98 protein-coding genes and 1 pseudogene are annotated in these 109230 nt (G+C 60.6%); 47 read left to right on the top strand and 52 right to left on the bottom strand.

From position 1 onward, the window contains the following. Positions 1 to 338: 338 nt before the first annotated feature. Both mprF and BHC62_RS09305 read left to right on the top strand, forming a co-directional pair. Positions 339 to 2981: a bifunctional lysylphosphatidylglycerol flippase/synthetase MprF gene (gene mprF / locus BHC62_RS09310; RefSeq protein ID WP_070994812.1), complete on the top strand. Its 2643-nt coding sequence runs from the start codon at positions 339 to 341 to the stop codon at positions 2979 to 2981. Continuing rightward, complete coding sequence (locus tag BHC62_RS09305; protein ID WP_070994811.1) at positions 2981 to 4261, top strand: virulence factor family protein; 1281 nt, start codon at positions 2981 to 2983, stop codon at positions 4259 to 4261. Before mprF ends, BHC62_RS09305 begins: the two co-directional genes overlap by 1 nt. Before the next feature lie 80 nt (positions 4262 to 4341). Here the strand turns inward: BHC62_RS09305 and BHC62_RS09300 are convergent, their stop codons facing one another. Then, entirely contained in the window at positions 4342 to 6243 is a 1902-nt protein-coding gene (locus tag BHC62_RS09300; protein ID WP_029295342.1) for a potassium transporter Kup, read from the bottom strand. A gap of 303 nt (positions 6244 to 6546) precedes the next feature. Between BHC62_RS09300 and rimO the strand changes: the two genes are divergently transcribed. From rimO to tsaA, 5 genes are all read left to right on the top strand, one after another. Then, a complete protein-coding gene (rimO, locus tag BHC62_RS09295; protein WP_070994810.1) occupies positions 6547 to 7887 on the top strand; it encodes a 30S ribosomal protein S12 methylthiotransferase RimO in 1341 nt (446 codons plus the stop codon). A 103-nt stretch (positions 7888 to 7990) separates the two neighbouring features. Next, positions 7991 to 8461 (top strand): GNAT family N-acetyltransferase, encoded by a 471-nt coding sequence (locus BHC62_RS09290; RefSeq protein ID WP_029295335.1) that lies wholly within the window; start codon positions 7991 to 7993, stop codon positions 8459 to 8461. A 187-nt stretch (positions 8462 to 8648) separates the two neighbouring features. After that, the gene (locus tag BHC62_RS09285) at positions 8649 to 9359 is read left to right on the top strand and encodes an rRNA pseudouridine synthase (protein ID WP_029295333.1); all 711 of its coding nucleotides are present in this window, start codon (positions 8649 to 8651) and stop codon (positions 9357 to 9359) included. Positions 9360 to 9425: 66 nt separating this feature from the next. Continuing rightward, positions 9426 to 9887 carry a DUF1456 family protein gene (locus BHC62_RS09280; RefSeq protein WP_029295331.1) on the top strand — a complete coding sequence of 154 codons (462 nt, stop codon included), beginning with the start codon at positions 9426 to 9428 and terminating at the stop codon, positions 9885 to 9887. A 3-nt stretch (positions 9888 to 9890) separates the two neighbouring features. After that, a complete protein-coding gene (gene tsaA, locus BHC62_RS09275; RefSeq protein ID WP_070994809.1) occupies positions 9891 to 10586 on the top strand; it encodes a tRNA (N6-threonylcarbamoyladenosine(37)-N6)-methyltransferase TrmO in 696 nt (231 codons plus the stop codon). Between the two features lie 177 nt (positions 10587 to 10763). Here tsaA and fpr read toward each other — a convergent pair whose 3' ends face one another. Further along, complete coding sequence (gene fpr, locus BHC62_RS09270) at positions 10764 to 11543, bottom strand: ferredoxin-NADP reductase (RefSeq protein ID WP_003172178.1); 780 nt, start codon at positions 11541 to 11543, stop codon at positions 10764 to 10766. Positions 11544 to 11668: 125 nt separating this feature from the next. Here fpr and BHC62_RS09265 point away from each other — a divergent pair, with 125 nt between their 5' ends. Then, on the top strand, positions 11669 to 12595 hold the full coding sequence (locus BHC62_RS09265; protein WP_029295328.1) for a LysR family transcriptional regulator: 927 nt from the start codon (positions 11669 to 11671) through the stop codon (positions 12593 to 12595). On the opposite strand, the gene BHC62_RS09260 is transcribed toward BHC62_RS09265, so the two are convergent. From BHC62_RS09260 to BHC62_RS09250, 3 genes are all read right to left on the bottom strand, one after another. After that, positions 12592 to 12954, bottom strand: coding sequence for a diacylglycerol kinase (locus tag BHC62_RS09260; RefSeq protein WP_029295326.1), 363 nt, complete (start codon positions 12952 to 12954; stop codon positions 12592 to 12594). The genes BHC62_RS09265 and BHC62_RS09260 overlap by 4 nt on opposite strands. Positions 12955 to 13028: 74 nt before the next feature. Then, positions 13029 to 13679: a response regulator transcription factor ErdR gene (gene erdR, locus BHC62_RS09255; RefSeq protein ID WP_029295324.1), complete on the bottom strand. Its 651-nt coding sequence runs from the start codon at positions 13677 to 13679 to the stop codon at positions 13029 to 13031. 161 nt (positions 13680 to 13840) lie between these two features. After that, the gene (locus BHC62_RS09250; protein ID WP_070994808.1) at positions 13841 to 14551 is read right to left on the bottom strand and encodes a tRNA-uridine aminocarboxypropyltransferase; all 711 of its coding nucleotides are present in this window, start codon (positions 14549 to 14551) and stop codon (positions 13841 to 13843) included. A gap of 193 nt (positions 14552 to 14744) precedes the next feature. Between BHC62_RS09250 and BHC62_RS09245 the strand changes: the two genes are divergently transcribed. Next, the gene (locus BHC62_RS09245) at positions 14745 to 15179 is read left to right on the top strand and encodes a PA3611 family quorum-sensing-regulated virulence factor (RefSeq protein WP_070994807.1); all 435 of its coding nucleotides are present in this window, start codon (positions 14745 to 14747) and stop codon (positions 15177 to 15179) included. Positions 15180 to 15452: 273 nt separating this feature from the next. Then, complete coding sequence (locus tag BHC62_RS09240) at positions 15453 to 16565, top strand: TIGR00730 family Rossman fold protein (protein ID WP_070994806.1); 1113 nt, start codon at positions 15453 to 15455, stop codon at positions 16563 to 16565. Positions 16566 to 16733: 168 nt separating this feature from the next. Here the strand turns inward: BHC62_RS09240 and recX are convergent, their stop codons facing one another. The 23 genes from recX to BHC62_RS09125 form a co-directional block, all read right to left on the bottom strand. Then, positions 16734 to 17201 carry a recombination regulator RecX gene (recX, locus tag BHC62_RS09235; RefSeq protein WP_029295315.1) on the bottom strand — a complete coding sequence of 156 codons (468 nt, stop codon included), beginning with the start codon at positions 17199 to 17201 and terminating at the stop codon, positions 16734 to 16736. A gap of 8 nt (positions 17202 to 17209) precedes the next feature. Beyond that, positions 17210 to 18268 (bottom strand): recombinase RecA, encoded by a 1059-nt coding sequence (gene recA, locus BHC62_RS09230; RefSeq protein ID WP_029295312.1) that lies wholly within the window; start codon positions 18266 to 18268, stop codon positions 17210 to 17212. Positions 18269 to 18351: 83 nt separating this feature from the next. Continuing rightward, positions 18352 to 18852: a CinA family protein gene (locus BHC62_RS09225; protein WP_029295310.1), complete on the bottom strand. Its 501-nt coding sequence runs from the start codon at positions 18850 to 18852 to the stop codon at positions 18352 to 18354. 81 nt (positions 18853 to 18933) lie between these two features. Then, entirely contained in the window at positions 18934 to 19422 is a 489-nt protein-coding gene (locus tag BHC62_RS09220; protein ID WP_256324299.1) for a lysis system i-spanin subunit Rz, read from the bottom strand. Between the two features lie 8 nt (positions 19423 to 19430). Next, complete coding sequence (locus BHC62_RS09215) at positions 19431 to 19979, bottom strand: glycoside hydrolase family 19 protein (RefSeq protein WP_029295304.1); 549 nt, start codon at positions 19977 to 19979, stop codon at positions 19431 to 19433. A 19-nt stretch (positions 19980 to 19998) separates the two neighbouring features. Further along, positions 19999 to 21009, bottom strand: coding sequence for a contractile injection system protein, VgrG/Pvc8 family (locus BHC62_RS09210; RefSeq protein ID WP_070994804.1), 1011 nt, complete (start codon positions 21007 to 21009; stop codon positions 19999 to 20001). Positions 21010 to 21018: 9 nt separating this feature from the next. After that, positions 21019 to 21231: a tail protein X gene (locus tag BHC62_RS09205; protein ID WP_070994803.1), complete on the bottom strand. Its 213-nt coding sequence runs from the start codon at positions 21229 to 21231 to the stop codon at positions 21019 to 21021. After that, a complete protein-coding gene (locus BHC62_RS09200) occupies positions 21224 to 21607 on the bottom strand; it encodes a phage tail protein (protein ID WP_070994802.1) in 384 nt (127 codons plus the stop codon). The genes BHC62_RS09205 and BHC62_RS09200 overlap by 8 nt, the downstream gene beginning before the upstream one ends. After that, positions 21607 to 22971, bottom strand: coding sequence for a hypothetical protein (locus BHC62_RS28905; RefSeq protein WP_070994801.1), 1365 nt, complete (start codon positions 22969 to 22971; stop codon positions 21607 to 21609). The genes BHC62_RS09200 and BHC62_RS28905 overlap by 1 nt, the downstream gene beginning before the upstream one ends. Before the next feature lie 128 nt (positions 22972 to 23099). Continuing rightward, the gene (locus BHC62_RS09190) at positions 23100 to 23666 is read right to left on the bottom strand and encodes a phage tail assembly protein (protein WP_029295295.1); all 567 of its coding nucleotides are present in this window, start codon (positions 23664 to 23666) and stop codon (positions 23100 to 23102) included. Positions 23667 to 23836: 170 nt separating this feature from the next. Beyond that, the gene (locus BHC62_RS09185) at positions 23837 to 24343 is read right to left on the bottom strand and encodes a phage major tail tube protein (RefSeq protein WP_070994800.1); all 507 of its coding nucleotides are present in this window, start codon (positions 24341 to 24343) and stop codon (positions 23837 to 23839) included. Beyond that, positions 24343 to 25509: a tail protein gene (locus BHC62_RS09180; protein ID WP_029295293.1), complete on the bottom strand. Its 1167-nt coding sequence runs from the start codon at positions 25507 to 25509 to the stop codon at positions 24343 to 24345. The genes BHC62_RS09185 and BHC62_RS09180 overlap by 1 nt, the downstream gene beginning before the upstream one ends. A 2-nt stretch (positions 25510 to 25511) precedes the next feature. Beyond that, a complete protein-coding gene (locus BHC62_RS09175) occupies positions 25512 to 25715 on the bottom strand; it encodes a hypothetical protein (RefSeq protein ID WP_029295291.1) in 204 nt (67 codons plus the stop codon). An 87-nt stretch (positions 25716 to 25802) separates the two neighbouring features. Continuing rightward, positions 25803 to 26081 (bottom strand): hypothetical protein, encoded by a 279-nt coding sequence (locus tag BHC62_RS09170; protein WP_070994799.1) that lies wholly within the window; start codon positions 26079 to 26081, stop codon positions 25803 to 25805. A gap of 5 nt (positions 26082 to 26086) precedes the next feature. After that, the gene (locus BHC62_RS09165) at positions 26087 to 26947 is read right to left on the bottom strand and encodes a hypothetical protein (protein WP_070994798.1); all 861 of its coding nucleotides are present in this window, start codon (positions 26945 to 26947) and stop codon (positions 26087 to 26089) included. Positions 26948 to 27038: 91 nt separating this feature from the next. Further along, positions 27039 to 27569: a phage tail protein gene (locus BHC62_RS09160; RefSeq protein WP_070994797.1), complete on the bottom strand. Its 531-nt coding sequence runs from the start codon at positions 27567 to 27569 to the stop codon at positions 27039 to 27041. Next, a complete protein-coding gene (locus tag BHC62_RS09155) occupies positions 27566 to 28204 on the bottom strand; it encodes a phage tail protein I (protein ID WP_070994796.1) in 639 nt (212 codons plus the stop codon). Before BHC62_RS09155 ends, BHC62_RS09160 begins: the two co-directional genes overlap by 4 nt. Then, positions 28201 to 29196 carry a baseplate J/gp47 family protein gene (locus tag BHC62_RS09150; protein ID WP_070994795.1) on the bottom strand — a complete coding sequence of 332 codons (996 nt, stop codon included), beginning with the start codon at positions 29194 to 29196 and terminating at the stop codon, positions 28201 to 28203. Before BHC62_RS09150 ends, BHC62_RS09155 begins: the two co-directional genes overlap by 4 nt. Continuing rightward, positions 29193 to 29525, bottom strand: a complete 333-nt coding sequence (locus BHC62_RS09145) for a phage baseplate protein (RefSeq protein WP_029295280.1) — start codon at positions 29523 to 29525, stop codon at positions 29193 to 29195. The genes BHC62_RS09150 and BHC62_RS09145 overlap by 4 nt, the downstream gene beginning before the upstream one ends. 9 nt (positions 29526 to 29534) lie before the next feature. After that, positions 29535 to 30146: a phage baseplate assembly protein V gene (locus BHC62_RS09140; protein ID WP_070994794.1), complete on the bottom strand. Its 612-nt coding sequence runs from the start codon at positions 30144 to 30146 to the stop codon at positions 29535 to 29537. Positions 30147 to 30149: 3 nt separating this feature from the next. Continuing rightward, a complete protein-coding gene (locus BHC62_RS09135; protein ID WP_070994793.1) occupies positions 30150 to 30662 on the bottom strand; it encodes a hypothetical protein in 513 nt (170 codons plus the stop codon). Positions 30663 to 30683: 21 nt separating this feature from the next. Then, positions 30684 to 31016: a phage holin family protein gene (locus tag BHC62_RS09130; RefSeq protein WP_029295276.1), complete on the bottom strand. Its 333-nt coding sequence runs from the start codon at positions 31014 to 31016 to the stop codon at positions 30684 to 30686. A gap of 601 nt (positions 31017 to 31617) precedes the next feature. Further along, complete coding sequence (locus tag BHC62_RS09125) at positions 31618 to 32346, bottom strand: XRE family transcriptional regulator (protein ID WP_071610020.1); 729 nt, start codon at positions 32344 to 32346, stop codon at positions 31618 to 31620. Positions 32347 to 32535: 189 nt separating this feature from the next. On the opposite strand from BHC62_RS09125, the pseudogene BHC62_RS09120 reads away from it, so the two are divergent. From BHC62_RS09120 to fdxA, 4 genes and pseudogenes are all read left to right on the top strand, one after another. Next, a pseudogene (locus BHC62_RS09120) lies at positions 32536 to 33262 on the top strand (zeta toxin family protein). Next, the gene (locus tag BHC62_RS28560; RefSeq protein ID WP_176770974.1) at positions 33262 to 33429 is read left to right on the top strand and encodes a hypothetical protein; all 168 of its coding nucleotides are present in this window, start codon (positions 33262 to 33264) and stop codon (positions 33427 to 33429) included. The pseudogene BHC62_RS09120 and the gene BHC62_RS28560 overlap by 1 nt, the downstream one beginning before the upstream one ends. A 214-nt stretch (positions 33430 to 33643) precedes the next feature. Next, the gene (gene mutS / locus BHC62_RS09115; protein ID WP_070994791.1) at positions 33644 to 36235 is read left to right on the top strand and encodes a DNA mismatch repair protein MutS; all 2592 of its coding nucleotides are present in this window, start codon (positions 33644 to 33646) and stop codon (positions 36233 to 36235) included. A 142-nt stretch (positions 36236 to 36377) separates the two neighbouring features. Beyond that, the gene (gene fdxA, locus BHC62_RS09110; RefSeq protein WP_029295271.1) at positions 36378 to 36701 is read left to right on the top strand and encodes a ferredoxin FdxA; all 324 of its coding nucleotides are present in this window, start codon (positions 36378 to 36380) and stop codon (positions 36699 to 36701) included. 498 nt (positions 36702 to 37199) lie between these two features. Here the strand turns inward: fdxA and apbC are convergent, their stop codons facing one another. After that, the gene (gene apbC / locus BHC62_RS09105; protein WP_070994790.1) at positions 37200 to 38294 is read right to left on the bottom strand and encodes an iron-sulfur cluster carrier protein ApbC; all 1095 of its coding nucleotides are present in this window, start codon (positions 38292 to 38294) and stop codon (positions 37200 to 37202) included. Between the two features lie 171 nt (positions 38295 to 38465). Here apbC and metG point away from each other — a divergent pair, with 171 nt between their 5' ends. The 8 genes from metG to BHC62_RS09065 all read left to right on the top strand — a co-directional run bounded on the left by metG (position 38466) and on the right by BHC62_RS09065 (position 45375). After that, positions 38466 to 40517, top strand: coding sequence for a methionine--tRNA ligase (gene metG, locus BHC62_RS09100; RefSeq protein WP_029295265.1), 2052 nt, complete (start codon positions 38466 to 38468; stop codon positions 40515 to 40517). A 106-nt stretch (positions 40518 to 40623) separates the two neighbouring features. Then, complete coding sequence (locus tag BHC62_RS09095; RefSeq protein ID WP_070994789.1) at positions 40624 to 41175, top strand: Rnf-Nqr domain containing protein; 552 nt, start codon at positions 40624 to 40626, stop codon at positions 41173 to 41175. Then, entirely contained in the window at positions 41172 to 42380 is a 1209-nt protein-coding gene (rsxB, locus tag BHC62_RS09090) for an electron transport complex subunit RsxB (RefSeq protein WP_070994788.1), read from the top strand. Before BHC62_RS09095 ends, rsxB begins: the two co-directional genes overlap by 4 nt. Further along, on the top strand, positions 42367 to 43332 hold the full coding sequence (locus BHC62_RS09085) for an RnfABCDGE type electron transport complex subunit D (RefSeq protein ID WP_143007514.1): 966 nt from the start codon (positions 42367 to 42369) through the stop codon (positions 43330 to 43332). Before rsxB ends, BHC62_RS09085 begins: the two co-directional genes overlap by 14 nt. Continuing rightward, positions 43329 to 43934, top strand: coding sequence for an RnfABCDGE type electron transport complex subunit G (locus tag BHC62_RS09080; RefSeq protein WP_070994786.1), 606 nt, complete (start codon positions 43329 to 43331; stop codon positions 43932 to 43934). The genes BHC62_RS09085 and BHC62_RS09080 overlap by 4 nt, the downstream gene beginning before the upstream one ends. Beyond that, positions 43927 to 44430 carry an Rnf-Nqr domain containing protein gene (locus tag BHC62_RS09075; RefSeq protein ID WP_070994785.1) on the top strand — a complete coding sequence of 168 codons (504 nt, stop codon included), beginning with the start codon at positions 43927 to 43929 and terminating at the stop codon, positions 44428 to 44430. The genes BHC62_RS09080 and BHC62_RS09075 overlap by 8 nt, the downstream gene beginning before the upstream one ends. A 16-nt stretch (positions 44431 to 44446) precedes the next feature. Continuing rightward, positions 44447 to 45085, top strand: coding sequence for an endonuclease III (gene nth / locus BHC62_RS09070; RefSeq protein WP_029295251.1), 639 nt, complete (start codon positions 44447 to 44449; stop codon positions 45083 to 45085). A gap of 107 nt (positions 45086 to 45192) precedes the next feature. Continuing rightward, entirely contained in the window at positions 45193 to 45375 is a 183-nt protein-coding gene (locus BHC62_RS09065) for a PA3496 family putative envelope integrity protein (protein WP_029295249.1), read from the top strand. Between the two features lie 61 nt (positions 45376 to 45436). Here BHC62_RS09065 and BHC62_RS09060 read toward each other — a convergent pair whose 3' ends face one another. The 3 genes from BHC62_RS09060 to BHC62_RS09050 form a co-directional block, all read right to left on the bottom strand. Next, positions 45437 to 46069 (bottom strand): response regulator transcription factor, encoded by a 633-nt coding sequence (locus tag BHC62_RS09060; RefSeq protein WP_029295246.1) that lies wholly within the window; start codon positions 46067 to 46069, stop codon positions 45437 to 45439. 622 nt (positions 46070 to 46691) lie between these two features. Further along, positions 46692 to 47909 (bottom strand): argininosuccinate synthase, encoded by a 1218-nt coding sequence (locus BHC62_RS09055; RefSeq protein WP_029295244.1) that lies wholly within the window; start codon positions 47907 to 47909, stop codon positions 46692 to 46694. A 212-nt stretch (positions 47910 to 48121) separates the two neighbouring features. After that, the gene (locus BHC62_RS09050) at positions 48122 to 49030 is read right to left on the bottom strand and encodes an OmpA family protein (protein WP_070994784.1); all 909 of its coding nucleotides are present in this window, start codon (positions 49028 to 49030) and stop codon (positions 48122 to 48124) included. A 156-nt stretch (positions 49031 to 49186) separates the two neighbouring features. Between BHC62_RS09050 and pyrC the strand changes: the two genes are divergently transcribed. Together pyrC and rnt are read left to right on the top strand one after the other, a co-directional pair. Then, on the top strand, positions 49187 to 50233 hold the full coding sequence (gene pyrC, locus BHC62_RS09045) for a dihydroorotase (protein WP_070994783.1): 1047 nt from the start codon (positions 49187 to 49189) through the stop codon (positions 50231 to 50233). Next, entirely contained in the window at positions 50230 to 50901 is a 672-nt protein-coding gene (gene rnt, locus BHC62_RS09040; RefSeq protein WP_029295237.1) for a ribonuclease T, read from the top strand. Before pyrC ends, rnt begins: the two co-directional genes overlap by 4 nt. A 70-nt stretch (positions 50902 to 50971) precedes the next feature. On the opposite strand, the gene BHC62_RS09035 is transcribed toward rnt, so the two are convergent. Then, on the bottom strand, positions 50972 to 51574 hold the full coding sequence (locus tag BHC62_RS09035; protein WP_003172097.1) for a peroxiredoxin: 603 nt from the start codon (positions 51572 to 51574) through the stop codon (positions 50972 to 50974). A gap of 235 nt (positions 51575 to 51809) precedes the next feature. Here BHC62_RS09035 and BHC62_RS09030 point away from each other — a divergent pair, with 235 nt between their 5' ends. Then, positions 51810 to 52028, top strand: a complete 219-nt coding sequence (locus tag BHC62_RS09030) for a bacterioferritin-associated ferredoxin (RefSeq protein WP_038442994.1) — start codon at positions 51810 to 51812, stop codon at positions 52026 to 52028. A gap of 201 nt (positions 52029 to 52229) precedes the next feature. After that, positions 52230 to 52700: a bacterioferritin gene (gene bfr, locus BHC62_RS09025; RefSeq protein ID WP_038442996.1), complete on the top strand. Its 471-nt coding sequence runs from the start codon at positions 52230 to 52232 to the stop codon at positions 52698 to 52700. Positions 52701 to 52866: 166 nt separating this feature from the next. Here the strand turns inward: bfr and grxD are convergent, their stop codons facing one another. Beyond that, on the bottom strand, positions 52867 to 53205 hold the full coding sequence (gene grxD, locus BHC62_RS09020; protein ID WP_029295186.1) for a Grx4 family monothiol glutaredoxin: 339 nt from the start codon (positions 53203 to 53205) through the stop codon (positions 52867 to 52869). Positions 53206 to 53308: 103 nt separating this feature from the next. Continuing rightward, positions 53309 to 55417 (bottom strand): molybdopterin oxidoreductase family protein, encoded by a 2109-nt coding sequence (locus tag BHC62_RS09015; RefSeq protein ID WP_070994782.1) that lies wholly within the window; start codon positions 55415 to 55417, stop codon positions 53309 to 53311. A gap of 435 nt (positions 55418 to 55852) precedes the next feature. Between BHC62_RS09015 and argF the strand changes: the two genes are divergently transcribed. Both argF and BHC62_RS09005 read left to right on the top strand, forming a co-directional pair. Further along, positions 55853 to 56773 (top strand): ornithine carbamoyltransferase, encoded by a 921-nt coding sequence (gene argF / locus BHC62_RS09010; RefSeq protein ID WP_029295181.1) that lies wholly within the window; start codon positions 55853 to 55855, stop codon positions 56771 to 56773. Further along, a complete protein-coding gene (locus BHC62_RS09005; RefSeq protein ID WP_070994781.1) occupies positions 56770 to 57879 on the top strand; it encodes an ABC transporter ATP-binding protein in 1110 nt (369 codons plus the stop codon). Before argF ends, BHC62_RS09005 begins: the two co-directional genes overlap by 4 nt. Before the next feature lie 159 nt (positions 57880 to 58038). On the opposite strand, the gene ybaK is transcribed toward BHC62_RS09005, so the two are convergent. Continuing rightward, positions 58039 to 58509 carry a Cys-tRNA(Pro) deacylase gene (gene ybaK, locus BHC62_RS09000; RefSeq protein ID WP_029295178.1) on the bottom strand — a complete coding sequence of 157 codons (471 nt, stop codon included), beginning with the start codon at positions 58507 to 58509 and terminating at the stop codon, positions 58039 to 58041. A 370-nt stretch (positions 58510 to 58879) separates the two neighbouring features. On the opposite strand from ybaK, the gene BHC62_RS08995 reads away from it, so the two are divergent. From BHC62_RS08995 to BHC62_RS08945, 11 genes are all read left to right on the top strand, one after another. Further along, a complete protein-coding gene (locus BHC62_RS08995) occupies positions 58880 to 59734 on the top strand; it encodes an MIP/aquaporin family protein (RefSeq protein WP_029295174.1) in 855 nt (284 codons plus the stop codon). 78 nt (positions 59735 to 59812) lie between these two features. Beyond that, positions 59813 to 61318 carry a glycerol kinase GlpK gene (glpK, locus tag BHC62_RS08990; protein WP_070994780.1) on the top strand — a complete coding sequence of 502 codons (1506 nt, stop codon included), beginning with the start codon at positions 59813 to 59815 and terminating at the stop codon, positions 61316 to 61318. Positions 61319 to 61415: 97 nt separating this feature from the next. Further along, positions 61416 to 62171: a DeoR/GlpR family transcriptional regulator gene (locus BHC62_RS08985; protein WP_029295172.1), complete on the top strand. Its 756-nt coding sequence runs from the start codon at positions 61416 to 61418 to the stop codon at positions 62169 to 62171. Between the two features lie 292 nt (positions 62172 to 62463). Further along, positions 62464 to 64002 (top strand): glycerol-3-phosphate dehydrogenase, encoded by a 1539-nt coding sequence (gene glpD / locus BHC62_RS08980; RefSeq protein ID WP_070994779.1) that lies wholly within the window; start codon positions 62464 to 62466, stop codon positions 64000 to 64002. A 317-nt stretch (positions 64003 to 64319) separates the two neighbouring features. Beyond that, positions 64320 to 65252, top strand: coding sequence for a glutamate/aspartate ABC transporter substrate-binding protein (locus tag BHC62_RS08975; protein WP_029295166.1), 933 nt, complete (start codon positions 64320 to 64322; stop codon positions 65250 to 65252). A gap of 192 nt (positions 65253 to 65444) precedes the next feature. Beyond that, positions 65445 to 66191 (top strand): amino acid ABC transporter permease, encoded by a 747-nt coding sequence (locus tag BHC62_RS08970; RefSeq protein ID WP_029295164.1) that lies wholly within the window; start codon positions 65445 to 65447, stop codon positions 66189 to 66191. Continuing rightward, positions 66191 to 66862 (top strand): amino acid ABC transporter permease, encoded by a 672-nt coding sequence (locus tag BHC62_RS08965; protein ID WP_029295163.1) that lies wholly within the window; start codon positions 66191 to 66193, stop codon positions 66860 to 66862. The genes BHC62_RS08970 and BHC62_RS08965 overlap by 1 nt, the downstream gene beginning before the upstream one ends. Continuing rightward, complete coding sequence (locus tag BHC62_RS08960; RefSeq protein WP_029295161.1) at positions 66859 to 67593, top strand: amino acid ABC transporter ATP-binding protein; 735 nt, start codon at positions 66859 to 66861, stop codon at positions 67591 to 67593. Before BHC62_RS08965 ends, BHC62_RS08960 begins: the two co-directional genes overlap by 4 nt. 162 nt (positions 67594 to 67755) lie before the next feature. Next, positions 67756 to 69657: an ATP-binding protein gene (locus BHC62_RS08955; RefSeq protein ID WP_070994778.1), complete on the top strand. Its 1902-nt coding sequence runs from the start codon at positions 67756 to 67758 to the stop codon at positions 69655 to 69657. After that, positions 69654 to 70994 carry a sigma-54 dependent transcriptional regulator gene (locus BHC62_RS08950; protein WP_029295159.1) on the top strand — a complete coding sequence of 447 codons (1341 nt, stop codon included), beginning with the start codon at positions 69654 to 69656 and terminating at the stop codon, positions 70992 to 70994. The genes BHC62_RS08955 and BHC62_RS08950 overlap by 4 nt, the downstream gene beginning before the upstream one ends. Positions 70995 to 71004: 10 nt before the next feature. After that, positions 71005 to 71343 carry a GlpM family protein gene (locus BHC62_RS08945; protein ID WP_029295158.1) on the top strand — a complete coding sequence of 113 codons (339 nt, stop codon included), beginning with the start codon at positions 71005 to 71007 and terminating at the stop codon, positions 71341 to 71343. 147 nt (positions 71344 to 71490) lie between these two features. Here the strand turns inward: BHC62_RS08945 and BHC62_RS08940 are convergent, their stop codons facing one another. The 6 genes from BHC62_RS08940 to BHC62_RS08915 form a co-directional block, all read right to left on the bottom strand. Continuing rightward, positions 71491 to 72888, bottom strand: coding sequence for a sigma-54 dependent transcriptional regulator (locus tag BHC62_RS08940; protein WP_029295157.1), 1398 nt, complete (start codon positions 72886 to 72888; stop codon positions 71491 to 71493). Then, complete coding sequence (locus tag BHC62_RS08935) at positions 72878 to 74656, bottom strand: HAMP domain-containing sensor histidine kinase (protein WP_070994777.1); 1779 nt, start codon at positions 74654 to 74656, stop codon at positions 72878 to 72880. The genes BHC62_RS08940 and BHC62_RS08935 overlap by 11 nt, the downstream gene beginning before the upstream one ends. Next, entirely contained in the window at positions 74653 to 75780 is a 1128-nt protein-coding gene (locus tag BHC62_RS08930) for a GNAT family N-acetyltransferase (protein ID WP_070994776.1), read from the bottom strand. The genes BHC62_RS08935 and BHC62_RS08930 overlap by 4 nt, the downstream gene beginning before the upstream one ends. A gap of 168 nt (positions 75781 to 75948) precedes the next feature. Continuing rightward, a complete protein-coding gene (locus tag BHC62_RS08925; RefSeq protein WP_070994775.1) occupies positions 75949 to 76803 on the bottom strand; it encodes a carboxylesterase in 855 nt (284 codons plus the stop codon). Beyond that, positions 76800 to 78194, bottom strand: coding sequence for an aspartate aminotransferase family protein (locus BHC62_RS08920; protein ID WP_029295153.1), 1395 nt, complete (start codon positions 78192 to 78194; stop codon positions 76800 to 76802). Before BHC62_RS08920 ends, BHC62_RS08925 begins: the two co-directional genes overlap by 4 nt. After that, positions 78187 to 78885 (bottom strand): MtnX-like HAD-IB family phosphatase, encoded by a 699-nt coding sequence (locus tag BHC62_RS08915; RefSeq protein ID WP_029295151.1) that lies wholly within the window; start codon positions 78883 to 78885, stop codon positions 78187 to 78189. Before BHC62_RS08915 ends, BHC62_RS08920 begins: the two co-directional genes overlap by 8 nt. Before the next feature lie 230 nt (positions 78886 to 79115). Between BHC62_RS08915 and BHC62_RS08910 the strand changes: the two genes are divergently transcribed. Next, positions 79116 to 79880: a MipA/OmpV family protein gene (locus BHC62_RS08910; RefSeq protein WP_070994774.1), complete on the top strand. Its 765-nt coding sequence runs from the start codon at positions 79116 to 79118 to the stop codon at positions 79878 to 79880. 234 nt (positions 79881 to 80114) lie between these two features. Here BHC62_RS08910 and BHC62_RS08905 read toward each other — a convergent pair whose 3' ends face one another. From BHC62_RS08905 to BHC62_RS08885, 5 genes are all read right to left on the bottom strand, one after another. Continuing rightward, positions 80115 to 80528, bottom strand: coding sequence for an EamA family transporter (locus BHC62_RS08905; RefSeq protein WP_029297410.1), 414 nt, complete (start codon positions 80526 to 80528; stop codon positions 80115 to 80117). After that, positions 80525 to 80905: an EamA family transporter gene (locus BHC62_RS08900; protein ID WP_029297412.1), complete on the bottom strand. Its 381-nt coding sequence runs from the start codon at positions 80903 to 80905 to the stop codon at positions 80525 to 80527. The genes BHC62_RS08905 and BHC62_RS08900 overlap by 4 nt, the downstream gene beginning before the upstream one ends. Then, positions 80902 to 81822 carry an arginase gene (locus BHC62_RS08895; RefSeq protein ID WP_070994773.1) on the bottom strand — a complete coding sequence of 307 codons (921 nt, stop codon included), beginning with the start codon at positions 81820 to 81822 and terminating at the stop codon, positions 80902 to 80904. Before BHC62_RS08895 ends, BHC62_RS08900 begins: the two co-directional genes overlap by 4 nt. A 206-nt stretch (positions 81823 to 82028) precedes the next feature. Beyond that, positions 82029 to 82682, bottom strand: a complete 654-nt coding sequence (locus BHC62_RS08890) for a DsbA family oxidoreductase (protein ID WP_070994772.1) — start codon at positions 82680 to 82682, stop codon at positions 82029 to 82031. 61 nt (positions 82683 to 82743) lie between these two features. Beyond that, complete coding sequence (locus BHC62_RS08885; protein ID WP_029297417.1) at positions 82744 to 83763, bottom strand: alpha/beta fold hydrolase; 1020 nt, start codon at positions 83761 to 83763, stop codon at positions 82744 to 82746. A gap of 182 nt (positions 83764 to 83945) precedes the next feature. Here BHC62_RS08885 and metR point away from each other — a divergent pair, with 182 nt between their 5' ends. After that, positions 83946 to 84863, top strand: a complete 918-nt coding sequence (gene metR, locus BHC62_RS08880) for a transcriptional regulator MetR (RefSeq protein WP_032859924.1) — start codon at positions 83946 to 83948, stop codon at positions 84861 to 84863. A 4-nt stretch (positions 84864 to 84867) separates the two neighbouring features. Here metR and BHC62_RS08875 read toward each other — a convergent pair whose 3' ends face one another. The 4 genes from BHC62_RS08875 to BHC62_RS08860 all read right to left on the bottom strand — a co-directional run bounded on the left by BHC62_RS08875 (position 84868) and on the right by BHC62_RS08860 (position 87778). Beyond that, on the bottom strand, positions 84868 to 85506 hold the full coding sequence (locus tag BHC62_RS08875) for a LysE family translocator (RefSeq protein WP_029297421.1): 639 nt from the start codon (positions 85504 to 85506) through the stop codon (positions 84868 to 84870). Between the two features lie 25 nt (positions 85507 to 85531). After that, positions 85532 to 85945, bottom strand: coding sequence for an NUDIX domain-containing protein (locus BHC62_RS08870; RefSeq protein WP_029297423.1), 414 nt, complete (start codon positions 85943 to 85945; stop codon positions 85532 to 85534). Positions 85946 to 86023: 78 nt separating this feature from the next. Further along, a complete protein-coding gene (locus tag BHC62_RS08865) occupies positions 86024 to 87355 on the bottom strand; it encodes an HD domain-containing phosphohydrolase (RefSeq protein ID WP_070994771.1) in 1332 nt (443 codons plus the stop codon). A 150-nt stretch (positions 87356 to 87505) separates the two neighbouring features. Continuing rightward, a complete protein-coding gene (locus BHC62_RS08860; RefSeq protein ID WP_029297428.1) occupies positions 87506 to 87778 on the bottom strand; it encodes a type B 50S ribosomal protein L31 in 273 nt (90 codons plus the stop codon). A gap of 267 nt (positions 87779 to 88045) precedes the next feature. Between BHC62_RS08860 and BHC62_RS08855 the strand changes: the two genes are divergently transcribed. The 3 genes from BHC62_RS08855 to BHC62_RS08845 all read left to right on the top strand — a co-directional run bounded on the left by BHC62_RS08855 (position 88046) and on the right by BHC62_RS08845 (position 97576). After that, the gene (locus BHC62_RS08855; RefSeq protein WP_029297430.1) at positions 88046 to 89665 is read left to right on the top strand and encodes an FMN-binding glutamate synthase family protein; all 1620 of its coding nucleotides are present in this window, start codon (positions 88046 to 88048) and stop codon (positions 89663 to 89665) included. A gap of 224 nt (positions 89666 to 89889) precedes the next feature. After that, on the top strand, positions 89890 to 91023 hold the full coding sequence (locus BHC62_RS08850) for an OpgC family protein (protein ID WP_029297432.1): 1134 nt from the start codon (positions 89890 to 89892) through the stop codon (positions 91021 to 91023). 70 nt (positions 91024 to 91093) lie between these two features. Beyond that, positions 91094 to 97576, top strand: coding sequence for an NEL-type E3 ubiquitin ligase domain-containing protein (locus BHC62_RS08845; RefSeq protein WP_070994770.1), 6483 nt, complete (start codon positions 91094 to 91096; stop codon positions 97574 to 97576). A gap of 36 nt (positions 97577 to 97612) precedes the next feature. Here the strand turns inward: BHC62_RS08845 and BHC62_RS08840 are convergent, their stop codons facing one another. Beyond that, on the bottom strand, positions 97613 to 99031 hold the full coding sequence (locus BHC62_RS08840) for an amino acid permease (protein ID WP_029297436.1): 1419 nt from the start codon (positions 99029 to 99031) through the stop codon (positions 97613 to 97615). A gap of 740 nt (positions 99032 to 99771) precedes the next feature. On the opposite strand from BHC62_RS08840, the gene BHC62_RS08835 reads away from it, so the two are divergent. The 3 genes from BHC62_RS08835 (at position 99772) to BHC62_RS08825 (ending at position 108998) form a co-directional block, all read left to right on the top strand. Further along, positions 99772 to 100230, top strand: coding sequence for a transposase (locus tag BHC62_RS08835; protein ID WP_070994769.1), 459 nt, complete (start codon positions 99772 to 99774; stop codon positions 100228 to 100230). A gap of 410 nt (positions 100231 to 100640) precedes the next feature. Then, positions 100641 to 103799: a transglycosylase domain-containing protein gene (locus BHC62_RS08830; protein ID WP_071610015.1), complete on the top strand. Its 3159-nt coding sequence runs from the start codon at positions 100641 to 100643 to the stop codon at positions 103797 to 103799. 108 nt (positions 103800 to 103907) lie between these two features. Beyond that, entirely contained in the window at positions 103908 to 108998 is a 5091-nt protein-coding gene (locus BHC62_RS08825) for an NEL-type E3 ubiquitin ligase domain-containing protein (RefSeq protein WP_083335426.1), read from the top strand. Positions 108999 to 109230 lie beyond the last annotated feature (232 nt).

Genomic DNA, 109230 nt, shown 5'->3' with positions numbered 1-109230 from the left:
GGTAGCTCGTCGGGCTCATAACCCGAAGGTCGTCGGTTCAAATCCGGCTCCCGCAACCAAACATCAAAAAAGGCTACTCGAAAGAGTGGCCTTTTTTGTATCCGTAGAAAAAGTTCTTTTGAAACAATGGCATGGCATCTTTCATGAAACCGCGCGCGGGTTTCGGAGTCCTTCCATTTGCAGGCTATGCTCAAGTCTCGAGCACATCCTTGCGCGACTAATGGACGCTGTCGCCGGCCCCGGTGATCCGCGTTACTATTTGTAATTATTTTGTCCATAGGGATTGGTAACTTGGCTGGATACCCCCATCCTGTCGCGCACAATCCAAGAGGTGATTGATGCGCGCCAATTCGTCTGAACCACAAGACAACATCACAGCTACACAACCGATCGCGCCCACCCGCCTGCGCTGGCTGGATCTGTTGAGCAAGTATCGGCAACCCATTGGGTTGGCGGTCACGTTGCTGCTATTTGCAATCGCTTTGATCGCCTGCCGCCACTTGTTGCTAGAGCTGGATCTGTACGCCCTCCACGATTCGATCCTGGAAGTACCGAAGCCGTCCCTGTTGGGCGCCTTCGCCGCTGCGATCGCCGGGTTCATCATTCTATTGGGCTACGAATTTTCCGGGGCGCGCTATGCCGGAGTAAAACTTCCTGCTAGAACCCTGGCCTACGGCGGCTTTACTGCTTTCGCCATCGGTAATGCGATTGGCCTGTCGATGCTGTCTGGCGGCTCAGTGCGCTACCGTTTATATGCACGGCATGGCATTGGGGCTTCGGAAGTGGCCCATATGACCGTATTTGCCAGCCTGGCCCTGGGCTGTGCCCTGCCGCCGCTCGCCGCACTGGCGACCTTGAGCAACCTGCCCGCCGCGTCCAGTGCCTTGCATTTGCCTGCAGCACTGCTCGGCGCAATCGCAGGCGCGGTACTGCTGCTCTCTGCCGTGCTGTGTATCGGGATCTATCGCCGCCGCTTGCCAGAACAACCCTACCCCGACAACCTGCTGGTCAAGGCCGGCCGCCGCACCTTGCGCCTGCCTGGGCGCCGCCTGACCTTCCTGCAATTGATCATCACCGCCCTGGATGTCGCTGCCGCCGCGACCGTTCTCTATCTGTTGCTACCAGAAGCCCCGCCGTTCGGCCCGTTCCTGCTGGTGTACCTGCTGGCGCTGGCGGCGGGTGTCCTCAGCCATGTACCGGGCGGCGTCGGCGTGTTCGAAGCGATTTTGCTGGCCGCGTTTGCCGACAAGCTCGGCGCCGCGCCGCTGGCCGCCGCCCTGCTGTTGTATCGCATGATCTACGTTGTGCTGCCGTTACTGATCGCGTGCATCTTCCTGCTGATCAACGAGGCCCAACGGCTGTTCCAGACCCAGCAGAGCCTGCGGGTCGCCTCAGGCCTCGCGGCCCCGGTACTGGCCGTGCTGGTTTTTTTGTCCGGGGTGGTGCTGCTGTTCTCCGGCGCCACCCCGGAAATCGACTCACGCCTGGAAAACATCGGCTTCCTGATTCCCCACCGCCTGATTGACGCCTCGCACTTTGGTGCCAGCCTGATCGGCGTGCTGTGCCTGCTACTGGCCCAAGGCCTGCGTCGACGCCTGTCGGCAGCCTGGATGCTGACCATGGTGCTGTTGCTGGTGGGCGCCCTGCTCTCGCTGCTTAAAGGCTTCGACTGGGAAGAAGCCAGCCTGATGACCACCACCGCAGTGCTGCTGGCGATCTTCCGGCGCTCGTTCTACCGTGCCAGTCGCCTGACCGAGCTGCCCTTTTCGCCGCTGTACCTGGTGGCCAGCGTCTGCGTGCTGGGTGCTTCGATCTGGCTGCTGCTGTTTGCTTACCAGGATGTGCCTTATAGCCATCAACTGTGGTGGCAGTTCACCCTCGACGCCAACGCCCCGCGCGGCCTGCGCTCGCTGCTGGGCGCCGCCATCTTGCTGGTGATTGTGTCCCTGACCTGGCTGTTGCGCACCGCCCGCCCTGTGATCCACCTGCCAACCGCCGATGAGCTGGAGCGCGCCACCAAGATCCTGATGGCCTCGTCGCAACCCGACGGCGGCCTGGCACTGACCGGCGACAAGGCCCTGCTATTTCACCCCAACGACGAAGCGTTCCTGATGTACGCCCGGCGCGGCCGCAGCCTGGTGGCGCTGTACGACCCGATCGGCCCGACCCAGCCCCGGGCCGAGATGATCTGGCAGTTCCGCGACCTCTGCGACATTCACCACGCCCGCCCGGTGTTCTACCAGGTGCGCGCGGAGAACCTGCCCTTCTATATGGACATTGGCCTGACTGCGATCAAGCTGGGCGAAGAGGCCCGGGTCGATCTCAAGCGCTTTGACCTGGAAGCCAAGGGCAAGGAGATGAAGGATTTGCGCTACACCTGGAACCGCGGGACCCGGGACGGCCTGTCCCTGGAAGTCTTCGAGGCGGGCCAGGCGCCGATGGACGCACTGAAAGTCATCTCCGATGCCTGGTTGACCGGTAAGAACGTGCGCGAAAAAGGCTTCTCCCTGGGCCGTTTCAGCGACGAATACCTCAAGCACTTTCGCATTGCGGTGATTCGCTTCGAAGGCCAGCCGGTGGCGTTCGCCAACCTGCTGGAGACCTACAGCCATGATCTGGCCAGCCTCGACCTGATGCGCGCGCATCCCGAAGCGCCAAAGCTGACCATGGAGTTCATGATGATCGGCTTGATCCTGCACTATAAGAGCCACAACTATGCACGCTTCAGCCTCGGCATGGTGCCGTTGTCGGGCTTGCAGCCGCGCCGTGGCGCACCGCTGACCCAGCGCCTGGGCTCGATGGTGTTCCGCCGTGGCGAGCAACTGTATAACTTCCAAGGTTTGCGCCGCTTCAAAGACAAGTTCCAGCCTGACTGGGAACCTCGTTACATGGCCGTGCCCGCAGGACTTGATCCGCTGGTGGCACTGGCCGATACCGCCGCCCTGATCGCGGGCGGCTTGACTGGATTGGTGAAACGCTGATGATTCGACGCTCCTGGCGGTATGTATTGGCAAGCCTGGTGGTGCTGGCCCTGATCCTCGGTGGCGGCTACTGGTACTGGAATCGCCCCGCCCCTCAACCGACCCTGGAACAACTGCCCCAGGCCGACGGCTCGACCATGACCCGTGTGACCCCTGGCACCAGCGCCAAGGCCCGTGTAGCGGTAGCCGTGATGGCCGACGCCAGCCTGACCGACAGCCAGCTGATTGCCCTGAGCCAGGGCGGCAGCGCGCAGATCGTGCAAGTGATCCTGCCCAAGGACGACTGCAAGCTGCAAGAACAAGCCCTGCAAGCGGCCCTCGGCCAGCTCAAGGGCCCGGCCACCCTGGTCAGCGGCATCGGCCCTGGCGCCGCGCTGGCCTGGCGCTGGCTGGCAACGCAGAACGACGACAAGGCCAACGCCATCTCCGTAGGCTTCGCCCTGGTCCAGGAAAGTTGCAAGGACCCACTGCCCAAGACTGCCGCCCACGGCAACTGGCTGGTGGCCTGGAACGATAACCCTGACGACGAAAGCGCCAGCTTCGTACGCGACACGCCGCGTGCCACCACCAGCATCAGCGACTACGACATCAACTACCCGCAGGTATTGAACAACGAGCTGCGCAAGCAACTGGTGGGTTCGGACAATGGCGGCCTGGCGATCCCGGTGGTTGAAGTGCCGGCCGGCCAGGCCAAGGACACCGTGACCCTGTTCCTTTCCGGCGACGGCGGCTGGCGCGACCTGGACCGCGACGTGGCCGGCGAGATGGCGAAGATCGGTTACCCGGTGGTCGGTATCGACACCCTGCGCTACTACTGGCAGCACAAAAGCCCGGAGCAGAGCGCCAAGGACCTGAGCGAGCTGATGCAACACTACCGGCAAAAATGGGGCACCAAGCGTTTTGTGCTGACCGGCTATTCGTTCGGCGCCGATGTGCTGCCAGCCATCTACAACCGCCTGCCGGAAGCCGAGCAGCAACGGGTAGACGCTATTATCCTGCTGGCCTTCGCCCGCACCGGTAGCTTTGAGATCGAAGTGGAAGGCTGGCTGGGCAATGCCGGCAAAGAGGCAGCCACCGGCCCGGAAATGGCCAAGCTGCCAGCAGCCAAAGTGGTGTGCATCTACGGCGAAGAAGAGGTCGACGAGAGTGGCTGCACCGACAAGACCGCCGTGGGTGAAGCCATGAAACTACCGGGTGGCCATCACTTCGACGAGAACTACCCGGCACTGGCCAAGCGCCTGGTGGATATCATCGAGAAGCGCCAGGCCAAGGCCGAGTAAACGCCCATCCTGTAGGAGCCAGTTTCCTCAGGCACTAAAAAGCCCCCGCTGCCGCACGGCAACGGGGGCTTTTTGTTGGGCTACATTTCTACCTGGGTGCCCAGCTCAATCACCCGGTTCACCGGCAGCTTGAAGAAGCGCAGGTTGCCGTTGGCGTTCTTCAGCATGAAGGCGAACAACCCTTCCCGCCAGCGCGCCATGCCCTCAAGCTTGGAGGCGATGACCGTCTCGCGGCTGAGGAAGTACGTGGTGCGCATGGGGCTAAAGTCCAGGTCATCCAAGTGGCACAGCTTCAGGGCTTCGGGCACGTCCGGCTCATCGGTAAAGCCGAAGTGCAGGATCACCCGGAAGAAGCCGTCACCGTAGGAGTCCACCTCGAAGCGGCGCTGGGCCGGGACGCGCGGGATGTCTTCATAGACCACCGTCAACAGCACCACTTGCTCGTGCAGCACCTGGTTGTGCAGCAGGTTATGCAGCAGGGCGTGGGGCACCGCGTCCGGGCGGGCGGTGAGGAACACCGCCGTGCCCTGTACGCGATGGGGCGGTTGCACGCGAATGCTGCTGATAAAGATCGGCAGCGGCAGCCCGCCCTCGTCCAGGCGCTCCACCAGCAATTGCTTACCGCGCTTCCAGGTGGTCATCAACACAAACAGCACGATCCCCGCCAGCACCGGGAACGCGCCGCCCTGGACGACTTTCGGCACGTTGGCCGCGAAGAACAGGCCATCCACCAGCAAAAAGCCCAGCAAAACAGGCACTGCCAATACCGGCGGCCACTTCCACAACAGCAGCATCACGGCGGATACCAGGATGGTGGTCATCAGCATGGTGCCGGTCACAGCCACCCCGTATGCCGAGGCCAGGGCGCCCGAGGACTCGAAGCCCAGCACCAGCAGGATTACACCGACCATCAGCGACCAGTTCACCGCGCCAATATAGATCTGGCCCTGTTCGGCGCTGGAGGTGTGCTGGATATGCATGCGCGGGATGTAACCCAACTGGATCGCCTGGCGCGTCAACGAGAACGCACCGGAAATCACCGCCTGGGATGCAATCACCGTCGCCAGGGTGGACAACCCCACCAGTGGCAGCAATGCCCAGCTTGGCGCCAGCAGGTAGAACGGGTTGCGCGCGGCTTCGGGGTCGCCCAGCAACATCGCGCCCTGGCCAAAATAGTTGAGCACCAGCGCCGGCAGCACCAGGATGAACCAGGCGCGGGCAATGGGTTTGCGGCCGAAGTGGCCCATGTCGGCATACAGCGCCTCGGCACCGGTCAAGGCCAGCACCACCGCGCCTAGGATCGCCACGCCGATACCCGGATGCACCATGAAGAAACGCACGCCCCACATCGGGTTCATCGCGTTGAGCACTTCGGGGTGCTGGACAATGCCATAGATGCCCAGGCCGCCCAGCACCAGGAACCAGGTGACCATCACCGGCCCGAACAGCTTGCCGATGCGGTCTGTCCCGTGTTTCTGGATCAGGAACAACCCCACCAGCACCACCAGCGCAACGGGCACCACCCAGTGCTCCAGGCCATCGAACGCCAGTTCCAGGCCCTCGATGGCCGACAATACCGAAATCGCCGGGGTGATCATGCTGTCGCCATAGAACAGCGCCGCGCCGCATAGGCCGCACACCACCAGGAAACTGCGCAACCGCGGGTGATTGCCGGCCGCCCGTCGGGCCAGTGCGGTAAGGGCCATGATGCCGCCCTCACCCTGGTTGTCGGCGCGCAGTACGAACAACATGTACTTGATCGACACCACCCAGATCAGCGACCAGAAGATCAGGGCCAGGATCCCCAGCACCCCATCATGATTGACCTGGACCCCATAACCACCGGAAAACACCTCTTTAAGGGTGTAGAGAGGGCTGGTACCGATATCACCGTAGACCACCCCGACAGCTGCCACCAACATGCCAATTGGCTTTGCGCTGGAATGCCCGGCACCTGCCGCCTGACTATTTGCCTGACCCATCAACCACTCCTGCCCTTTTGACCCGAGGTCTTTTATAAACAGCACAGCTGTACAGCTAAGCCTAAGCTGTCCACAGCATGCGCTGTTTTACTTCTAGTAACAGATGATTTGTTGACCATCGGCTTTACACAAGTGCAACGGCGCGAAGCATAGCGCAGCACTCGTCGTATTTCCCTGCATAAAGCTGGTCAAGCGCGTTTCCCGCCGCTAGAATTGCGCACTTTTTGATCAGAGGCACATCAAGTGCCCGTCCGCTGCCCTGTCGTGCCCGACTGGCGGCGTCATTCAATACCGAGGTTAGACATGTCCACCACCATCGCAAAAGCCAACCCCAAGGTTGGCTTTGTTTCCCTGGGTTGCCCGAAGGCGCTCGTCGACTCCGAGCGCATCCTCACCCAACTGCGCATGGAAGGTTACGATGTCGTGTCCACCTACCAGGACGCCGATGTGGTGGTGGTCAACACCTGTGGCTTCATTGACTCGGCCAAGGCAGAGTCTTTGGAAGTGATCGGCGAAGCCATCAAGGAAAACGGCAAGGTGATCGTCACCGGCTGCATGGGCGTGGAAGAAGGCAATATCCGCAACGTGCACCCAAGCGTGCTGGCCGTGACCGGCCCGCAGCAGTACGAGCAGGTGGTCAACGCTGTGCATGAGGTGGTGCCGCCGCGCCAGGATCACAACCCGTTGATCGACCTGGTGCCGCCGCAAGGCATCAAGCTGACGCCACGTCATTACGCTTACCTGAAGATTTCCGAAGGCTGCAACCACAGCTGCAGCTTCTGCATCATCCCGTCGATGCGCGGCAAGCTGGTCAGCCGCCCGGTGGGTGATGTGCTGGACGAAGCCCAGCGCCTGGTCAAGTCTGGCGTCAAAGAGCTGCTGGTGATCTCCCAGGACACCAGCGCCTACGGCGTCGACGTGAAGTACCGCACCGGCTTCTGGAATGGCGCGCCGGTGAAAACCCGCATGACCGAACTCTGCGAAGCCTTGAGCAGCCTGGGTGTGTGGGTACGCCTGCACTACGTGTACCCGTACCCACACGTCGACGAATTGATCCCGCTGATGGCCGCCGGCAAGATCCTGCCGTATCTGGACATCCCGTTCCAACACGCCAGCCCGAAAGTGCTCAAGGCCATGAAACGCCCGGCGTTTGAAGACAAGACCCTGGCGCGGATCAAGAACTGGCGCCAGATCTGCCCTGAGCTGATCATCCGTTCGACCTTTATCGTCGGCTTCCCCGGCGAAACCGAAGAAGACTTCCAGTACCTGCTGGATTGGCTGACCGAAGCCCAGCTCGATCGCGTCGGCTGCTTCCAGTACTCGCCAGTGGAAGGTGCGCCAGCCAACCTGCTGGACCTGGCCGTGGTGCCGGATGACGTCAAGCAGGACCGTTGGGAGCGTTTCATGACCCATCAGCAGGCCATCAGCTCGGCACGCCTGCAACTGCGTATCGGCAAGGAAATCGAAGTACTGATCGACGAAGTGGACGAGCAAGGCGCGGTAGGCCGTTGCTTCTTCGACGCTCCGGAAATCGACGGTAACGTATTCATCGACGATGCCAGCGGTCTCAAGCCAGGCGACAAGGTGTGGTGCACAGTCACCGACGCCGACGAGTACGACCTCTGGGCGCAAAAACGCGACTAAGCTGTAAAAAATTGAAAAAGCCCTGCTTCTGGACAAGATGCGGGGCTTTTTTAGGTCTATCGTTTGCCCCATCACCGCCAACAAGCAGCAAGGAGCAGCGGGCATGGGCCAGCACTCGGTTATTCACACGCCTAAACCCAGCGACTATCAGGAGCTGACCCGGATCTGGGAGGCATCGGTGCGGGCCACCCATGACTTCCTGCCGCAAAGCTACATCGAGCGCCTGCGACACCTGGTGCTGACGCGTTACCTCGATGCGGTGATGCTGATCTGTACCAAGGACGCGCGCCAACGGATCACCGGATTTGCCGGTGTCGCCGCAGGCAAGGTCGAGATGCTGTTCATCGACCCGCAGTACCGGGGCCAGGGCCTGGGGCGGCAATTGCTGCACTATGCCGTTGCGTCGATGAATGCCGATGAACTGGACGTCAACGAACAGAACCCACAGGCCCTGGGCTTCTATATCAAGCAAGGTTTTGAAGTAATCGGGCGCACCGAGCATGACGGCATGGGCCAGCCCTATCCCTTGCTGCACATGCGTTTGCGCCAGGCCCAGCAAACACGCAGCGGCTGACACAACCCAAATCAAATGCAGGAGCTGGCTTGCCTGCGATGCGGTCAACTCGGTGCATCAGGTAGGCCGAGGTGATGCCATCGCAGACAAGCCAGCTCCCACAAAAAGCGCGAGCACTGAAATGGGGCCGGGATTAACCGGCGCCAGGCAGGTACAATAGCGGCCCCCTTTTGTTACGGCCCTTGTCATGACTGACCCCATACGCCTCTCCAAACGCCTTATCGAACTGGTCGGTTGCTCCCGTCGGGAGGCCGAGCTGTTCATCGAAGGCGGCTGGGTCTCGGTGGATGGCGAAGTGATCGACGAGCCGCAGTTCAAGGTCACGACACAAAAAGTCGAACTTGATCCCGAGGCCAAGGCCACGGCTCCGGAGCCGGTGACTATCCTGTTTCATGCCCCGGCCGGCGTGGACGTCGACAGCGCGATGCAATCCCTGAGCGCCGAGACGCTGTCGGAAGAACACCGCTTCAGCAAGCGCCCGCTCAAAGGCCACTTCCTGCGCCTGACCGCCAGCGCCGATCTGCAAGCCAAGGCCAGCGGCCTGCTGGTGTTTACCCAGGACTGGAAGATCCTGCGCAAGCTGACGGCCGACGCCGCCAAGATCGAGCAGGAGTATGTGGTCGAGGTCGCAGGCGACGTGGCAGAGCACGGCCTGAACCGCCTCGCCCACGGCCTGATGTACAAAGGCAAGGAATTGCCGGCGGTCAAAGCCAGCTGGCAGAACGAAAACCGCCTGCGCTTTGCCCTGAAAAACCCGCAGCCCGGCATCATCGCCCTGTTCTGCGAAGCCATTGGCCTGAAGGTTGTGGCCATTCGCCGCATCCGCATTGGCGGCGTGTCCATCGGCAAGGTGCCGGTCGGCCAGTGGCGCTACATGTCCGGCAAAGAAAAGTTCTAAGCCACCCTATCTATCGACATCGCCCGCCCGGGCGGTGTCTACAGTCGAATACCAGGATTGCCCACCATGATTCACAATGACGTACTGCGCAGCGTGCGCTACATGCTCGACATCAGCGACAACAAGATGGTCGAGATCATCAAGATCGGCGGCATGGAAGTGTCCAAGGAAGACCTGCTGACCTACCTCAAGAAAGACGAGGAAGAAGGCTTCGTGTTCTGCCCCGACGAGGTCATGGCGCATTTCCTCGATGGCCTGGTGATCTTCAAGCGCGGCAAGGACGAAAGCCGTCCACCACAGCCGATCGAAACCCCGGTGACCAACAACATCATCCTCAAGAAGCTGCGCGTGGCCTTCGAACTCAAGGAAGACGACATGCACGCCATCCTCAAGGCCGCCGAGTTCCCGGTGTCCAAGCCAGAGCTGAGCGCGCTGTTCCGCAAGTTCGGCCACACCAACTATCGTCCGTGTGGCGACCAGTTGCTGCGTAACTTCCTCAAGGGCCTGACCCTGCGGGTTCGCGCGTAAGCCATGAATTACAACGTCTCGCCCGTGGGCTTCGTGCGCTCCTGCTTCAAGGAGAAGTTCGCCATCCCGCGCCAGCCACAACTGGCGCCCGCCGCACGGGGCGTGTTGGAGTTGGTGGCGCCGTTCGACCAGGGTGAGGCGGTGCAAGGCCTGGAGCAGGTCAGCCATGTGTGGCTGCTGTTCCTGTTTCATCAGGCCCTGGAAGACAAGCCGCGCTTGAAAGTGCGCCCACCGCGCCTGGGCGGCAACACATCCATGGGTGTATTTGCCACCCGCGCAACCCATCGCCCCAATGGGATCGGCCAGTCGGTGGTGAAACTGGACAAGGTGGAGCCGGGCCGGCTGTGGGTTTCCGGGATCGATCTGCTCGATGGCACGCCGGTATTGGATATCAAGCCGTATGTGCCGTATGCCGACATCATCGACACGGCCACCAACAGCATTGCCAGTGCCGCACCGGCGCTGATCCCCGTGCAATGGCTGAAGACCGCCCTGCAACAGGCTCACACCCACGCTCAGCGCCTTGGCGAGCCGTTGGTGGAGCTGATTGAACAATGCCTGGCGCAGGATCCACGCCCGGCCTATCAGACGCCCGGGCCAGAGCGCGAATACGGCGTGCGGTTCTGGGATGTGGATGTGCGTTGGCACTATCCCGAGGCGGGGATGATTTGTGTGCTTGAAGTGGTTGCCGCGCAGTAAATCGCAGCAATGAAAAAGCCCGCACTGCCTTCACAGGCAATGCGGGCTTTTCTTTGCAAACGCCTTCACCTGTAGGAGCGAGCTTGCTCGCGAAGAACCCAAGGGCAGCGCGTCAACTCGACCGCGTTAACGTTGACGACTTTCGCGAGCAAGCTCGCTCCTACAGATGTGCCGGGGTCACTTCTCGACGAAGGCGCGTTCGATCAGGTAGTCACCCGGCTCACGCATCCGTGGCGAAACCTTCAGGCCGAAGCTGTTCAGCACTTCGCTGGTCTCATCCAACATGCTTGGGCTGCCGCACAGCATGGCGCGGTCGTCTTCAGGGTTGATCGGCGGCAGGCCGATATCGCTGAACAGCTTGCCGCTGCGCATCAGGTCGGTCAGGCGGCCTTCGTTTTCGAAGGGTTCGCGGGTCACGGTTGGGTAGTAGATCAACTTTTCACGCAGCGCCTCGCCGAAGAATTCGTTCTGCGGCAGGTGTTCGGTGATGAATTCGCGATAGGCGACTTCGTTGACGTAACGCACACCGTGGCACAGGATCACTTTTTCAAAGCGCTCGTAGGTTTCCGGGTCCTGGATCACGCTCATGAAGGGGGCGAGACCAGTACCGGTGCTGAGCAGGTACAGGTGCTTGCCCGGCTTCAAATCGTCCAGCACCAGGGTGCCAGTCGGTTTTTTGCTGATGATGATCTCGTCGCCTTCCTTCAAATGCTGCAATTGGGAAGTCAGCGGGCCATCCGGAACCTTGATGCTGAAGAACTCCAGATGCTCTTCCCAGTTCGGGCTGGCGATGGAGTAAGCGCGCATGAGCGGGCGGCCGTTAGGCTGTTGCAGGCCGATCATCACGAACTGACCGTTCTCAAAGCGCAAGCCCGGGTCGCGGGTGCACTTGAAGCTGAACAGAGTGTCGTTCCAGTGATGAACACTGAGGACACGCTCGTGGTTCATGTTGCTCATGTACGGGGAACTCCTGGAAATGGGTCTGCGCCAAAATGATAGGTGCGCAATTGCACAGTATTCTAATGGCGGCGACAATATCTGTTAACTGGATTATTAAGATAAGGGTTATCGGTTATATCGATATGCGATTTACTCTCCGTCAACTGCAAGTCTTCGTCGCCGTCGCCCAGCAGGAAAGTGTGTCACGCGCTGCTGGCCTTCTGGCCTTATCTCAATCCGCCGCCAGCACCTCGATCACCGAGCTGGAGCGCCAATCCAGCTGTCAATTATTCGACCGCGCCGGTAAACGCCTGAGCCTCAACGCCCTCGGCCATCAACTGCTACCCCAGGCGGTGGCGCTGCTGGACCAGGCCAAGGAGATCGAAGACCTGCTCAACGGCAAGTCTGGCTTCGGTTCCCTGGCGGTCGGCGCCACCCTGACCATCGGCAATTACCTGGCCACCCTGCTGATCGGCAGTTTCATGCAGCAGCATCCCGAGAGCCAGGTGAAGCTGCATGTACAGAACACTGCGCATATCGTGCATCAGGTTGCGCATTACGAAATTGATCTGGGTCTAATCGAAGGCGACTGCAGCCACCCGGACATCGAGGTGCAAACCTGGGTCGAGGATGAGCTGGTGGTGTTCTGCGCGCCGCAGCATCCCCTGGCCCAGCGCGGTCAGGCGACCATGGAGCAACTGACCCATGAAGCCTGGATCCTGCGGGAACAGGGCTCCGGGACACGCCTGACCTTTGATCAAGCCATGCGCCATCATCGCAGCGCGCTGAACATCCGCCTGGAGCTGGAGCACACCGAGGCGATCAAGCGGGCCGTGGAGTCAGGATTGGGGATTGGCTGCATTTCACGCCTGGCGTTACGGGATGCGTTCCGCCGTGGCAGCCTGGTGCCAGTGGAGACGCCGGACCTGGACCTGGCCCGGCAGTTCTACTTTATCTGGCATAAACAGAAGTACCAGACCTCGGCCATGCGCGAGTTCCTCGAACTGTGCCGCGCCTTCACCGCTGGGGTGCAGCGCAGCGACGAGATCGTACTGCCGAATATCGCCTAGATCAGGATTACGGCCCACACCACGGTGATCATGGTCAGCGCCACGAATTGCGCGGCGCTGCCCATGTCCTTGGCGTTTTTCGACAGGGGGTGGCGATCCAGGGAAATCCGGTCGATTGCCGCTTCCACGGCCGAGTTGAGCAACTCGACAATCAACGCCAGCAGGCACACGGCGATCAGCAGTGCGCGCTCTACGCGGCTGACCGTGAGGAAGAAGCTCAACGGAATCAGGATGACATTGAGCAAGACCAACTGGCGAAAGGCCGCCTCGCCGGTGAAAGCCGCACGCAGGCCATCGAGGGAGTAACCCCCGGCGTTGAAGATACGTTTGATACCGGTTTGACCCTTGAAAGGCGACATAGGTAGGCAACTGAGCAAAAAAGATGGGAGGAAGCTAGAGCACGCCTGGTCAAAAAAGCGTGAATCGAGCCACCCTACGAGTGGGAAATTGACTCAAGTTGTTGCAACAGCAGCGCCGCCTGGGTCCGGGTGCGCACACCCAGCTTGCGGAAAATCGCGGTAACGTGCGCCTTGATGGTCGCTTCGGATACGCTCAATTCATAGGCGATCTGCTTGTTCAGCAAGCCTTCGCAGACCATGGTCAACACACGGAACTGCTGGGGCGTAAGGCTGGCGAGCCCTTCCTGGGCAGCCTTGGCTTCGGCGGACACGTTGATTTCTTCGAAGGCCTGGGGCGGCCACGAGACGTCACCGTCCAACACCGTACGCACCGCTGTTTGAATCTGCTCCATGGAACTGGATTTGGGGATAAAACCACTGGCCCCGAACTCCCGGGAACGCACTACGATATCGGCCTCTTCCTGGGCCGACACCATCACCACCGGAATCTGCGGATATTGCCCGCGTAACAGCACCAAGCCGGAAAACCCGTAGGCGCCGGGCATATTCAGGTCCAGCAGCACCAGATCCCAATCGGTCTTGTCAGTCAGGCGGGCTTCCAGTTCCGCGATGCTGCCCACTTCCACCAGGCGTACATCCGGGCCCAGGCCCAGTGTGACCGCCTGGTGCAGCGCGCTGCGGAAAAGTGGGTGGTCATCGGCAATCAGGATTTCGTATGTGGCCATTTATTAAATGATCCTGTTTTTTATGGGAGCACCGATGGGTTCGGTGCTCACCAACGTACGAGGTGCCAGCCAGCGGCTGTCACGAACAGTTACGCTTGATGGCATTTTAGCCGGCTCAGGCGTTGCAGTGCCATCATGCAAAGGTCATCTGGCCCCAATGCCTACAGATAAGGGGCAAGACGCGTGTGGACGCTGTCCGTCGGGTCCAGGGCCAACTGGAACTTGGCCGCCAGGTAATGGGTACTGAACACATCCAGGTAGGCATCCAGCACTTCACTGGCCTGCTGGTCCTGGGCCAGTTCCAGGCACAAGGCAGCCACTTCGGCCGTGCAGAAATGGTCATCGCGTTTGGAACGGCGCAATTTGTAGCGCGATAGCTGCTCCGGCTCCAGGCTCAGTACCGGCAGGTGTTCCAGATACGGGCTCTTGCGGAACATCTTGCGCGCTTCGCTCCAGGTGCCGTCCAGCAGGATGAACAACGGGCGCTTGCCATCCGCCACCTTGACCTGGTTGACCACCCGCTGCGGCGCCACAAACTCGCCGGGAAAGACGATGTAGGGCTGCCATTGCGGGTCGGCCAGCAGCGCCAGCAGTTCAGGTTCGACGGCCGTGCGCGCCCAGGGGAAGGCGCTGGTGTCGTCGATGACATCAGCGATCAGCCAACCGGTATTGCTGGGTTTCATCGGTTCCACGTCGTGCATCAACAGGCACATGGCCGACTTGGCCGCGACCTTGGGGCGCCAGGCGCACAGGCAGTATTCGGGGATGACCCGGCACCTGGGGCAACGTTCGGCACGCGAGCCACGGGCAACAAAGGGGCTCACGGCACGGGCCAGGCGCTGGGTACGCAGACGGAACACTGCGTGGCTCATAGCGGGTGCCGTTGTGAAGCGATGAAAATCAACACGGACAAAACTCGGGGCAGGCAAAAGTGCCGGCAGTTTACCAGAGCCGCCCAGCCAATACGCCTGGCCGTCGCGGCTGCCGGTCACCTATAATCCCGCGCCACTGAACGCACAGCGCAGTGACGGGTCTATGGACCAGTAACCGAATCAGGAGAGTTTCATGCTGCGTCTTATGTTGCGTCTTGCCGCCCCCACCGTCGCCCTGGCGCTGGTATTGCCCTTGGGCGCCCAGGCAGCCTCCCTGGTGGAGCTGCAAATGAACAAGAAACTGCAAAGCGTCGCGGCAGAAAGCAACAAAGACCTGCCCAGGGAAATTGATGAACAAACCCTGGAAGTGGCCTACACCGTTGAAGGCATGCATCTGATTGACCACCTGAGCGTGCTGCCAGAACGGGCCGAACAAATGCGCGCCAACCCCAAGGCTGTGTATTTCCAGCTGGGGCAAAGCGTTTGCCTGAACAAAGGCTATCGCGAGTTGATGGCCAAGGGCGCCGTGATGCGCTACGAAATCACCGAGAACAAGACCAATCGCCCGGTGGCGTCGGTCAAGTTCGTTGAAGCTGATTGCCCGGCCCCAGCCAAGAAGAAAAAGTAAGTACCTTCCCCAAGAGCCATGTGGCGAGGGGGCCTGTCCTCTCACCACAACGCCTCCTGCAAAACCTTCGTCAATCCCCATTAAGTTATTGCCAGACAAGACTTTAGGGGCTCATGATCGAGTGATCCGGTAACATTTCCAGGGTAAAAAAGGTTGCCCTCGAGTGGCTTGCAGTGCCAAGGTTTTTAATCACAAGGAACATACAGAGCCTGTTTCGTCGCCGTCAGCAGCCTGCAATAAGACGCCTGGGCTCTGTAACGAAGGAGAAGCTGAATGCCTGATCAAACGAATGACCTCCTGACCCGTCATTTTCCAGAGAACGGGGCCGACCTCACGCAGCAGGTCGAAGCGCAACTCAACCTGATTGCCCCCAGCAGCCCGAATATTCCGCTTTATCGCGACATGATCCTCACCGTGCTACGCATGGCCCAGGACGACCGTGACCGTTGGAACGCAAAGATCACCTTGAAAGCCATTAATGAACTGGACCATGCATTTCGCGTGCTCGAACAGTTCAAGGGCCGCCGCAAGGTCACTGTCTTCGGTTCGGCCCGTACCCCGGTTGAAAGCCCGCTCTATGCCCTGGCCCGGGAAGTGGGCGCAGCCCTGGCCCGCTCAGACCTGATGGTCATTACCGGTGGTGGCGGCGGCATCATGGCCGCGGCCCACGAAGGCGCTGGCCTGGCCCACAGCCTGGGGTTCAATATCACCCTGCCCTTTGAACAGCATGCCAACCCGACCATTGATGGCACGGAGAACCTGCTGTCGTTCCATTTCTTCTTTACCCGCAAACTGTTTTTCGTCAAGGAAGCCGACGGCTTGGTGCTGTGCCCAGGGGGCTTCGGCACCCTGGATGAAGCGCTGGAAGTACTGACGCTGATCCAGACGGGCAAGAGCCCACTGGTTCCCGTGGTGCTGCTAGACGAGCCAGGCGGTGGATTCTGGAAAGGCGCCCTGGATTTTATTCGCAGCCAGTTGGAGGCCAACCGCTACATCCTGCCTACGGATCTAAAGCTGGTGCGCCTGGTACACAGCGCGGAAGAGGCAGTGAATGAAATCAACCAGTTCTACGCCAACTTCCACTCCACCCGCTGGCTCAAGCGCCAGTTTGTGGTACGCATGAACCACCCGCTCAGCGAGCGCGCATTGGCGCATATGCAGACCGAATTCGCTGACCTGCGGTTGAGTGATGACTTCCAGCAACTGGCCTATGGGGGTGAAGAACACGATGAAGCACGCTTCAGCCACCTGACGCGTCTGGTGTTCAATTTCACCGGCCGCAACCAGGGGCGGTTGCGGGAGTTGGTGGATTACATCAACTTGCCGGAAAACTGGGCGCAGGCCCAGGGTAAAACACAGCAACGGCTGACGCCCGAGCCAGCGTGATGCCGTAAAACGCAAAAAAGGCCCGCTATTTTCATAGCGGGCCTTTTTGTATAAACGCAAAATCTTTGTAGGAGCTGGCTTGCCAGCGATAGCGGTCTATCTGTCATTGTACTGATACCTGGCCCGCCGCTATCGCCGGCAAGCCGGCTGCTACAAAGGGTTCACGCTTCAGTCGTCCAGATCACGACCGCTCAACAAGCGGCTGATCATCTCCATCGAAAATCCGCGATAGCTCAAAAAACGCCCTTGCTTGGCACGCTCACGGGAATCAATCGGCAGATGGCCGGCAAACTTGCGGCGCCAGGTGTCTTCCAGTTGTGCTTGCCAACTGATGCCACACTCACGCAGCGCCAGATCGATATCGGCGCGTTGCAAGCCTCGCTGGCTCAGCTCTTCGCGAATCCGCGCAGGCCCGTAGCCCGAGCGTGCCCGGTAGGAAACAAAACTTTCGAGATAACGGGCTTCCGAAAGCAGCCCCTCTTCCGTCAAGCGGTCGAGGGCTGTTTCGATCATTTCGGGAGGGGCGCCACGCTGACGCAGTTTACGCGTCAGCTCGACACGACCATGCTCGCGACGTGCGAGCAGGTCCATTGCCGTACGCCGTACCGCAACCAGCGTATCGAGTACAACGGTCATCGTTGGGCTCAGATATCAGCGTCGGCTTCTGCCATGTCGTCAACAGGTTCGCGGTTGGCGGCGGCCTTGACGTCTGGCGCTGGGGTCAGCAGCTTGTCGCGGATCTGCTTCTCAAGGGTCGCCGCAATATCGGGGTTGTCCTGCAGGAACTTGGCCGAGTTGGCCTTGCCCTGACCGATCTTGCTGCCGTTGTAGGCATACCAGGCACCGGACTTCTCGACAAAACCGTGCAGCACGCCCAGGTCGATCATCTCGCCGTTCAGGTAAATACCCTTGCCGTAGAGAATCTGGAACTCAGCCTGACGGAATGGCGGAGCCACCTTGTTCTTCACAACCTTGACGCGGGTTTCGCTACCGACAACCTCGTCACCTTCCTTCACCGCGCCGGTACGACGGATGTCCAGGCGGACCGAAGCGTAGAACTTCAGCGCATTACCACCGGTAGTGGTTTCCGGGCTGCCGAACATCACGCCGATTTTCATCCGGATCTGGTTGATGAAGATCACCAGGCAGTTGGCGTTCTTGATGTTACCGGTGATTTTACGCAGGGCCTGGGACATCAGACGGGCTTGCAGGCCGACGTGCATGTCGCCCATTTCGCCTTCGATCTCGGCCTTCGGCACCAGGGCCGCCACGGAGTCGACCACGATCACGTCGATGGCGTTGGAGCGCACCAGCATGTCAGTGATTTCCAGCGCTTGTTCGCCGGTGTCCGGCTGCGAAACCAGCAGGTCGTCAACATTGACGCCCAGCTTGCCAGCGTATTCAGGATCCAGGGCGTGCTCGGCATCAACGAACGCACAGGTGGCGCCCATTTTTTGTGCCTGGGCAATCACCGACAGGGTCAGGGTGGTTTTACCAGAAGACTCCGGACCGTAGATTTCAACGATACGGCCTTTTGGCAAGCCGCCAATGCCGAGCGCGATGTCCAGACCCAGAGAGCCAGTGGAAATAGCCGGGATCGCCTGACGGTCGTGATCGCCCATACGCATTACGGCACCCTTGCCGAATTGACGTTCGATCTGACCCAGGGCCGCAGCCAAGGCTTTCTTCTTGTTGTCGTCCATTAAAGTCCTCACGTAATCAATAAGGCCTGACGGCCAACACCTGTATAAGTAGACAGTATTGTTCCATAAAGATCGGGGATCGCCTACCCCTGATTTTCTATTTCTGCTGCAGCTCGTCGCAACAGCCCCTCTAATGCGGCCTTTACCGTTTGTCGGCGGACCTCGTCGCGGTTGCCAGGGAAGTGCTGGCACTCGGCCGTAACCTCGTCACCCACACCCCAGGCCAGCCAGACGGTGCCTACCGGTTTGTCCGGCGAGCCGCCATCGGGGCCCGCCACACCGCTGACCGCCACGGCAAACCGCGCCAGGCTTTTTTCCTGGGCGCCACGGGCCATCGCCTCGACCACTTCACGGCTCACCGCGCCGACCTTGGGGAACAACCCTTGCGGCACATTCAACTGGCGGGTCTTCTGCCGATTGGAGTAGGTCACGTAGCCGGCCTCGAACCAGGCCGAACTTCCGGGGATCCGCGTGATGGCTTCAGCGATACCGCCACCGGTACAGGATTCAGCAGTGGTGACGTGGGCATTGAGCACCTGCAAACGCCGGCCAAGTTCGGCGGCGAGTTGGGTTATTTCCTTCACGGTCGTCTCCAGGAAAGTGCGGGGGTTTGCCTACCCTACAGGAGCCCATCGGCCACGCAAGCTGCAGACAGCGTCAACAGATTACCGGGCGATAGCCTGCACATAGGCCTGGCAGGCCCGCAGCGCGATCAATCCGTTATCACCGGCATCGGTGATGCCGATAATTCGTTGAGCATGCGCCGGGTCAAGTCGGCCTCGCGGGGTTCCATGAACCACGCCGCGGGTGGCGGCGGTGGCTCGCATTGCGGGGCTGTCGACGGGGTCGCTGGCGTCGAGAAGGACTGACAGGCGCACATCAGCAGTGGCCAACCGATCACGCAGATAAACCTGATTACGCTGTGCATCGCGCAACTCCCGTGTGTGCTGTTGGTCGCTGGCGCGCAGTTGTTGCTCCAGAGCCTGGCGCTTGTGTTGTTCGGCCTGGTGCTGAACCAGTGCCGCCTGGCTTTGCTGGCTGAGCACCTGTGAATGCCGCGCGGCCTGGCGTTCAAAGGCCAGGCCATGGCGCCAGGCCTGGACCTGCCAACTGGCCGCCGCCGGGATGAGCATCAGCAGAGCAATAACCAGCATGCGCCCGCTCAGTTGCATAGCACCGCCCTCGCCTTCGCCCACAGTTGCTGGCGATGCTCCAACCCATTGAGCCCGCCATTGATCCGGCGGGTGATGGTGGTGAATTGGTCCTGGTCAGCCAGTTCATTCAAGCCATGGCTGTGCCAGAACCAGGCGGCGGATTCGGCCGCCCATTGCGGTTGCTCCAGCAACTCAGGAAAGTGCAGCAGGCGCTCATCGCCAAACAGCGCCCGGCTACAGGCCAGGTAATTGCTTCGCCCGGTAATCTGGATCAGCCCACGGCCGCGGTACTTCTGGCCGTCACCGTCGGCTTCGGGGCTATTACCCAAGCGTGCGGCCAAGGTGCCAGTGTCGTATTTGCTCAGGTAGCGCTCGCCACCCAGTTCACGCACGTAGCGCAACTCACCGGACTCATGGCCGACCTGGGCGATAAAGGCTGCCATGCGTTGGGGGGCAGTGATGTCGCGGTGAAGCATGGCGGCGTTCAGCGCCGAAATAAAAACGCCCGCTTGGGCGCGGGCATTGGGCAGGATCTGTTGCAATTGCGTCAGTGTCATCATCCTTGATCTCCACGGCCTAAGAGGCCAATCCACGGGCCATGATCGAACTGCGATAGCCCGTCGCCGTGTCACCTGCATGGGTCACCTTGTCAATCGACCAGCGCCCCTGCATATACCCCGGCCAGGTCTCATCCAGCAGCAACAGCCCTTCGGCGGACAGCAACGGGTTGCCAGGGCAATCGATGGCGATGGTCAGCCCTTCGCGACCCACCCGGCGCAACTCGCCCTCGGCCACGGAGCGCGCCTCGGTTTCGCTCTGGCAACGTTGGCGCAAGGTCTTGAACGGCGCGATCCCCACCTCGACCACACGCTGGCGAGAAGCCGCGGCATCCCACCAATTGACACGGCAGCCCTGGTATTTGGCCCGGGCACTTTCATCCACCCGCGCGCTGATAAATGCCTGCTCGCCAGGACGGTTGTCATGGGTCACCGACAGCCGCACATCCGGCAACTGCTGGCCCGACAACGACTTGACCTGACCGCTTTCGGCCAGCACATACAACTCGTTGATCGGTTTGGTCACTGCTTTGTAGCGCCTGGCCAGGCGGGTGATGAAGCCCATGTCAGTCTCATTCGACTGATCGATATGGTCGATCACAACCCCGTCCAATGCCGGCGCCACCCGGGGTGAAAACCCGTGCCGCGTGGCCAGTTGGCGAAACAACGCGCCCAGGGTCGTGGGACCATGGCTGGCGGAGCGGCGCTGACGGTAACCGCTTGGGTCCATCACGCTGAACGGCGCCGCCGTGGCCACGATCGCCAGGCGCATGGGAAACAGGTAGGGAGTGCGCTGGGTGATCACAAACTCGCCTTTTTCCACCAGCCCCGACTCGCGGTACCCCACGCGCAAGCCGATCTTGGCGCCCAGGCTCGGCAGGCCCTCCAGGCCCTCGATATTGATGGTCAGCTCCAGACGGTCGGATTCGATGCCCGCCGCGTCGGTGTGTTTCCACTGCATCAGCCGTGGGTTGATCAACGCCGCGTTGGCGCCGTAGATCTCCACGACCGGGGTAAATCCCATAGCCATGCCGCCTCCTTAATCCCAGGCTGAAACGGGTGTTGCGACACCCGGTTGCGCATCCATCTCGGGCACGATCACCCATACGCCCGCCGGCAACACCGGGCCCTGCTCGGCAAGCCCGGGGTTCAAGCGCCAGAGGGTTTCTTCGGCCGCGTCATCGCAACGCCCCAGCTCGCGGTAAAGCAGCAGGTTGACCGAATCACCGGCAATACTTCGCACTCTACGCATTGACGAACTCCTCCAGCACCAGCGACCAGGTGACCACCATGGCCGTTCCGTCATCGATCACATTGGACTGGTTTTCCGTGAGCGCGGTTATGCGCCACAGCCCCCAGTTGCGGCCGATACCATCGACCAGCGGCAGCGGCGCCCGGGCATCCTGCAAGGCACGCAATTGATCGAGGCGCTGCATGCCAACGGCCGCCATGGCGGTACCGGCGAAGGTCAGTTTTTCCAGCTTCTGGCCGTTCTGTCGCGACTGGGGCTTGCTGGCAATAATCTCCAGGTCGCCCCAGCCGCCATCACTGCTGCGCTGGAGCGTGGAATAGGCGAACCCTCGGGCCAGCCCGAAAATAAAGTCGCCCAGCACCATCTGCTGTCGCATTAATCACCTCCATCGGTCAGTGCCGCATTGCGCCGAACCGCCAAAGAGTCGGTGAGCATCGGCACGCATTGGTTTTGCAGGGATTGCAGAACCCGGTCGACCACCTGCTGAGCGTCTGCGGGGTTGACGCCGGTGATCTGGATGCTCGGTGCCAGGGTGACCTGGACGTTGTCCGAGCGAGCGCTGTTGAGGTTTTTGCTCAAGGCCTCGGGTGATGGCAGGCGGTCACTGGGGCCGAACAATTTTTCACCGAGCCAACTACCGCCCTCGCCGCCCAACAGGCCACCGATAACGCCGCCCACCGCAGTGCCCACGCCAGGGAATACCAGGGTGCCAAGGGCCGCTCCGGCAGAAGCGCCGGCCCATGCGGCACCGGCGGTACCGAGGCCGCTGCCGACGGCTCGCATGTTGCCGCTGCGCACGCCCTGGACGACGTTGATGGCGGCATCGGCGGAGCGCAATGGCGTCAACCTGCGCACGCCGATGGACCCCAGCCGGCTCAGGGTTGGGACCAGGCGGGAGGCTGGGGCCTTGCGCAGGCCGAGGGCTGATGCACTCTTTAATAGCAACGCCTTGCCTGCGCTCAACCCACGGGTAGAAACCCTTCGCCGGCTGACGCTTACCGCAGTCACCCGCGCCAGGAACCCCGTTTTCAGGCCGTCAAACATCTTGCCTGCGCGCTCGCCCAGGCTCCTCATGATTGCCATGGGCCCAGTGGCGCTCCTGCCGGTCCCTGAGGTTTTTCTCGGCATCGGTGGGCTGGTGCGGCCAGTGCCGTTTTGCCTCACCGTTTTTCGTGACCCTTTGGGCCCGTAACGAGCCCGCCCGGTCAAGGGTTCGCTGGCGCCTGGGCAGCAGCAGTCCTTGCTATCGTCCCGGAACAATTTCCCGACGTAGGGCAACTTGCCCAGCGTTGCATCGACTACCTTGCCCGATACCCGGCTCTTGACCGTATCAAGCAAGCTTTCACCCACCCATTTGGAACTCTTGCTCAACCAGGACTCAGTCGCCGAGGCCTTGTCTTCGGGCGCAGCTTGCGGCGCACTGGTCATGGCTTCAACGACCGTGCCGCCCAGCGGTCCACCCGTGATAAACAGGGTGCCATTGAGGGTTTCCAGGCTCTCGCGCAGGCGCACCTGTTCCTCGGTCAACGCGTGGATATGCAGGCTGGCGTTGGCCAGGGCCAGGCTCAGCTCAGACGGCGGCTCGGTTGCGCCGCCCACACTGGAGGCGCCAACCAGACTTTCGTCCTGTGCTTCAAGCAGGCCCGGCAGTTGCAAGGCTCCACTTTCGGCCAGCCCGGGAAAGGTCATCCAGCGTTTGTCTTCGTCGGCGAGCTTGAGCGTATATCGAGGGTCTTGCATCTCGCTCTACTCCTATTTGACGCCAAGGCGATTAATCGCGATGTCGTAGCGGCGCAATGCTTTTGCGGCATCCCATTCGAGAATTTCCGCTTCGTTTACCGAGTAAACCAGCGGGACGACGTCGAGGATTACTTCGATGTCGCGCTGCGAAAGAAGTCCGCCGGTTTGTTTAAAAAATCGTCGATGCGCTCCTGCAGTTGTGTCCAGTCGGGCACGGCCAGGCCGTCCAGATCGGGGATCATCAGGCCGGTGCAGTGCGAGGTAATGAACTCGGCGCGCTCTTTGTTCGTGGCGAGTTTTTTCATCACCTTGGTGGCACGCAGGGCGGGCATTTCCAGGGTGACGCTGGTCAACACGCGGCCGGCCACTTCCAGCGGCAGCAGCAGTTGCACCTGCTCGCCAGGCTCGGTGGAGTCGCCCAGAAAGAACGAGGTCGGGCGCGTCGACATGTCGTGTACGTGCTGGGCAATGCTCACGTAGTCCGGGCGCTTAAGTTGGTCGAGTTCCTTTTCCGAGAGGCCGGTGGCCAGTTTGGCCAGTTCGAAGAACTGGTCGTCCTCGTCCTCGCCGGCGCGGGCCAACGCTTGTTTTTGCGCGGCGTAGAACAAGGGTTTGAGTTGGATCTGCTCGATGCTCGCACCGCTGTCGGCGGTGATCGGCGCCAGCAGGATATGCAGGGGTGGCTTCCAGGCCATGGGCGAAATTCCTTGAGTAAAAATGTTGGACCCGTCGTGGGCACGGTCAATGGAGGAGCTGGCTTGCCTGCGATACAGGCAGCGCGGTCTTTCAGTTGAACAGAGGTGATGCAATCGCAGGCAAGCCAGCTCCCACACTGACCGTGACTATTTCAGATGGGTGAAAAGGCTTACGGCATCAGCACCGCGCGCCGGGCATCACCGAGGATGTCGACGCCGTTGAGCATGAACTTCTGGGTGCGTACGTCGATGTCGATCACCGGCACGCCGTTGTCCAGGCGCTGGTAGGTGCGGCAGGACAGATCCAGTGTAGTGGTGGCCTTGTCGCCCATCTTCAGCTTGGCCTCGTCCAGGGATTTGAGCTTGCCGCCGACGGTGTGGTAGGTGAAATAGGTCTTGCCGTCCTGGTCCTGGCCCGCTTCGCGCACGTTGAGCAGGATGTCGTCGCCCAAGCGCACACCCAGGGCCAGCATGATTTCAGGACCGGCGCCTTGCAGCACCAATTTGGCGTTCAGCACCTTGGCGCTCTTGGCCATTTCTTCGGCGATAAAGCGCCCGCCGGACATGGGCTCCATTTCGAATTCGATCTTCGGCGGGGTGAACTCTTCGACGGTCGCCGACAGCGGCAGGCCCTGGAGGGTGGCCGCAATGGCCTGTCTGACTCGGTTGGTAAACATTAGAGAACGTCCTCCAGGAATTGCTCGATGATTTCATCGCGGGCATTGAGTTGATAAACCATGTGTTCGTTCGGCGCGTAGCGGCCGTAGTCGATCACGATGAACCAGGTGCCGTTCTTGTACTTCTCGACACTGTTGAGTTCCGGGTGCAGGTACACGCTGCCGCCCGGGATGGTCTCGTCGGCCACCAGGGTTTGCAGCCAGTCGTTGATGCGCTTGACCTCCTGGTCCATGAACGACTTGGTCAGGTTGTGCGCCATGGCTTTCTGCCCGGCCTTGACCAGCTTGCGGCTGATGGCGTCTTCCAGGCCCACATAGCTGATGAACTTGCCGGTGATGGAGCGGTTACCCAGCAGCGAGAAGCCGCCGAGGATGGTGCGCGCGTAATAGCTCACGCCGTAGCGGTTGAGCAGGTCGCCCTCGGTGGAGGTGTCGAGGATGTTGTACTCGACCACCCGCGACACGTCTTCGGCGAAGGTCACCTGGTTGCCTGGGCTCTCCCACTGCTTGACCTTGGCCAAGGCGGCGATGGCCAGGGACGACGGCGCGAGGAACACGTTTTTCTTCGCCGCCTTGGAGTACACCGACGGCATGTTGTGTACCAGCAGGCAGCGGTCGAAACCCAGGTCGGCGCCACCCAGCTCGCCGCTGTAGGTCACTTGATCGGCGACGCTGGCGTCTTTGCCGTCCAGCACCACGCGGGCCTTGATGCGCTTGCCGAAAGCGGCAAACTCACCGGCCACGGCCTTGGTCCCGGTAAAGCCTGGCGCGCCAATGATCGTCAGGTCTTCCGGGACGCTGCCAAGCGCCGCGAGGCCCAGTTTGCGACCGGTCACCGGCTCATTGCCGCCGATCACGTTATTAAGCGTATCGGCGGGCGTGCTGCCCTCTTCGACGATCACCACATAGACCGGCACCTTGACCACTTTGAGGATCTGGTACACCGCATGAAACAGCGTGCCCGACTCGGCGCCGGTAGGGTCCAGCAGTGCCTGGGCGGTGAAGCTGTTGATGCGAAACGGGGCGTTTTTCGGGATCGACAGGTGCGCATTGGGCGCAGTACCGACCAGGCCGATCACGTTGTCACCCAGGCCACCCATGGCCTCGGGGGATTCGCTGGCATTGACGGTGATGCCGTTATGCTCGAAGTTCAAAACCTCAGCCATGATTATTCAGCCTTCTTGGTGACGGCCTTCTTGGCCGGTGGGGTGTCTTGGGCGGCAGCCAGCACGCTGGTCAGTTCCAGGCGGCCGGCAGTGCGCAGAGCGGATGCTTCGACGTCCAGCAGGTCCAATTCCTGGCCGACGGTGGACCAGTGGCCACCTCCGGTGGGGAATGGGATGAGGACGGTGTAGGTTTGGCGGTTGGCCATGGGGGGAATTCTCCGGGTGCAAAAAGCGCAAAGCCCCTGCGGGAGGGGCTTTGGGCGGGCGAAAAAAAACCGCTTTCGCGGTGGGATTTACTTTTCTTCTGGCAATGGGAATCGGGTTTTAATCTCGGCAACTTTGTCACGCCAAACTCTTTCAGAATCGGGCTTCTGATCGTATTGCCACTCCAGATAGAGCGGGTCAGCTTCTGCCACATAAGCCTCCCGCCTCGCTTGCTGGGCAAACACCACGCGCTGCGTCACCAATGTCTCGTTAATCAGGTCTACCGGGATACCCGCGCCAACAAGATACTCACGAGAGCATTCAGTGTATTTACGCGAAGCGAACTCCAAACTTTTAACAATCTCCATATCACTCAATCCTTAATATTCGTTAGAGCATTAGACATATCCTGAGAGATCAACTCCGCCCAAGTAGACGCATCTTGCCGAACCATTTCTATTCCATACAAAGCAAATGGGACCGCAACATTATGGTAACTCCCCATCAAAAACTGATACCCCGTAGAGACCGGCAAAGTACTCACGGACACTTTATTCAACAAGACATTACGCATAAACAAGTCAGCGACACCAATTGACCCCGACGTATGCTGATACATAAACGCACCGTTATTCAACTCTATCGAACAATGCTGAAGCATAACAAAGCTTTTTGAATTATGGGTTTTGATAAATGATGTACGCCAAACATCATGCCCTTTACCTTGGAACACCGCCGACAGTTTAGCCGTTTTTAGTTTGCAACCATAAAACACTAACACTGAATTGTAACCTAGATGAAAACCACCCGCCTGAGCCCTGCCATCCTCGCCTACTACAGGCTCAGCCAGCAATTCTACATAGGAGTTCGAATCATAAGCTACGAATTCACTAGGTTGAATAGAGATCGTCTTATTGTCACAACTCTGATCTTTGGGCAGTGAATAAGCAGAACCAGGTTTAAGAATTATAGAGTTCCTTCCTCCCGAAATCATTCTGACAAAAGCTCCAGCAATAGTCTTTACTGCTGTTGCCCAACTGAGGCCATCGTTCGTGTCGCTACCGGAAACGCCATCCACATAAAGCGCGATATCCATGGCCCGCCGTACAGTCTGAGGAACAACAGTCACGGCTTGCTGCACCTTTAAATCGATATCACCAATTTTAGCTGAGATCATTTTTGTCAAATCATTCGCAGCGTCGACTACTGCAACCAGCTTCTGTTCTGCACTCACAATAAAAGTCCTTTTAACTGATCGATAAAATCCATATCGCTTCCACTACAAAGCGTTAAAACAATACAACCAACTCTAAAACATAGAAGCACTAGCCTGCTTCTAAAGCCATAACACGAAACAAGATAGACACTTCTCTATTCATATTGTCGATCGTGGCAGCAGAGAGTACCGCCAATTCTTGCGCCAATAACAAGTTGAGGTTTTCACTGCCCACCACAATCGTCACGCTATCCACCGGCAACGGCGAAATATCCAACGTAAACTTCTGCAACACCCGCGCAGCCGCCGCCTTATACGTCAGTAACTTCCCCGCCACCGAGTACACGGCCAACAACGTGCCACTGGCGAGATAAAACCCAAACTCGCCAATCTCATATTCGCCATCGCCATCAAACAGCGCGGCCATGCGCAGTTGGCGCTGGCCCAGGTCTTCGTAATCCACAATCGCCACGCGCTGGCGCTCGTTGCGCAGGGCGGTTTCGTTGCCGGTGGGGTTGTAGCGGCCGGTGCCAGCGGCGATGTGGGTGATTTCGCCTTTCAAGCCTTGGTTCTTTGCCTGCAGCACTTCATCCAAACCCTTGGAGGTGAAGCGCACCAGGCGCGTAGTGTCATCGGTCATGGCTGCGCCCTGAGGTCGTAGTCGTTAATGGTGTAGTGCTGGGCGATGCCCGCACTGTTAAGCCTTGAACTCAATACAAGTTCCGGCAGCGCGCCGCACAACGACAACTCGCCGTCGTTCAGCGCCCGGTGGGCGGCGCCGGTGATCGGCAGCCCACCGAACACTTCATGCACCAGGGTGATGGTGGCCAGGTCGCGCTCGCTCTTGGCCGCGTTGATGCGGCGGATCAGGCGGTTGTGGTCGCCACTGGACCAACTGCGGCCGATGATCGCTTGCACGTCGAAGGTGTAGGGCTGGGCCAGCGGACGCTGTTGGTACCAGGCCAGGATGTTGGGGGTAAATCCCAGGGATTCGACCGCGTGGCTCAACGCCTTGGGTGTGCCGGCCTGGCGCTGGATCTGCCAGGACAGGGCGACCGTGAGGCGTTTTTCGGTTTCGTCGGCTGCGGCGTTCCATTCACTCACGCCACGGTCGGCGGCCAGGTAAGGCAGGAAGGCCTGCGGCGTTTGCAGCGGATTCATCAGCGTCGGAAACGGCGGCTCGACCCGGTCGAGCAGCTTGCCCAAGCCCAGGTCCAACGCCTTCTCCAGCGGTGAACTGTTGGCCGGCAATAAACTGGATGTGTGCTCACTCATAGCGTCAGCACCTGCACCTCGACACCCGTGCAATACGGAGCCTGGAAGGCTGTGGTGACGATCGGTGCCAACGGTTCGAGAATCTCCAGTTGCGCAGCCCCGGCGCTGTGAATGGTGTAGTCGATCCAACTCGGGTCCACGCGCCCTTCAAGGCGGTGGCAGGATTCGGCATAACGTTGCAGCAACTGCTGGGCCGCCACTTGCGTCAGCCCCGAGTCCGGGCCGGCGTTGATCCGGGCGACCACGCGGATCTTGTAGGGCACGATCTGCGCGCCCTGCACCGTCACCCAATCGGTTTCCGGGCGCACATCGGGCCGGGCGAAATGGCGGCGCACACCTTCAAGCAAGTCTGTCGATGGCGTGCCATTACCCGAGCGGGAAAGCACTGTGACCATTACCTCGCCAGGTGCCGTGCGCCGGGCGTTGCCATCCTTGACCTGGGCGGCATAACCATCCGGGTCGAAGGTATAACTGACCGTCACCACGCCTGCAGCGGCACTCTGTACTTTCACCACCGGCCGCTCGCCAAGGGTGAAGACCTCACGGCGATACTGCATGCGCGAACCCGCAGCCGGCGCGTGGGGCGCCAGGTAGTAGCGCAGCCGCGCATCGTCATCGCTTTCCAGGGTCGGCGGCACCGGCGGGAACGCCGCCGGGTCGCCCGGGTCGAGTACCTGGCGTTCCAGGCCCATATCGGCCAGGCGCGCATCCAGGTTGCTGCCGGTGGCCCACCACGCCAGCATCTGCTGGATGCGGGCGTTGTACTTGCGCTCATGGGTTTGCAGGCGCACGCAAAAGGCTTCCAGGGCCAGGGTCAACAACTCGCTTTCGTTGTCCAGGCTGACCTTGAGCTTGGCCGCGCTTTGCGGGGCGCGGGCGGCCACATAGTCGACGACAAACGTCTTGAACTGCGCCAGCAACGGTTCGAATTCATCGACGGCGATGAGGTCGGGCGGCGCCAGTTGGTTCTGCCCAGGGATCAACATGCTCATGTCACCACCTCGAAGGATTGCTTGCGGTTTTTCCAGGTGCCGGCAAACCGCAACAGCAGGCCTGCGCCCTGGCGATTGGCGACGATGACTTGCGGCACAAAATCGCCGATGCCGTTCTGCGGATTGTAAAAGGCCTGGGCGGCATGGCTTTGGGCGAGGATCAGCAGATCGTCGCCCAGGTTCTGCCCCAGCAGCTGCGGGATCAGCGAACCGTAAAGCGGGCGTTTCTGCCGTGTGCCCAAAGGCGTGGTCAGGGCCCGGGTGGCGCGCTGGACGAATTGCGGCCAGTCGTCCACCACGGCCCCGGTGTTTCTCTCAATTCCGATCATGGCAAATCCTTATGCCGTGCTGATAACTCGGCCCTGGTGATCCACCACCGGGCCACTCAAGTGCACGCCGGATGCATCCACCATCATGCCGACGGCTCCGACCTGCAGACTGATGGTTGCGGCGGTCATGACTAAACGCGCGGCGCCCAAACTCATTTCCACTTGCTCGCGAGAGCCGCTGAATGCCGCTGGTCCATTGTTCCAATCCAATACATGTGCTGCGGCGTCGTAGGCGCTTTGCGTGCCGTCCTCATAACGCCGGCTCGTCAGGCTGGCCACACTGGACAGCGGCGGAAAGCGGTCACTGTTCAGGCCAAACAACGCCACCGACTGGCCCCCGCCCTCGCCGCCGCCGTAGTTGAGCAGCAGGCATTGCTCACCCACCGTGGGGATCCGTGTTTCCGTCTGCGCCCCGGCGCTGGGGTTGAAAAAGCGAATCGCCGGGGTCAGCAATTCACCATGGCTGACCTTGCAGGTATTGCTGGCCGCGTCGACCTCCTGGCACACGCCGATCCGGCAAAAGCTCTCGGCCCGCCGATAGAGGTCTTCAAGCTGGGTTTCCATCTGCGCTAGCCGCTCGACGATGGGTGCCAGTTGCAGGCGTAACAGTGCATCGAACATGGGCTACTCCTGCAATGGCCGGTATTGATCGGGGTCGTCGATATTCGACACCTCCCAGGTGCAGGCAAACAGCGGCTTGCCGATGGGGTCGTCAAGCAGCGGCGGGCCGAGGTACAGGGTTTGGTTGAAGGACACGGTCCAACTGTCGTAATGGGTCTCGGCACCCTCCAGGGTCGCCGGCAGCGCGACGATATTCATGGGCACATCGCATTGGGCCGCCGGCAATTGCCAACGGTTATCCAGCACCAGGTCCATCAACTGACTCGCCAGGTCACAGGCCTCAAAGGGCTGCGCGCCCTGGGCGGCCATGATCTTGAGTGAAATCGACAGCACATGGGCCTTGCGCCCTTCAAGGGAGCGTACGCCCGGGCCATTACGCTCGAGCGTGATCGCCACACCGGTTTCATCCGCCGCCAGAACGCCCGGCGGGCTGCCTACCTGTAGCTTGGGGAACGCCGCACGCAGCGCCTGGCCGATGGCAATCGGCAGCTGTGAAGGTTTTTCAATGAGGGTCATGGCGTGGCTTCCTTGCAACAATCATTTTGAATCCGGGGGCTGGTTGATCCCGATGCGCTTGGCGGCCCAGCGCTCATAAAGGCCGATGGCGACATCGGCACCGGCCATGGCGGTCAAGCACCCCAAGGCACCGGCCGTCCAGATCGACATGCCAGCGGCGTACAGCAACATCAACGCTGAAACCCCGCACACCATGCATGCCCCGGAACGCAGGGCCAGGCGGCGGACCAGCGACCAACCGCGGGCGCCCTCCTTGTCGGCGCGCCACATCTCCCCGGATACGCCGCCGATCAGGGCCAGAATAATCACCAGCCAGATAGGCATTTCTGCCAACGCTTGCTGCTCGTTTGTCATGTCACGCCTCCTGGAATGCGTAAAACCGGCAGATGGCCGGTACGTTGATAAATAGATGGATGGGGTTGTCGGTAGGCATTCCAAAAAGCCCGGTGGCCCGGGCTTTTCAGTAATACGGTCCGTGCGATCTTTCGGCGCTACTGGCGCGGTACGGATCTTTCCTCGATGTTTGTCCGACCACGATCCCTGTCTGCCGGATAACTGCTTCTGGTGCTTTACGCTGCACACCCGGGTCAGTTGCCAACCCTCTGAACCGTCAAGGCCGGTTCATCGCTGCCTGTTGTAAAACTGTGAAACTAAAGAGCGTCGGCATCCTTGCCGGTGTTGCCTGGCGTCCTTGCCATCACTCGATGGCATCCATGCCAGTGTTGCGTGCCTTCCTTGTCTTCCTTGGCAGCATCCTTGCCGCCTCCACCAGGCCTTGTTGGCTGGCTTGAGATGGAGAATATGCATGTATGCATATACAGTCAATGCATAAATGCATTTTATTTTGCAAATGAAATGCACAAACGCATTAACTCCTTAAGCAGCGGGCACTTGGAGGTTTTCCACAGGCAAAAAAAAGCCCGCTCTCAGGCGGGCTGTTTCTTACCGATAAGGTTTAGCGGGCGTACATGCCCCACCAGAAAACGTGGCCGAGAATGCTGATCTGCTCCTCCTGGATATCCTGGAAGCTGTAGTCCTCATCCGGATGCTCATCGCGATTGAAGCTGCGCAGGCGGATCCCCGAAGGTAGACGATAGAGCTGTTTGACCCGCAATTGGCCGTTGTGGTTGATGGCATACAAATCGCCATCCACGATATCGCCAATCCCGCTCTTGCCGGCGTTCACCCCCACCGTCGCCCCATCGCGCAACACCGGCAGCATGCTGTTGCCGCGCACCGTCACACACTTGGCCTGGTCGAACTGCACACCGTTATGCCGCAGGCTGCGCTTGCCGAACCGCAAGCTGGCCTTCTCGCTTTCCTCGATGACGAATCTTCCTGATCCAGCAGCCAATTCAACCTCGCGCAAAAAGGGGATCGACACCTCGTCATCATTAACGGGCGTGTCGTCGTCCCACAGGCTTATGTCCTTGAGCTCCGAATGCATCGGGTCACGCTCTTCCTGCCACGCCGACCCCGCGCGCCCGCGCAACTGGTCAGTGCTCACCCGAAAATAATCGGCGATACGCGAGATGTGCTTGTCCGACGGATCAACGATCTTGCCGCTGAGAATCCGGGACAGAGTGGATTGAGGCACGCCGGTACGCCGGTGAAGCTCCGTGGGGGAGATCCCGTCGCGATCGAGCAGCTCTCTTAAGACGATTGAAACGTTGCGTTTTTGCATAAACCGGATAGTGACGGGAGTTTTGGGGGTTGGCAAATGCTAATTTGCATATTTTGTGCATGAAGCATGCGGTTGTACCTAGATGTTTGTGAACTGCGAAGCACTGACCTCGCATGTTAACCTTGCCGCCATCGCAAAAAATGCAGAGCTTGTTTGATGGAAAACGGTGCAGATCCAAGTGATCAACTGATGACGCCGAACGAGAGAAAAACCTTAGACGACGCCTTGAGCTTTGCTCGTTCAAACAGGAAATCCATCGCCAAACGCCTGACCGATAAGAGTATTTATCTACCAGAGGAAGCTCCGGTCTCCGTCTATATGGCGGGCTCACCTGGTGCCGGAAAAACCGAGGCTTCAATTGCCTTGGTAAATCTGTTTGCCGACAGCAAGATCCTGCGAATTGATCCTGATGAACTGCGTGGCGAATTCGCCGCCTATACAGGAGGAAACTCATGGTTATTTCAACGCGGCGTTTCGATTCTAGTTGAAAAAATCGTGGATCTTGCGATGGAGCAACGGCAGTCATTTCTGCTCGACGGCACCTTCTCAAATATTGAGGTAGCCAGGAAGAAACGTAGAACGCTCCTTGAGAAAAGGAAGATTCGTCCAGATATTGTATGTCTACCAAGATCCAATGCTTGCGTGGGGCTTCGTCAAAGCCCGCGAGGCAGCTGAAGGAAGAAAAATTCGCAAAGAGCACTTCATCGAGCAGTACTTCGCTGCACGTGACGTGGTCAACGCACTTAAGCTAGAGTACGGAAGCGATATTCATGTGGATTTGCTGCTCAAGCATATCGACAACTCGGGACGGCTCTACAAAGCCGGCGTCGAAAAAATTGACTACCATATTCCCGAACGACACTCGCGGGCTGATCTAAAAGCCAGGCTCGAACTACCACCATCGGGGGCGCAATGATGATTTCGATCAAGCTGGGCTTGTCCAGAGGAGCGAAAAACCCCTTTGCTGACTTTATTCGTAACGCAAAATCGGATCAAAAAAAGCGCGTCTACAGCCAGGTGCTAATCGAAGCCACCAAGCAACAGAATCTTGTCATGATGCAGGCAGAAACAAAGCGGACCTGACGTCTATCCCGCCTATGGACAAAAGCCCGACCTAATGTCGGGCTTTTTATTGGCCACCCTTCAAGTAAATGCGTCACCTCGTTTTACGTTTTACCTAGCCGCTTGCAACCTGCGAACGGCCGAGCTCGCATGTTAACCTTGCCGCCATCGCAAAAAATGCTGGGCCAAGCGCCCCCTTTGCCCCATCACTTTCAACGAATTTGCCTACTATCCAATGAGTAAAAACACGTCCGATCTGTCCTCCCACACGCCGATGATGCAGCAGTACTGGCGCCTGAAAAACCAGCACCCTGATCAGTTGATGTTCTATCGCATGGGCGACTTCTACGAGATCTTCTATGAAGATGCGAAGAAGGCCGCCAAGTTGCTGGACATCACCCTGACCGCGCGCGGGCAGTCGGCTGGGCAGGCGATTCCGATGTGTGGGATTCCCTATCACTCGTTGGAAGGTTACCTGGCCAAGCTGGTCAAGCTCGGTGAGTCGGTGGTGATCTGCGAGCAGATCGGCGACCCGGCCACCAGCAAGGGGCCGGTGGAGCGTCAGGTGGTGCGCATCATTACACCGGGGACGGTGAGTGATGAGGCCCTGCTGGATGAGCGGCGTGACAACCTGATCGCGGCGGTGCTGGGGGATGAGCGGCTGTTCGGCCTGGCGGTGCTGGACATCACCAGTGGCAATTTCACGGTCCTGGAAATCAAGGGCTGGGAAAACCTGCTGGCGGAACTGGAGCGGATCAATCCGGTGGAATTGATGATCCCGGATGACTGGCCCAAGGATTTGCCGGCAGAAAAACGCCGTGGGGCCAAGCGTCGTGCGCCGTGGGATTTTGAGCGCGATTCGGCGCTGAAAAGTCTGTGCCAGCAATTTTCCGTACAAGATTTGAAGGGTTTTGGTTGCGAGACCCTGACCCTGGCCATCGGCGCCGCGGGTTGCCTGCTCAATTACGCCAAGGAAACCCAGCGCACCGCCCTGCCTCATTTGCGCAGCCTGCGCCATGAGCGCCTGGACGACACGGTAGTGCTCGATGGGGCCAGCCGACGCAATCTGGAGTTGGACACCAACCTGGCAGGTGGGCGCGACAACACCCTGCAGTCGGTGGTGGACCGTTGCCAGACCGCCATGGGCAGCCGCTTGCTGACCCGTTGGCTGAACCGCCCGCTGCGCGACCTGACCGTGCTGCAGGCACGCCAGTCCTCTATTACCTGCCTGCTGGACGGCTACCGCTTTGAAAAGCTGCAACCGCAGCTCAAGGAAATCGGCGATATCGAGCGGATTCTCGCGCGCATCGGCCTGCGTAATGCCCGCCCGCGCGACCTGGCGCGCCTGCGTGACGCGCTGGGCGTACTGCCCGAGCTGCAACAGGCTATGACCGAGCTGGAAGCGCCGCACCTGCAGCAACTTGCCGTCACGGCCAGCACCTACCCGGAACTGGCTGCGCTGCTGGAAAAAGCCATTATCGACAACCCACCGGCGATCATCCGCGACGGCGGCGTGCTCAAGACCGGCTACGACAGCGAGCTGGACGAGCTGCAAGCCTTGAGCGAGAACGCCGGGCAGTTCCTGATCGACCTGGAAGCCCGCGAAAAGGCGCGTACCGGCCTGGCTAACCTGAAAGTCGGCTATAACCGCGTGCACGGCTACTTTATTGAGTTGCCGAGCAAGCAGGCCGAACAGGCGCCTATCGATTACCAGCGCCGCCAGACACTCAAGGGTGCCGAACGCTTCATTACCCCCGAACTGAAGGAGTTCGAAGACAAGGCGCTGTCGGCCAAGAGCCGCGCCCTGGCCCGGGAGAAGATGCTCTATGAGGCCTTGCTCGAAGACCTGATCGGCAAGCTGGCCCCCTTGCAGGACACCGCCGCAGCCCTGGCCGAGCTGGATGTGTTGAGCAACCTTGCCGAACGCGCCTTGAACCTTGACCTGAACTGCCCGCGGTTTGTCAGCGAGCCGTGCATGCGCATTGTCCAGGGTCGCCACCCGGTAGTGGAACAAGTGCTGACCACCCCGTTCGTGGCCAACGACCTGTCTCTGGATGACGATACGCGCATGCTGGTGATCACCGGTCCGAACATGGGCGGTAAATCCACCTACATGCGCCAGACCGCATTGATCGTGTTGCTGGCCCATATCGGTAGCTTCGTGCCGGCGGCCAGTTGCGAGTTGTCCCTGGTGGACCGCATCTTTACCCGGATCGGCTCCAGCGATGACCTGGCCGGTGGCCGATCGACCTTTATGGTGGAAATGAGCGAGACCGCCAATATCCTGCACAACGCCAGCGACCGTAGCCTGGTGCTGATGGACGAAGTGGGACGCGGCACCAGTACCTTCGACGGCCTGTCCCTGGCCTGGGCTGCCGCCGAGCGCCTGGCGCATCTGCGGGCCTATACGCTGTTTGCCACCCACTACTTCGAACTGACCGTGCTGCCGGAAAGCGAGCCACTGGTGGCCAACGTGCATCTCAATGCCACCGAGCACAACGAACGCATCGTGTTCCTGCACCATGTGCTGCCAGGGCCGGCCAGCCAGAGTTACGGCCTGGCCGTGGCCCAGTTGGCCGGTGTACCGAACGACGTGATTTTGCGCGCCCGCGAGCACCTCAGCCGCCTGGAAACCACGGCCCTGCCCCATGAGAATGTGGTCGTCAGCCCAGCCAAGGCCGCCAGCAAACCGGCGGCACCGCACCAGAGCGATATGTTCGCCAGCCTGCCCCATCCGGTGCTGGATGAGTTAGCAAAGCTTGACCTGGATGACTTGACACCGCGTAAAGCGCTCGAAATGTTATATGCACTGAAGACTCGGATATAACGCAGACGCTTGCAAGCTGGTAGACTCTCGCGCGGTTTGGGATGCTGCGGGCTTTTAGCCTGGCCTGCAGACTATCGCTCCCGAACCTCGCGAGCCCTGCCACAAGGGGTTTCGCTGCCGCCGCCTGAGGAGAGAATTAGAAATGACCTTCGTCGTCACCGACAACTGCATCAAGTGCAAGTACACCGACTGCGTAGAAGTGTGTCCGGTGGACTGCTTTTACGAAGGCCCGAACTTCTTGGTAATCCACCCGGACGAGTGCATTGACTGCGCCCTGTGTGAGCCAGAATGCCCGGCCGTTGCGATTTTCTCCGAGGATGAAGTCCCGGAAGAGATGCAGGAATTTATTCAGTTGAACGTTGAGCTGGCGGAAATCTGGCCAAACATCACTGAGAAGAAAGACTCGCTGCCAGACGCAGCCGAGTGGGATGGCGTAAAAGGCAAGATCAAAGACCTCGAACGCTAACTGCGTCGCGCCCCTCCAAAAGGCCCCTTGCGGGCCTTTTTGCGTTTCTGCGTGGCGGCCTTTCACTTTTCTGCAGGCAAAAAAAAGGGGCGGTTTGACCCGCCCACATTTTTTCCCTAGTCCCTGTGTTCCTTTTCATCGTCCTGATGAATCGCATCCTGCGAGGTTCCTTGAGTCATCGTTCCTTGATGACCGTGTCAATCCGTGGACACAGGGCTGATATTAGAGACTTCCCGAACAAGTTCAACGGGATCCATTCTCAAGCACAACACGCAATCGCCCTCCTCATAAAAAAATTAAATGTTATTTTTCAATAAGATATAAATGTATCCGGGTAATTTGAGACGTCCCGGCACGGTTAAAAAACCAAACACTTACGAAAAAGTAAGCGAATGCTTACACGGGCCATTAGGGAAATGCGTACCCAGCCTCCCAAAAGGTTTACGCCAGACATTAAAAAGCCCCGACAAGGTCGAGGCTTTTTTACCTTGAGGTCGATCAGTCGTCGCTGACAGTGATGGTCGGCATTGCCTGGGAACCGGCTTCCTGCAAGACGATCCGCGCGCCCACGTGACGGGCAAGCTCCTGGTAGACCATGGCGATCTGCCCGTCGGGCTCGGCGACCACCGTCGGTTTGCCACCATCGGCCTGCTCACGAATGCCCATCGACAGCGGCAACGACGCCAGCAGCTCAACGCCATATTGGGTGGCGAGTTTCTCGCCGCCGCCTTCGCCGAACAGATGCTCGGCATGACCGCAGTTGGAGCAGATGTGCACCGCCATGTTTTCCACCACACCCAGCACCGGGATGTTGACCTTGCGGAACATCTCCACGCCTTTACGCGCGTCGAGCAGCGCCAGGTCCTGGGGCGTGGTCACGATCACGGCACCCGCCACCGGCACCTTTTGCGCCAGGGTCAGTTGGATATCACCGGTGCCTGGCGGCATGTCGATCACCAGGTAGTCGAGGTTGCCCCAATCGGTCTGCATCACCAGCTGCATCAAGGCCCCGGAGACCATCGGCCCACGCCAGACCATAGGCGTGTTGTCATCGGTGAGGAACGCCATCGACATCACTTCCACGCCATGGGCCTGGATCGGCACGAACCACTTCTGGTCCTTGATCTTCGGCCGCGAACCTTCGGCAATGCCGAACATCACGCCTTGGCTGGGGCCATAGATATCGGCGTCGAGAATCCCCACCCTGGCCCCTTCACGGGCCAGGGCCAGGGCCAGGTTGGCCGCGGTGGTCGACTTGCCCACGCCGCCCTTGCCGGATGCCACGGCCACCACGTTCTTGACGTTGGCCAGGCCAGGGATCTGGGCCTGGGCCTTGTGCGCGGCGATCACGCACTGGATGTCGACCTTGGCCGAACGCACACCGTCCAGGCCTTCAATGGCCATTTGCAGCATCTGTGCCCAGCCACTCTTGAACAAACCTGCGGCGTAGCCCAGTTCAAGCTGGACCGTGACCTGATCGCCCTGCACATCAATGGCCCGGACACAGCCGGCGCTGACCGGGTCCTGGTTAAGATAGGGATCGGTGTACTGGCGAAGAACGGCTTCCACCGCTGCGCGATTGACGGCGCTCATGGGCTACTCCCGGAAAAGACAGACTAAAACAGGCGGCTATCCTAACCGTTCCAGCGCTTGAGGGGCATGCTTTCGCGACATTGGAAAACCCTGAAACAGCCTCACGGGGTGAAATAAATTTCCCGGCGCTTTATAGTGGCCGACCTCCGTTTCATCAAGTAGCCGAGCCCCATGTCCGAGCCACGCAAGATCCTCGTCACCAGCGCCCTGCCCTATGCCAATGGTTCCATCCATCTTGGCCATATGCTTGAGTACATCCAGACCGATATGTGGGTGCGCTTCCAGAAGCATCGCGGCAATCAATGCATTTATGTCTGCGCGGACGACGCCCACGGTTCGGCCATCATGTTGCGCGCCGAAAAGGAAGGCATCACTCCGGAACAACTGATCGCCAACGTCCAGGCTGAACATAGCGCCGACTTTGCCGAGTTCCTGGTGGATTTCGACAACTTCCACTCGACCCACGCCGAAGAAAACCGCGAGCTGTCGAGCCAGATCTACCTGAAACTGCGTGACGCTGGGCACATTGCCACGCGCTCGATCACCCAGTATTTCGACCCGGAAAAGAAAATGTTCCTGGCCGACCGCTTCATCAAGGGCACCTGCCCCAAGTGCGGCACTGAAGATCAGTACGGCGACAACTGCGAAAAATGCGGTGCCACCTACGCACCGACCGACCTGAAGGATCCGAAGTCGGCGATCTCGGGCGCCACCCCGGTACTCAAGGATTCCCAGCACTTCTTCTTCAAGCTCCCGGACTTCCAGGAAATGCTGCAAACCTGGACCCGCAGCGGCACCCTGCAGGACGCGGTGGCGAACAAGATCGCCGAATGGCTGGATGCCGGCCTGCAACAGTGGGACATCTCCCGCGATGCGCCGTACTTCGGCTTCGAGATCCCCGATGAGCCGGGCAAATACTTTTATGTATGGCTGGATGCGCCGATCGGCTACATGGCCAGCTTCAAGAACCTCTGCGACCGCACGCCTGAGCTGGACTTCGACGCGTTCTGGGGCAAGGACTCCACCGCCGAGCTGTACCATTTCATCGGCAAGGATATCGTCAACTTCCACGCCCTGTTCTGGCCAGCAATGCTCGAAGGTTCGGGCTACCGCAAGCCAACCGGCATCGCCGTACACGGTTACCTGACGGTCAATGGCCAGAAGATGTCCAAGTCCCGTGGCACCTTTATCAAGGCGCGCACCTATCTGGACCACCTGTCGCCGGAATACCTGCGCTACTACTACGCCTCCAAGCTGGGCCGTGGCGTCGACGACCTGGACCTGAACCTGGAAGACTTCGTGCAGAAGGTCAATTCGGACCTGGTGGGCAAGGTGGTCAACATCGCCAGCCGTTGCGCCGGTTTTATCCACAAGGGCAATGCTGGCGTGATGGTGCCGGTCAACGCCGCGCCGGAGCTGACCGACGCCTTCCTGGCCGCCGCGCCAAGCATCGCCGATGCCTATGAAGCCCGCGACTTTGCCCGTGCCATGCGCGAGATCATGGGCCTGGCCGACCGTGCCAACGCCTGGATCGCCGACAAGGCGCCGTGGTCATTGAACAAGCAGGAAGGCAAGCAGGATGAAGTCCAGGCCATCTGCGCCACCGGCATCAACCTGTTCCGCCAGTTGGTGATCTTCCTCAAGCCGGTGCTGCCGTTGCTGGCCGCTGACGCCGAGGCGTTCCTCAACGTTGCACCGTTGACCTGGAATGACCACACCAGCCTGCTCAACAACCATCAGCTCAACGAATTCAAGCCGCTGATGACCCGTATCGACCCGGTCAAGGTACAGGCCATGACGGACGCCTCCAAGGAAGACCTGACCGCCAGCCAGACCGATACCGGCCAGGCAGCCCCAGCGGGCAATGGCGAGCTGGCCAAGGATCCGCTGTCGCCGGAAATCGACTTCGACGCGTTTGCCGCGGTGGACCTGCGGGTTGCACTGATCATCAAGGCCGAAGCCGTGGAAGGCGCCGACAAGCTGTTGCGCCTGACTCTGGATATCGGTGATGAGCAGCGCAATGTGTTCTCCGGGATCAAGAGTGCCTATCCGGATCCGTCCAAGCTCGATGGTCGGCTGACCATGATGATTGCCAACCTCAAGCCACGGAAAATGAAGTTCGGTATTTCCGAAGGCATGGTGATGGCGGCAGGTCCCGGCGGCGAGGAAATCTACCTGCTCAGCCCGGACAGCGGCGCCAAGCCTGGCCAGCGCATCAAGTAACCCGAAGTGCCCTGTCGCGGTGATTGGCCGCGACAGGGCGGTTTGCGCTAGTACCCTCTTCCTGCTTGCCGGATAATCAGGCCCTGTTTGCTTAACCGGCTCGACCATGACCGAACTGCTTGTCGCCCTTCTCAGCGCCGCCCTGATCAGCCATTACCTGCTGCGTCTGACGCTGCCCGGTGATCCACAGCTGGAGCGGCGGCGGGTGCATGCCCTGGGGTTGGCGACCACGTTGTTGGTCGCATTCAGCGGCCTATCGGCCTGCCTGCTGGATAAATTTGTATTACAACCCTTGGCGCTGGGCGCGTTATGGCTGTTTGCTTATGTACCCGTGGTGATTCTATTGAGTCAGCCGTTGCTGAATGCGCTTGCCCGCCGCGTGCCCGCACTGCCCTTCGATGGGTTATGGGTGCCGCTGCTGGCTAGCACCGGCGTGCTCAGCGTGGCCCTCCTGGGCCCGGGCAACGCAGGCGAGCTGATCTATAGCCTGGGCATCGGCCCCGCGTTCTGGCTGGTCCTCAGCCTGTTCAACGACCTGCGCCAGCGAATAGACGAAAACGATATCCCCAGGCCCTTCAAAGGCCTGCCCGTGGACCTGCTGAGTGCCGGGCTGCTGGCGGTGGCGTTCCTGGGCTTAAACGCAATGATCAAACCATGAGCCTGATTGAACGTATCGATGCCCTGCTGCCCCAGACCCAATGCGGCAAATGCGGGCACCCGGGTTGCAGACCCTACGCCGAGGGTATCGCCCAGGGCGAAGCCATCAACAAGTGCCCCCCGGGCGGCACCGAGACCATTGCCGAGCTGGCGCAGTTGTTGAGCTTGCCCCCCTTGGAGCTGGACCGCGCCCGTGGCGAAGCACCCGCGCAGGTTGCCTTCATCCGCGAGGCCGAGTGCATCGGCTGCACCAAGTGCATCCAGGCCTGCCCGGTGGATGCGATTGTCGGCGCGGCCAAGCTGATGCACACCGTTATCGTGGATGAATGCACCGGCTGTGACCTGTGTGTCGCGCCTTGCCCGGTGGATTGCATCGACATGCTGCCACTGCCCCAGGCCACGGTACTGCCGATTGTCGCGGGCTATGCCACTACGGCCGAGGAGCGCCAGGCGCGGGCGACCAAGCGTGATCGCGCCCGGCGTCGCTTCGAGCAGCGCAATGCACGGCTGCAACGCGAGGAAGCGCACAAGCTGGCCGAACGCCTGGCCCGCAACCAACGCCCGGCCCCCAGCGAAGCGATCAATAGCAATCCGCTACAGGCCGCCATCGAACGCGTGCGTGCGCAAAAAGCCGCAGACATCGACGCAGCGCTTAAAAAAGCCAAGATCAACCTGGCCATGAGCCGGGCCCAACTGCACAAATCCTTGAAAGCCTTTGGCCATCCGCCGACCTTTGAGCAGCAGTCGCAATTGATCATCCTGCAGCAGCAATTTGAGTGCGCCGAACAGGCATTGATCGCGCTTCAAGCAAACGCCCCTGCGGCGACGCCTCCCAAGGCCATTAAAGATCCTGGGCTCAAGCAGGCAAAAATCCAGCTGGCCATGCGCCGCGCCGCGCTGAAAAAAGCCCAGGACACCCTTGCCGATGCCGAGCAACTGGCCACGCTGGCTGCAGCCCTGACCGCCGCCGAACAGGCCTTGCATGCCGCCGAAGAAACCTCCGAGCAGCCTCGGCCTGACCTGCAACGTGTCGAGAAGCGGCCCATCGACAGCCAGCTTCGCCAGTTGAAGACGGCGCTGGCCTATGCCCGCGCCGACCTGAGCAAACTCGAGCGCCAACCTGCCAGCAGTACAACCGAGTTGACGAACGCCAGGCAGCGCCTGGATGACGCCCAGCGCTTGGTGGATGAACATGTCGGCGCCTGAGGTTATCGAGCGCCAGCAACAGGCCATGCAGCGCCTGTTAATGGCGGCAACGCCTGGCTTGCTGGTGCTGTTCTGGCTATATGGCTGGGGCGTGTTGATCAATCTGTTGCTGGCCGGCACCTGCGCATGGGCAGTCGAAGCCGGGGTGCGCCGGTTGCGCGGTCATGGCTCCAACGACCTGAGCGGCCTGGTCAGCGCGACGCTGCTGGCCCTGGCGCTGCCCCCTTATTGCCCGTGGTGGTTATGCCTGGGCGCCGTCAGCAGTGGATTGCTGTTGGGCAAACACCTGTATGGCGGCAAACAGAACCCCTTCAACCCGGCCATGCTCGGTTATGCGCTGATGCTGCTGGCTTTCCCCCAACCGATGACCCATTGGCCGGCGTCCCACGGCCTCGACCTGCTGGCCGGCCTGCAGCAGGTGTTCGGCCTGCACGGCGAGACCGCCGATGCCTGGGCCCGAGCCACGGCGCTGGACGCTTTGCGCATCAACAACAGCCTGACCATCGATGAGCTGTTTGCCCGCCACCCGGCCTTCGGCCAAATCGCCGGTAAAGGCAGCGAGTGGGTGAACCTGGCGTTTCTCGCGGGCGGCCTCTTTTTGCTGCAGCAACGGGTCTTCAGTTGGCATGCGCCGGTGGGCATGCTTGCCAGCCTGTTTGTTATCAGCTTGCTGTGCTGGAACGGCTCCGGGTCCGACTCCCACGGCTCGCCGCTGTTTCATCTGTTGACCGGGGCCACCATGCTCGGGGCCTTCTTTATCATCACCGAGCCCGTGTCGGGTGCGAAAAGTGCGCGGGCGCGCCTGCTGTTTGGTGTAGGCGTGGGAGTGCTGACCTATCTGATCCGCACCTGGGGCAGTTACCCGGATGGCCTGGCGTTTGCGGTGCTGATGATGAACCTGGCGGTGCCGGCACTTGAGCGCTGGACGCAGCCGCAGGCGGTGAAGGCATGAAGCGCACGTCTCAAGCCGTGATCGTGCTGCTGATCGCCATCGGCGCGGCGGGCCTGACGATAGGCCTGCAACAGCTGACCGCCAAGCCGATTGCCGCGCAGCTGCGTGAAATGCACAGTCGGGCGCTGTTGGATGTGCTGCCCGTCGGCAGCTATGACAATCAACCGCTGGAGCAGCCTTTAGGCATCACCTCGGGAATGCTGGACAACAGCCAACTGCTGGGTGGTTACCGCGCGACCTTGGCCGGCACCCCCAGTGCGGTGGTGCTGCGCTCGCAGGTCGATGGATACGGTGGGTGCATAGAGTTGCTGATTGCCATCGACCACAACGCCAAGCTGCTCGGGGTAAAGACCCTGGAGCACAGAGAAACGCCGAGCCTGGGCGGGCACATTGGCGAGCCTGGTAATGCGTGGCTGGCCTCATTCATGGGCATGTCGCGGGAAAACCCACAGGTTTGGGCGCTGAAGAAAGACAGCGGCCAGTTTGACCAGATGGCCGGTGCGACTATTACCTCCCGCGCGGTGATCAACGCGATCCATGATGCCTTGCGTTACTTTGACGAGCATCGTCAGGCGCTGCTGGAGACCACCGGCCATGACTAAGCCATTCGCCCTCGGCAGCCTGTTACTGCTGCCTGCGCTGCTGGGTGTCAGCGCTACGCTGGCGAGCGCTGTGGCCTTCTGGGCTCTGTGGGTAACGATCTTGACGTTGCATGGCTGCAGCTGCGGCTGGGTACGCAACCACCTCAGTGGCAACTGGCGGCTGGCTGCCAATGTGTTGCTGGCCACCACCTGGGTCAGTTGCGCGCATTTAGTGGCGCAAGCCCTGGCCTTAGGCCCGTCTACCCCCGTGGGGGCATACCTGGCGCTGATCGGTATGCAATGCGTACTGCTTGAGCATGAGGGTTTGTTCGCCACCGACCGGCGCAGGGCGCGGCTCCAACTGTTCGCCGTAGCCGCCGGGTTGCTGCTCGCTCTCGCCCTATTGCGTTTTTTACTCGGCAACAGCATCGCCATCCTTGCCCCTACAGGGTTTATCCTGCTCGGGTTACTGCTTGCCGGGTGGCAAGCCTGGACCCAACGCCGCACACCTCTTTGAAGGAACAGCTCGCCCCATGAATGCCGCAAAACGCCTGGAGATCTTTCGCCGGTTTCACGAGGACAACCCGGAGCCCAAGACCGAACTGGCCTACTCGTCGCCGTTCGAGTTGCTGATTGCCGTGATCCTGTCTGCGCAATCGACGGACGTGGGCGTTAACAAGGCCACGGCCAAGCTGTTCCCGGTCGCCAACACCCCGGCCGCGATCCACGCCCTGGGGGTTGAAGGGTTGTCGCAGTACATCAAGACCATTGGCCTTTACAACAGCAAGGCGAAAAACGTCATTGAAACCTGCCGGTTGCTGGTCGAGTTGCATGGTGGAGAAGTGCCAGAAACCCGGGAAGCACTCGAGGCATTGCCCGGCGTAGGCCGCAAGACCGCCAATGTGGTGCTCAATACTGCATTTCGCCAATTGACCATGGCGGTGGACACCCACATTTTCCGCGTCAGCAACCGCACCGGAATCGCTCCGGGAAAGAATGTGGTGGAAGTGGAGAAGCAACTGATGAAGTTTGTACCCAAACCTTACCTGCTCGACTCACACCATTGGTTGATCCTGCACGGTCGTTATGTGTGCCAGGCCCGCAAGCCGCGCTGTGGCAGCTGTCGCATCGAAGATTTGTGTGAATACAAGGAAAAGACGTCGGACGATTGAGCAATCATTGCTTTTATTGATCAGTCGATTGAAAAAATCTTTTTTACCCGGTGCACGATTGTCGATATAAGGAGCCCCAACGGCAGTCTTAGCCTGGAGTTAACCTTATGAGCACTGGCAAAGAACAACTGGATGTAGAAGATGACTTTGTGGCCACCGACGCCGACGAGGCAGCCGAGGCACCTGTAGAAGTTGCCAAGACCAATTTGAGCAAACGCCGCACCATCGACAACCTTCTGGAAGAGCGACGCTTGCAAAAACAGTTGGCCGAATACGATTTCGATCTCTAGCCAAGCGATCACACAGAAGCCTCCGCCATGGAGGCTTTTCCTGCCTGTTGCTCCCTGCTTCTTAAACCAGGCCGTTACGCTGAGCGAGCTCGATCAGGTCCACCAGGGACCGGGCATTGAGCTTGAGCAGCAAGCGAGTCTTGTACGTGCTCACCGTCTTGTTGCTGAGGAACATCCCATCAGCGATCTCCTTGTTGGTCTTTCCCTGGGCCAATTGCTGCAACACCATCATCTCCCGGCCTGAGAGCCGCTCGACCATATCGGCTTCACTGGTGTTGCCCTGTGTGGAGCGCACCGAGTTGAGTGCCTGGTTGGGGAAGTAGCTGTAGCCAGACAGCACCGCCTTGATCGCGCTCAGCAACTCGGTGAGGTCCTGCTGCTTGCACACGTAGCCCGCTGCGCCGGCCTGCATGCAGCGCATGGAAAAGTGGCCGGGCGCCTGTGACGTCAGCACCAGTACCTTGAACGGTTGCACCTGTTTTGTGGAAGACAGGCGACAAATAACTTCCAGGCCGTCAAGTTTGGGGATTCCAATATCCAGGATGACAATATCCGGCATATGCTCCCGTGCTAGTTGCAACGCGTCGACTCCGTTATCGGTCTCTGCAACGACCTCATAACCATGACGTTCCATTAGCATGCGTACAGCAAGACGAATGACGGGATGATCATCCACGATCAGCACTTTATTCATGGGCAAGTCCAATTTCGCTGTTCGAATTATTCAGAACCAGCACAATAGCCTAGTCGTTTCGTCCTTGGCATAGCACTCCCCCCCAAGTAACGACAAGCAGAGACCCAACCCACAAAGTTATGAGAATAGGACTACAAAAAAACGCCTATATGGATGTGTCGGTTTTTGTTCAGCCTTTCAGAACTTTCCGCGGCCAAACATATCTTGAGCAAAAAAAGCCCCCGGTGCCCCGGAAAAGTAAACGGGACGCACGCCAATCACAGCAAATACCTATTGCACGGCCCGCTTGTGCGGGCGCCGCAGCCGCCTAAGGCATTTCAAAAAAGTTCCCTTGTGCAATAGCTACTGACAATACCTGGAATTATCTGACAGATATTTCCACAAACTAAATAAAACACCCCGTCCGCCCTACTAAACAACCGAATGGATTTAAACACAATTAACACCACGCACCGGGCGGACCAACTTTCAGATACAAAATCCAAGCGCAAAAACACTAAGAAACACCGCAAGCCTCACTCTCGAGTGACAACATTAAACATCAATAAACACTCACCCTAATTCCAGGCAAAAAAAATGGCCCCTCTTACCGAGGGACCATTTTTATGAGGCTTCAGATACTTCAGAACAACTTGCGGCCTTTGTTCGCCGCAATGCGCATGCGCAGTGCATTGAGCTTGATGAAACCCGCAGCGTCAGCCTGATTGTAAGCACCGCCATCTTCTTCAAACGTGGCGATGTTGGCATCGAACAGCGACTCATCGGACTTGCGACCGGTAACGATCACGTTGCCCTTGTACAGTTTCAGGCGCACAACACCGTTCACATGGACCTGGGAAGCGTCGATCATCTGTTGCAGCATCAGGCGCTCAGGGCTCCACCAGTAACCGGTGTAGATCAGGCTGGCGTACTTGGGCATCAGCTCATCTTTTAGGTGTGCCACTTCGCGGTCCAGGGTGATGGACTCGATGGCGCGGTGAGCGCGCAGCATGATGGTGCCACCTGGGGTTTCGTAGCAGCCACGGGACTTCATGCCCACGTAACGGTTCTCTACGATATCCAGACGACCAATACCGTGCTCGCCACCGATACGGTTCAGGGTCGCCAGTACAGTGGCCGGGGTCATTTCGACGCCATCCAGCGCGACGATATCGCCGTTGCGATAGGTCAGTTCAAGGTACTGCGGCTTATCGGGAGCGTTCTCCGGGGAGACGGTCCACTTCCACATGTCTTCTTCGTGCTCGGTCCAGGTGTCTTCCAGCACGCCGCCTTCATAAGAGATATGCAGCAGGTTGGCGTCCATCGAGTACGGGGACTTCTTCTTACCGTGGCGCTCGATCGGGATGGCGTGCTTTTCAGCGTAATCCATCAGTTTTTCGCGGGACAGCAGGTCCCACTCACGCCAAGGGGCAATCACTTTTACGCCGGGTTTCAAGGCATAGGCGCCCAGTTCGAAACGCACCTGGTCGTTGCCCTTGCCGGTGGCGCCATGGGAAATGGCGTCAGCGCCAGTTTCGTTGGCGATTTCGATCAGGCGCTTAGCGATCAGCGGACGTGCGATGGAAGTACCCAGCAGGTACTCGCCTTCGTAGACGGTGTTGGCGCGAAACATCGGGAAAACGAAATCGCGGACGAATTCTTCGCGCAGGTCGTCAATGTAGATCTCTTTGACGCCCATGGCTTGCGCCTTGGCTCGTGCAGGTTCGACCTCTTCGCCCTGACCCAGGTCAGCGGTAAAGGTCACCACTTCACAGTTATAAGTATCCTGCAGCCACTTGAGGATCACCGAAGTGTCCAGGCCGCCGGAATACGCGAGAACGACCTTGTTTACGTCGGCCATGCCATCACTCCACGGGGTTTTACGGAAAGGCGTCGATTCTACCGATCAAAACCGTGAAATTACAGGGGCGCGACAGCAAATGAAGATAAAGCGACAGATTATGTCGGGCGAGCGACGAATGGCCGCACCTCAAAACGCCTTAGCCGTGGGCATCAGATGCCCAGCGTCATCGTTGATGACCACCGCTGGCAGGCAGCTCCCACAGAGGAATATCAGGAGGTCGCTGCCGCATTCGCCGGGGCCGTGGCCTGGGGGGCCGGTTTTTCGGGGGCCGGTACGCGATCGAGGTGGATATTGACCCGCCGGTTCTTCGCCCGGTTGGCCGGATTGGTATTGGGTACCAACGGATAACGCTCACCATGGAAGCGCAGGACAATCTGCGACTCGGGGATGCCGTTGGCCTTGAAGAAGTCCATCACCGCCAAGCCCCGGCGCCGGGACAGGTCGCGATTGGTCAGGCGGTTGCCGCTGTTGTCCGAGTGGCCGTCCAGTTCGATATGGTTGACCGTAGGGTCGGCCTTGATGAATTCGAGCATCACCATCAGCTTGGCCTTGGCTGCCGGGTCCAGGTCGATACCCCCGCCCGGAAAACCTACTTCCGCCTGCTTGACCTGCTCGAAGTTCATCGGCAGCAACTTCGCGGTACACAACTGGTAGTCGCTATAGGCCTTATTGAATCGCACCGGCAGCAGGCGGATTTCCGAATAACCGCCGTCCCGGGAATAGTGGCGCACGGTGGGGCTGCGGCCATCCAGCAAGCCGTTGAACAGGCGTCCGGCCTGGGCCTGGGAGCTGTTGAACAGCACATCGCCGCTGCCCGCACGCACGGCACCGAGGTTGATATCACCGCGCCCCGGCTGCCACGGCGCGGCCGCTGCCAATAGCGTGGCAGATCCAACGCCCAGCGCGCCGTTATAGGCTTTCAGACGAAATGTCGCCTGCTCGCCGGCCCTGCGCACGAACTCCCCCGAACCAAAATCGGCGATCGGCTGGCTCAAGCGGCACTCGAACTTGTCGCCTTCCACCTTCCACTCGATATTCTCCAGGCGCGTCTGGAATGTCAGGGCCATCGCGGGCAGGCTGGCGAACACGCTGAGCAGGGCTAGATATTGCTGGCGCACGGGCGGCTCCACTGGTTTCTACAACACATCAAGGCGTCATACATCGTTAAGGCATACCCAGGGATATCGGTCGCACCCTGCAAAACTTGATAGCGAGTGCCTGCAAGAGTCTTTTCCGGTAGCATTCCCACCAGATTGACCCGCCTGGAATCCCCAATGTCCGACCGCCTGACCCTGCTGCGTCCCGACGACTGGCATATTCATCTTCGCGATGGTGCTGCGTTGCCCCAAACCGTGGCCGATGTTGCGCGCACGTTTGGCCGCGCCATCATCATGCCTAACCTGGTACCTCCGGTGCGTAATGCCGCTGAAGCCGACGCCTATCGCCAGCGCATCCTCGCTGCACGACCGGCCGGTAGCCGCTTCGAACCGTTGATGGTGCTTTACCTTACCGACCGCACCCAGCCCGCCGAAATCCGCGAGGCCAAGGCCAGCGGTTTCGTGCACGCCGCCAAGCTGTACCCGGCCGGCGCCACGACCAACTCCGACTCCGGCGTAACCAGTATCGACAAGATCCTGCCCGCCATCGAAGCCATGGCCGAAGTAGGCATGCCGCTGCTGATCCACGGTGAAGTCACCCGTGGCGATGTGGATGTCTTCGATCGCGAGAAGATCTTCATCGACGAGCACATGCGCCGCGTGGTCGAGCTGTTCCCGACCCTCAAGGTCGTGTTCGAGCACATCACCACCGCAGACGCCGTGCAGTTCGTCACCGAGGCTTCGGCCAACGTCGGCGCAACCATCACCGCGCACCACCTGCTGTACAACCGCAACCACATGCTGGTGGGCGGGATTCGGCCGCACTTCTATTGCCTGCCGATCCTCAAGCGCAACACCCATCAGGTGGCATTGCTCGATGCGGCTACCAGCGGCAGCGCGAAGTTCTTCCTCGGCACCGACTCGGCGCCCCACGCCCAGCACGCCAAGGAAGCCGCCTGCGGTTGCGCCGGTTGCTACACCGCCTACGCGGCGATCGAGCTGTACGCCGAGGCCTTCGAATCGCGCAATGCCCTGGACAAACTCGAGGCCTTCGCCAGCCTCAATGGCCCGCGTTTCTATGGCCTGCCGGCGAATACCGACCGTATTACCCTGGTCCGTGAAGACTGGACCGCCCCCACCAGCCTGCCATTTGGCGAGCTGACCGTTATCCCGCTGCGCGCCGGTGAAACACTGCGCTGGCGCCTGCTGGAGGAACACCCGTGAGTGAAGACCATTACGACGACGAACAGGAACACGGTGGCGGCGGTTCGCGTCACCCGATGGCCGAGCGTTTTCGCGGCTATCTGCCGGTCGTTATCGACGTAGAAACCGGCGGTTTCAATTGCGCCACCGATGCACTGCTGGAAATTGCGGCAACCACCATCGGCATGGACGAACAGGGCTTTGTGTATCCAGAACACACCCATTTCTTCCGCGTCGAGCCGTTTGAAGGCGCCAATATCGAAGCAGCAGCCCTGGAGTTCACCGGGATCAAGCTCGACCATCCGTTGCGCATGGCCGTCAGCGAAGAGGCGGCATTGACCGACATCTTCCGTGGCGTGCGCAAGGCCTTGAAGGCCAACGGCTGCAAACGCGCGATCCTGGTCGGCCACAACAGCAGTTTCGACCTGGGCTTCCTCAACGCCGCCGTGGCGCGCCTGGACATGAAACGCAACCCGTTTCACCCGTTCTCCAGCTTTGACACCGCTACCCTGGCTGGCCTGGCTTATGGCCAGACCGTATTGGCCAAGGCATGCCAGGCAGCCGGCATCGACTTCGACGGACGTGAAGCCCACTCGGCTCGCTACGACACCGAGAAGACCGCCGACCTGTTCTGCGGCATCGTCAACCGCTGGAAACAGATGGGCGGCTGGGAAGACTTCAGCGACTGATTGCGTCGCCAAATCCCACTCATAAAAAAACCGGCCTTCTCAGGCCGGTTTTTTTTACCGCAACCCTGGCTTACAGCTTGCCAGCGTTCTCGGTCAGGTAAGCGGCAACGCCTTCTGGCGAAGCGTTCATGCCCTTGTCGCCTTTTTTCCAGTTGGCTGGGCAGACTTCGCCGTGCTCTTCGTGGAATTGCAGAGCGTCGACCAGGCGGATCAGCTCTTCCATGTTACGGCCCAGCGGCAGGTCGTTGATGATCTGCGAGCGCACAACGCCCTTGTCGTCGATCAGGAACGCGCCACGGAAAGCCACGCCGCCTTCGGACTCAACGTCGTAGGCCTTGGCGATGTCGTGCTTCATGTCGGCAGCCATGGTGTATTTGACTTTGCCGATACCGCCATCATTGATGGCGGTGTTGCGCCAGGCGTTGTGGGTGAAATGGGAGTCGATGGAAACGGCAACCACTTCAACGTTACGCGCCTTGAAATCGTCCATGCGGTGATCCAGGGCGATCAGCTCGGACGGGCAGACGAAGGTGAAGTCCAGCGGGTAGAAGAACACCAGGCCGTATTTGCCTTTGATGGCTTCAGACAGCTTGAAGCTGTCAACGATTTCGCCATTGCCGAGGACGGCTGGTACGTCGAAATCCGGGGCTTGTTTGCCGACGAGTACGCTCATTGGTTATCTCCTGATGGTAATTGAAGTAAATGGACCGCCCTTGAGTCTGCCGCAAATTGACGACAGGCCTGTGACGCGATCACGCTTCGTAAAGACCGACCATCATACCTGAAAAAAGCCGTTCGTCAGTGAGGGCCCCACGGGGGGCAACGGTTTGAGAAAGCACTTTGACAATCATTCTCGTTAACATTAAGATCCATCGCACTTAAGCCTTAAACCGCGATGGTTCTCCCTTATGTATGTCTGCCTCTGCACTGGCGTCACCGACGGACAAATCCGCGAAGCGATCTATGAAGGTTGCTGCAGCTACAAGGAAGTGCGTGAAACCACCGGCGTTGCCAGTCAATGCGGCAAATGTGCCTGCCTTGCCAAGCAAGTCGTACGGGAAACCCTGACAAAACTGCAGGTAGCCCAGGCCGCGATCCCCTACTCGGCAGAATTTACACACGCCTGAAACAGCCTATTTTAAAGAACCGGACTTAGTGTCCGGTTTTTTTATGCCTGTAATTCAAATAGTTAGGCCCAAGACGCGGAACACAAACATTCTTATTCCGATTAATTTTCATTTATTATTCAATAACTTAGGTTTGACACTAGTAATCGTGCAGCTCAAACTCCGCCCTATATACAGCGAACACAGGGCAGGACCCCAATCATGAAAGGCGACATCTCAGTCATCCAGCAACTCAACAAAATCCTTGCCAATGAACTGGTCGCGATCAATCAGTACTTCCTGCATGCACGCATGTATGACGACTGGGGCCTGGAAAAACTCGGCAAGCGTGAGTACAAGGAATCGATCAAGGCTATGAAGGACGCAGACGCGCTGATCAAGCGCATCCTGTTCCTTGAAGGCCTGCCGAACGTACAGGACCTGGGCAAGCTGAACATCGGCGAGCACACCCTGGAAATGCTCAACAGCGACCTGGGTTTCGAGCGCAAGAGCCATGCCGACCTCAAGGCCGCCATCGCCCACTGCGAGACCAAGGGCGACTTCGGCAGCCGTGAGCTGCTGGAAGATATCCTGGAAGACCAGGAAGAACATATCGACTGGCTGGAAACCCAAGTTGGCCTGATCGACAAAGTGACCCTGGAGAACTACCTGCAATCGCAGATGGGTGAGTAATCTCTAATTATTGTAGGAGCGAGCTTGCTCGCGAAAAGCGTGAAGGCGCCGCGTTCATTCAGAATGCTCGCGCTATCGTTAACGTCCTTCGCGAGCAAGCTCGCTCCTACAGGTACAAAAAAGCCCCGCTCTCGAATGAGAAGCGGGGCTTTTTATTGTGCGCCAATTACGCTTCGGTCTTGGCAGCCGCTTTTTCAGCAGCCTCCTTGATCAGCGCCTGCAACGAACCATCAGCCGCCATTTCGGTGATGATATCGCTACCGCCGACCAGCTCACCGGCCACCCACAGTTGTGGGAACGTTGGCCAATTGGCGTACTTCGGCAGGTTGGCGCGGATTTCCGGGTTTTGCAGGATATCCACGTAAGCGAACTTTTCACCACACTGCATGACAGCCTGGGAAGCCTTCGCGGAGAAGCCACACTGCGGGGCATTCGGGGCGCCCTTCATGTAAAGCAGAATGGTGTTGTTGGCAATCTGCTCTTTAATCGTTTCGATGATATCCATGGAACACCTCGGCTGGAACTTTGCGACTCACAGGTCGGCACGGTGGCGCATTGTAACGCAAAATCCCAGCGTGGTGCTCGGGCTCCCCGACAGACTCACTGCGTCACGCCGCCGCGACCTGCACCGGCACGCCATTCAATGCCGCATTGCCCGACAACTCATCCAACTGCCGTTCATCCGTCAGGTCATTGGCACTCGCCCCAGGCTGGGCACTGGCGATGTTCATGTGTACACCCGGGCGGTCATGGCCCCAACCGTGGGGCAGGCTGACCACGCCGGGCATCATTTCCAGGCTGGCCAACACCTGTACTTCGATCATGCCGATCCGCGAACTGACCCGCACCCGCTGCCCGTCACTCAGTTGGCGACGGGCAAGGTCATCGGGGTGCATCAGCAATTGATGGCGGGGTTTGCCCTTCACCAGCCGGTGATAATTATGCATCCACGAATTATTGCTGCGTACATGCCGGCGGCCGATCAACAGTAACTCGTCGACCTTGGGCAGCGGCAACGCCGCAAACCGCGCCAGGTCCGCCAGGATCACCGGCGGCGCCGCCTGGACCCGGCCATTGGCAGTTTTCAAGCGCCCCGCCAGATTGGCCTTCAGGGGCCCCAGGTCCAGACCATGGGGATGATCGGCCAGCATGGCCACCGACAGCTTGTGCGGGGAGGCGTCACCATAGGCCCCCGCCCGCAAGCCAAAATCAATCATCTGCGCCGGCGCCATCGTGGGCTTGAGCGGGCTGCCGGTACGGGCCGCAAACGCCTGGGCCAAGCCGACGAAAATCTCCCAATCGTGCAACGCCCCCTCGGGCTTGGGCAGAATCGCCCGGTTGAAGCGGGTGACGTTACGCACCGCAAACATATTGAACGTGGTGTCGTAATGATCGTTTTCCAGGGCCGAAGTCGATGGCAGGATCAGGTCGGCATAACGGGTGGTTTCATTGATATACAGGTCGACGCTGACCATAAACTCCAGGCCATCCAGCGCCTGCTCCAGTTGCCGACCGTTCGGCGTGGACAACACCGGATTGCCAGCCACTGTGACCAGCGCGCGGATCTGCCCTTCGCCCGCAGTAAGCATTTCTTCAGCCAGGGCCGACACGGGCAACTCGCCGCTGTATTCGGGACGCCCGGACACCCGACTCTGCCACCGATTGAAGTGCCCGCCGGATGTGGCCGCCACCAGGTCCACCGCAGGCTCGGTGCACACGGCGCCACCTACCCGGTCCAGATTGCCCGTGACCAGGTTGATCAACTGCACCAGCCAGTGGCACAAGGTGCCAAATGCCTGGGTCGACACCCCCATGCGCCCGTAGCAGACGGCCTTGTCTGCGGCCGCAAAATCCCGCGCCAACTGGCGGATCTGCTCGGCCGGCACCGCGCATTGAGCGCTCATGGCTTCGGCGGTAAAGCCCGCGATGGCGCGGCGCACCTCGTCCAGTCCGTCCACCGGCAAGTGGCTATCACGGGTCAGGTGTTCGGCGAACAATGTGTTGAGCAGTCCGAACAGCAACGCCGCGTCCCCACCGGGGCGCACAAACAGATGCTGGTCGGCCATGGCCGCCGTCTCACTGCGCCGGGGATCGACCACCACCACTTTGCCGCCCCGCGCCTGAATCGCCTTCAGGCGCTTTTCCACGTCCGGCACAGTCATGATGCTGCCATTGGAAGCCAGTGGGTTGCCGCCCAGGATCAGCATGAAGTCGGTATGGTCGATATCCGGGATGGGCAGCAACAGCCCGTGCCCATACATCAAGTGGCTTGTGAGGTGATGGGGCAGTTGGTCCACCGAGGTCGCGGAAAAGCGATTGCGCGTCTTCAACTGCCCGAGGAAATAGTTGCTGTGGGTCATCAAGCCATAGTTGTGCACGCTGGGATTGCCCTGGTACACCGCCACCGCATTCTGCCCATGCCGCGCCTGGATGCCCGCCAGCCGCTCGGCCACCAGGGCGAAAGCCTCGTCCCAGGGGATCGGCTGCCATTGGCTGCCCACCCGCAGCATCGGCTGGTGCAGGCGATCGGGATCGTTCTGGATATCTTGCAGGGCCACGGCCTTGGGGCAGATATGGCCACGACTGAAGGTGTCCTGGGCGTCACCCTTGATCGAGGTGATGGCAATACTGCCTGCGTCCGAGGTGGTGGTTTCTAGGGTCAGGCCGCAGATCGCTTCGCACAGGTGGCAGGCACGGTGATGGAGAGTCTTGGTCATGGCCAGTCTCTTTATTAGGGCTTTGGCCCGACTATGGGCCGCGCCCTCCAGCGACGCCAGCAACGTTCGCCCTGTGAATCAACGGGCATCAGGCCAGGCCATGGGTAAGCATGAGTAAATGTTTCAAAAACCTCCCGCACCGCCCGGGAAACTGACGCGACCTGGCCCGAGGCCGCCATCACACATTGCAAAAGGTCGCGGCGCCAGTGTACAAATGACCCGCTGCTGTCCGTAAACAGGCCTCAAAAGTGCAATTCCCGCCCCTTTGACCCCCTCTAAAAAACCGTAGCCTATTGGTAAGACGCGACATTTAGTGTCAATATCGCGCCTCCCCCTATTTCGTCGCCCAGTGCGGCTTTCGCCGCAGGTCTCGCCCGTTGTCACAATAAACAAGGCTTTGAGTATCTGCGGTCTGTTGCAAAAAGGTAGTTAATGATGAGCGCAAGGCACTTTCTCTCCCTGATGGATTGCACGCCCGAAGAGCTGGTCAGCGTGATCCGTCGAGGCATTGAGCTTAAAGACCTGCGTAATCGCGGCGTACTGTTCGAGCCTTTGAAAAACCGCGTACTCGGGATGATTTTCGAGAAATCGTCCACCCGTACCCGCCTGTCCTTCGAAGCCGGCATGATCCAGCTCGGCGGCCAAGCCATTTTCCTGTCGCCCCGGGACACCCAACTGGGCCGGGGCGAGCCGATCAGCGATTGCGCCATTGTCATGTCGCGCATGCTCGATGCGGTGATGATCCGTACCTTCGCCCATAGCACCCTCACCGAATTTGCCGCCAACTCGCGGGTGCCGGTGATCAACGGGCTGTCCGATGACCTGCATCCGTGCCAGTTGCTGGCCGATATGCAGACGTTCCTCGAACATCGCGGCTCGATCCAGGGCAAGACCGTAGCCTGGGTCGGCGATGGCAACAATATGTGCAACAGCTATATAGAAGCGGCGATCCAGTTCGACTTCCATCTGCGCATTGCCTGCCCTGAAGGCTACGAGCCCAGCGCCGAATTCCTGGCCAAGGCCGACGCCCGCGTTCAAATCGTGCGCGACCCGAAAGACGCGGTGGTCGGCGCGCACCTGGTGAGCACCGACGTCTGGACCTCCATGGGCCAGGAAGACGAGACCGCCAAGCGCTTGGCCTTGTTCGCACCTTATCAAGTCACCCGTGAATTGCTCGACCTTGCCGCGCCGGATGTGTTGTTCATGCACTGCCTACCGGCCCATCGCGGCGAAGAAATCAGCCTCGACCTGTTAGACGACCAGCGCTCCGTCGCCTGGGACCAGGCAGAAAACCGCCTGCACGCCCAGAAGGCCCTGCTGGAGTTCCTGGTGCCACCGGCGTATCACCACGCATGAGCCAGCCACTTCTGCTGAACCTGCGCAATCTGGCATGCGGCTATCAGGACCAACGGGTGGTGCAGAACCTCAATCTGCACCTCAATGCCGGGGATATCGGTTGCCTGCTGGGCTCTTCCGGCTGCGGCAAGACCACCACCCTGCGCGCGATTGCCGGGTTTGAGCCGGTGCACGAAGGCGAAATAAACCTGGCCGGCCAAGTGATCTCCAGCGCCGGTTTTACCCTGGCACCGGAGAAACGCCGCATTGGCATGGTGTTCCAGGACTACGCACTGTTTCCACACCTCTGCGTGGCCGACAACATCGGCTTCGGCATTCGCAAACACCCGCAAAAAGAGCGCGTGGTGGCTGAATTGCTGGAGTTGGTCAACCTGAAGAACCTGGGCAAGCGCTTCCCTCACGAACTTTCCGGCGGCCAGCAACAGCGTGTGGCCCTGGCCCGTGCGCTGGCACCCGAGCCGCAGTTGCTGCTGCTGGACGAGCCCTTCTCCAACCTTGATGGTGAGCTGCGGCGCAAGCTCAGCCATGAAGTACGGGACATCCTCAAGGCCCGTGGTACCAGTGCGATCCTGGTCACCCATGACCAGGAAGAAGCCTTTGCCGTGAGCGACCACGTGGGTGTGTTCAAGGAAGGCCGGCTGGAACAATGGGATACGCCCTACAACCTCTATCACGAACCGCTGACGCCTTATGTCGCAAGTTTTATTGGCCAGGGTTACTTCATCCGCGGGCAATTGAGTTCGCCGGAATCGGTCAGCACCGAGCTGGGCGAATTGCGCGGCAATCGTGCCTATACCTGGCCGACTGGCAGCGCGGTGGATGTGTTACTGCGCCCGGATGACGTCGTTTATGCACCCGACAGCACGCTGAAAGCGCAGATCGTCGGCAAGACGTTCCTCGGTGCCTCGACCCTCTACCGCTTGCAGTTGCCGACCGGGGCCCAGCTGGAATCGATTTTCCCCAGCCATGCCGACCATCAGGTGGGTGCGCAGGTGGGAGTCCGCGTGGCGGCCGAGCATCTGGTGCTGTTCCAGGCCTCGGGGAGCACGGCGGCGCAGATTGCGCAGGTGGAGTCAGGTGTGCGGCGCTACAGCACTACCAGTTGAAGAAACCCGATCCAAAATGTGACAGCGCGCTAGTGTGGGAACCGGGCTTGCTCGCGATGCGGGCGCCTGGGTCTGTCAGTTGCATCAAGGTGATGCTATCGCAGGCAAGCCAGCTCCCACCGAGGCTGGCTCGCACATTCGATCCCGCTGTTCTTGACGTTACGCCCGGCCAATCGGCGCAAATGTCGCCTGGGTGTGCTCTGCCAACACCGCCGCCGCCAACTCCACCTCAAGTCCTCTCCTGCCTGCGCTGACAAATATTGTCGCAAAAGGCTGCGCGCTCACATCGATGAACGTGCGCAAGCGCTTCTTCTGCCCCAACGGGCTGATCCCCCCCAACAAATAACCGGTAGAGCGCTGCGCCGCTGCCGGGTCGGCCATCTCGACTTTCTTCACGCCCGCAGCATGCGCCAGGGCCTTCAAATCCAGACTTCCGACGACCGGCACCACCGCCACCAATAACTCAGCTTTTTCGCTGCTGGCGAGCAAGGTCTTGAACACCCGCGCAGGATCCAGGCTCAATTTTTCCGCGGCCTCCAGGCCATAAGAGGCGGCCTTGGGGTCATGTTCGTAACTGTGGATGCGATGTTCGGCGCGAACTTTTTTCAACAAGTCCAATGCGGGTGTCATTGGGGGCTCCAGGCTTGTGGGAAACGTGGAAAAGCAGACCGCCGATTCTAGGACAAACCCAGGCAAAACGCTCTAGTGCAGGGCACCGTGCGACCAATCCGCGCAGCGCCTGGGCACGCTTGCCGCCCGTTGCGCCAACGTAGTAGCGCGATCATTCATCACACTAATAGTTTGAAAATGACCGACCGTTCACTTTCGACCTTTGACAGCGGTGTTTCTTGTCTATATTTTTTCGTTTCCGAATACTGTAGGAATACACCCACAGTATCCGAGCAGTAGCCGTGGCCGGGATGGGGATTTTGGTGACGGTGAAAATCGCGCGAGGCCCGTTGAGGCACAGCGCCAGACAAGAAAAAAAACGAGGTTTTCAATGACAACTGCTCTTCAACAGCCTTCACTTTCAAGCCAATGCATGGCCGAGTTCCTCGGCACCGCGCTGCTGATCTTCTTCGGCACCGGCTGCGTCGCTGCGCTCAAGGTCGCGGGTGCCAGCTTCGGCTTGTGGGAGATCAGCATCATCTGGGGGATCGGCGTGAGCATGGCGATCTACCTGAGTGCCGGCATTTCCGGGGCTCATCTCAATCCAGCCGTCAGCATCGCGCTGTGCATCTTTGCCGATTTCGACAAGCGCAAACTGCCCTTCTATATCATCGCCCAGGTTGCCGGCGCCTTCTGTTCGGCTGCGTTGGTCTACACGCTCTACAGCAACCTGTTTTTCGATTACGAACAAACTCACCACATGGTTCGTGGCTCGGCGGCCAGCCTGGAACTGGCTTCGGTCTTCTCCACCTACCCTCACGCCCTGCTCAATACCGCCCAGGCATTCCTGGTGGAGATGGTTATCACCGCCATCCTGATGGGCGTGATCATGGCCCTGACCGACGACAATAACGGCTTGCCCCGTGGCCCCCTGGCGCCACTGCTGATCGGCTTGCTGATCGCGGTGATCGGCAGTGCCATGGGCCCGCTGACCGGGTTTGCGATGAACCCGGCCCGGGATTTCGGCCCCAAGCTGATGACGTTTTTCGCCGGTTGGGGTGAAATGGCCTTCACCGGCGGGCGCGATATTCCTTATTTCCTGATTCCGATCCTTGCACCGATTGTCGGTGCCTGCCTCGGCGCTGCGGCCTATCGCGGGTTGATTGCCCGCCATCTGCCCAACGCTGCACCTGCTACAACTGATGCAGCCGACACCGCCGCCAGCGGTAACACCCGAACTTCCTGAAAGCGGTAGCCTGAGCCCTTCTGCCCTTTGCGGCCCAGGCTACTTACCCACTCCCTTTTTCCGTCCAAGGCAATCGACATGACCGACACACAGAATAAGAACTACATCATTGCCCTCGATCAGGGCACCACCAGTTCCCGGGCGATCATCTTTGATCGTGACGCCAACGTGGTGTGCACCGCCCAACGTGAATTCGTCCAGCATTACCCGCAAGCCGGTTGGGTCGAACATGACCCGATGGAAATCTTCGCCACCCAAAGCGCCGTGATGGTCGAGGCCCTGGCACAGGCCGGCCTGCACCACGATCAGGTGGCCGCCATCGGCATCACCAACCAGCGTGAAACCACGGTGGTCTGGGACAAGATCACCGGCCGCCCGATCTACAACGCCATCGTCTGGCAATGCCGCCGCAGCACCGAGATCTGTCAGCAACTCAAGCGTGACGGCCATGAGCAATACATCAGCGACACCACCGGCCTGGTCACCGACCCGTACTTCTCTGGCACCAAGCTCAAGTGGATCCTCGATAACGTCGAAGGCAGCCGCGAACGCGCGCGCAATGGCGAACTGCTGTTCGGCACCATCGACAGCTGGCTGATCTGGAAATTTACCGGCGGCAAGACCCACGTCACCGACTACACCAACGCCTCGCGCACCATGCTCTTCAATATCCACACCCTGGAGTGGGACGCGAAGATGCTCGAGGTGCTGGACATCCCGCGCGAGATGCTGCCGGAGGTTAAATCCTCTTCGGAAATCTACGGCCGCACCAAAAGCGGGATTGCCATTGGCGGGATTGCCGGCGACCAGCAAGCGGCGCTGTTCGGCCAGATGTGCGTCGAGCCCGGCCAGGCGAAAAACACCTACGGCACCGGCTGCTTCCTGCTGATGAACACCGGCGACAAGGCGGTCAAATCCAAGCACGGCATGCTCACCACCATCGCTTGCGGCCCACGTGGCGAAGTGGCCTACGCCCTCGAAGGCGCAGTGTTCAACGGCGGCTCCACCGTGCAATGGCTGCGCGACGAGCTGAAGATCATCAACGATGCCCACGACACCGAGTACTTCGCCAACAAGGTCAAGGACAGCAACGGCGTGTACCTGGTGCCAGCGTTCACCGGCCTCGGCGCGCCGTACTGGGACCCCTATGCCCGTGGCGCACTGTTCGGCCTGACCCGCGGCGTACGTGTCGATCACATCATTCGTGCGGCCCTGGAGTCGATTGCCTACCAGACCCGCGATGTGCTCGACGCCATGCAGCAGGACTCTGGTGAACGCCTCAAATCCCTGCGGGTGGACGGCGGCGCCGTGGCCAACAACTTCTTGATGCAGTTCCAGGCCGACATCCTCGGCACCCAGGTCGAGCGCCCTCAAATGCGCGAGACCACCGCATTGGGCGCGGCCTACCTGGCCGGCCTGGCCTGTGGCTTCTGGGGCAGCCTGGATGAGCTGCGTGGCAAGGCGGTGATCGAGCGCGAATTCGAACCGCAACTGGACGAACCGGCCAAAGAAAAACTCTACGCCGGCTGGAAAAAAGCCGTCAGCCGCACCCGCGACTGGGAACCCCACGAAGGCGCTGAATAAGCCACGCGCCGGACCCACTTAGGGTTGCAACTGGCAGGGAGCAGATTCCTGCGTCATCATGGGCCACTTTTTTGTACGGCAGCCCAAAGGACGCCCCATGAATCTGCCTCCCCGTCAGCAGCAAATCCTCGAACTGGTCCGCGAACGCGGCTATGTCAGCATCGAGGAAATGGCGCAGCTGTTCGTTGTTACCCCGCAAACCATCCGCCGCGACATCAATCAACTGGCCGAAGCCAACCTGCTGCGCCGCTACCATGGCGGCGCCGCCTATGACTCCAGCGTCGAAAACACCGAGTACGCCATGCGTGCCGACCAGATGCGCGATGAAAAACAGCGTATCGGCGAAGCTATTGCCGCACAGATCCCTGATCACGCCTCGCTATTCATCAATATCGGCACCACCACCGAGTCCATCGCCCGGGCGCTGCTCAACCACAGCCACCTGAAGATCATCACCAACAACCTCAACGTCGCCATGATGCTCAGCGCCAAGGACGACTTCGACGTGCTCCTCACCGGCGGCAATGTGCGCCGTGACGGCGGCGTGGTGGGCCAGGCCAGCGTGGACTTTATCAACCAGTTCAAGGTCGACTTCGCCCTGGTGGGGATCAGCGGTATCGACGAGGACGGCAGCCTGCTGGACTTCGATTACCAGGAAGTGCGGGTTTCCCAGGCGATCATTGCCAATGCACGCAAGGTGATCCTGGCGGCGGACTCCAGCAAATTCGGGCGCAACGCCATGATTCGCCTGGGCCCGATCAGCTTGATTGATTGCCTGGTTACCGATCAGCAGCCGGTGCCGGCGCTGGTGCAGTTGCTCAACCAGCATAAGATTCGCCTGGAAGTCGTATAAGCCTCCGACTGAATCTCTGGTGCCTGTACTGCCGTCATCGCGGGCAAGCCCGCTCCCACATTGGAATGTGATCAACCTGTGGGAGCGGGCTTGCCCGCGATAGCGACCTACAAGGCCACAACTCTCTTGGGCCAACACCAGGCTCAATGTTCACAATTTTTCCTTTTCCGGCCCTTCGATGAGTTTTTTCAATCGAAGGCGACTGGCTGCGCCCGCGTTTATGAGCTACCATTTTCGCAAATGAACATTAATGTTCGAATTCAAATATAAATAAAGATCGCGAGGCCAGCCGATGACCCCCTCCACCTTGCCTGCTCCACCCCTTGCCGAAGTCTATGATGTTGCCGTTATCGGTGGCGGGATCAATGGCGTGGGCATCGCGGCAGATGCAGCCGGTCGCGGCCTGTCGGTATTCCTTTGCGAAAAGGACGACCTGGCCAGCCACACCTCCTCCGCCAGCAGCAAGCTGATCCACGGCGGCCTGCGCTACCTTGAACATTACGAATTCCGCCTGGTGCGCGAAGCCCTGGCCGAACGCGAAGTGCTGCTGGCCAAGGCCCCGCACATCGTCAAGCAGATGCGCTTTGTGCTGCCCCATCGTCCACATCTGCGCCCGGCGTGGATGATCCGCGCTGGCCTGTTTCTGTATGACCACCTCGGCAAGCGCGAAAAACTCGCTGGCTCCAAAAGCCTGAAGTTCGGTGCCGACAGCCCGCTGAAAAGCGAAATCACCAAGGGTTTCGAATACTCCGACTGCTGGGTCGATGACGCACGCCTGGTGGTGCTCAACGCCATGGCCGCCCGGGAAAAAGGGGCACACATCCACACCCAGACCCGTTGCGTCAGCGCCCGTCGCAGCAAGGGCCTGTGGCACCTGCACCTGGAGCGCGCCGATGGCAGCCTGTTCTCGATCCGCGCCAAGGCGCTGGTGAACGCGGCCGGCCCGTGGGTTGCCAAGTTCATCAAGGATGACCTGAAGCTGGATTCGCCCTACGGCATCCGCCTGATCCAGGGCAGCCACCTGATCGTGCCGAAACTGTACGAAGGTGCCCACGCGCACATCCTGCAGAACGAAGACGGGCGCATCGTCTTCACCATTCCGTACCTCAATCACCTGACCATCATCGGTACCACCGACCGTGAGTACACCGGCGATCCAGCGAAAGTGGCGATTACCGAAGGTGAAACGGACTACATGCTCAAGGTGGTCAACGCCCACTTCAAGCAGCAGTTGAGCCGCGACGATATCGTGCACACCTACTCCGGCGTGCGTCCGCTGTGCAACGACGAGTCGGACAACCCGTCGGCCATTACCCGCGACTACACCCTGGCGTTGTCGGGCACAGGTGAAGAAGCGCCGATCCTGTCGGTGTTTGGCGGCAAGCTGACCACCTACCGTAAGCTTGCGGAGTCGGCACTGGCGCAACTGGCCCCCTACTTCCCCCATATCAAGCCAAGCTGGACCGCCAAGGCCAGCCTGCCCGGCGGCGAAGAAATGACCACGCCAGAAGCCCTGGCCACGGACATTCGCAGCAAGTACGAATGGATCCCCAGCGAAATCGCCCGCCGTTGGTCGACCACCTATGGCAGTCGCACCTGGCGCCTGCTCGAAGGCGTGCAATCCTTGGCCGACCTCGGCGAGCATCTGGGTGGCGGGCTGTACACCCGGGAAGTGGACTACCTGTGCGCCGAGGAATGGGCTACCCAGGCCTACGACATTCTATGGCGTCGCACCAAGCTCGGGCTGTTCACCACCCCCGAGGAGCAGGAAAACCTGCAGCGCTACCTGATCAAGCTGGAGCAGAACCGCAGCAAGATCGAAGCAGCATGACTACCCAGCCCCTGCACCGAAAGGTCCAGGGGCTTTTTTTGGCTTGCGCCTCAAGCCGGCCCCTACAAATTCGGTTTTCCGAACGCGTTACTGCCGGCGATTCGGTTTGCCGGACTTAAACACCGGATAAACATCGTCACATAAAGTTAATCACTATATAAATCATATAGTTATATCTTTATTAGCAGTCTGGCACGACTCATGCTCTACACTTGGGACGTGTTTGCCTGAGATGCTTCAGGAGCCGTCACAGGCATTCGCTGTATCGAAAGAGCCGTCCAGGCTTCATAAAAAAAACAAATGTCGAGGAAGTATTGATGCGTATCGTTCCCCATATTTTGGGCGCAGCCATCGCTGCCGCTCTGATTAGCACTCCAGTCTTCGCCGCCGAACTGACCGGCACGCTGAAGAAAATCAAAGAGTCGGGCACCATCACACTGGGCCACCGCGACGCCTCCATCCCGTTCTCCTACATCGCGGACGGCTCTGGCAAGCCAGTGGGCTACTCCCACGACATTCAACTGGCCATCGTGAAAGCTGTCGAGAAAGACCTCGGCATGAAGGAAGGCGAGCTGAAGGTCAAATACAACCTGGTCACCTCCCAAACCCGCATCCCGCTGGTGCAGAACGGCACCGTAGACGTTGAGTGTGGTTCCACCACCAACAACGTCGAGCGTCAGCAACAAGTCGACTTCTCCGTTGGCATCTTCGAAATTGGTACCCGTCTGCTGTCCAAAAAGGACTCGACCTACAAGGATTTCGCTGACCTCAAGGGCAAGAACGTCGTAACCACCGCCGGTACCACCTCCGAGCGCATCCTCAAGTCCATGAACGCTGACAAGCAGATGGGCATGAACGTCATCTCCGCCAAGGACCACGGTGAATCCTTCCAGATGCTGGAAAGCGGCCGTGCCGTTGCCTTCATGATGGACGACGCACTGCTGGCCGGTGAAATGGCCAAGGCCAAGAAGCCAACCGACTGGGCCGTGACCGGCACGCCACAATCCTTCGAAATCTACGGCTGCATGGTTCGCAAAGGCGATGCCCCGTTCAAGAAGGCTGTGGATGACGCCATCGTCGCTACCTACAAGTCCGGCGAAATCAACAACATCTACACCAAGTGGTTCAGCTCGCCGATCCCACCAAAAGGCCTGAACCTGATGTTCCCGATGAGCGACGAACTCAAGGCCCTGATCGCGAACCCGACCGATAAGGCGGCCGACGACAAAACGGCTGAAAAAAAGTCCTGATTCCGAACTAACCTTATCCCCTGAGGGAGCCAACCCTCCCTCAGGTGTCTGTTACTACCTGCTGGCATTATTTGGAACACTCGACCTGGCGGTTTCCGAGCCGATCTTGTGTGCCTGACGTTCACCGTCAGGCGGGAATGGATTTTCCCCAAGCGGGTGCTTGTACATCGATCGATTTCGGGGGAGACCCTAATGAATTACAACTGGGACTGGGGCGTATTCTTCAAGTCCACCGGCGTGGGCAGCGAGACCTATCTCGACTGGTTCATCTCCGGTTTGGGCTGGACCATCGCCATCGCCATCGTGGCCTGGATCGTTGCCTTGCTGCTGGGCTCGGTACTGGGCGTAATGCGCACGATGCCTAATCGGCTCGTGGCCGGCATCGCCACCTGCTACGTGGAACTCTTTCGTAACGTGCCACTGCTGGTACAGCTGTTCATCTGGTACTTCCTGGTACCCGACCTGCTGCCGCAGAACCTGCAGGACTGGTACAAACAAGACTTGAACCCGACCACCTCGGCCTACCTGAGCGTTGTCGTGTGCCTGGGCCTGTTCACCGCCGCCCGCGTATGTGAACAAGTGCGTACCGGTATCCAGGCCCTGCCCCACGGTCAGGAAGCCGCCGCGCGCGCCATGGGTTTCAGCCTGTCGCAGATCTACTGGAACGTGCTGTTGCCCCAGGCCTACCGGATCATCATTCCGCCGCTCACCTCGGAATTCCTCAACGTCTTCAAGAACTCCTCCGTGGCGTCCTTGATCGGCCTGATGGAGTTGCTGGCGCAAACCAAGCAGACCGCCGAGTTCTCGGCCAACCTGTTTGAAGCCTTCACCCTGGCCACGCTGATCTACTTCACCCTGAACATGAGCCTGATGTTGCTGATGCGCGTGGTAGAGAAGAAAGTCGCAGTGCCCGGCCTGATTTCCGTGGGGGGTAAATAATGGAATTCGATTTCAGCGGCATTATCCCGGCCTTCCCTGGCCTGTGGAACGGCATGGTCATGACCTTGAAGCTGATGGTCATGGGCGTGGTCGGCGGCATCGTCCTCGGGACCATCCTGGCGTTGATGCGCCTGTCCTCCAGCAAGCTGCTGTCCCGCGTGGCCGGCGCCTACGTGAACTACTTCCGCTCGATCCCGCTGCTGCTGGTGATCACCTGGTTCTACCTGGCGGTGCCGTTCGTGTTGCGCTGGATCACCGGCGAAGACACGCCAATCGGCGCGTTCACCTCCTGCGTCGTGGCATTCATGATGTTCGAGGCCGCGTACTTCTGCGAAATCGTGCGGGCCGGCGTGCAGTCGATCCCCAAGGGCCAGATGGCTGCAGCACAAGCGATGGGCATGACCTACGGCCAGACCATGCGCCTGATCATCCTGCCCCAGGCGTTCCGCAAGATGACCCCGCTGCTGTTGCAGCAGAGCATCATCCTGTTCCAGGACACCTCGCTGGTCTACACCGTGGGCCTGGTGGACTTCCTCAACTCCGCTCGCTCCAACGGCGACATTATCGGCCGCTCCAATGAGTTCCTGATCTTTGCCGGTGTCGTCTACTTCATCATCAGCTTTGCCGCCTCGCTGCTGGTCAAGCGTCTGCAAAAAAGGTTTGCCGTATGATCTCTATCAAGAACATCAACAAGTGGTATGGCGACTTCCAGGTGCTGACCGATTGCAGCACTGATGTCAAAAAAGGCGAAGTGATCGTGGTGTGCGGGCCGTCCGGCTCGGGCAAATCCACCCTGATCAAGTGCGTCAACGCCCTGGAACCGTTCCAGAAAGGTGACGTCGTGGTCGACGGCACCTCGATTGCCGACCCGAAGACCAACCTGCCGAAACTGCGCTCGCGCGTGGGCATGGTGTTCCAGCACTTCGAACTGTTCCCGCACATGACCATCACCGAAAACCTGACGGTCGCGCAGATCAAGGTGCTGGGCCGCAGCAAGGAAGAAGCCACCAAGAAAGGCCTGCAATTGCTGGAGCGCGTGGGTCTGTCGGCGCACAAGGACAAGCACCCGGGCCAACTGTCCGGCGGCCAGCAGCAGCGCGTGGCGATTGCCCGTGCACTGGCCATGGACCCGATCGTCATGTTGTTCGACGAACCGACTTCGGCTCTGGACCCGGAGATGGTCAACGAAGTACTGGACGTGATGGTGCAACTGGCCCAGGAAGGCATGACCATGATGTGCGTGACCCACGAAATGGGCTTCGCCCGTAAAGTGGCCGACCGTGTGATCTTCATGGACGCCGGCAAGATCATCGAGGACTGCCCTAAAGAAGAGTTCTTCGGCGATATCAGCGCCCGCTCCGAACGTGCGCAGCACTTCCTCGAGAAAATCCTGCAGCACTAAGCACGACACAGCGTCCACTGTAGAACCCGGGCCCTGTGGGAGCGGGCTTGCCCGCGATTACGGTGTATCAGTCAACCTATCTGTGGCTGACCTACCGTCATCGCGGGCAAGCCCGCTCCCACACCGGTCCAGGCAAGCGCTGGTTGACCCAAGGCATCTGTGATGAAATGCGACCCCACCCTCTATCGCGCCGCACCGCCATCACTTGCCGTGAAGCCCCGTCTGATCCGCCAATTGTTCCTGCCGCCTCTGATCATCCTGTTGATGATCGGCCTGGGTTTTATCGGCTTCTGGACCAGCGAGTACTACGGCATCCGGACCCTGGGCGAGAACGGTGAGCGCCAGTTGGAGCTGCATGCGCGCACGGTCGAAAGTGAGATCAGCAAATACACCTACCTGCCCAGCCTGCTGGAGCTGGAGTCCAGTGTCTCCAAGCTGCTGGCCGAGCCAAGCCCGGAACACCGGCAAACCGTCAATGAATACCTCGAAGGCCTGAACCGGCGCAGCCGCAGCCGGGCGATTTATGTGATGGACACCACCGGCCGCGTGATGGCCACCAGTAACTGGCGCGATATCGACAGTTACCTGGGTGAAGACCTGTCGTTCCGCGCCTATTTCCAGAATGCCGTGCGTGGCCAGCCCGGCCGTTTCTATGGCATCGGCAGCACCAATGGCGAACCCGGCTACTACCTGGCCCATGGCCTGGAAGAACGCGGCAAGATCATTGGCGTCGCGGTGGTCAAGGTGCGTCTCGAAGCGTTGGAAGAACGCTGGCAGCGCGCGCGCCTGGAAGCCTTCGTCAGCGATGAGAACGGCATCATCATCCTCTCCAGCGACCCGGCGCGCCGGCTCAAGGCCGTGCGCCCGCTGAGCGACGAGACCAAGGAGCGCCTGGCCCGCAGCCTGCAGTATTACTGGGCGACCCTCAACGAACTGCAACCCCTGGCCCGCGAGCACCTCGACGCCGGCACCGAGAAGCTGACCTTCCCCGCCAACAGTGAAGTGGTGGCCGACGACCAGGAAGTCACCTACCTGGCCCAGACCCGGCCACTGAACGACACGCCGTGGAATTTCACCCTGCTCACCCCGCTCAACGACCTGCGCCAGGCCGCGATCAACCAGGGCATCCTCGTGGCGGTGGCCTTTGCCCTGGTGGCGTTCCTGCTGATTGCCTGGAATGAGCGGCGCAAGGTGATCGCCACACGCCTGGCCGCCCGCGAGGCCCTGCAGGAAGCCAACAACCAACTGGAGCGGCGGATTGCCGAGCGTACCACCGACCTGCGCGCCAGCAACGAACGGCTCAAGGCGCAGATCCGCGAGCGACGCCAGGCCGAAGAAACCCTGCGCCGGGCCCAGGACGAATTGGTCCAGGCCGGAAAACTGGCGGCCATCGGCCAGATGTCGACCAGCATCGCCCATGAACTGAACCAGCCCCTGGCAGCCTTGCGCACCTTGTCCGGCAACACCGTGCGCTTCCTGGAGCGCGGTGCCCTGGATACCGCCAGCACCAACCTCAAGACCATCAATGAATTGATCGACCGCATGGGCCGCATCACCGCCAGCCTGCGCTCGTTTGCCCGGCGTGGTGACGACCAGGGTGAAGCCAGCCTGGCCAAGGCCGTGGACGCGGCGTTCCAGGTCCTGGGCAGCCGCCTCGACAACCTGCCGCTGACCGTACACCGCGGTTTCAGCCAGGCCATGTTGCAAATCGACCAGACGCGCCTGGAGCAGATCCTGGTCAACCTGATCGGCAACGCCCTGGACGCGATGCACGCCCAACCCGCCCCCGAGCTGTGGCTGGAAAGTGATATCCATGAAGGCAAATACCGCCTGCGGGTGCGGGACAACGGGCATGGCATCGACCCAGAGACCCGCAAGCACCTGTTCGAACCCTTTTTCACCACCAAACCCGGCGAGCAAGGTTTAGGCCTGGGCCTGACCCTGTCGGCCAGCCTCGCGGCGGCCACCGGCGGCAACCTGGCCGTCGAGCACCCGGCCGATGGTGGTACGGCCTTTGTCCTGAGCCTGCCCCTGGCAGGCCATCAACCCGGCGAATCGATATGAACAGCCAACCCAATACCGAACTGACCGTGCTGATCGTCGAAGACGATCCCCATGTGTTGCTCGGCTGCCAGCAAGCCCTGGCCCTGGAAGATATTCCCAGCGTCGGCGTGGCCAGTGCCGAAGAGGCCCTCAAGCGCGTCGGCGAGAACTTCGCCGGCATTGTGATCAGCGATATCCGCCTGCCCGGCATCGACGGCCTGGAGCTGTTGACCCGCCTCAAGGCCCTGGATAAAAGCCTGCCGGTGGTGCTGATCACCGGCCACGGCGACATCTCCATGGCCGTGGGCGCGATGCGCAACGGCGCCTATGACTTCATGGAAAAACCTTTTTCCCCGGAACGCCTGGTGGACGTGGTGCGCCGCGCCCTCGAACAGCGCGGCCTGGCCCGGGAAGTCTGGGCGTTGCGCCGGCAGCTGGCCGAGCGCGACTCCCTGGAAGGCCGGATCATCGGGCGCTCGCCGGCAATGCAGAACCTGCGGGAATTGATCGCCAATGTCGCCGACACCTCAGCCAACGTGCTGATCGAAGGCGAGACCGGCACCGGCAAGGAACTGGTCGCCCGCTGCCTGCACGACTTCAGCCGCCGCCACGCCCACCAGTTCGTGGCCCTGAACTGCGGCGGCCTGCCGGAAAACCTGTTTGAAAGCGAGATTTTCGGTCACGAAGCCAACGCCTTCACCGGCGCGGGCAAGCGGCGGATCGGCAAGATCGAACATGCTCACGAAGGCACGCTGTTCCTCGACGAAGTGGAAAGCATGCCGATGAACCTGCAGATCAAACTGCTGCGGGTCTTGCAGGAGCGCACCCTGGAACGCCTGGGCTCGAACCAGAGCGTGGCGGTGGATTGCCGGGTGATCGCCGCGACCAAGTCAGACCTTGACGAATTGAGCCGCGCCAACCAGTTCCGCAGCGACTTGTACTACCGCCTGAACGTAGTGACCCTGGAACTGCCGCCCCTGCGCGAGCGTCGCGAAGATATCCTGCAACTGTTCGAACACTTCCTGCAGCAGTCATCCCTGCGCTTCGACCGCATCGCCCCGGAGCTGGACAACCAGACCCTGTCCAGCCTGATGAGCCACGACTGGCCCGGCAACGTGCGTGAACTGCGCAACGTCGCCGAACGCTTTGCCCTGGGCCTGCCGGCCTTCAAGAAGAGCGGTAACAGCCCCGACAACCATGGCCTGGCCTTTACCGAGGCGGTGGAAGCCTTTGAGCGCAACCTGCTCAGCGACGCCCTGCAGCGCAGCGGCGGCAACCTGACCCAGGCCAGCCTGGAGCTGGGCATGGCCAAGACCACCCTGTTCGACAAGGTCAAGAAATACGGCCTGAACCACTAAGGAGTACTGCGTGGATTTAGTTTTCAAGGCCGCCCTCGGTGCGGCGGTGGTATTACTCCTGGCAGTGCTGGCCAAGACCAGGAACTACTACATCGCCGGCCTGGTGCCGCTGTTTCCGACCTTTGCCCTGATCGCCCACTACATCGTCGGCAAGGGCCGCTCGGTGGACGACTTGAAAACCACGATTGTGTTCGGCATGTGGTCGATCATTCCGTACTTTGTGTACTTGGCGACCTTGTATGTGATGGTCGACCGCATGCGCCTGGAGGCCTCGCTGGCAGTCGCCGCAGTAGCCTGGCTGATGGCCGCGACGGTACTGGTCAGCGTGTGGGTACGCATCCACGCCTGAGCCTGCGCTGATCCCCTGTGGGAGCTGTCGAGCCCCGGCGAGGCTGCGATAGGATCAACTCGATACACCTGTAAAACCGAGTTGCCTGCATCGCAGCCTCGCCGGGGCTCGACAGCTCCCACATTTGATCTGTGTAACTCCCAGGGCTCAGCGCACGATCTTGTCGATCTGGATCCCGAGCTTTTTCAAGCGGTACCAGAAGCTGCGCTCGGAAATCCCGATCCTTGACGCCGCAGCCGCCTGCACGCCATTGCTCTCCTGCAACGCCGCCAGGATGTACGCCTTCTCTACTTCTGCCAGCGCGGCATCCAGGTCCCGAGGCACGCCCGGGCCTTCGCTGAGAATCGTCGTCACGTCACCCGCCGTCGGCTGGGACGCGAACAGATAGGCCGGCAAGTCGATATCTTCAATCACCGGGCTCGCCGCGACGATGGTCGCGCGCTCCACGCAGTTTTGCAGCTCGCGGATATTGCCCGGCCAGCTGTAGGCCGCCATGGCCTGCAAGGCGTCTGCGCTGAAGCCGGTGATGCGTTTACCGGCATTGGCGCTCAGGCTGCGGGCAAAGTGGCGGGCCAGCGGGGCGATGTCTTCGACACGTTCGCGCAGGGCGGGCAGCGGGATTGGGAACACGTTGAGACGGTAGTAGAGGTCCTCGCGAAACTCCTTGTTCGCCACGGCTTCCAGCAGGTTCTTGTTGGTGGCGGCGATCACCCGCACATCCACCTTGCGCTCGCGGGGGTCGCCCACCGGCTCGATCACCCGCTCCTGCAAGGCGCGCAGGATCTTGGCCTGCAACGCCAGGGGCATATCGCCCACCTCGTCGAGAAACAGCGTGCCCTTGTCGGCCTGCATGAAACGCCCTACCCGATCGGCCACAGCGCCGGTAAAGGCGCCCTTGCGATGGCCGAACATTTCGCTTTCCAGCAAGCCTTCGGGGATCGCAGCGCAATTGACCGCGACGAAGGGTTTATCGGCGCGGTTGCCATGCTTGTGAATGGCGCGGGCGACCATTTCCTTGCCGGTGCCGCTTTCGCCGGTCAACAGGATGGTGGCGTTGCTTTCGCGCACCGAATCCACCGCTTGCAGCACACGGCGGAACGCCGGGCTGTCGCCCACCAGGCTGTCGAACTGCGCATGCTCGTCGAGCTCGGCGCGCAGCCGCGCGTTGTCGCGCATGATGTCGCGAAACTGCAAGGCCTTGGCCACGGTGATGTCCAGCTCGTCGATATCGAAGGGCTTGGCAATGTAGTCGTAGGCGCCGTTGCGCATCGACTGCACGGCATTTTTCACAGTGCTGTAGGCCGTCATCACGATCACCGGCAACTGTGGGTAGCGTACCTTGATCTCGGCCAGCAACTGCGGGCCGTCCATGCCGGGCATACGCCAATCGCTGATCACCAGGTCGATATCTTCCTGCTCCAGCACCTTGAGGGCATGCAGGCCATTGCCGGCGATAAACACCTGGATATCGTTCTGGCTCAGGGCCGAGGCCAGCAAATCGCAGAGTTTGGGCTCGTCGTCGACCACCAATATGTTATGCGTCATGACTGTCCTCGTCGTCGCCGTCATCTTCACCGCTGGCCGGAATGTACAGGCTGAAGGTTGCGCCGGCATCCTTCTCGCTGGTGCATTCGATGCGGCCATCGTGACTTTCCATGATCGAATAGACTTTCGCCAGGCCAAGGCCAGTGCCCGAGGCCTTGGTGGTGACGAAGGGGGTAAAGATCCGCTCGATCATCTCTGCCGGGATGCCCTGCCCGCTGTCGCTGACGCTGATCACTGTGGACTGGTCCGCGCGGCTGATGCTTAACGTCAGGCGCCCGCCCTGGGGCATGGCATCGATGGCGTTGAGAATCAGGTTCAGGCACGCCTGCTTGAATTGCTTGGCGTCCACATAGAGGGTCGCGCCAGGCGCCTGGTCGTCGAGATGGGCGTCGATGGCGTGGCTCGCCAGCTCCGGCGCGCAGAACCCCAGGATGTCTTCCACCAGTGGCCGCGCCAGCTGCTGGCTGCGCAGGGGCTCGCTGGGTTTGGCGAAATCGAGAAAGTCGGTGATCAGGTCATTGATCCGGCTGACTTCGCTGACCACATATTCCAGGTGGCGCTTGTCGGTCTCCGGCAGGTCCGTGCGGCGGTGCAGCAGTTGGGTCGCGGTCTTGATGATGCCCAATGGGTTGCGAATTTCGTGGGCCAGGCCCATCGCCACTTCGCCCAGGGCATGCAGGCGGTCGCGCCGACGCAGTTGGGCCTCGAGGTGATGCAATTCGCCCAGGCGCTCGGTCATGTGGTTGAAGGTGCTGCTCAGTTGCGCCAACTCGTCGCCGCCGGTGACGGCCACGCGGTGCTGGTAATTGCCGCTGATCACCGCACTCACGCCCTGGGACAACTCACGCAGCGGCCGCGTCAGGTGCCTGGAAACCAACACACCGGCGCCCAGGGACAAGGCGGAACTGAGCAGGAAGATCAGCACGAACAGATTGCTCTGGTTCACCAGCCCCACCAGGCTGGTGTGGCGCAGCAGGCCGCTGAAGATCACACCCTGCAACTCGCCGGTGTCATTGAAGATCGGCCAGTACAGGCCACTGTAGTTGCTGGTGAATTGCTCGCTAGGCTGCTTGGTGCTGCGCAGCAGGGTTTCCACGGATTTCGGCACGCGGGTCGGGTGATCTTCAAAACGCTGGGTCGAGAAGATCTCCGAGAAGCCGTCGGTGTTGGCCAGGTACAGGCGCAAGTCCAGGGAGTGGACCTCGGCGACACTGGTCAGGAAGCTGCTGTCCAGGTACGTGCCCACCAACAGTTCGTAATCGACACCGTCCTGAGTGGTTTCGAACGAGGAAATCACCGCCCCGGTGGCCACGCCGCCAACCTGCACGGTTTGCAATACGGCATTGGGGGCGAGGCTGATTTGTTTCACCACATCATCGCCCACGGTGCTGAACATCACTTTGCCGTCGCTGCTGCGAATCAGCGTTACCACGTCAATATCAGTGGCGCTGGCAATGTCCGCGATCAAACGGTCATGCCGCATCGCTTCATGGGTGGAGGGCGGACGCACATAACGCAGGAAGATCTGCGCCACGCGGGCGTTGTCGTGCAGGATGTCGCTGACTTCGTCCTTGACGATCCGGGTCGACTCTTGCAGCCAGATGCGCACGTTACTGTCGAAAATCTGCGACAGGGTGGTGGCCGCCAGCTCCGCGGCGATCATCGTCGGGATCACCGTCACCAACCAGAACGCCAACACCAGCTTGCGCTGCAGGCTCCAGCGGGAAATGGCAAACGGGCGGGCTTTCTGGCGGGTTTTGGCAATCATCGGGTTTCGCTTATTGCAGCAGCCATGGCAGGGTCGGATCGGTCCGGGCGAATAAACACTTTTAGCACTTTGAGCAGGGTGTCGAGCAAGCGGTTGCGGTGCTGGAAAAACAGGGTATTGCCGGCGAACCCGCAGCCCAGGCGTAGCTTACTGGCATACCCCGCCTGCCCGCACTCATACAACGCAATATTGTGCTCGATGCAGTAGTCGACGTTGGTCAGCCAACTGCGAAAGTACAGGTTATGTTCGCGGCTGTGGGCCAGGTCATGGGCAAAGAACTTGTCGATCAGCCGATGCTGGTCGAGCAGCACCAGGTTGAACGCCACCAACTGCCCATCCACCCAGTAAAGTACACAGCGCGCCCGTTGTTCAAGCTGGGCGAGCACCTGGCTGAAATAACCGGCGGGCAGGCGTTCGAATTGCAGGTCGGCGCGGGCCAGGGTCGCTTCGTAGAGACGCATGATATCTGGCAATACGTCATCGACATTGTCCCGCCACTCCACCTGTGGCCCCGGCGCGCGTAGCTTGCGCCGCAAGTCCTTGCGCGTGGATTTGCCCAGGGAGCCCAGGTAGGCATCCACCGAACCGTAGGGCAGCGGCAGCAGCCCGGTCGGCAGGCTCGGCATGCTGTGCAGGCCGGCGGCCTTGCAGCTGTCGGCCCAGTCCTGATCCTGGGTCGGAGCATCCTTGACCGCCAGCAAACCGATGCCGAATGCATCGGCATCCCGCCGTGCGGCGGCCAGCAGTTGTTGCAACAAGGCACCACGGCGCGCCGCCGGCACATGGCTGGCGACACCGGCATGGCATTGCTCGGCCACCGGCGAACCGATGGCGTACAGGCCCAGGCACAATGCGCCCGGCCACCAGCGTTCCAGGCGTTGGGTTAAGCGCTTGCCAATACCCGAGACGGTGGTGTCGAGGCGGTAATGGGTGATGAACGCCGGGGCCACCGCCAGCAGCCGCCCCTCCTCATAAAGGGCCAGGTAGCGCCATTGGAAGTCGTCGATAGCGGCGTTTTCCACGGCGACGTAGTAGTCCCAATCCTCCAGGGCCTGGGGAAAGCAGTCGTTCCAGGCACTGCGGTCGATGGCTTGGATACTCGGGAAGGTTTGCGCGGTTATCACATCTGATCCCTGTCAATACTGTGGCAAGCGGACAACCCGGCGCCTACAGGGAGAACCTTGTAGGCGCTGGCTTGCCAGCGAAAAACTCGAGGCCGCCGCGTTGAACCAGGCGCTACCTGTCATCGTTGGCGACCATCGCGGGCAAGCCCGCTCCTACAGGGGGCGGTGTCAGGCCCGGTGATATTCGTCCACAGGGGTGGTGTGCTGCTCAATGAAGTCGGCACTCAACTCGATCACCCGCCGGTATTGCAGGTCGACGGTGATCATGTGGTAACAGTTGTCCAACAGGATCTTGGTCACCGGGCCGCCGAGGTGGCGTTCCACGTAGTCGGCGTTCCAGCGGCTGGTGATGTCGTCCTCGATGGAGTGCAGGACCAGCGCCGGGGTCTTGATCGACGGCATGCGTTTCTTCACCACGGCATTCATCCAGTGCAACTCACGCACGGTGACGCCTTCCATGGTCAACAGCCCGGCCTCACTGCTCTCGCCCTCTTTCATCTGCCGCTCGACGATCGCCCGCAAGCGTTCGTTCTTGATGCCGTAGGGCGGCTTCTCGGTAAAGCGGAACAGGCGCACGCCGAAGGGAATGCGGATCAGCAACGGCGTGATGAACGCCATTTTGTTGATGCTCCAACCGTCGTACTTGAGGGTCGTGGAATACATCAGCAACCCCGCGACCTGGCCCGGAAATTCCGAAGCCAGGTACATCGACATCACCGCGCCCATGGACAAGCCACCGACGAACACCTGTGAATGACGCTGCTGCACCCCGACAAAGGTCTTGCGCACGCCCTCGTACCAGTCGCGCCAGCCGGTGGCCTGCAGGTCCTCGTTGCCCCCGCAGTGCCCGGCCAGGGTTGGCACGTACACCGTGCAATTACCCGCCTTGACCAGGCCCTGGGCAACCCGACGCAATTCGGTCGGGGTGCCGGTCAGGCCGTGGATCAACAGGACCCCGACCGGACCGTTGCCGAGAACGAAGCCGGCGTTGCCTTCGCCGAGATCGATATCGGCCAGACTCACCGCTTCATCGCTCGGGTCAGCAGTTGCTCCAGCAGCTTCAAGCCCAGGTCGATTTCCGGGTAGCTGATTTCCAGGGACGGCGCCAGGGTGATCACGTTCTTGTAGTAACCGCCCACATCGAGGATCAGCCCGAGTTTCTGGCCGTCTACCAGCATGTCGCCTTTCATGCCTTCCTCAACCATGTAGTCCAGGGTCGCCTTGTCCGGGGTGAAACCATCGGGGCCGCAGATTTCGCAGCGCAGGGCCAGGCCCAGGCCATCCACATCGCCGATGATCGGGAAGCGCTTTTGCAGGTCCTGCAGGCCTTCAAGGAAGTATTTGCCCTTGGCCATGACCATCGCGCCGTAGTCGACTTCGCTGGTCATCTTGAACATTTCCAGGCCCACCGCCGTGCCCAGCGGGTTGGAGGCGAAGGTGGAGTGGGTGGAACCCGGCGGGAACAGTTTCGGGTTGATCAGTTCTTCCTTGGCCCAGATGCCGCCCAATGGGTTGAGGCCGTTGGTCAGGGCTTTACCGAACACGATCACGTCCGGTTGCACATCGAAGTGCTCGATCGACCACAACTTGCCAGTGCGCCAGAAGCCCATCTGGATTTCGTCGACCACCATCAGGATGCCGTGCTGGTCGAGCACTTGCTTGAGCTCGCTGTAGAAGTTCATCGGCGGGATCACGTAGCCGCCGGTGCCCTGGATCGGCTCGACGTAAAACGCGGCGTATTCGCTCTGGCCGACTTTCGGGTCCCAGACACCGTTGTATTCGGTCTCGAACAGGCGCGCGAATTGCTGCACGCAGTGGCTACCGTATTCTTCCTTGGTCATGCCCTTTGGCCCACGGAAGTGGTACGGGAACGGGATGAAGTTGGCGCGCTCGCCAAAGTGGCCGTAGCGGCGACGGTAGCGGTAGCTGGAGGTGATGGACGACGCGCCGAGGGTACGCCCGTGGTAGCCGCCTTCAAAGGCGAACATCAGGCTCTTGCCGTTGCAGGCGTTACGCACCACCTTCAGGGAGTCCTCGATGGACTGCGAACCGCCGACGTTGAAATGCACGCGTCCATCGAGGCCGAATTTTTTCTTGGCATCCACCGCGATCATTTCCGACAGCTCGATCTTGCCCTTGTGCAGGTACTGGCTGGCGATTTGCGGCAGGGTGTCGATCTGCTGTTTCAGCGCATTGTTCAGGCGCGGGTTGGCGTAGCCGAAGTTGACCGCCGAGTACCACATTTGCAGGTCGAGGTAGGCCTGGTCTTCGGTGTCCCAGACGTAGGAGCCTTCGCAGCGGCTGAAGATACGCGGTGGGTCGATGTAGTGGACGGTGTCGCCGTAGGAGCAGTATTTGGCTTCTTTATCCAGCAGAACCTGGTCTTCGGCGGTAGCGATACGGATATCAGACATGATGAAAGAGTTCCTGAGTGTCAGAAGTAAAGTGAGTGGCGTTGGCGGCCATGCCCTGGGGCAGTCGGGCCAGTAATGCAGGCAGTTCGGCAAAGCTGTCGAAGCGCAGATGGGGGATGGCGTGGGCCTGGCAGTACTGCGCCAGGCTGCCTTTGGCGAAGACGAAATCGGCGGTAGTCGATACGCACATATCGGACTTGCCGTCGCCGATCACCAACACCCGCTTGTTGCGCGGGGTGGACTTGCATTTGCAGTTGCCCGAGGCCGCGCGGCAGGCGTCGCTGGCATGGGGGAAGTCGATGCGCCAGCTGTTCTGGTCGACCTGGCGCAGGCGGTTGGCGATGATCGGCAGCAAGGTCACGTAGTTGCGCGAGAGGATCCGCGCGATGCCCTGCTCGATGCCGTCACTGACCACCTCAAGGGAGGCACCGAGGCCAAGGACATGGTCGACGAAGTCCGGGAAATCCGGATCGATCTCGACCGTGTCGAAGTACGCCAGCAGCTCGGCCGGCGTCGCCTTGATCAGCGCCAGTTGGCGGCTCAGGCATTCGCGCGAACCGATATGGCCGTCCAGCCATTGCTGCTCGATGGTTTCCCATTCTCTGCCTGCGAAGCGTTGGAGAACGTTGTCGATGACATCGGTGGGTGTGATGGTCCCATCGAAGTCACACACGATATGCCAGTCATTCATCTGCGTTTACCTTGGATGCTAGCGCGCTGATGCGCCGTTGACAGGGATAGAGCAGGGACTGTGCCAAGTGGGCAAAACCCAGCAGGGCTGGGGTTCGCGGGCATGCGCGGGTGATAAAGGACGCGGCCAAGCTACAAATTTTGTAGGTCGCTACAAACAACATGAGTGCTTGCACAAGCCCCCGCGCCTGCGCGTTCATGCGCGCATGTTTTGCAAGAGGAGCAAGCAATATGTTCAGGGTGACTTCGCTGGTGTGCGCCGGCGTCCTGGGGCTATGGATGGACTCGGCAGCGGCGGCCGGCATCAGCGGCGAGGTGGGCCTGGGCCTGAGCTATCAGCCACGGGAACCCAGCGCCAGCCGCTATCAGACGGTACCGGTGCCGTACTTCGACCTGGATTGGGGAGATGTCAGCCTCGATACCGATGATGGCCTGACCTGGAGCGTGCTCAACAGCAATGGCTTGAGTGCCGGGCCGTACCTCAACTACCTGCCGGGACGCACGGCCAACGGGCCGCTACAGGGCCTGCGAGACGTGTCGGACATGGCTGAGGTCGGTGGGTTTATCCAGTACGCACCGGCCGACTTCTGGCGGGTCTATGCGCAGCTGGGGCGCAGTGTTGGCGGCGCTCATGACCAGAGCGGGATATTGGGCAAGCTCGGCGGCGAACTGGGTTACCCACTGGGCGGCGGGGTCATTGGCAGTACGGGGCTGGTGGCGCACTTTGCCGACGATAACCAGACCCAGACGTTTTTCGGGGTCGATGAGCATGAGGCGCAAGCCTCGGGAATTCGCCCGTACAACGCCAGCGGCGGGTTCCAGAACCTGACATTGACCCAGAGCCTGCAGATCCCGCTGGCGCCCAAGTGGTCGCTGCTGGCCAGTGCCAGTTGGGTCCACCTGACAGGTTCGGCGGCCGACAGCAGCATCGTGCGCCAGACCGGCGAGGTGAACCAGGGGCAGGTGCAGACGGCGATCAGCTACACCTTCGATTGATTGTCCAAAGCCCAAGCCCCATCAAAATGTGCAAGCTGGCTGTTGTGGGAGCTGGCTTGTGTGGCAGTTGGCTTGTGTGGCAGTTGGCTTGTGTGGCAGTTGGCTTGCCTGCGATAGCATCACCGCGGTTTAACTGATGCACCGAGGCGCTTGCATCGCAGGCAAGCCAGCTCCCACAAAAGCCAGCTCCCACACAAACCCGCTCCCACATTTATCCAGCACTCCAGCCTGCGCTCAGTTTTCTTCGCCCTCGGCCAGCAGCGCGATCCCGCCAATGATCACCACCACGCCCACCCAGTGCAGGAAGCTGATGTGCTCGCCCAGGCCCAGCCATGAGCCGAGCAACACCACCACAAACACCAGCGAACTCAGGGGGAAAGCCAGGGACAGGCTGCTGCGCCGCAGGATCAGCATCCACACAAAAAATGCGCCGATATAACAGGCAATGGCCGCCAGGATCCCCGGGTTGACCGCTACCGCCGCCAACCATTGCCAGTTGAAATCCATCTGCCCCAGCTGATCGCCGGCCACCTTGGTAAACAACTGGCCGCCGCTTTCGGTCAAGATCAACAACGCCCACAACACCAGCGTCCCCAGGCGACCGTGCAGCCAGCCAACCGGACGGATAGCGATATTTTCCGAATTCATGCTTGAGTCCCCGCAACAGCAACCAGCATCACGCCGGCCGTAATCACCAGGGTACCCAGCCAGCGACGGCGGCTGACGGTTTCCCCCAGTACGACTTTGCCCACCAGCACCACCAGGCAATACGCCAGCGCCGCCAGCGGAAACAACAGGCTCAGCGGCGCACGGGACAAGGCCTCCAGCCACACGAAAAATTCAATCACATAGGCGCCGATGCCCGCCCACAGCAACGGTGCATTGAGCACCTGGCCCCAAAATGCACCCAGGCGAAAACCGCCATTGATTTCGGGCAAGCGGTCCACGCCCAGCTTGAAACACAACTGGCCAATCACATCGAGCACGATGGAAAAGACCAATAACACCACCACGGTCAGGGTCACGGAAACAGCTCCTCGAACAGGTTGATCAACGCCTCGTTGGTCGCCGCGTTGCGCAGCAAATCGTCCGCGCTCCAGCGCTCGGCCGGCGGTTGGTCAGACTTGGCTTCCCAGCGTTTGAACGCGTTGCTGAATGCAGGCTGGGCAAACTCGCCGCACACATCGATACCGATGATCCGCTTGCTCGCCGCCAACGCCCGCAGGGCTTGCAGCAGATGCGTCAGGCGCATGCCGCCCTGGTCCCAGTTGGTGGCGGCGTCTTCGCTGGCCAGTACGTCTTTGTCCAGGGTGATCCACACGGCCTCGGTGGGCAGGCTGGCGATCATTTGCTCAAGGAATGCGCCCCAGTCGAGCTCAGCCAGGTTGCGCCAGTGCAGGTGGTTTTCCTGTTGTGCGTGGCCGGCGCCATCCCCTACCCGCCCCCAGACTTTCGACGGCGCGTGCTGCCAGGGAAACAACTGCAAGTGCCCGCGCTTGAGGGCGCCCAGGTTGCCGCCGCGCAGTTGCGGGTTATGCAGGTCATCGCTGCACGGGCCGAGGGTGACAATACGTTTGATCGCCGGCATCTTCAGTGCCTGGTTGACCCACGAACCGCAGTGCCGGCGCGGCGCCAGGCGCACCCAGTCGGGGTGGTTGTCGAAGTGGATCAGGCTGATGGGCTCCTGCACCTCGGCGAGAAAAGCCGGGGTCAGGTGGTGATAGTCGCCAGAACCGACAAAGAAGATTTCGGGTCGCGCCATGGTCGGCCGGGGCCGTTGGGCCAGGCGCTGGGCAAAGCGCTTCCAGGTTTTTTCGGTGGACCACAGGCGCAGTTTCGGGCCCAGGTCGAGCAGGTCCAGGCGCGTGGCGTGACCGCTGGCCAGACGCCGGGCAATGGGTGCCTGGGCTGTGAGGCTGTGGTCGAGATCGAGGATATTCAAGGTAATGTTTCACCCCTTGGCAGCGCCCAACCGCACGCCGGCTGGGCTTTAAGGGGGTAATGCAAGGGATGGGCCAGGGGGGGACAACAATGATCCAATGTGGGAGCGGGCTTGCTCGCGAAAGCGGTGGGTCAGTTAAGAGATACTTAGCTGATATACCGCTTTCGCGAGCAAGCCCGCTCCCACATTTTGCTTTGCGCTCGACTTTAGGCCTTGGACTCCTGGATGATCTGGCGGATCGCCCCGACAAACGCCTCAGCCGGCTGCCCGCCGCTGACCGCGTACTGGTCGTTGAACACAATGGTCGGCACCGAGGTCACGCCACGGGAGACCCACAGTTGTTCCTGCTCGCGCACTTGTGCGGCGTACTCGTCCGAGGCCAAGATCTCGGCTGCGCGCTTGAGGTCCAGCCCGACGCTTTCGGCAATGATCGCCAAGGTAGCGTGGTCGGAAGGGTCCTGGCCATCGCTGAAATAGGCCTTGAACAGCGCTTCCTTGAGGTTGTACTGCAAGCCCTCGAGCCCGGCCCAGTGCAGCAGGCGATGGGCGTCGAAGGTGTTGTAGATACGGCTCTGGCCATCGGTACGAAACGCAAAGCCCAGCGCGGCGCCCATGTCGCGGATGCGGGCACGGGTGGCCTGGGATTCTTCGGCGGTGGAGCCGTATTTCTCGGTGATGTGCTCAACGATGTTCTGCCCTTCGGCGGGCATGTTCGGGTTCAGTTCGAAGGGCTGGAAGTGGATCTCGGCCTGCACTTCGGCGCCCAGTTGGTCCAGGGCTTCGGTCAGGCCGCGCAGGCCGATGATGCACCAGGGGCAGGACACGTCGCTGACAAAATCGATTTTCAGGGAAGTACTCATTCAGGCAACCTCGCAGGCATTACACGCCATAAATGTCGCACCATACACCCCTAGGCGCTGCTCATAAAACCTTGGCCGGCAGCGCGCGATCAACCTGCGCCCAATGCGCCGCCTCTTCGCGGTGGGCTTGCAGGTAGGGCAACACCGCCGCCAGCAACGGCGCCTTGAATGCCTCCTGGAAACGATGAGCCAAGCCCGGGATCAGCCGCAACTGGCTGCCCTGGATATGCGCCGCCAGGTGCACGCCATGCATGACCGGCAGCAACGGGTCGGCCGTGCCGTGGACCACCAGGGTCGGCACGCGCAATTGATTGAGCAATGGCACCCGGCTCGGTTCGGCAAGGATTGCCATGATCTGGCGCTTCACACCCTCGGGGTTGAATGCCCGGTCGTAGGACTGCGCCGCCTGCTGCAGCAAGGCCTGGCGATCATCCTTGACCTCAGGGCTGCCCAGGGCCGCGAGCAAATCGGCTTGCTGCTCCAGGGCCACTTCGCGGTTGGGCGCGCTGCGCCGTGACAGCAGTTGGACCAGCGCGGCATTCGGCGCGGGCAGGCCTTCGGCACCGGAGCTGGTCATGATCAGGGTCAGGCTTTCCACGCGCTGCGGGGCCATGGCCGCCAAGTGCTGGGCGATCATGCCGCCCATGCTCGCACCCAGCACATGGAACTGGCGCACCTGCAGCGCATCCATCAACCCCAGCGCGTCGTCGGCCATGTCAGTCAAGGTGTAGGGCGCAGCCACCGGCAGGCCCAGTTTGTAGCGCAGCACTTCAAAGGTCAGGTTGGCGCTGGCGGGCGCCTGGCGCCAGGTGGACAGGCCAACGTCGCGGTTGTCGTAGCGGATCACCCGAAAACCCTGTTGGCACAGGGCGACTACCACTTCGTCCGGCCAGTGGATCAACTGCCCGCCCAGACCCATCACCAGCAACAAGGCCGGATCGGAGGCACGACCAATGCTCTGGTACGCCAGGCTCACCTGGTCCAGGTCGACCCGCTCAGTCGGGACATTGACATCACATCGAGAAGCCGCAAAAGACGGCAGGCCGAACAGTAAGGCGGCCAGTAAAAACAACACGCGCATGAAAAACACCGAAACGCAGAACCCCAGTAGAGCGCGAGTCTGATGAAGTTTGTTCAAGCGCGCTGCCACAGTTACGTGACAGTTTGATGAAGAGCGCCCAGCGGTCATGGTCGACAGATTTGGCAACATGAGACAAACTCACGCCATTGGAACTTGTCACAAATTATCTTCATGGAGAGCCCGTGCTCGAAATCCGTCATCTCAAGACCCTGCACGCCTTGCGCGAAGCCGACAGCCTGGTGGAAGCCGCCGAACGCCTGCACCTGACCCAATCGGCGTTGTCCCACCAGTTCAAGGAGCTGGAGGAACGCATGGGCATGCCGCTGTTTGTGCGCAAGACCAAGCCCGTGCGCTTCACCAGCGCTGGCTTGCGCCTGCTGCAACTGGCGGATGCCACCTTGCCGCTGCTGCGCGGGGCCGAACGGGATATTGCGCGCTTGGCCGGTGGCACTGCCGGGCGCCTGCACATGGCGATCGAGTGCCACAGCTGCTTCCAGTGGCTGATGCCGACCATCGACCAGTTCCGCGATGCCTGGCCGGAAGTAGAACTGGACCTGGCCTCCGGCTTTGCCTTTGCCCCACTGCCGGCCCTGGCCCGTGGCGACCTGGACCTGGTGGTGACCTCCGACCCACTGGAGCTGGCGGGCATCACCTATGTGCCGCTGTTCACCTACGAAGCAATGCTCGCGGTGGCCAACCAGCACGCGCTGGCGAACAAGCCGTACATCGTGCCCGAGGATTTGCTCAGCGAAACCCTGATCACCTACCCGGTGGAACGCGACCGCCTGGATATCTTCACCCGGTTCCTGGAACCGGCCGATGTCGAGCCCGCACAAGTCCGCACTTCGGAGCTGACGGTGATGATGATGCAGTTGGTGGCCAGCGGTCGCGGCGTGTGCGGCATGCCCCACTGGGCGCTGCATGAGTACAGCTCGCGGGGTTATGTGAAGGCCAAGCGGCTGGGGGAGAAAGGTTTGTTCGCCACGCTGTACGCCGGGATCCGTGCGGATATGCTGGATGCGCCGTACATGCGCGACTTTTTGCTGACCGCCAAGGACACGTCGTTTTCAACCCTCGATGGGGTCAGCGCGGTCCGTTGATTGTTCACGCGCTGCGCCGTTGCTCGAGCATCAGGCGCACCGCCAGGGCTGCCAGCACGAACCCCATGAAATAACGCTGGACCGCCAGCCACGTGGGGTTGTGGATAAACCACGCGGCGATGCTGGCAGCGCACAGCGAGATCAGCAAGTTGACCACAAAGCTGACGCTGATCTGGGTAAAGCCCAGCATCAGGCTCTGGGTGAAGATCGAGCCGTGCTCCGGGGTGATGAACTGCGGGAATACCGACAGGTAGAACACGGCGATTTTCGGGTTCAGTGCGCTGGTCAGAAAGCCCATGGTCACCAGCTTGCGTGGCGAATCAGCAGGCAATTGCTGGGCTTGGAACGGTGAGCGGGCACCCGGTTTCACCGCTTGCCAGGCCAGCCACAGCAGGTAGAGCGCACCGGCCCATTTCAGTACTTCATAAGCCAGCGGCACAGTGAGGAACACCGCCGTCAAACCGGCGGCAGCGGCGAACAGGTGCACGAAAAAACCCGCGACCACCCCCAGCAACGACGTCACCCCGGCCTTGCGGCCCTGGCAGATCGAGCGGGAAATCAGGTAGATCATGTTCGGCCCCGGGGTCAGCACCAGCAGCAGCGAGGCGGCGGCAAAAATCAGCAAGTCATTGAGGGGGATCACGGCTCAGTCCTTTGTGCCCGACAGCTCAGGCAATAGTGGTCAGCGATGCGCGATAGAAAGGCAGGATCAGGTCACGTGTCAAGGGCGCCAACTGCAGGCCACCGTCGCCGGCCGGATCGATCCAGCGCACTTCTTCGATCTCGGCGGCGGGTGTCACCGGTACGTCGATACGCACTTCAAACAACTCGGCCTCCACGGTAAACCCCGGCTCGTTGGCCGCCGGTGCCGAAAAATGCCCAAGGTACTGCGCCGCTGCCGGGTCGATCTGCAGGCCAAGCTCTTCGTGCAGCTCACGCGCCAAGGCCTGCGCCGGTTGCTCGCCGGCATCGATCTTGCCGCCCGGTTGCATAAAGGCCTGGGTGCCACGCTTGCGCACCAGCAGGGTCTGGCCGTCGCTGCCGATCAACAGGGCGGCGGCAATACGGATGGTCTTGGACATGAAATAAACGCCTTGGAATAAAGGCGCGAAGGATCACATGACTGTGCTCCGTGCTGCAATGCCACAGCCACAGCTGGCTTACTCTTCGGGGTCCTTGATGAACACGCTGTACTTGGCACCTTCCATGGCTTCAAACGCGATCAGCTTGTCTACCAGCGGCAGGTTCAGCACCTTGCCGGCATTGAGCAGCAGCATGCCGTTGTCGGCATTGAGGTTGCGCGCCAGGACCATGCCTTCGGCCAACTCGCGAGTGCCCAGCACCCTGACCGTCGGGTCGCCCAGGGTCACGTCGCTGAGGAAGGCCGCGCAGGCCTGGACGAAGTCTTCCACCATGTCCGGGTCATACAGGCGCCCGGCGTATTTGCGGATATACAGCAGCGCCTCGTCGCTGTTCATCTGCCGCTCAAGAATCAAGCCGCGCTGCAGTTCGATAAAATCCACCGCCAGCTTCAGCAAGCGCGAGCCGAAAGGAATGGCCTCGCCCTTGAGGTGATCAGGGAAACCACTGCCGTCCCAGCGCTCCTGGTGATGGCGGATCAGCCGCGCGGCGTCCTTCATCGGTTCCAGGGTCATCAACAACGATTCGCTCTGTGTGGCGTACTCGCGAAAACGCGCGCGGTCGGTGCTGTGCAGCAAGTCCGAGGGCGCGACCATCATGCTGTCGCTCCAGCTCAACTTGCCGATGTTGTACAGCGCCGCCGCCATGGTCAGGTCGCGGCTGCTGGCATCGTCCAGGCCATGGAGCACGCACCAGGTGCGCACCAGCTCGATGATCTGGCGGTTGGTCTGCTTACTGCGCGGCAGGCGCAGGTTGGCCAGCAGCGAGAACACCTCGGTGCCGGTGGCGTAGCTGTGCTTGAGTTCTTCGTAGGCCAGGTCGAGCATGTCGGCGGTCTGCTGCAATTCACTGGTGCGCGAGACCACGCGCTTTTCCAGGGATGCATTGAGCTGCTTGAGCTCCTCGTTCTGCTGGCGGATCAGTTGTTCCAGGCGCAGGCGCTCACGCTCGGAATGCTGGTGGGCCAAGGACTGACGCAGCGCCAGCAGCAACTCTTCGTCCTTCCAGGGTTTGCTCAGGTAGCGGTAGATCTGCCCTTCGTTGATGGCCTTGATGATCAGGGTCAGGTCGGTTTCGCCGGTCAACAGCAGGCGCACGGTATGGGGGTAGTCGTGATGGATCTGTGCCAGCAACGTGGCCCCATCCATATCCGGCAGGCGTGCAGCACTCATCACCAGGTCCACAGGCTGGCGCGCCAGCGTGGCTAACGCTTCGACCGCCGTGGTGGCGCTGCACAGTTCAAAGGGTTCCAGGCGCAGTAACTGCGCGAGGCGGTCATGCACGTCCGGGTGAGTGTCGATCAACAGCACCACGGGACGATCGATTTCAGAAAAGGTAACTGACTCTCCCACGGGACACCTCGGATCTAGTCGCGTCGGTGTGCGCTTCCTACGGTCAAGGTAACAGCCTCCTGGCTATTACCTAGCAGTTTAGTCAGTTTTTTAGCCGGTAGTGGCCTAATGATGCTATTTACCACTACCGCGCCTGAAGCCTCGAACCGGTCAGGCCTCGGCGGCTTTGCTGGAGGAACCAAACGAGGCAAAGCGCTTGTTGAAGCCGGCAATCCGCCCTTCGACCTGGGTCTTGCGCTGTTGCCCGGTGTAGATCGGGTGGGAAGCGCTGGACACGTCGAGAGCCATGTAAGGATAAGTATTGCCATCGCTGTGTTGGTGGGTGCGATCCGTGTCGACCGTGGAGCCGATCAGGAAGAACACGTCGGCGGCAGTGTCATGGAACAGTACGGTGCGATAGGCGGGATGGATACCAGCTTTCATAGGGCCTCCGGGGGCATCTGGGCAAGATTAATACGTTATACAGTAACGCAAATAATGCACCCAAACGAGAACGTATTGCAATACCGATAGAAGCCCAGGTTCTATGCGGTTGCCCTGGCAACGAACTCGCCCGTAAGCTGGTGCTCCGTGAGAGCACAGGCATCCATAGCCTGGAGATCCTTGTAGGAACTGGCTTGCTATCGAAAACGCCCTCGCCGGCAAGCCGGTTCCTGCAGGTCATAAAGAGTCCGAACCCAAGGAAACCGTATGAGCCTGTCGTTGCTTAGCCGTTATGCATTCTTTGCCGTGTGTGTCATTTTCACCCTCGCCAGCCTGCCCTTTATCCAACACGAATGGCTGTGGCCGTTTACCCTGGTCACCGGTGTCCTCAGCCTGATCGGCGTGTTCGACCTACTGCAAAGCCCGCACGCCGTGCGCCGCAACTACCCGATCCTGGGCAATATCCGCTACCTGGTGGAAGGCATCCGCCCGGAAATCCGCCAATACCTGCTCGAATCCGACAGCGACGCCCTGCCCTTCTCCCGATCCCAGCGCTCGCTGGTGTATTCGCGGGCCAAAAACGAAACCGCTGACAAACCCTTCGGCACCCTGATCGATGTGTACCAATCCGGTTTCGAGTTTATCGGCCACTCCATGCGCCCGGCGCCGTTGAGCGATCCCAGCGCGTTCCGCGTGATCGTCGGCGGCCCGCAATGCACACAGCCGTATTCGGCGTCGGTGTTCAATATCTCGGCAATGAGCTTCGGCTCCCTCAGCGCCAACGCCATCCGCGCGCTCAACCAAGGGGCCAAGCTCGGCAACTTCGCCCACGACACCGGCGAAGGCAGCATCAGCCCCTATCACCGCGAACACGGCGGCGACCTGACTTGGGAGCTGGGCAGCGGCTATTTTGGCTGCCGCACCAGCGACGGCCGCTTCGACCCGGAGCGCTTCGCCGTGCAGGCGCAAAACCCCCAAGTGCGGATGATCGAAATCAAGATGAGCCAGGGCGCCAAGCCCGGCCACGGCGGGATCCTGCCCAAGCACAAGGTGACCAAGGAAATCGCCGAGACCCGCGGCATCCTGATGGGCGAAGACTGCATCTCGCCGTCACGCCACAGCGCGTTTTCCACGCCGATCGAGCTGATGCAGTTCATCGCTCAATTACGTGAACTGTCCGGCGGCAAACCGGTGGGTTTCAAATTTTGCCTGGGCCACCCGTGGGAATTCATGGGGATTGCCAAGGCCATGCTGGAAACCGGAATCCTGCCGGACTTTATCGTGGTCGACGGCAAGGAAGGCGGCACCGGCGCCGCCCCCGTGGAGTTCACCGACCATATCGGCGTGCCCCTGCGCGAAGGCCTGCTGTTTGTGCACAACACCCTGGTAGGCCTGAACCTGCGGGACAAGATCAAGCTCGGCGCCAGCGGCAAGATCGTCAGTGCCTTCGACATCGCCAGCGTCCTGGCCATCGGTGCCGACTGGGCCAACTCGGCCCGGGGCTTTATGTTCGCCATTGGTTGCATCCAGTCGCAAAGCTGCCACACCAACAAATGCCCCACCGGCGTCGCCACGCAAGACCCGCTGCGCCAGCGGGCGCTGGTGGTCCCGGACAAGGCCCAGCGCGTATTCAACTTCCACCGCAACACCCTCAAGGCCCTGGCCGAAATGCTCGCGGCAGCAGGGCTGGATCATCCGTCGCAACTGTCGGCCAAGCACCTGGTGCGGCGCATGTCGGCCACCGAGATCAAGTTGTTCTCACAGTTGCACGTGTTCCTCAAGCCCGGTGAATTGCTCACTGGCGAGGTGAACGGCGAGTTCTATTCGCGGATGTGGCAGATGGCGCGGGCAGACAGTTTTGAGCCCCATGAGGTGGAAGCCGCGTAAACAGTCGGCCACGACAACCCTGCGCAGGTCAAGGCCCTGCGCAAGGGATACTGGCCGGCAGTCATGACACGCGGGGGATCCTCGATGCCTAGCGGGCGCGCATGAGACATTCAGTAATACCCAACCTTTGCAATTGCTTACAAATACCGCCAACCTGCGCCCGCCCGACGCACGGCAGGACCATTCGCGTCACTATTCAACCCATTGTTCAAGAGCCCGCAGCCATGCTTAAAGGACGCGACCCGCGCATCGATTTTTTTCGGGGCCTGGCGTTGATCTTCATTTTCTGGGATCACGTCCCCCAAAACCCACTGGGCCAGATCACCCTACGCAACTTCGGTTTCAGCGATGCCGCCGAGGTCTTTGTGTTTCTCGCCGGCTACGCCTGCGTGCTGGCCTACGGCAAAATCCTGCAGGGCGAAGGTTATTGGATGGCCAGCCTGAAAATCCTGCGCCGCGCCTGGGTGCTGTACGTGGTGCATATCTTTTTGCTGGCGATGCTGATGGGCATCGTGTTCTTCGCCAACAGCAAGGTAGAAACCCGCGACCTGGTCCAGGAAATGGGCCTGACGCACTTCATCACCAACCCCCAACAAGCCCTCACCGATGAGTTGCTGTTGCGCTTCAAGCCCAACCTGATGGACCCGTTGCCCCTGTACATCGTGTTGTTGCTGGGCCTGCCGCTGGTGCTGCCGCTGTTGCTGCGCAAGCCGTTGGCAGTGGTGGCGGCGTCGATGACGGTGTACCTGTTGGCACCACGCCTGGGCTGGAACCTGGCGGCGATTGCCGACGGCGTCTGGTATTTCAACCCGGTGACCTGGCAGTTTCTGTTTATTCTCGGCGGCGCGGCGGCGGTGCATGCCAGCCAACCGCGCGCACCCGATACGCGGCCGCTGCACCGGCAACCAGTGTTTATCGCCGCGGCCACCTACACCCTGCTGGCCGCGGTGATCACCCTGTCCTGGCGCTGGCCCGAGATCCACGATGCGGTGATGCCCGCCGTCATCAGCGACCTGTTGTACCCCATCAGCAAGACCGATCTGTCGCCGGCGCGCCTGTTGCACTTCCTTGCCCTGGCCTATGTCACCGCCAAGCTGCTGCCGGGTCGGGCGTGGACGCAAAACTGGTTGGCCCGGCAAAGCTGTCGCATGGGCCGCTATTCACTGGAAGTGTTTTGCCTGGGGGTGTTGCTCGCGCCGTTGGCGGACATGCTCAACGCCCAGGTCAACGACGCCTGGCCGATGCAGATTTTCAGTGCCCTGCTGGGCCTGATGCTGATGGCGGCGCTGGCGGCCTGGCTGGAGTTCAACAAGCACCTGGATGCGTCGCGACAACGCCAGTGGGTGGCGGGTAGATAGTTAGCCCCAGGTGACGCACCGGCGATGATTACATCGGCCTTCCACTTAATTTGTGAAAGGCCAGTCCCTTATGCCGACCTCTGAGTTACTCCACGGTTTATCCGGCAACCTGCAATCGAGCACCTCCTGGGAACAACAGGAGGCCATTGAGCAGATCCGGCAAAACCTCACGCAAGCCTTGAGCGGCCTCACGCCCGATGAACAAAAGCGCTATGTGCAACTGCAGCGCGAGTCCCTGACGGCCCTGTCTGCAGTCGAAACCGAAAAGGACCGCCTGGTCCAGGCCTTCAAGACCGAAGGCCTGGCCCAACTGCGCAGCCGGATTGGCGGGCGCGATCCCGAAGCCTTCCGCTTCGATACCACCTACCGGGAAAAAATCGAAAAGCCTTTCCCCTGGGAGCCGAAACGCGACGAACGCACTCGCTTTCGCCGCCGCTCCTACGCAGAAGACTGGGACTACATCGACCACGTTAAAAGCATGACGTTATGGGAGGCGGCCTGCCTCAACTTTGGCTTTACCTACGGCAGGATTACCGAGTCTGGCTACAGCCTGGTCCAAGCCAGCAAGGTGATTGGCCCTGGCGATGACCGCAGCCTCTCGGCGCAGGAGTTTATCGACGTGGCACGCGAACTGGATCTGGGTGGCCAGCTGAAAAACCGGATCCACGCCACCTTGGGCGATAACGGCCTGCTTCGTCGCCTGATGGGCACTTCGGCGCGCACGCTCCTGCAGTTCGACGTGCTGGACGCCTGGCGCAACCGGGCCCAAAGCGGTCTTACCCGTGAAATGTACGACAAGCTCAATGCGGCGATTGAGAACACCGGTGCTCAACCGGAGATTGAAACACTAGGCCTGACCTCAGGCGTAACCTTGGTGGTGGCCGTTCCCTTCGTCCCCTGGGAAAACATCATTCCAGTGCCCCTGCTGCTGATTCGTGTCGCAGCCCTGGGTGTGCTGTCGTACTTTCCATTCCGCCCAGGGGGCGCGCTGCGCTATCACCCCGACGCACGCGCCGCCGAACAGGCGTTCCGCCAGCAACTGCACGATAGCCATCAACAACATGATCTGGGCTGGTTTTCCCGGCAGTTACCCCTGGTAGGCATGTCCGTCTTCAACAAACTGTTGAGCCATAAGACGCGTCCGCAAAACCTGGGTTGGCTGGAGGGGGCCCTGTATGACGGGTTTCACAAAGCCTTCCCGCGCAGAACCCTTGACGACATCCGCTTCACCGCCGACCCCAAGTCAGGGCCACCAGTAAGCCTGGTGCAGGCCCTGACTTACCGACAGATCCAACGCTGCAAGACTGACCTGGATACACTTGCCGTTGATCGCGCCGAGGCCGACTGGGAAGCCCTCAAGAATGCGGCGCAGGAGATCACGGGCGAAGTTCTCGGTTTACTCCTGATGCCTATGCCCGGTGGCCTCACCGGCATGATGCGCATCACCCAACTGCTGATGCTCGGGAGCCTGACCTACAGCGTGATCCAAGGCCTGGATCAAGCGGTGAAAGGCGAAGCCTTAGCGTTTGCCAGCAGCCTGACAGATGTGGCCGACCTGATCGTCAGCGGCCGGCTGACCGCAACCGCCGGCCGCTTGCAGCGCCGGCGTATGCAAAAACTGATGCAGAACATCGGCAACCCGCGCAAAACCAGCAACCAGCGCCTGTGGAAACCAGACGCACAGCCCTATGCCCATGACCGCCAGGCGCTGCTCGACGGCCGCAGGCCCGATGCACTGGGGATCTACTACGTCGATGGCGAGCAATACGTCAAGCTGAACCAGAATGAGCAATTTCTGGTGGCCAAGGTCAAGCACGACGACCAGCAGATGCGCTACGTGCTCAAGCACCAACGCAACGAGGGCTACGCACCGCCGATTTTTTTTAATCCAGCAAAACAGGCGTGGGAGGTCGACCTGCACAACGCCCACGCGCTCTCGGACATCGAGTTGCTGCAACGCATGCTGCCCAACGGCGCCTCCGTGGCACCGGCGACAGATCTGCAAACCATGCTGCGCAGCACCGCCACCACCCGTACTGCGCTGGACAAGGTCTGGCGCTCGGAGCCGGCGCCGTTGAACCTGACCGAAGGGGTACGGCGCGTGCAGGCTGATCAATTGATCCAACTGCTGATCAACCGTTTCAACGAGCCCGGCTACCTCCCCCCCTACGGCGACAGCGCGGTGTTTTGCCTGCTGACACAACTGCCGCAGTGGCCCGCCAACGCCACCTTGAGCATCCGCGACCCCCAGCACACAGTGATCGAAAGCTTCAGCAAAACCGAGGTCGTGCCCCTCGACGCACACACCATCAACATTGTCCGCGGCGATGATGGCCGCTATAGCGCCCTGGGCGCTGCGCACCCGCCATCCAATACCAACGAGCCGCTGTTGAGCCTGATCATCGTGCTGCAACCTGGCACCTCGCGCCTGGGCATCGAAGGCCACGCCGCTCAGACTACCGCGCAACGCATCACGCGGCTGCGCCAGCAGGTCACGACCCTGGTCCGCGACGAGCGGCTGAGTGTGTTCAGCGCGCTGGTGAATTACGCCGGTTACGAAAAAAGCGAGCTGCTTGCCCCGGCGAATGTACGCCGTTTTCTTCCCTTTCAAGCTCCGCCGCCTTTGGTGACCGTCACCCCCTTACTGAAAAAGCTGCGTGACCTCAACCGCCCCTTGTCACCGGCCAATCTGGAACGCCTGTTGCAGGAGCACCCTCTGACGCCACGCCAGCAACAGGCTTACTTGCAGCATGGTTCGCTGCCGGCTGCCTTTCATGAGCGGTTGGACAACCACCGTACCGCGCTGCGCATCGATGCGGCCATCGACGGCTTGTACCACCCCCGCGCCTACAGTAACGATATTGACCAATGGGCCAGGGAGTTCGCCTCGGCGCTGGTGCGCAACACCCTCAAGCGCCCGTTCGTCATCACCGAAGTGGTCACCGGCGATACCGCCAAACCTTACGTTTCAAGCGGGCCACAGGATCCCACCGTGGAGTTGCGCCATTACGGCAACGGGGTCTATGAGGCATACGACATGCTTAACGGCGGTACGATTCCAGTGCCCGCCACCGTAGACAGTTTCTACCTGGCCATCGGTTCGGTGTTGCAGCCCCACGAACGTCTGTTGCTGGGCATGACCAGCGCCACCGACACCCTGGGCCTGCGCACCAAACTGGGCAATTACATGAGCAGCCAACGCAGCCCGGCGGGGTATGTCAGCCTGGCCAACGGTTCGCTGATGCAATACGAACAGACCCTGAAGCTGCCCACCGACCTGGCGCCGAACGCCCAGGGTATTTTTCAATGGGATGCTCAACACTTCCTGCCGCTCTACGGCTCGCTGTACCGGGTCAGTTTTGACAAGAGCCTGTACAAATGGCGCCTGGTCCACCCCGAGAAAATCGGGGTCGAAACCCCCGTGCTGTCTCACAACGGCCAAGGTGCCTGGCGCCTGGCCAGCGAGAACCCGATGATCTGGAGCGACCACGAGTTGCTCTACCGCCTGGGCAATCACCCGTACGCCTTCACCCAGGCCGAGTCGGTCAATATCCTGGCCCTCACCGACACCCCGCCCAGGCTCCTGCGCCACATCCACCATGCAGGGCTTACCGCTCCCCCATTGCTGGCCGATACCTGCAAGCGCCTGAAGATCGAACAGGAAATCCTGCAGTTCATCGAAGCACTGGGCAACACCCCTACCTCGCGTATCGCCCGCCCGGACTTGCAACTGCTGGTGCTCTCCAGCCTGCCAAGCTGGCCCGACAGTCACGCCATTCGTGTAATCGACAGCGACAACCGGGTCATCCAGCAATACCCAGATCGCAACCCGCCAAACGACAAGGCATTGCTGGTCAAAAAGAGTGACTATGAAAACGCCAGGCTGCTGGACAACGTCATCGCCAACGATGAGTTGACCCAGGCCTTGCTCGGTGAACTGCCAGAATCCAGCAATGACCGCTTGTTCAAGCTGGTGAAACAGATCGTCGAGTTCACCGAAAAGGAAAAATCGCAGTTACTCGACTCGATCTACCAACGTAGCGAAAACGATGGGCCTGAATCGGTCCGGCAATTCAAAGCCCACCATCCACACTTGCCCACCAGTAGTGTCCAGGCGATCCTCGGACAAGCCACCCCCCGGGAACTCAAGCAACTGCAACAAAAGAAAGCCCCCGGTCTGCGCCTTGCCGAGCAGGCGCGCCTGTCGGCCGATGAGGTGCGCCTGAACCGGGCCTATGAAGGTCTGTACAGCGAAGCGTGCAGCAACGCCGACAGCGACCGGATCACCGCACATTTGCTCAAGGATCTGCCCACCTGGCCGGCGGAACTGCGCATCGACATCCACCAGGCAAACCTGCAGGGGCACCTGCTGCAAAGCGCAGGTCCGCGCACCGCCAGCCAACATCGACAGATCGCCCGGACCCAAGGTGGTTATCAGGCTTACGACGCAGCGGGCAAGCCTGTGGGGCAACCGTCGAACCGCTTGCTGGAGGTGATTGTGTCTACGTTGTCCGAGAGTGAAAAAGTCGCGTTGGAGGTGACCGACGACGCGGGCATTGCCGCGCTGCGCCAACAGATTCTCACCCTGGCGCTCAACCAACGGGTAGCGATCAAAAGCCTGCTGGACCTCAAACACCTGCAACCCTGGATGGTGCCGCCGATGGGGGGTGAGCGCACACTCCTGGTGTACCCGTTCTGGAGCCGGTTCTGGCCGTTCAGCGGTAATCGATCGCCCGACCTGGTCACCAAGGTCCAGGAACTTTACCCCCGGATGGACAACGATCAAGCCCGGCAACTGATCCAATCGATGAACCTGAGCGAGCCGGCGGCGCTGATTGAAATCGAACGGCGGCGTACCGAATACCAAGCGATGGAAACGGCACTGTCACGCTGGGCCGACACACCCGCGAGCGAGGACGAACACCTGCGCGACCCACTGGGTATGAGCCTGGGCAACCGCCGCTACATTGCCCAGCAGTTGTGTTCAGCGTGGCGCCGGGAAAGTCGTTCGCTCTATCTGGCGGGGATATTGGACGCCCAATTCGTCGAGCTGCAATTGGACGACGGCAACCTGCCCCCCGCCGATTTCATCAGCGGCACCCAGGGGTTTGCGCACATCGACTTCCTGAAAATCGCGGGTAATCACTTGCCTCAAACGGCCAGTGACTTCCTCAGCAAGTTCGCCGGGTTGCGAGGGCTGCATCTGGATTGCATGTTGACCGAGTTACCCAGCGCCATCACTGACATGACTCAGCTCACACACTTGAGCCTCAGTGGCAACGACATCCGACTCACCGAGGCTTCGGCCCAGCGCCTGGCCTCCATGGTCAACCTGCGCGAGTTGAATATGGACAACAACCCCCACCTTGGCGTGACCCCGGATGTGAGCGCCATGAGCCAGCTGCACCGTCTGCAGTTGGTGAATACCGGGTTGACCCAATGGCCCATCGGAGCGGAGACGCTCGCCCGCCTGGAGGAACTGCACCTGCAGGAGAACGCCATCAGCGAGATCCCTGAAGCGGTATTCACCCAGGAACGCATCGGCTTGCCCCGCCGCAATATCCTGCTGCACGACAACCCCCTCTCGCCGGCCACCCTGGAGCGTATCGAAGAGTACCGACGCAACACGGGCGTGCGGCTGGGCGGTGTGCTTGGCTCCAGGCATCAACCGCCAGCGACGGACGGCGTGTCCCAATGGTTGAGCGGTGTACCCGCTGCCGATGTTCCGGCCCGCAGGGCGTTATGGGAGCAACTCAAGGCCCATGAAGGCGCCAGCCCCGACGATGCCTTCCGGGTGCTCACGGACCTGACTCAAACCTATGCGTACATCGCAGCGGGCGCGTCGCGCAACGCGCTGACCCAAAGGGTGTGGACCTTGCTGCAGGCCATGGGGGAGTCCACCGAATTGCGCAACAACGTGTACCTCAACACCTATGGTTCAGGTGACTGTGGCGACAGTGTGTTGTTGGCCTTTACCAACATGGAGCTTCAACACCAGATTCACCTGGCCAAGTTGCAAAGCCGCAGCTATGCCAGTGACCGCGCACTGATGGACTTGTCCGCCGGGCGGTTCTACCTCAACCAACTGGACCATATCAGCGACAAGTTTATTCACGATCGGGAAGTGGCCGGCCTGGAAGTCGACCCGGCCGAGGTCACCATTTTCATGCGTGCCGAATTGGCCAAGGAGTTCAAACTGCCTTTCTATCCACTGGAACTGCTGTACACCGTCGAAGACTACGTGACGAATGAAGTCATCAGTGGCGCACGGGAAAAACTGCGCAGGCTCGGCCAGAGCCCTGCCATGCAGGAATGGTTGCTTATGGAAGGATTCTGGATCGAATACCTGGCCAGGAGCCACCCGGAGCCTTTTGCTTCCGTCAAGGACACCATCCGCTACAAAGTCGGCCTGCTGGAGCAGGAAGTACAGGACAAGTACTCGGACGAGTACCTGGAGCGCCGTCAGTCACTGGTCGACCTGGAGCAGGCAGAGCAGAACCGCCTGGTGCGACAACTGACGGTCGCCACCCAGGCGGCATTGCAACGCACGTAAGACATGCCCCGGCGCGTAGGGCCGGGGCATGTTGCGTCAAACCGAGCGAGGCGAGCCCTGGCTGACCTGGGTCGGTTGCAGTTTGAACGTGTAGAACAACACGGTCAGCAACACCAGGAAGGCCGGGCCGACATACAACGCAATGCGGGTATCGGGGAAGTACGCCATCAGGCCCACCACCAGCACCAGGAAGGCCAGCGCCAGGTACGAACTGACCGGGTACAACCACATGCGGTACTTCAACGCCTTGTTCTCGGCGGGGCTCAGGCTCTTACGGAACTTGAGCTGCGCCAGGAGGATCATCACCCAGGTCCAGATCGCGCCGAAGGTGGCGATGGACGTCACCCACACGAACACTTTTTCAGGCACCAGGTAGTTGAGCAGTACGCCCAGCAGCAAGGCGAAGATCGACAGCAGTAGCGCACGACGCGGTACGCCATTGCTGGAGGTGGTGCCGAATGTCGCTGGGGCCTGGCCGTTCTGCGCCAGGCTGTAGAGCATGCGCCCGGTGCTGAAGATCCCACCGTTGCAGGACGACAGCGCCGCGGTAATCACCACGAAGTTGATGATACCGGCCGCCGTCTTGATGCCCAGACGCTCAAAGGTCATGACAAACGGGCTGCCCTGGGTACCGATTTCGTTCCACGGGTAGATCGACAGAATCACGAACAACGCACCGACGTAGAACAGCAGAATCCGCCAGAACACCGAGCCGATGGCGTTCGGGATAGTCTTCTGCGGGTTCTTCGCTTCGCCGGCGGTCAGGCCGATCATCTCCACGCCGAGGTAGGCGAACATCACCATCTGCAACGACATCAACACGCCCTGCACACCATTGGGCAGGAAGCCGCCGTGGGCCCACAGGTTGGAAATGCCCAGCGCCACACCGTCGTTGCCGAAGCCAAAGGCGATGATACCGACGCCGCCGATGACCATGGCAATGATGGTGACGATCTTGATCAGGGCGAACCAGAACTCGAACTCACCGAACGCCTTCACGGCGATCAGGTTGATCGTGCCCATGCTCACCAGGGCCGCCAGGGCCCAGATCCAGCGGGGCGTATCGGGGAACCAGACGCCCATGTACACGGCGACGGCGGTGATTTCGGCCACACAGGTCACCAGCCACAGGAACCAATAGTTCCAGCCAGTGAGAAAGCCCGCCAACGGGCCGAGGTAATCCTGGGCATAACGGCTGAACGAACCGGCGACGGGGTTATGCACCGCCATTTCGCCGAGGGCACGCATGATCACCAGGATCGCCAGGCCGCCGATGATGTACGACAGCATGATTGCCGGGCCGGCCATTTCGATGGCCTTGGCCGAACCCAGGAACAGACCGACACCGATACAGGCGCCAAGCGCCATCAGGCGAATATGCCGTTCGCCCAGTTCACGTTTGAGCGGGCCGCCGGAAGCGGTCTCGCCGTGGGGCAGGTGATTGCCAACGGGCATAGGGGTACAACCTCATCTTGTTATTGGATAGGAACCACCCAGTGTCCATCCTCACGGCGGGTCGCCATAAGGATGTCGTACCAGGCTCGCCTTTTGGACAAGCCCGTCTGGCCCGGTTAAACCGGCCAGCTTGGCGGCGGTGCAGTATAAAAAGCCGCAAGTAGGGCTTTTCACTCAATAAGCAGCAAAGTTCAGCGATAAGTCCCGGAAAACCCCGGCTCGACAGAGGAGCATTCCCTGAGACCTGTAGGAATCGCCTTCAATAAACGCCGGCGAGTATTGCACAGGGCGGGGGCGCCGTCATGCCCCTACCTTCGGCGGATATACCTGCCTTAAAGGCTCTAAACCAGCTATTCCAGGCCAGCGCCCATCATGGCGAACGGGCTATCCGCCCAGTGACTCCAGGGGCATTGAGCAAGCAGGTTTTGGGGCGGCTTCGCCACCCAACGGGGGACAAGCCCCCTCTCCACATTTACCGCGCCAGCCCCCCGACTGCGGCCAGAGCGCCCGTTGTGGCAAGCGGGCTTGCCCCGCGCTGGGCTGCGCAGCAGCCCCAACACCAGCACCTCGGTTACCCCAGACACACCGAGCAATAAGGTTCTGGCGTCGCCCGCGCCCCCTACAGCGCTCCGGCCCTAGGGCATCCCCCCATCACAGATACATCCGCACACCGATTTCAGGATCTCGTTCCAACACCAAGTACTAGGGTCAATAAACCTTCCACCTCAAGGAGCAAAGGATTGCCCCAGAAACCCAACTCCCATTTGTTACGCCTGGGCCGCTATTGCGAGCCAGGGCGGGCCTATCTCATCACCACCGTGGTCCACCAACGCTATCCACTATTCAGCAACTTGCGCCTGGGTAGGTTATTGGTTGCAGAACTCAAGCACACCCATGACCTGGGCCTGGTCAACTCGCTGGCATGGGTCATCATGCCGGATCACCTGCATTGGTTATTTGAGCTAGGCGACGCTCCCTTGTCCCAGGTCATCGGCAGGACCAAGTCCCGCAGCACATTGACCATCAACCGCGCACGGGGCATCAGGGAACGCTTCTGGCAAAGTGGCTACCACGACCGCGCAGTCCGCGCCGAAGAAGACATTCGCCGAATTGCCCGCTACATCGTCGCCAACCCCCTGCGTGCCGGCTTGGTCGACCACATCGGTGACTACCCCCTCTGGGACGCCACCTGGCTTTAGCCCACTTACTGTGGCAACCGGGTTCGTCGTGGCAAGCGGGCTTGTTGTGGCGAGCGGGCTTGCCCCGCGCTGGGCTACGCAGCAGCCCCAACAAACCCACCCCATTTTCTCCAGGCACACCGAGCAAGCAGGTTTTGGGGCGGCTTCGCCACCCAACGGGGGACAAGCCCCCTCTCCACATTTACCGCGCCAGCCTGCCTTCTGTGCCGGAGCGCCCGTTGTGGCGAGCGGGCTTGCCCCGCGCTGGGCTGCGCAGCAGCCCCAACAAACCCACCCCAGTTTCTCCAGGCACACCGCACAAGGTTCTGGGGCGGCGCCCTCCACGACCACATACAAATTCTGCCTACCCGCCAACCAGCGTCTAAGCTTCAGGCAAGTCCGATCAATCTGCGTGAATGGATCAATCGACTATGGGCGCGTTATGGCAAACCGGTTCGACCACCGCTGCGCAACCCACCGACAGTCCGGACGATCAGTCATTGCCACAAATTCCCCGTAGACGCAGGCGCGGATGGCGCTGGTTCTGGCTTTTGCTGGTGGTGGGGCTGGTCGCTCTGGCGTATGCCGCCTCGCGGGAGGTGCGCAGTTCCAAATGGCAAGCCCGGGAGTTCAGCCGTGTCGCGGCCACGCTGGTGTACACCGTGCAACCGGGGCCCAGCGACGCCATTGTGTACCCAGGAGACGGCCCCTTCGACAAACGCCTGGGCTACAGCGCACTGGGTGATTTCCTGCCGCGCCTGCGGCAGCGCAATTACCTGATTCAGAGCCAGGCCCACTTTTCCCAGGACTTGCTGGACTACACCCGCCATGGCCTGTTCGTACCCTATGCCGAAAAGATTCAGGCCGGCTTGTCGATCAGCGACTGCCGTGCGCAACCGCTGTACCAGTTCAACTATCCACAACAGTTCTATCCAAGCTTCAGCGCCATTCCCCCGGTGATCGTCAGCAGTCTTCTGTTTATTGAAAACCGCGACCTGCTGGACCCCGCCCAACCCCAGGCCAACCCCGCCGTGGACTGGCCGCGTTTTGCCAAGGCCGCGTGGTCGCAGCTGGCCAAGCTGCTGCACCTTCCCGGCCAGACCGCAGGTGGCAGTACCCTGGCCACGCAATTGGAAAAGTATCGTCACTCCCCCGATGGGCTGACCCTCTCCGGCGGCGAGAAGATCCGCCAGATGATTTCCGCCAGCGTGCGCACCTACCAGGGCGGTCCACAAACCCTGGCCGCGCGGCAAAATATCGTGCGCGATTACCTCAACAGCGTGCCGCTGTCCGCCGTTCCCGGGCATGGTGAAGTGCATGGCATCGCCGAAGGCCTGCGGGTCTGGTACGGCGCCGACTTCAACCAGACCAACGCCCTGCTGGCAGGCAACGATGCAAAAAACCTGGCACAAAAAGGCTTGGCCCTGCGCGAAGTGTTGTCGCTGATGATCGCCCAGCGCCGCCCGTCCCATTACCTGTCCAAAGGCCGCGATGAGCTGGCCAGCCTTACCGACAGTCACCTGCGCCTGCTGGGGCAAAGTGGCGAGATCGAACCGACACTGATCAACGCCGCCCTGGCGAGCAAGGTGACTTACCGCGACTGGCAGCAACAGCCGACAATCCAACCCATCGAAACCAACAAAGGTATCAGCGTGGTGCGCAGCCGCCTGGCCGCCCTGCTCAACCGTCCGCTGTACGATCTGGATCGGCTGGACCTGGCCGCCACCAGCACCCTGCAAAGCGAGCTGCAAACCCAGGCCACCGACTACCTCAAGCACCTGGCAGACCCGGCGTTTGCCGCGCAATTGGGGCTGCTCGGCCCACGCCTGTTGACGCCCACCAGCACCGCCCAGGTGCGCTATAGCTTCAACCTCTACGAGATGACCGCCGACGGCGCGCGGGTGCGGGTGCAGACCGACAGCACCGACCAACCCTTCGATATCAACGAGGGCAGCAAGCTGGAACTGGGCTCTACCGCCAAGCTGCGGGTGCTGACCACCTACCTGCAGATGATCAGCGAATTGCATGAGCGCTATGCCGGCCAGGCGCCCGCCGCGCTGAAAAAAGTCGAGGTCAACGACCAGGATCGCCTGACCCGCTGGGCCGTGGATTACCTGATACAGCACAACGACCACAGCCTGGCGAACATGCTTGATGCGGCCCTCGACCGGCAATACTCGGCCAGCCCCGGCGAAGCTTTTTTTACTGGGGGCGGCTTGCATCGCTTCCATAACTTTCGCAATGAAGACAACGGCCGCAACCCGACCCTGCGCGATGCCCTGCGCGAGTCGATCAACCTGCCGTTCATCCGTCTGATGCGTGACCTGGTGCGCTACAGCACCTACCAGGGGCCCAACAACAGCGCCGAGTTGCTCAAGGACGACAGCGACCCGCGTCGTCAGGAATACCTGGCTCGTTTTGCCGACCGCGAGGGCACCACGTTCCTGCTGCGCTTCTGGAAAAAGTACCGCAACAAAGACACCCAGGCCCGTCTCGACACCTTTCTCGACAGCATGCACCCCACCGCCATGCGCCTGGCCGCCGTGCATCGCTACCTGTTGCCGCAGGCCAGTCAGCAGAGTTTCAACAGCTTCGTCCGGGCCCACCTGCCGGCGACCAAAAGCGCTGAAAAACTCACCGATGCGCGTCTCGACACGCTCTATATCAACTACGGCCCCGGGGCCTACGACCTGCCCGACCAGGGCTATATCGCCAAGGTCCACCCGCTGGACCTATGGCTGTTGGGCTACCTGCTCAACCACCCCGACGCGACGTTCTCCCAGGCCGTCGCCGCCAGCGAACATGAGCGCCAGGAAGTCTACAGCTGGCTGTTCAAGAGCCGGCACAAGAGCGCCCGCGACAGTCGGATCCGCACCATGCTGGAGATTGAAGCGTTCCTGGACATTCACCAGCGCTGGCAGCAGGTCGGCTATCCCTTCGACCACCTGGTGCCGTCCCTGGCCACCGCCATCGGCAGTTCGGGCGACCGTCCGGCAGCGCTGGCGGAGCTGGTGGGCACCATCCTCAACGATGGCGTGCGCCAGCCGCCGCTGCGCATCGACAGCCTGCACTTTGCCGCCGCCACGCCCTACGACACCCGCGTGGTCAACGACCCGGACCGCGGCAAACGGGTGATGCCCAGTGCGGTGGCCACGGCCCTGCGCGCCGCGCTGTCGCAAGTGGTGGACGCCGGCACAGCCAAACGCGTGGCGGGTAGTTTCAAACTCGCCGATGGCACGCCCCTGACCATGGGCGGCAAGACCGGCACCGGCGACAACCGCATCGAGGCCGTGGGCGCCGGTGGCCGTATTCTCAGTTCCAAGTCGATCAACCGTACTGCGACTTTCGTGTTCTATATCGGCGACCAGCACTTCGGCACGCTGACGGCCTTTGTCCCCGGCAGTTCAGCGCAAAACTTCACCTTCACCTCTGCGCTACCGGTCCAGGTGCTCAAGGGGATGGCACCGATCCTCAGCCCTTACCTGCAACCGGGCGCACACACGTTGTGCCAGGCCCCGGCATCCACTTCGGTTGAATACACGCAGGCTCCGCAACCGGGTGTTAGTTATCTCAGACATGCATTTGAATAATGAACTTTTGCCGCACTTGAACCGCGAATCATCCCCAGGATTTTGAACTTTTGTTCTGAACTTCAGCAGATACGCTAATGCTTAAAACCATCTAGCGAGCGTTACTGCATGCCCGAACTGCCCACTCCTGCCCAATCGCCTACGACACTCTATAAAGGGCCCCACTATGAACGGCTAACACAGCTCATCCCCGACTGGCTTACCACCGCCACCCTGGCCAGGGTCAGCCCATTGGGCAGCGCCGAGCTGTCCCGACCGGCCTGGTACGCCAGCGCCTCGCCCAGCCAACACCAAGTGCTGCAGCGCACCAATGCCGAAGGCTGGCGCGCGCAAAACGCGGTGGATCGCCAACTGCGCGAAGTGCAAGACGTGTATGCGTTTGCCGAGCCGTTGTTGAAGCAGGCCATCTACGACAAATACCGCCTGAACGTCGACGTCAAAAGTACGTTCCTCAACCTGTATATCCCCAAAAAATTGCCCTGGTACGCACTCACAATTGTCCCTGGCGTGACCAGCCGCAAAGTGTCACTGCTGGATGCGGCGCTGCATAACTTTGCCGCGAGCGAAACCTTTGAAGACGACTCCTGCTACATCTCTCAACCCGACTACCGGGGCCACTTCACCCTCAAACCCCTGCACCCCAAAATGTCCATCCAGCAGTTCAAGGCGCTGTGCCGAGAACTGGACCTTGGCACCCGCTATCAGCAGCATTTGCAAGACCACCTGCTGCCCAGCGATCCCGCCGCCCGCGCCGCACTCAAGCACAGCATCATCGCCAGCCAAAAAGCCGCCCTCAAAGCCGCCGCGCAACTGGCGGCGCTGAAAACCAATGACCAACAGGTTCCAGACCTGGGGCGGGCGGCCTACGGGGTGTTGATGCGCGCATTGCGCAGTGAGCGCGGGGTGTTGCAGTTCTACCAATTGCACATTCTGGATGCGCCACTGACCGGGATCCTGCTGATTGCCGCAGACCTGGACCGGGTATCCAGCGTGTCAAAACTGATCGCCTATATCCCCCATGATCCCGAAAGCCCGGTCAAGGAATACGACTCCAGCCTGACCTTCATGCGCGACCTGACGCGCAAACTGCAAGCCAACGCGCCGATCCCCTCACGGGGGCAGCAGACTTACCAGCAGTTCTTCAGCCAGTTTGTCGACCATGGGCTGCGCGGGCATTTCTTTGCCGGGCTGGATCAGCGTTTGTGCCGGGTGCAGTGGCATGAAGCATCACCCCTGGACCCGCGCCCGCAATGGCGCGAAACGCCGCTGGACAATCCCCGCCTGCAGTTTTCGGCGGTGCGTATCGACGGTGATCTGTGGGAGCACCTCTATCAGCAAGCCCTGAACAAGATTCTCAATGATGGGCGCACGATTGCCGTCGCCACCACCGACGCCGACAGCCACCAGCGCTGGGCCTGGTGGGACAACCTGACAAAAATCGTCGCGGATATTTTCAACATCGCCCTGCTGGTCATCACACCCTTCGTGCCGTTCCTCGGTGAGTTGATGCTGGCCTATACCGCCTATCAACTGAGCAGCGATGCCATCGAAGGCCTGGTAGACCTGGCTGAAGGGCAATTTCGCGAAGCGGCCGACCACCTTGTCAGCGTGGCCACCGATGTCGTGCAACTGGCCACCTTCGCCGCCGGCGCAGGCCTTGGCAGTGCCTTCAAGCGCTCGTCGTTTGTCGACGGCTTGCATCCGATCAACGTCGACGGGCAACCCCGCCTATGGAACCCGGACCTGACGCCTTACGCACGCAACGACCTGCAACTGCACAGCGACGCACAGCCCGATGCCCTGGGCCTGCATGCCCAGGGCGACACCACCATCCTGCGCCTGGAGGGCCGGCACTATGTAGTCGAACACGACCCCACCGCCGACACATATCGGATCAAGCACCCGAGCCGGCCGCACGCCTATGCACCGAAACTCGACCACAACGACCATGGCGCCTGGCTGCATGAGGCAGAAGACCCGCATAGCTGGGACCGTGAGACCTTGCGCACTCGCCTGGGCCCCTTGGCGCAGGGCCTCACGCCCACAGAGCTGGAGCAGGCCTGTGAAACCAGCGGCACCCACGACGGCGCCTTGCGCATGATGTACGCCCACCGCGAACCGCCGCCGCCCCTGCTGGCCGACAGCCTCAAGCGCCGCCGCCTGCACCGGCAAGTCGAGCAGGCACCGCAGCAGATGCGCACCGGTGCCATGCCTGATCTGCCGACCAATTGGTCAGTGCAAACCATCAGCGAGCTGGCCGGCTGGCCCTCAGACAAAGCCATCGATGTGTTTATCAATAACGATTTGAGCGGCTATGCCATGCGCTACGGAGCCACCGACGCCACACACGCCAACACCCTGAAAATCAGCCATCACGATGTCCGGGCCAGCAAGTTGCCCGAGCACGTCGTGGCGTTTCTCAGCGAGGCAGAACTCAAGGCGCTACTGCCCTCGCCGGTGCCCGCCACGCGATCCGGGCAGGTCGAGGCCTTGCGCGGGCAACTGGCCGAGCGCCTGGTGCCGCAGAAGACCACGATTTTCAACCACCTCTATAGCACCCGCGAAGTGCTCGACACGCCCCACGGCCAACTGATTCAACAGCAATTCCCGCACCTGCCCAGCGATCTGGTGAGCCTGTTGCTGCTGCGCACCTCGCCCGGGGAGCTGGAGGTGATGAGCAGCGAGCAGCGCATCCCCCTGCGCCTGAAAAACCTCGCCCGGGAACTGGCCAACGAAGTACGCGCCAGCCACGCCAGCGAAGGCCTGTACGACGACGCCTTACTGACGCCGGATACCGAGCGCATGGCCTTGAATATCGTGCGCTTGAACAGCGACTCGCTGGGCGACCTGAACATCGCCATCCATAGGCAATCGGCCGATGGCCCCTTGCGTTGTCAGGTCGGCCCGACTGACGCCGGCACGCAGAAAACCCTGTTGTACCAAAGCCAGGGACGCTACCAGATCCACGGTGCACCGGACGTGGCGCAGTACAGTTTCTACGAAGCCCTGTTGCGTGTGCTCCCCGCTGACGCGCTCGGCTACCGGCCAGGCCAGGGCGAGCTATTCAGGGCCTGGCTCAAGGAGCAACTTGAACCCCTGGCCGCACGCCGTACGGTATTGGAAGCACCCAGCCGACGCCGGGCCGACGAGGGCGTCACTCAACGCCTGCTGCAAAAGCCCGGCTTCGAAGCCTTCCGCCGCTTGTTTCGCCGCCGGCCGGTGCAAACGCCGACGTTCAGAGAAACCCTGAGCACACTGTGCCCCTCGCTCAACGAAGAGGAGATCGCGCAGGTCGCGCCCTTTCTCCAAACCCCAGCGGGTAAGCAATTGCTGGTCAAGCTGCAAGCCGACCACCTGCTGCTGCTCGAAGACCTGCACTACATTCGCAAACGCCGAACCCTCGGCCCGGCAGGCAGCGTGCTCGCGGAAAACGAACTGTTGATGCGCAAGATGATCCTCAAGGAGTTGCGCACCTGCTGGGAGGATGGCGCCTACCAGAGCATGTTGCCAACGCAACCCCGCGCGCGCGGCACCCTGCTGGACTTGAGTGAGCTGGTACTGGGGCACTACATACACCACATGGAACCGTTGCGGGCCGACTTCAGCCATGTCACCCGCCTGAACCTGAGTGGTACGCGCCTGCAGGATCAGGAAATGGGCTTTCTGCACAACTTCCCCAGCGCGCGTGTCATGGACCTGTCCCACAACGAACTGACCGGCCTGCCCCCTCAACTGACCGACCTGAAGCACCTGAGCGCGCTGAACCTGGGCCATAACCCGATCAGGTGGGTGCGCTATGACTACGAGGTGCTCAAACGGCTGTGGCAGTTGCGCTCCTTGAACCTGGAGGGGCACAACCAGCTGAAAGTGCCACCGGACATCAGCCTGATGCCTGAACTGCGTCGACTGGCCCTGCGCCGAACCGGTATCACCCAATGGCCAGTCGGCCTGGACAGCCCCCGACTGGCGATCCCCGAACTGGACCTGACCCACACTGAGGTCAGCAGCGTGCCGCAATTCGCCGAAGACTCGGTGGGTGCGCGCATCGTCGCCGGCAGTTGGCTGGACCGTGGCAAGCTCGAACCCGAGGATGAAAACCGTTTTGTCAGCTACCGCCGGGCGTTTGGTTTCGACCCCTATCGCACGGCGCCACGCAGCAGTGCGAGCGAGCGGCAGTATTGGCTATCCGGCCTGGACGGCAACGAGCGCGACGTGGCCATCAAGGTCTGGGACGACGTTGAAAAAGAGCATGGCTCCCAGGGAGTTTTCGACCTCCTCAAGCTGTTGCGCCCACCGGTGGAATTCCAGACCGAAATAGATGCGCAATTGTTTCGCGAAGGCCGGGAAGACCTGGCCATACGGGTCTGGCAGTTGCTGTTTGCGATGGATGAGAACCCGCAGTTTCGCGAGCGGATGTTCAGCCTGGCCGCGACACCGGTCAATTGCGCGGATGCCGGCGCGCATGTATTCAATCGCATGGGGGTCGAGACTATGCTCGAACACATTCTCAAGGATAACTCCCCGCAGGCACTGCTCCAACGCGAGAGCCGCCTGGTGAACCTGGCCAGGCAATCCTGGCGCCTGGACCAGGTCAACCGACTGGCGCGCGAAGAAGTCCTGCACCGCGTCACCCCGGTCAGCGAAGGCGGCCTGGGGCAAACCTTTGGCAGCGGTGAAGGCCAGGTGGATGACGTGCAGGTCTACCTCGCCTACCAGACCGGACTCAAGACACGCCTGAACCTGCCGTGGGTGTCCGAACACATGGTCTACCGCAACACCGCCAGGGTGACCCAGGCCCATCTCGACAAAGCCGCACGTGCGATTCGCCAGTTGCAGCAAGGTGACGGGCTGGTCAACGGGGTACTGGAGCAACCGTTCTGGAACGACTACCTGCACGACGCCCATCTCCAAGCCTTCAACACCCAGGACGAACTGCGGGAAAAGGCCGGCAGCCAACTGCAGGACCTGCTGGAACTGCACCAACAATGGTCCACAGGCCAACTGACGGCCGAGGCCAAGACACACGTGCGCGAGCAACTGGTGGCCCTGGCCGACGAACTGGTTATCCCACACAGCGTGGTACTTACCGAACAACCACTGCCAGACAGCACCGTGCTGGGTTTTTACGAGCGCATCCAAAATGACTACAACGAACTTGCCCGCCGCCTGACCCGCCAGGCTTTAATCCAGTTTACTTAGCACTGAGCGGACAATCAGCGCGTGTCCTGGCCTGCCGGCCTGTTGTGGCAATCGAACTTCTCAAGGCCTGCAGACTTCCTGTGGCGAGCGGGCTTGCCCCGCGATGGGCTGCGCAGCAGCCCCACTCCAACCGCCGTAGATATTTCAGGCACACCGCGCCAGCAGGGTTTGGGGCGGCTTCGCCACCCAGCGCGGGGCAAGCCCGCTCGCCACAGGGACGGGGGCAGCAGGT

The organism is Pseudomonas sp. 06C 126 (genome assembly GCF_001855215.1).
GTDB lineage: Bacteria > Pseudomonadota > Gammaproteobacteria > Pseudomonadales > Pseudomonadaceae > Aquipseudomonas > Aquipseudomonas proteolytica.
This window is presented reverse-complemented; position numbering and strand designations above follow the sequence as displayed.

Excerpts from the sequence above, each read along its gene's own strand:
- mprF (WP_070994812.1), top strand. The coding sequence starts at position 339 with ATGCGCGCCAATTCGTCTGAACCACAAGACAACATCACAGCTACACAA.
- BHC62_RS09305 (WP_070994811.1), top strand. The coding sequence starts at position 2,981 with ATGATTCGACGCTCCTGGCGGTATGTATTGGCAAGCCTGGTGGTGCTG.
- BHC62_RS09300 (WP_029295342.1), bottom strand. The coding sequence starts at position 6,243 with ATGGGTCAGGCAAATAGTCAGGCGGCAGGTGCCGGGCATTCCAGCGCA.
- rimO (WP_070994810.1), top strand. The coding sequence starts at position 6,547 with ATGTCCACCACCATCGCAAAAGCCAACCCCAAGGTTGGCTTTGTTTCC.
- BHC62_RS09290 (WP_029295335.1), top strand. The coding sequence starts at position 7,991 with ATGGGCCAGCACTCGGTTATTCACACGCCTAAACCCAGCGACTATCAG.
- BHC62_RS09285 (WP_029295333.1), top strand. The coding sequence starts at position 8,649 with ATGACTGACCCCATACGCCTCTCCAAACGCCTTATCGAACTGGTCGGT.
- BHC62_RS09280 (WP_029295331.1), top strand. The coding sequence starts at position 9,426 with ATGATTCACAATGACGTACTGCGCAGCGTGCGCTACATGCTCGACATC.
- tsaA (WP_070994809.1), top strand. The coding sequence starts at position 9,891 with ATGAATTACAACGTCTCGCCCGTGGGCTTCGTGCGCTCCTGCTTCAAG.
- fpr (WP_003172178.1), bottom strand. The coding sequence starts at position 11,543 with ATGAGCAACATGAACCACGAGCGTGTCCTCAGTGTTCATCACTGGAAC.
- BHC62_RS09265 (WP_029295328.1), top strand. The coding sequence starts at position 11,669 with ATGCGATTTACTCTCCGTCAACTGCAAGTCTTCGTCGCCGTCGCCCAG.
- BHC62_RS09260 (WP_029295326.1), bottom strand. The coding sequence starts at position 12,954 with ATGTCGCCTTTCAAGGGTCAAACCGGTATCAAACGTATCTTCAACGCC.
- erdR (WP_029295324.1), bottom strand. The coding sequence starts at position 13,679 with ATGGCCACATACGAAATCCTGATTGCCGATGACCACCCACTTTTCCGC.
- BHC62_RS09250 (WP_070994808.1), bottom strand. The coding sequence starts at position 14,551 with ATGAGCCACGCAGTGTTCCGTCTGCGTACCCAGCGCCTGGCCCGTGCC.
- BHC62_RS09245 (WP_070994807.1), top strand. The coding sequence starts at position 14,745 with ATGCTGCGTCTTATGTTGCGTCTTGCCGCCCCCACCGTCGCCCTGGCG.
- BHC62_RS09240 (WP_070994806.1), top strand. The coding sequence starts at position 15,453 with ATGCCTGATCAAACGAATGACCTCCTGACCCGTCATTTTCCAGAGAAC.
- recX (WP_029295315.1), bottom strand. The coding sequence starts at position 17,201 with ATGACCGTTGTACTCGATACGCTGGTTGCGGTACGGCGTACGGCAATG.
- recA (WP_029295312.1), bottom strand. The coding sequence starts at position 18,268 with ATGGACGACAACAAGAAGAAAGCCTTGGCTGCGGCCCTGGGTCAGATC.
- BHC62_RS09220 (WP_256324299.1), bottom strand. The coding sequence starts at position 19,422 with ATGCTGGTTATTGCTCTGCTGATGCTCATCCCGGCGGCGGCCAGTTGG.
- BHC62_RS09215 (WP_029295304.1), bottom strand. The coding sequence starts at position 19,979 with ATGACACTGACGCAATTGCAACAGATCCTGCCCAATGCCCGCGCCCAA.
- BHC62_RS09210 (WP_070994804.1), bottom strand. The coding sequence starts at position 21,009 with ATGGCTATGGGATTTACCCCGGTCGTGGAGATCTACGGCGCCAACGCG.
- BHC62_RS09205 (WP_070994803.1), bottom strand. The coding sequence starts at position 21,231 with ATGCGTAGAGTGCGAAGTATTGCCGGTGATTCGGTCAACCTGCTGCTT.
- BHC62_RS09200 (WP_070994802.1), bottom strand. The coding sequence starts at position 21,607 with ATGCGACAGCAGATGGTGCTGGGCGACTTTATTTTCGGGCTGGCCCGA.
- BHC62_RS28905 (WP_070994801.1), bottom strand. The coding sequence starts at position 22,971 with ATGCAAGACCCTCGATATACGCTCAAGCTCGCCGACGAAGACAAACGC.
- BHC62_RS09190 (WP_029295295.1), bottom strand. The coding sequence starts at position 23,666 with ATGGCCTGGAAGCCACCCCTGCATATCCTGCTGGCGCCGATCACCGCC.
- BHC62_RS09185 (WP_070994800.1), bottom strand. The coding sequence starts at position 24,343 with ATGTTTACCAACCGAGTCAGACAGGCCATTGCGGCCACCCTCCAGGGC.
- BHC62_RS09180 (WP_029295293.1), bottom strand. The coding sequence starts at position 25,509 with ATGGCTGAGGTTTTGAACTTCGAGCATAACGGCATCACCGTCAATGCC.
- BHC62_RS09175 (WP_029295291.1), bottom strand. The coding sequence starts at position 25,715 with ATGGCCAACCGCCAAACCTACACCGTCCTCATCCCATTCCCCACCGGA.
- BHC62_RS09170 (WP_070994799.1), bottom strand. The coding sequence starts at position 26,081 with ATGGAGATTGTTAAAAGTTTGGAGTTCGCTTCGCGTAAATACACTGAA.
- BHC62_RS09160 (WP_070994797.1), bottom strand. The coding sequence starts at position 27,569 with ATGACCGATGACACTACGCGCCTGGTGCGCTTCACCTCCAAGGGTTTG.
- BHC62_RS09155 (WP_070994796.1), bottom strand. The coding sequence starts at position 28,204 with ATGAGTGAGCACACATCCAGTTTATTGCCGGCCAACAGTTCACCGCTG.
- BHC62_RS09150 (WP_070994795.1), bottom strand. The coding sequence starts at position 29,196 with ATGAGCATGTTGATCCCTGGGCAGAACCAACTGGCGCCGCCCGACCTC.
- BHC62_RS09145 (WP_029295280.1), bottom strand. The coding sequence starts at position 29,525 with ATGATCGGAATTGAGAGAAACACCGGGGCCGTGGTGGACGACTGGCCG.
- BHC62_RS09140 (WP_070994794.1), bottom strand. The coding sequence starts at position 30,146 with ATGTTCGATGCACTGTTACGCCTGCAACTGGCACCCATCGTCGAGCGG.
- BHC62_RS09135 (WP_070994793.1), bottom strand. The coding sequence starts at position 30,662 with ATGACCCTCATTGAAAAACCTTCACAGCTGCCGATTGCCATCGGCCAG.
- BHC62_RS09130 (WP_029295276.1), bottom strand. The coding sequence starts at position 31,016 with ATGACAAACGAGCAGCAAGCGTTGGCAGAAATGCCTATCTGGCTGGTG.
- BHC62_RS09125 (WP_071610020.1), bottom strand. The coding sequence starts at position 32,346 with ATGCAAAAACGCAACGTTTCAATCGTCTTAAGAGAGCTGCTCGATCGC.
- BHC62_RS28560 (WP_176770974.1), top strand. The coding sequence starts at position 33,262 with ATGATTTCGATCAAGCTGGGCTTGTCCAGAGGAGCGAAAAACCCCTTT.
- mutS (WP_070994791.1), top strand. The coding sequence starts at position 33,644 with ATGAGTAAAAACACGTCCGATCTGTCCTCCCACACGCCGATGATGCAG.
- fdxA (WP_029295271.1), top strand. The coding sequence starts at position 36,378 with ATGACCTTCGTCGTCACCGACAACTGCATCAAGTGCAAGTACACCGAC.
- apbC (WP_070994790.1), bottom strand. The coding sequence starts at position 38,294 with ATGAGCGCCGTCAATCGCGCAGCGGTGGAAGCCGTTCTTCGCCAGTAC.
- metG (WP_029295265.1), top strand. The coding sequence starts at position 38,466 with ATGTCCGAGCCACGCAAGATCCTCGTCACCAGCGCCCTGCCCTATGCC.
- BHC62_RS09095 (WP_070994789.1), top strand. The coding sequence starts at position 40,624 with ATGACCGAACTGCTTGTCGCCCTTCTCAGCGCCGCCCTGATCAGCCAT.
- rsxB (WP_070994788.1), top strand. The coding sequence starts at position 41,172 with ATGAGCCTGATTGAACGTATCGATGCCCTGCTGCCCCAGACCCAATGC.
- BHC62_RS09085 (WP_143007514.1), top strand. The coding sequence starts at position 42,367 with ATGTCGGCGCCTGAGGTTATCGAGCGCCAGCAACAGGCCATGCAGCGC.
- BHC62_RS09080 (WP_070994786.1), top strand. The coding sequence starts at position 43,329 with ATGAAGCGCACGTCTCAAGCCGTGATCGTGCTGCTGATCGCCATCGGC.
- BHC62_RS09075 (WP_070994785.1), top strand. The coding sequence starts at position 43,927 with ATGACTAAGCCATTCGCCCTCGGCAGCCTGTTACTGCTGCCTGCGCTG.
- nth (WP_029295251.1), top strand. The coding sequence starts at position 44,447 with ATGAATGCCGCAAAACGCCTGGAGATCTTTCGCCGGTTTCACGAGGAC.
- BHC62_RS09065 (WP_029295249.1), top strand. The coding sequence starts at position 45,193 with ATGAGCACTGGCAAAGAACAACTGGATGTAGAAGATGACTTTGTGGCC.
- BHC62_RS09060 (WP_029295246.1), bottom strand. The coding sequence starts at position 46,069 with ATGAATAAAGTGCTGATCGTGGATGATCATCCCGTCATTCGTCTTGCT.
- BHC62_RS09055 (WP_029295244.1), bottom strand. The coding sequence starts at position 47,909 with ATGGCCGACGTAAACAAGGTCGTTCTCGCGTATTCCGGCGGCCTGGAC.
- pyrC (WP_070994783.1), top strand. The coding sequence starts at position 49,187 with ATGTCCGACCGCCTGACCCTGCTGCGTCCCGACGACTGGCATATTCAT.
- BHC62_RS09035 (WP_003172097.1), bottom strand. The coding sequence starts at position 51,574 with ATGAGCGTACTCGTCGGCAAACAAGCCCCGGATTTCGACGTACCAGCC.
- BHC62_RS09030 (WP_038442994.1), top strand. The coding sequence starts at position 51,810 with ATGTATGTCTGCCTCTGCACTGGCGTCACCGACGGACAAATCCGCGAA.
- bfr (WP_038442996.1), top strand. The coding sequence starts at position 52,230 with ATGAAAGGCGACATCTCAGTCATCCAGCAACTCAACAAAATCCTTGCC.
- grxD (WP_029295186.1), bottom strand. The coding sequence starts at position 53,205 with ATGGATATCATCGAAACGATTAAAGAGCAGATTGCCAACAACACCATT.
- BHC62_RS09015 (WP_070994782.1), bottom strand. The coding sequence starts at position 55,417 with ATGACCAAGACTCTCCATCACCGTGCCTGCCACCTGTGCGAAGCGATC.
- argF (WP_029295181.1), top strand. The coding sequence starts at position 55,853 with ATGAGCGCAAGGCACTTTCTCTCCCTGATGGATTGCACGCCCGAAGAG.
- BHC62_RS09005 (WP_070994781.1), top strand. The coding sequence starts at position 56,770 with ATGAGCCAGCCACTTCTGCTGAACCTGCGCAATCTGGCATGCGGCTAT.
- ybaK (WP_029295178.1), bottom strand. The coding sequence starts at position 58,509 with ATGACACCCGCATTGGACTTGTTGAAAAAAGTTCGCGCCGAACATCGC.
- BHC62_RS08995 (WP_029295174.1), top strand. The coding sequence starts at position 58,880 with ATGACAACTGCTCTTCAACAGCCTTCACTTTCAAGCCAATGCATGGCC.
- glpK (WP_070994780.1), top strand. The coding sequence starts at position 59,813 with ATGACCGACACACAGAATAAGAACTACATCATTGCCCTCGATCAGGGC.
- BHC62_RS08985 (WP_029295172.1), top strand. The coding sequence starts at position 61,416 with ATGAATCTGCCTCCCCGTCAGCAGCAAATCCTCGAACTGGTCCGCGAA.
- glpD (WP_070994779.1), top strand. The coding sequence starts at position 62,464 with ATGACCCCCTCCACCTTGCCTGCTCCACCCCTTGCCGAAGTCTATGAT.
- BHC62_RS08975 (WP_029295166.1), top strand. The coding sequence starts at position 64,320 with ATGCGTATCGTTCCCCATATTTTGGGCGCAGCCATCGCTGCCGCTCTG.
- BHC62_RS08970 (WP_029295164.1), top strand. The coding sequence starts at position 65,445 with ATGAATTACAACTGGGACTGGGGCGTATTCTTCAAGTCCACCGGCGTG.
- BHC62_RS08965 (WP_029295163.1), top strand. The coding sequence starts at position 66,191 with ATGGAATTCGATTTCAGCGGCATTATCCCGGCCTTCCCTGGCCTGTGG.
- BHC62_RS08960 (WP_029295161.1), top strand. The coding sequence starts at position 66,859 with ATGATCTCTATCAAGAACATCAACAAGTGGTATGGCGACTTCCAGGTG.
- BHC62_RS08955 (WP_070994778.1), top strand. The coding sequence starts at position 67,756 with ATGAAATGCGACCCCACCCTCTATCGCGCCGCACCGCCATCACTTGCC.
- BHC62_RS08950 (WP_029295159.1), top strand. The coding sequence starts at position 69,654 with ATGAACAGCCAACCCAATACCGAACTGACCGTGCTGATCGTCGAAGAC.
- BHC62_RS08940 (WP_029295157.1), bottom strand. The coding sequence starts at position 72,888 with ATGACGCATAACATATTGGTGGTCGACGACGAGCCCAAACTCTGCGAT.
- BHC62_RS08935 (WP_070994777.1), bottom strand. The coding sequence starts at position 74,656 with ATGATTGCCAAAACCCGCCAGAAAGCCCGCCCGTTTGCCATTTCCCGC.
- BHC62_RS08920 (WP_029295153.1), bottom strand. The coding sequence starts at position 78,194 with ATGTCTGATATCCGTATCGCTACCGCCGAAGACCAGGTTCTGCTGGAT.
- BHC62_RS08915 (WP_029295151.1), bottom strand. The coding sequence starts at position 78,885 with ATGAATGACTGGCATATCGTGTGTGACTTCGATGGGACCATCACACCC.
- BHC62_RS08910 (WP_070994774.1), top strand. The coding sequence starts at position 79,116 with ATGTTCAGGGTGACTTCGCTGGTGTGCGCCGGCGTCCTGGGGCTATGG.
- BHC62_RS08905 (WP_029297410.1), bottom strand. The coding sequence starts at position 80,528 with ATGAATTCGGAAAATATCGCTATCCGTCCGGTTGGCTGGCTGCACGGT.
- BHC62_RS08890 (WP_070994772.1), bottom strand. The coding sequence starts at position 82,682 with ATGAGTACTTCCCTGAAAATCGATTTTGTCAGCGACGTGTCCTGCCCC.
- BHC62_RS08885 (WP_029297417.1), bottom strand. The coding sequence starts at position 83,763 with ATGCGCGTGTTGTTTTTACTGGCCGCCTTACTGTTCGGCCTGCCGTCT.
- BHC62_RS08870 (WP_029297423.1), bottom strand. The coding sequence starts at position 85,945 with ATGTCCAAGACCATCCGTATTGCCGCCGCCCTGTTGATCGGCAGCGAC.
- BHC62_RS08860 (WP_029297428.1), bottom strand. The coding sequence starts at position 87,778 with ATGAAAGCTGGTATCCATCCCGCCTATCGCACCGTACTGTTCCATGAC.
- BHC62_RS08855 (WP_029297430.1), top strand. The coding sequence starts at position 88,046 with ATGAGCCTGTCGTTGCTTAGCCGTTATGCATTCTTTGCCGTGTGTGTC.
- BHC62_RS08850 (WP_029297432.1), top strand. The coding sequence starts at position 89,890 with ATGCTTAAAGGACGCGACCCGCGCATCGATTTTTTTCGGGGCCTGGCG.
- BHC62_RS08845 (WP_070994770.1), top strand. The coding sequence starts at position 91,094 with ATGCCGACCTCTGAGTTACTCCACGGTTTATCCGGCAACCTGCAATCG.
- BHC62_RS08840 (WP_029297436.1), bottom strand. The coding sequence starts at position 99,031 with ATGCCCGTTGGCAATCACCTGCCCCACGGCGAGACCGCTTCCGGCGGC.
- BHC62_RS08830 (WP_071610015.1), top strand. The coding sequence starts at position 100,641 with ATGGGCGCGTTATGGCAAACCGGTTCGACCACCGCTGCGCAACCCACC.
- BHC62_RS08825 (WP_083335426.1), top strand. The coding sequence starts at position 103,908 with ATGCCCGAACTGCCCACTCCTGCCCAATCGCCTACGACACTCTATAAA.